Origin of the sequence: Sphingobium sp. B11D3A, assembly GCF_025961695.1 — a bacterium.
Lineage (GTDB): Bacteria > Pseudomonadota > Alphaproteobacteria > Sphingomonadales > Sphingomonadaceae > Sphingobium.
Genome location: NZ_JAOQOE010000001.1, coordinates 966,415 through 1,081,757 on the forward strand (window position 1 = coordinate 966,415; position 115,343 = coordinate 1,081,757).

Annotated in this window: 99 protein-coding genes and 1 riboswitch (2 of these 100 only partly in view); of the genes, 34 read left to right on the top strand and 65 right to left on the bottom strand. The window is 64.2% G+C overall.

Annotated features, from left to right (window positions below):
- From M2332_RS04630 to M2332_RS04700, 15 genes are all read right to left on the bottom strand, one after another.
- Positions 1 to 1,001 carry the 5' portion of an NADH-quinone oxidoreductase subunit M gene (locus tag M2332_RS04630; protein WP_264573151.1) on the bottom strand. It extends 547 nt beyond the left edge of the window, so the window shows 1,001 of its 1,548 coding nt (coding positions 1-1,001); its start codon is at positions 999 to 1,001; its stop codon lies beyond the left edge, outside the window.
- Entirely contained in the window at positions 998 to 3,124 is a 2,127-nt protein-coding gene (gene nuoL, locus M2332_RS04635; RefSeq protein WP_264573152.1) for an NADH-quinone oxidoreductase subunit L, read from the bottom strand. The genes M2332_RS04630 and nuoL overlap by 4 nt, the downstream gene beginning before the upstream one ends.
- A gap of 4 nt (positions 3,125 to 3,128) precedes the next feature.
- Positions 3,129 to 3,434: an NADH-quinone oxidoreductase subunit NuoK gene (gene nuoK, locus M2332_RS04640; RefSeq protein WP_181560075.1), complete on the bottom strand. Its 306-nt coding sequence runs from the start codon at positions 3,432 to 3,434 to the stop codon at positions 3,129 to 3,131.
- Between the two features lie 106 nt (positions 3,435 to 3,540).
- Positions 3,541 to 4,155: an NADH-quinone oxidoreductase subunit J gene (locus M2332_RS04645; RefSeq protein WP_181560076.1), complete on the bottom strand. Its 615-nt coding sequence runs from the start codon at positions 4,153 to 4,155 to the stop codon at positions 3,541 to 3,543.
- 30 nt (positions 4,156 to 4,185) lie between these two features.
- The gene (gene nuoI / locus M2332_RS04650; protein WP_264570750.1) at positions 4,186 to 4,668 is read right to left on the bottom strand and encodes an NADH-quinone oxidoreductase subunit NuoI; all 483 of its coding nucleotides are present in this window, start codon (positions 4,666 to 4,668) and stop codon (positions 4,186 to 4,188) included.
- A complete protein-coding gene (nuoH, locus tag M2332_RS04655) occupies positions 4,665 to 5,711 on the bottom strand; it encodes an NADH-quinone oxidoreductase subunit NuoH (protein WP_264573153.1) in 1,047 nt (348 codons plus the stop codon). The genes nuoI and nuoH overlap by 4 nt, the downstream gene beginning before the upstream one ends.
- On the bottom strand, positions 5,708 to 7,720 hold the full coding sequence (gene nuoG / locus M2332_RS04660; RefSeq protein ID WP_264573154.1) for an NADH-quinone oxidoreductase subunit NuoG: 2,013 nt from the start codon (positions 7,718 to 7,720) through the stop codon (positions 5,708 to 5,710). The genes nuoH and nuoG overlap by 4 nt, the downstream gene beginning before the upstream one ends.
- A 2-nt stretch (positions 7,721 to 7,722) precedes the next feature.
- The gene (gene nuoF, locus M2332_RS04665) at positions 7,723 to 9,063 is read right to left on the bottom strand and encodes an NADH-quinone oxidoreductase subunit NuoF (protein ID WP_264573155.1); all 1,341 of its coding nucleotides are present in this window, start codon (positions 9,061 to 9,063) and stop codon (positions 7,723 to 7,725) included.
- On the bottom strand, positions 9,063 to 9,728 hold the full coding sequence (locus M2332_RS04670; RefSeq protein ID WP_264573156.1) for a complex I 24 kDa subunit family protein: 666 nt from the start codon (positions 9,726 to 9,728) through the stop codon (positions 9,063 to 9,065). Before M2332_RS04670 ends, nuoF begins: the two co-directional genes overlap by 1 nt.
- Positions 9,721 to 9,912, bottom strand: coding sequence for a hypothetical protein (locus M2332_RS04675; RefSeq protein WP_181560082.1), 192 nt, complete (start codon positions 9,910 to 9,912; stop codon positions 9,721 to 9,723). Before M2332_RS04675 ends, M2332_RS04670 begins: the two co-directional genes overlap by 8 nt.
- A complete protein-coding gene (locus tag M2332_RS04680; RefSeq protein WP_264574893.1) occupies positions 9,909 to 10,271 on the bottom strand; it encodes a nuclear transport factor 2 family protein in 363 nt (120 codons plus the stop codon). Before M2332_RS04680 ends, M2332_RS04675 begins: the two co-directional genes overlap by 4 nt.
- Before the next feature lie 11 nt (positions 10,272 to 10,282).
- Entirely contained in the window at positions 10,283 to 11,518 is a 1,236-nt protein-coding gene (locus M2332_RS04685) for an NADH-quinone oxidoreductase subunit D (RefSeq protein ID WP_264573157.1), read from the bottom strand.
- Positions 11,518 to 12,405: an NADH-quinone oxidoreductase subunit C gene (locus M2332_RS04690; RefSeq protein WP_264573158.1), complete on the bottom strand. Its 888-nt coding sequence runs from the start codon at positions 12,403 to 12,405 to the stop codon at positions 11,518 to 11,520. Before M2332_RS04690 ends, M2332_RS04685 begins: the two co-directional genes overlap by 1 nt.
- A 10-nt stretch (positions 12,406 to 12,415) precedes the next feature.
- Positions 12,416 to 12,982 (bottom strand): NuoB/complex I 20 kDa subunit family protein, encoded by a 567-nt coding sequence (locus M2332_RS04695; protein ID WP_181560084.1) that lies wholly within the window; start codon positions 12,980 to 12,982, stop codon positions 12,416 to 12,418.
- Positions 12,973 to 13,347, bottom strand: coding sequence for an NADH-quinone oxidoreductase subunit A (locus M2332_RS04700; protein WP_181560085.1), 375 nt, complete (start codon positions 13,345 to 13,347; stop codon positions 12,973 to 12,975). Before M2332_RS04700 ends, M2332_RS04695 begins: the two co-directional genes overlap by 10 nt.
- A 142-nt stretch (positions 13,348 to 13,489) precedes the next feature.
- Between M2332_RS04700 and M2332_RS04705 the strand changes: the two genes are divergently transcribed.
- Both M2332_RS04705 and bfr read left to right on the top strand, forming a co-directional pair.
- Positions 13,490 to 13,792, top strand: coding sequence for a (2Fe-2S)-binding protein (locus M2332_RS04705; protein WP_319801477.1), 303 nt, complete (start codon positions 13,490 to 13,492; stop codon positions 13,790 to 13,792).
- A gap of 164 nt (positions 13,793 to 13,956) precedes the next feature.
- Positions 13,957 to 14,436 (top strand): bacterioferritin, encoded by a 480-nt coding sequence (gene bfr, locus M2332_RS04710; protein WP_264573159.1) that lies wholly within the window; start codon positions 13,957 to 13,959, stop codon positions 14,434 to 14,436.
- Positions 14,437 to 14,554: 118 nt separating this feature from the next.
- On the opposite strand, the gene M2332_RS04715 is transcribed toward bfr, so the two are convergent.
- Genes M2332_RS04715 through efp form a run of 3 tightly spaced genes read right to left on the bottom strand, consistent with a single transcriptional unit; the run spans position 14,555 to position 16,354 of the window.
- Entirely contained in the window at positions 14,555 to 15,379 is an 825-nt protein-coding gene (locus M2332_RS04715) for an inositol monophosphatase family protein (protein WP_181560087.1), read from the bottom strand.
- Between the two features lie 49 nt (positions 15,380 to 15,428).
- Positions 15,429 to 15,791 carry a hypothetical protein gene (locus M2332_RS04720; RefSeq protein WP_264573160.1) on the bottom strand — a complete coding sequence of 121 codons (363 nt, stop codon included), beginning with the start codon at positions 15,789 to 15,791 and terminating at the stop codon, positions 15,429 to 15,431.
- Positions 15,791 to 16,354 carry an elongation factor P gene (efp, locus tag M2332_RS04725; protein ID WP_181560089.1) on the bottom strand — a complete coding sequence of 188 codons (564 nt, stop codon included), beginning with the start codon at positions 16,352 to 16,354 and terminating at the stop codon, positions 15,791 to 15,793. Before efp ends, M2332_RS04720 begins: the two co-directional genes overlap by 1 nt.
- A 199-nt stretch (positions 16,355 to 16,553) precedes the next feature.
- Here efp and M2332_RS04730 point away from each other — a divergent pair, with 199 nt between their 5' ends.
- Entirely contained in the window at positions 16,554 to 16,802 is a 249-nt protein-coding gene (locus M2332_RS04730) for a YdcH family protein (RefSeq protein ID WP_264573161.1), read from the top strand.
- Positions 16,803 to 16,820: 18 nt separating this feature from the next.
- Here M2332_RS04730 and xrtV read toward each other — a convergent pair whose 3' ends face one another.
- The 3 genes from xrtV to M2332_RS04745 all read right to left on the bottom strand — a co-directional run bounded on the left by xrtV (position 16,821) and on the right by M2332_RS04745 (position 19,727).
- Positions 16,821 to 17,753: an exosortase V gene (gene xrtV, locus M2332_RS04735; RefSeq protein WP_181560091.1), complete on the bottom strand. Its 933-nt coding sequence runs from the start codon at positions 17,751 to 17,753 to the stop codon at positions 16,821 to 16,823.
- Between the two features lie 87 nt (positions 17,754 to 17,840).
- Complete coding sequence (locus M2332_RS04740; RefSeq protein WP_264573162.1) at positions 17,841 to 18,680, bottom strand: CmcJ/NvfI family oxidoreductase; 840 nt, start codon at positions 18,678 to 18,680, stop codon at positions 17,841 to 17,843.
- A 150-nt stretch (positions 18,681 to 18,830) separates the two neighbouring features.
- Positions 18,831 to 19,727, bottom strand: a complete 897-nt coding sequence (locus tag M2332_RS04745; protein WP_264573163.1) for an acyl-CoA thioesterase — start codon at positions 19,725 to 19,727, stop codon at positions 18,831 to 18,833.
- 109 nt (positions 19,728 to 19,836) lie between these two features.
- Between M2332_RS04745 and M2332_RS04750 the strand changes: the two genes are divergently transcribed.
- The 4 genes from M2332_RS04750 (at position 19,837) to M2332_RS04765 (ending at position 24,262) form a co-directional block, all read left to right on the top strand.
- Positions 19,837 to 20,193, top strand: coding sequence for a DUF952 domain-containing protein (locus M2332_RS04750; protein WP_264573164.1), 357 nt, complete (start codon positions 19,837 to 19,839; stop codon positions 20,191 to 20,193).
- Positions 20,190 to 21,548 (top strand): methylenetetrahydrofolate--tRNA-(uracil(54)-C(5))-methyltransferase (FADH(2)-oxidizing) TrmFO, encoded by a 1,359-nt coding sequence (gene trmFO, locus M2332_RS04755; protein WP_264573165.1) that lies wholly within the window; start codon positions 20,190 to 20,192, stop codon positions 21,546 to 21,548. The genes M2332_RS04750 and trmFO overlap by 4 nt, the downstream gene beginning before the upstream one ends.
- Positions 21,549 to 21,667: 119 nt before the next feature.
- Positions 21,668 to 23,644, top strand: coding sequence for an alpha/beta hydrolase family protein (locus tag M2332_RS04760; RefSeq protein WP_264573166.1), 1,977 nt, complete (start codon positions 21,668 to 21,670; stop codon positions 23,642 to 23,644).
- 27 nt (positions 23,645 to 23,671) lie between these two features.
- Positions 23,672 to 24,262, top strand: coding sequence for a MarR family winged helix-turn-helix transcriptional regulator (locus M2332_RS04765; RefSeq protein WP_264573167.1), 591 nt, complete (start codon positions 23,672 to 23,674; stop codon positions 24,260 to 24,262).
- Between the two features lie 21 nt (positions 24,263 to 24,283).
- Here the strand turns inward: M2332_RS04765 and M2332_RS04770 are convergent, their stop codons facing one another.
- On the bottom strand, positions 24,284 to 25,870 hold the full coding sequence (locus M2332_RS04770; protein ID WP_264573168.1) for an FAD-binding protein: 1,587 nt from the start codon (positions 25,868 to 25,870) through the stop codon (positions 24,284 to 24,286).
- Positions 25,871 to 26,037: 167 nt separating this feature from the next.
- Between M2332_RS04770 and M2332_RS04775 the strand changes: the two genes are divergently transcribed.
- From M2332_RS04775 to M2332_RS04800, 6 genes are all read left to right on the top strand, one after another.
- Positions 26,038 to 26,331: a 2Fe-2S iron-sulfur cluster binding domain-containing protein gene (locus M2332_RS04775; protein ID WP_264570766.1), complete on the top strand. Its 294-nt coding sequence runs from the start codon at positions 26,038 to 26,040 to the stop codon at positions 26,329 to 26,331.
- A gap of 157 nt (positions 26,332 to 26,488) precedes the next feature.
- Positions 26,489 to 27,592: an aromatic ring-hydroxylating dioxygenase subunit alpha gene (locus M2332_RS04780; RefSeq protein WP_264573169.1), complete on the top strand. Its 1,104-nt coding sequence runs from the start codon at positions 26,489 to 26,491 to the stop codon at positions 27,590 to 27,592.
- A 208-nt stretch (positions 27,593 to 27,800) separates the two neighbouring features.
- A complete protein-coding gene (locus M2332_RS04785; RefSeq protein ID WP_264573170.1) occupies positions 27,801 to 28,880 on the top strand; it encodes a TAXI family TRAP transporter solute-binding subunit in 1,080 nt (359 codons plus the stop codon).
- A gap of 95 nt (positions 28,881 to 28,975) precedes the next feature.
- A complete protein-coding gene (locus M2332_RS04790) occupies positions 28,976 to 29,605 on the top strand; it encodes a hypothetical protein (RefSeq protein ID WP_181560100.1) in 630 nt (209 codons plus the stop codon).
- A gap of 76 nt (positions 29,606 to 29,681) precedes the next feature.
- Positions 29,682 to 31,070: an MFS transporter gene (locus M2332_RS04795; RefSeq protein ID WP_264573171.1), complete on the top strand. Its 1,389-nt coding sequence runs from the start codon at positions 29,682 to 29,684 to the stop codon at positions 31,068 to 31,070.
- Between the two features lie 12 nt (positions 31,071 to 31,082).
- Positions 31,083 to 32,570, top strand: a complete 1,488-nt coding sequence (locus M2332_RS04800; protein WP_264573172.1) for a carboxylesterase/lipase family protein — start codon at positions 31,083 to 31,085, stop codon at positions 32,568 to 32,570.
- Positions 32,571 to 32,602: 32 nt separating this feature from the next.
- Here M2332_RS04800 and M2332_RS04805 read toward each other — a convergent pair whose 3' ends face one another.
- From M2332_RS04805 to M2332_RS04830, 6 genes are all read right to left on the bottom strand, one after another.
- On the bottom strand, positions 32,603 to 35,392 hold the full coding sequence (locus M2332_RS04805) for a M10 family metallopeptidase C-terminal domain-containing protein (RefSeq protein WP_264573173.1): 2,790 nt from the start codon (positions 35,390 to 35,392) through the stop codon (positions 32,603 to 32,605).
- 344 nt (positions 35,393 to 35,736) lie between these two features.
- On the bottom strand, positions 35,737 to 36,900 hold the full coding sequence (locus tag M2332_RS04810) for an alpha/beta fold hydrolase (protein WP_264573174.1): 1,164 nt from the start codon (positions 36,898 to 36,900) through the stop codon (positions 35,737 to 35,739).
- A gap of 6 nt (positions 36,901 to 36,906) precedes the next feature.
- On the bottom strand, positions 36,907 to 37,455 hold the full coding sequence (locus tag M2332_RS04815) for a hypothetical protein (protein ID WP_264573175.1): 549 nt from the start codon (positions 37,453 to 37,455) through the stop codon (positions 36,907 to 36,909).
- A 73-nt stretch (positions 37,456 to 37,528) separates the two neighbouring features.
- The gene (locus M2332_RS04820) at positions 37,529 to 40,399 is read right to left on the bottom strand and encodes a TonB-dependent receptor plug domain-containing protein (protein WP_264573176.1); all 2,871 of its coding nucleotides are present in this window, start codon (positions 40,397 to 40,399) and stop codon (positions 37,529 to 37,531) included.
- An 84-nt stretch (positions 40,400 to 40,483) separates the two neighbouring features.
- Complete coding sequence (locus M2332_RS04825) at positions 40,484 to 41,113, bottom strand: hypothetical protein (RefSeq protein WP_264573177.1); 630 nt, start codon at positions 41,111 to 41,113, stop codon at positions 40,484 to 40,486.
- Positions 41,114 to 41,244: 131 nt separating this feature from the next.
- Positions 41,245 to 42,678, bottom strand: coding sequence for a sialidase family protein (locus M2332_RS04830; protein WP_264573178.1), 1,434 nt, complete (start codon positions 42,676 to 42,678; stop codon positions 41,245 to 41,247).
- A 134-nt stretch (positions 42,679 to 42,812) separates the two neighbouring features.
- On the opposite strand from M2332_RS04830, the gene M2332_RS04835 reads away from it, so the two are divergent.
- Positions 42,813 to 43,955 (top strand): alpha/beta hydrolase, encoded by a 1,143-nt coding sequence (locus tag M2332_RS04835; RefSeq protein WP_264573179.1) that lies wholly within the window; start codon positions 42,813 to 42,815, stop codon positions 43,953 to 43,955.
- Between the two features lie 42 nt (positions 43,956 to 43,997).
- On the opposite strand, the gene M2332_RS04840 is transcribed toward M2332_RS04835, so the two are convergent.
- From M2332_RS04840 to M2332_RS04850, 3 genes are all read right to left on the bottom strand, one after another.
- Positions 43,998 to 45,569 (bottom strand): tannase/feruloyl esterase family alpha/beta hydrolase, encoded by a 1,572-nt coding sequence (locus M2332_RS04840; protein ID WP_264573180.1) that lies wholly within the window; start codon positions 45,567 to 45,569, stop codon positions 43,998 to 44,000.
- Between the two features lie 132 nt (positions 45,570 to 45,701).
- Positions 45,702 to 47,270 carry a carboxylesterase/lipase family protein gene (locus M2332_RS04845; protein WP_264573181.1) on the bottom strand — a complete coding sequence of 523 codons (1,569 nt, stop codon included), beginning with the start codon at positions 47,268 to 47,270 and terminating at the stop codon, positions 45,702 to 45,704.
- Between the two features lie 4 nt (positions 47,271 to 47,274).
- Positions 47,275 to 48,183 (bottom strand): dienelactone hydrolase family protein, encoded by a 909-nt coding sequence (locus M2332_RS04850; protein ID WP_264573182.1) that lies wholly within the window; start codon positions 48,181 to 48,183, stop codon positions 47,275 to 47,277.
- A gap of 130 nt (positions 48,184 to 48,313) precedes the next feature.
- On the opposite strand from M2332_RS04850, the gene M2332_RS04855 reads away from it, so the two are divergent.
- Positions 48,314 to 49,639 (top strand): sugar porter family MFS transporter, encoded by a 1,326-nt coding sequence (locus M2332_RS04855; protein WP_264573183.1) that lies wholly within the window; start codon positions 48,314 to 48,316, stop codon positions 49,637 to 49,639.
- Positions 49,640 to 49,647: 8 nt separating this feature from the next.
- On the opposite strand, the gene M2332_RS04860 is transcribed toward M2332_RS04855, so the two are convergent.
- Entirely contained in the window at positions 49,648 to 49,779 is a 132-nt protein-coding gene (locus M2332_RS04860) for a hypothetical protein (protein WP_264573184.1), read from the bottom strand.
- Positions 49,776 to 50,255, bottom strand: coding sequence for a hypothetical protein (locus M2332_RS04865; protein ID WP_264573185.1), 480 nt, complete (start codon positions 50,253 to 50,255; stop codon positions 49,776 to 49,778). Before M2332_RS04865 ends, M2332_RS04860 begins: the two co-directional genes overlap by 4 nt.
- Positions 50,256 to 50,361: 106 nt before the next feature.
- Between M2332_RS04865 and M2332_RS04870 the strand changes: the two genes are divergently transcribed.
- Positions 50,362 to 51,249: an MBL fold metallo-hydrolase gene (locus M2332_RS04870; protein WP_264573186.1), complete on the top strand. Its 888-nt coding sequence runs from the start codon at positions 50,362 to 50,364 to the stop codon at positions 51,247 to 51,249.
- A 15-nt stretch (positions 51,250 to 51,264) separates the two neighbouring features.
- Here M2332_RS04870 and M2332_RS04875 read toward each other — a convergent pair whose 3' ends face one another.
- Both M2332_RS04875 and M2332_RS04880 read right to left on the bottom strand, forming a co-directional pair.
- Positions 51,265 to 51,555 (bottom strand): YciI family protein, encoded by a 291-nt coding sequence (locus tag M2332_RS04875; protein WP_264573187.1) that lies wholly within the window; start codon positions 51,553 to 51,555, stop codon positions 51,265 to 51,267.
- Positions 51,555 to 52,817: an aromatic ring-hydroxylating dioxygenase subunit alpha gene (locus tag M2332_RS04880; protein WP_264573188.1), complete on the bottom strand. Its 1,263-nt coding sequence runs from the start codon at positions 52,815 to 52,817 to the stop codon at positions 51,555 to 51,557. Before M2332_RS04880 ends, M2332_RS04875 begins: the two co-directional genes overlap by 1 nt.
- Positions 52,818 to 52,952: 135 nt before the next feature.
- On the opposite strand from M2332_RS04880, the gene M2332_RS04885 reads away from it, so the two are divergent.
- Together M2332_RS04885 and M2332_RS04890 are read left to right on the top strand one after the other, a co-directional pair.
- Positions 52,953 to 53,246, top strand: coding sequence for a hypothetical protein (locus M2332_RS04885; protein WP_181560119.1), 294 nt, complete (start codon positions 52,953 to 52,955; stop codon positions 53,244 to 53,246).
- A 54-nt stretch (positions 53,247 to 53,300) separates the two neighbouring features.
- Positions 53,301 to 53,894, top strand: a complete 594-nt coding sequence (locus M2332_RS04890) for a hypothetical protein (protein ID WP_264573189.1) — start codon at positions 53,301 to 53,303, stop codon at positions 53,892 to 53,894.
- A 36-nt stretch (positions 53,895 to 53,930) separates the two neighbouring features.
- Here the strand turns inward: M2332_RS04890 and M2332_RS04895 are convergent, their stop codons facing one another.
- Complete coding sequence (locus tag M2332_RS04895) at positions 53,931 to 54,923, bottom strand: protocatechuate 3,4-dioxygenase (RefSeq protein ID WP_264573190.1); 993 nt, start codon at positions 54,921 to 54,923, stop codon at positions 53,931 to 53,933.
- Between the two features lie 198 nt (positions 54,924 to 55,121).
- Between M2332_RS04895 and M2332_RS04900 the strand changes: the two genes are divergently transcribed.
- The 9 genes from M2332_RS04900 to M2332_RS04940 all read left to right on the top strand — a co-directional run bounded on the left by M2332_RS04900 (position 55,122) and on the right by M2332_RS04940 (position 63,546).
- Positions 55,122 to 56,357: an acyl-CoA dehydrogenase family protein gene (locus M2332_RS04900; protein ID WP_264573191.1), complete on the top strand. Its 1,236-nt coding sequence runs from the start codon at positions 55,122 to 55,124 to the stop codon at positions 56,355 to 56,357.
- A gap of 37 nt (positions 56,358 to 56,394) precedes the next feature.
- Entirely contained in the window at positions 56,395 to 56,844 is a 450-nt protein-coding gene (locus M2332_RS04905) for a hypothetical protein (RefSeq protein ID WP_264573192.1), read from the top strand.
- 18 nt (positions 56,845 to 56,862) lie between these two features.
- Positions 56,863 to 57,066 carry a hypothetical protein gene (locus M2332_RS04910; RefSeq protein WP_264573193.1) on the top strand — a complete coding sequence of 68 codons (204 nt, stop codon included), beginning with the start codon at positions 56,863 to 56,865 and terminating at the stop codon, positions 57,064 to 57,066.
- 30 nt (positions 57,067 to 57,096) lie between these two features.
- Positions 57,097 to 58,503: an MFS transporter gene (locus M2332_RS04915; RefSeq protein WP_264573194.1), complete on the top strand. Its 1,407-nt coding sequence runs from the start codon at positions 57,097 to 57,099 to the stop codon at positions 58,501 to 58,503.
- Positions 58,504 to 58,583: 80 nt separating this feature from the next.
- Positions 58,584 to 59,390 carry an amidohydrolase family protein gene (locus M2332_RS04920; protein WP_264573195.1) on the top strand — a complete coding sequence of 269 codons (807 nt, stop codon included), beginning with the start codon at positions 58,584 to 58,586 and terminating at the stop codon, positions 59,388 to 59,390.
- 55 nt (positions 59,391 to 59,445) lie between these two features.
- A complete protein-coding gene (locus M2332_RS04925) occupies positions 59,446 to 60,615 on the top strand; it encodes a WD40/YVTN/BNR-like repeat-containing protein (RefSeq protein WP_264573196.1) in 1,170 nt (389 codons plus the stop codon).
- Positions 60,616 to 60,801: 186 nt separating this feature from the next.
- Positions 60,802 to 61,662, top strand: coding sequence for an amidohydrolase family protein (locus M2332_RS04930; protein WP_264573197.1), 861 nt, complete (start codon positions 60,802 to 60,804; stop codon positions 61,660 to 61,662).
- A gap of 38 nt (positions 61,663 to 61,700) precedes the next feature.
- Positions 61,701 to 62,807 carry a zinc-dependent alcohol dehydrogenase gene (locus tag M2332_RS04935; RefSeq protein WP_264573198.1) on the top strand — a complete coding sequence of 369 codons (1,107 nt, stop codon included), beginning with the start codon at positions 61,701 to 61,703 and terminating at the stop codon, positions 62,805 to 62,807.
- Positions 62,808 to 62,901: 94 nt separating this feature from the next.
- Complete coding sequence (locus M2332_RS04940) at positions 62,902 to 63,546, top strand: GntR family transcriptional regulator (RefSeq protein ID WP_220128545.1); 645 nt, start codon at positions 62,902 to 62,904, stop codon at positions 63,544 to 63,546.
- A 13-nt stretch (positions 63,547 to 63,559) separates the two neighbouring features.
- On the opposite strand, the gene M2332_RS04945 is transcribed toward M2332_RS04940, so the two are convergent.
- From M2332_RS04945 to M2332_RS04955, 3 genes are read right to left on the bottom strand one after another with little or no spacing between them, the layout of a single operon-like run.
- Positions 63,560 to 64,219 carry an RraA family protein gene (locus M2332_RS04945; RefSeq protein ID WP_264573199.1) on the bottom strand — a complete coding sequence of 220 codons (660 nt, stop codon included), beginning with the start codon at positions 64,217 to 64,219 and terminating at the stop codon, positions 63,560 to 63,562.
- Positions 64,216 to 64,890, bottom strand: coding sequence for an RraA family protein (locus M2332_RS04950; protein ID WP_264573200.1), 675 nt, complete (start codon positions 64,888 to 64,890; stop codon positions 64,216 to 64,218). Before M2332_RS04950 ends, M2332_RS04945 begins: the two co-directional genes overlap by 4 nt.
- Complete coding sequence (locus tag M2332_RS04955) at positions 64,887 to 65,897, bottom strand: amidohydrolase family protein (protein WP_264573201.1); 1,011 nt, start codon at positions 65,895 to 65,897, stop codon at positions 64,887 to 64,889. The genes M2332_RS04950 and M2332_RS04955 overlap by 4 nt, the downstream gene beginning before the upstream one ends.
- 234 nt (positions 65,898 to 66,131) lie before the next feature.
- On the opposite strand from M2332_RS04955, the gene M2332_RS04960 reads away from it, so the two are divergent.
- Complete coding sequence (locus M2332_RS04960) at positions 66,132 to 66,800, top strand: GntR family transcriptional regulator (RefSeq protein WP_181560131.1); 669 nt, start codon at positions 66,132 to 66,134, stop codon at positions 66,798 to 66,800.
- Positions 66,801 to 66,839: 39 nt separating this feature from the next.
- Here M2332_RS04960 and M2332_RS04965 read toward each other — a convergent pair whose 3' ends face one another.
- From M2332_RS04965 to M2332_RS04975, 3 genes are read right to left on the bottom strand one after another with little or no spacing between them, the layout of a single operon-like run.
- On the bottom strand, positions 66,840 to 67,739 hold the full coding sequence (locus M2332_RS04965; RefSeq protein ID WP_264574895.1) for a formylglycine-generating enzyme family protein: 900 nt from the start codon (positions 67,737 to 67,739) through the stop codon (positions 66,840 to 66,842).
- 50 nt (positions 67,740 to 67,789) lie between these two features.
- Positions 67,790 to 69,898 (bottom strand): PQQ-dependent dehydrogenase, methanol/ethanol family, encoded by a 2,109-nt coding sequence (locus tag M2332_RS04970; RefSeq protein ID WP_264574896.1) that lies wholly within the window; start codon positions 69,896 to 69,898, stop codon positions 67,790 to 67,792.
- Positions 69,899 to 69,951: 53 nt separating this feature from the next.
- A complete protein-coding gene (locus tag M2332_RS04975; RefSeq protein WP_181560132.1) occupies positions 69,952 to 70,653 on the bottom strand; it encodes a nuclear transport factor 2 family protein in 702 nt (233 codons plus the stop codon).
- Positions 70,654 to 70,795: 142 nt separating this feature from the next.
- Between M2332_RS04975 and M2332_RS04980 the strand changes: the two genes are divergently transcribed.
- Together M2332_RS04980 and M2332_RS04985 are read left to right on the top strand one after the other, a co-directional pair.
- Entirely contained in the window at positions 70,796 to 71,698 is a 903-nt protein-coding gene (locus M2332_RS04980) for a LysR family transcriptional regulator (RefSeq protein WP_264573202.1), read from the top strand.
- A gap of 105 nt (positions 71,699 to 71,803) precedes the next feature.
- On the top strand, positions 71,804 to 71,989 hold the full coding sequence (locus M2332_RS04985; protein WP_181560134.1) for a hypothetical protein: 186 nt from the start codon (positions 71,804 to 71,806) through the stop codon (positions 71,987 to 71,989).
- 108 nt (positions 71,990 to 72,097) lie between these two features.
- On the opposite strand, the gene M2332_RS04990 is transcribed toward M2332_RS04985, so the two are convergent.
- The 5 genes from M2332_RS04990 to M2332_RS05010 all read right to left on the bottom strand — a co-directional run bounded on the left by M2332_RS04990 (position 72,098) and on the right by M2332_RS05010 (position 90,004).
- Positions 72,098 to 77,506 carry an autotransporter domain-containing protein gene (locus tag M2332_RS04990; protein WP_264573203.1) on the bottom strand — a complete coding sequence of 1,803 codons (5,409 nt, stop codon included), beginning with the start codon at positions 77,504 to 77,506 and terminating at the stop codon, positions 72,098 to 72,100.
- Between the two features lie 267 nt (positions 77,507 to 77,773).
- A complete protein-coding gene (locus tag M2332_RS04995; RefSeq protein ID WP_264573204.1) occupies positions 77,774 to 83,830 on the bottom strand; it encodes an autotransporter domain-containing protein in 6,057 nt (2,018 codons plus the stop codon).
- 191 nt (positions 83,831 to 84,021) lie between these two features.
- Positions 84,022 to 84,096: riboswitch (cyclic di-GMP riboswitch) on the bottom strand.
- A gap of 299 nt (positions 84,097 to 84,395) precedes the next feature.
- Entirely contained in the window at positions 84,396 to 85,538 is a 1,143-nt protein-coding gene (locus tag M2332_RS05000; RefSeq protein WP_264574897.1) for a pyridoxal phosphate-dependent aminotransferase, read from the bottom strand.
- Between the two features lie 261 nt (positions 85,539 to 85,799).
- Positions 85,800 to 87,188, bottom strand: a complete 1,389-nt coding sequence (locus M2332_RS05005; protein ID WP_264573205.1) for an MFS transporter — start codon at positions 87,186 to 87,188, stop codon at positions 85,800 to 85,802.
- The gene (locus M2332_RS05010; RefSeq protein ID WP_264573206.1) at positions 87,185 to 90,004 is read right to left on the bottom strand and encodes a TonB-dependent receptor plug domain-containing protein; all 2,820 of its coding nucleotides are present in this window, start codon (positions 90,002 to 90,004) and stop codon (positions 87,185 to 87,187) included. The genes M2332_RS05005 and M2332_RS05010 overlap by 4 nt, the downstream gene beginning before the upstream one ends.
- A gap of 355 nt (positions 90,005 to 90,359) precedes the next feature.
- Here M2332_RS05010 and M2332_RS05015 point away from each other — a divergent pair, with 355 nt between their 5' ends.
- Positions 90,360 to 90,782: a MarR family winged helix-turn-helix transcriptional regulator gene (locus M2332_RS05015; RefSeq protein WP_264573207.1), complete on the top strand. Its 423-nt coding sequence runs from the start codon at positions 90,360 to 90,362 to the stop codon at positions 90,780 to 90,782.
- A gap of 520 nt (positions 90,783 to 91,302) precedes the next feature.
- Here the strand turns inward: M2332_RS05015 and M2332_RS05020 are convergent.
- From M2332_RS05020 to M2332_RS05070, 11 genes are read right to left on the bottom strand one after another with little or no spacing between them, the layout of a single operon-like run.
- Complete coding sequence (locus M2332_RS05020; RefSeq protein ID WP_264573208.1) at positions 91,303 to 92,466, bottom strand: CaiB/BaiF CoA transferase family protein; 1,164 nt, start codon at positions 92,464 to 92,466, stop codon at positions 91,303 to 91,305.
- Positions 92,463 to 93,386: a hypothetical protein gene (locus tag M2332_RS05025; RefSeq protein WP_264573209.1), complete on the bottom strand. Its 924-nt coding sequence runs from the start codon at positions 93,384 to 93,386 to the stop codon at positions 92,463 to 92,465. The genes M2332_RS05020 and M2332_RS05025 overlap by 4 nt, the downstream gene beginning before the upstream one ends.
- Positions 93,383 to 94,420, bottom strand: a complete 1,038-nt coding sequence (dctP, locus tag M2332_RS05030; RefSeq protein WP_264571398.1) for a TRAP transporter substrate-binding protein DctP — start codon at positions 94,418 to 94,420, stop codon at positions 93,383 to 93,385. Before dctP ends, M2332_RS05025 begins: the two co-directional genes overlap by 4 nt.
- Positions 94,417 to 95,718, bottom strand: coding sequence for a 2-hydroxyacyl-CoA dehydratase subunit D (locus M2332_RS05035; RefSeq protein WP_264571399.1), 1,302 nt, complete (start codon positions 95,716 to 95,718; stop codon positions 94,417 to 94,419). The genes dctP and M2332_RS05035 overlap by 4 nt, the downstream gene beginning before the upstream one ends.
- Positions 95,715 to 97,799, bottom strand: coding sequence for a CaiB/BaiF CoA-transferase family protein (locus tag M2332_RS05040; RefSeq protein ID WP_264573210.1), 2,085 nt, complete (start codon positions 97,797 to 97,799; stop codon positions 95,715 to 95,717). The genes M2332_RS05035 and M2332_RS05040 overlap by 4 nt, the downstream gene beginning before the upstream one ends.
- Positions 97,796 to 98,686 (bottom strand): hypothetical protein, encoded by an 891-nt coding sequence (locus M2332_RS05045; RefSeq protein ID WP_264573211.1) that lies wholly within the window; start codon positions 98,684 to 98,686, stop codon positions 97,796 to 97,798. Before M2332_RS05045 ends, M2332_RS05040 begins: the two co-directional genes overlap by 4 nt.
- Positions 98,683 to 99,993 (bottom strand): TRAP transporter large permease, encoded by a 1,311-nt coding sequence (locus tag M2332_RS05050; protein ID WP_264573212.1) that lies wholly within the window; start codon positions 99,991 to 99,993, stop codon positions 98,683 to 98,685. Before M2332_RS05050 ends, M2332_RS05045 begins: the two co-directional genes overlap by 4 nt.
- On the bottom strand, positions 99,990 to 100,442 hold the full coding sequence (locus tag M2332_RS05055; protein ID WP_181560754.1) for a TRAP transporter small permease subunit: 453 nt from the start codon (positions 100,440 to 100,442) through the stop codon (positions 99,990 to 99,992). Before M2332_RS05055 ends, M2332_RS05050 begins: the two co-directional genes overlap by 4 nt.
- The gene (locus M2332_RS05060) at positions 100,439 to 101,554 is read right to left on the bottom strand and encodes a CapA family protein (protein ID WP_264573213.1); all 1,116 of its coding nucleotides are present in this window, start codon (positions 101,552 to 101,554) and stop codon (positions 100,439 to 100,441) included. The genes M2332_RS05055 and M2332_RS05060 overlap by 4 nt, the downstream gene beginning before the upstream one ends.
- A gap of 15 nt (positions 101,555 to 101,569) precedes the next feature.
- On the bottom strand, positions 101,570 to 104,254 hold the full coding sequence (locus M2332_RS05065) for a TonB-dependent receptor plug domain-containing protein (RefSeq protein WP_264573214.1): 2,685 nt from the start codon (positions 104,252 to 104,254) through the stop codon (positions 101,570 to 101,572).
- Positions 104,255 to 104,301: 47 nt separating this feature from the next.
- Positions 104,302 to 106,026 (bottom strand): CocE/NonD family hydrolase, encoded by a 1,725-nt coding sequence (locus tag M2332_RS05070; protein ID WP_264573215.1) that lies wholly within the window; start codon positions 106,024 to 106,026, stop codon positions 104,302 to 104,304.
- Between the two features lie 111 nt (positions 106,027 to 106,137).
- On the opposite strand from M2332_RS05070, the gene M2332_RS05075 reads away from it, so the two are divergent.
- Entirely contained in the window at positions 106,138 to 106,803 is a 666-nt protein-coding gene (locus M2332_RS05075) for a GntR family transcriptional regulator (protein WP_264571406.1), read from the top strand.
- 86 nt (positions 106,804 to 106,889) lie between these two features.
- Here M2332_RS05075 and M2332_RS05080 read toward each other — a convergent pair whose 3' ends face one another.
- From M2332_RS05080 to glmU, 7 genes are all read right to left on the bottom strand, one after another.
- Positions 106,890 to 107,927 (bottom strand): tetratricopeptide repeat protein, encoded by a 1,038-nt coding sequence (locus M2332_RS05080; protein ID WP_264573216.1) that lies wholly within the window; start codon positions 107,925 to 107,927, stop codon positions 106,890 to 106,892.
- Entirely contained in the window at positions 107,924 to 108,817 is an 894-nt protein-coding gene (locus M2332_RS05085; RefSeq protein ID WP_264573217.1) for a hypothetical protein, read from the bottom strand. The genes M2332_RS05080 and M2332_RS05085 overlap by 4 nt, the downstream gene beginning before the upstream one ends.
- A 20-nt stretch (positions 108,818 to 108,837) precedes the next feature.
- Complete coding sequence (locus M2332_RS05090) at positions 108,838 to 109,179, bottom strand: hypothetical protein (protein ID WP_264573218.1); 342 nt, start codon at positions 109,177 to 109,179, stop codon at positions 108,838 to 108,840.
- Between the two features lie 470 nt (positions 109,180 to 109,649).
- Complete coding sequence (gene glmS / locus M2332_RS05095; RefSeq protein ID WP_264570816.1) at positions 109,650 to 111,473, bottom strand: glutamine--fructose-6-phosphate transaminase (isomerizing); 1,824 nt, start codon at positions 111,471 to 111,473, stop codon at positions 109,650 to 109,652.
- Positions 111,474 to 111,493: 20 nt separating this feature from the next.
- Entirely contained in the window at positions 111,494 to 111,862 is a 369-nt protein-coding gene (locus tag M2332_RS05100) for a type II toxin-antitoxin system VapC family toxin (RefSeq protein WP_264570817.1), read from the bottom strand.
- Entirely contained in the window at positions 111,859 to 112,119 is a 261-nt protein-coding gene (locus M2332_RS05105; RefSeq protein ID WP_264573219.1) for a ribbon-helix-helix protein, CopG family, read from the bottom strand. Before M2332_RS05105 ends, M2332_RS05100 begins: the two co-directional genes overlap by 4 nt.
- A 343-nt stretch (positions 112,120 to 112,462) precedes the next feature.
- Positions 112,463 to 113,779, bottom strand: coding sequence for a bifunctional UDP-N-acetylglucosamine diphosphorylase/glucosamine-1-phosphate N-acetyltransferase GlmU (glmU, locus tag M2332_RS05110; protein ID WP_264573220.1), 1,317 nt, complete (start codon positions 113,777 to 113,779; stop codon positions 112,463 to 112,465).
- Positions 113,780 to 113,946: 167 nt separating this feature from the next.
- Here glmU and M2332_RS05115 point away from each other — a divergent pair, with 167 nt between their 5' ends.
- Together M2332_RS05115 and M2332_RS05120 are read left to right on the top strand one after the other, a co-directional pair.
- Positions 113,947 to 114,621: an HAD-IA family hydrolase gene (locus M2332_RS05115; RefSeq protein WP_264573221.1), complete on the top strand. Its 675-nt coding sequence runs from the start codon at positions 113,947 to 113,949 to the stop codon at positions 114,619 to 114,621.
- Between the two features lie 69 nt (positions 114,622 to 114,690).
- Positions 114,691 to 115,343: the 5' portion of a sensor histidine kinase gene (locus tag M2332_RS05120; RefSeq protein ID WP_264573222.1), read on the top strand. It continues 619 nt past the right edge of the window; the window shows 653 of its 1,272 coding nt (coding positions 1-653); it begins with the start codon at positions 114,691 to 114,693; its stop codon lies beyond the right edge, outside the window.

A 115,343-nucleotide genomic window follows, 5' to 3' on the forward strand; every position in this document is an offset into this window, starting at 1 on the left:
CCGTGGCCGAGCATAACCATCATCGCGCCCTCGACGCCCTGCTGGTTGAAGGCGAACAGACCGACCGTCACGATCGCCATGTGCGCGACCGAGGAATAAGCGATCAGCTTCTTCATGTCGCTCTGCACCAGCGCGACGAGACTGGTGTAGACCACCGCGACCATCGAGAGGCCCCAAACCAGCCAGGCCAGTTCGGCCGAGGCGACCGGGAACATCGGCAGCGAGAAGCGGATGAAGCCATAGCCGCCCATCTTTAGCAGCACACCGGCAAGGATGACCGACCCTGCGGTCGGCGCCTGCACGTGCGCATCCGGCAGCCAGGTGTGGACCGGCCACATCGGCATTTTCACCGCGAAGCTGGCGAAGAAGGCGAGGAACAGCCAGGTCTGCGCATGCGGCGGGAAGTCATAGGCCATCAGCTCCGGAATGGCGGTGGAGCCGGCCGTGCGGACCATCCACAGCATCGCAATGAGCATCAGCACCGAGCCGAGCAGCGTATAGAGGAAGAATTTGTAGCTGGCGTAGATCCGGTCCGCGCCGCCCCAGATGCCGATGATGAGATACATCGGGATGAGGCCGGCCTCGAAGAAGATGTAGAAGAGGAAGATGTCCTGCGCCGCGAAGACGCCGATCATCAGCGTCTCCATGAACAGGAACGCCGCCATATATTCGCCGACGCGGTCCTTCACGGATTCCCAGCTCGCGCCGATGCAGATCGGCATCAGGAACACGGTAAGCGCGATCAGCATCAGGGCGATGCCGTCAATGCCCAGCGCCCAGGCGAACCGCCCGAAGATCGGCGCATATTCGGTGAACTGCCACTCCGCCGCACCGGGCGTCATGTCGAAGCTCAGCCAGAGGATAGCGCCCAGCACCAGGTCGATCAGGGTCGCGGCGAGCGCGATCCAGCGCGCCGACTGCGCCGAGACGAACAGGCAGGCGATGGCGCCGATCATCGGAACGGCGAGCATCAGCGAAAGGATGGGGAAGCTCTGGCTCATTTCGGCATGATCGCCCAGGTGACTGCCGCGGCGAGGCCAATCAGCATCACCAGCGCATAGGAATAGAGATAGCCCGACTGCATGGCCCGCGTGACCCGACTGCCGGCGACGACGACTGCCGCCGCGCCATTGGGACCGAACCGATCGATGACCCCCTGGTCGCCGCCCTTCCAGAAGACGCGGCCAAGCCACATGGCCGGGCGAACGAAAATGAGATCATACAGCTCGTCGAAATACCACTTATGCAGCAGGAAATCGTAGAGCATGTAGAACTGCGCCGTAAACTTGGCCGGCCAGTCGGTGTGGCGGATATAGGCCAGCCAGGCGATGACGAGGCCGGTGAGCATGACGACGGCCGGCGTCGCCTTCACCCAGAACGGCACTTCATGCGCGGCATGGACCAGATGCTCGTTGAAATAGAGCGTGCTGGCCGCCCAGAAGCGGGCGCCCTCTTCGACCCCGAAGAAGCTGTAGTAGAACACATAGCCACCCAGCACCGCGCCAAGGCTCAGCACGATCAGCGGGATGAGCATGACCAGCGGGCTCTCATGGGGGTGATAGCCTGCCGTGCCGGTCGCCTGCGCATCGACGCCATGGCCGTGCGGATCATGACCCGCATCTTCCTGCGCCGGCGGATTATCCGCGCCATGCTCGGCATGGCCATGTGCTTCGGCGTGGGCATGGTCGTCATGGCCGTGACCGTGGGCATCATGCCCATGCGCGTCATGCACAGCGTGCTGAATGTGCTCGCTGCCCGCCCAGCGGGGCTTGCCCCAGAAGGTCAGGAACATCAGGCGCCAGCTGTAGAAGCTGGTGAGCAGCGCCGCGAAGGCGCCGACGAAGAACGCGCCCGTGCCATGGCCGCCCGCCGCGAAGGCGCTCTCCAGGATGGCATCCTTGGAGAAGAAGCCGGCAAAGCCGAAATAGGTGCCGGGAATGCCGACGCCGGTAATAGCCAGCGTGCCGAGCAGCATCGTCCAGAAGGTGATCGGGATCGATTTCCGCAGGCCGCCATAATAGCGCATGTCCTGCTCATGGTGCATGGCATGGATCACCGAGCCGGCACCAAGGAACAACAGCGCCTTGAAGAAGGCGTGCGTCAGCAGGTGGAACATGGCGGCGCCATAAGCGCCGACACCAGCAGCGAAGAACATGTAGCCGAGCTGCGAGCAGGTCGAATAGGCGATCACGCGCTTGATATCGGTCTGCACCGTGCCGATGGTGGCGGCGAAGATGCAGGTTGCCGCGCCAACGATGGTAACCACCGCCATGGCCGTCGCGCTCGTCTCGAACAGCGGCGAAAGGCGGCAGACCATGAACACGCCTGCCGTGACCATGGTCGCGGCATGGATCAGTGCGGAGACCGGCGTCGGACCTTCCATCGCGTCCGGCAACCAGGTGTGGAGGCCGAGCTGCGCGGACTTGCCCATCGCGCCGATGAACAGCAGCAGGCAGAGGACCGTCATGGTGTCGAGGCGCATGCCAAGGAAGCCGATGGTCGAACCGGCCATGGTCGGGGCCGCCGCGAGGATCGCCGGAATGTCGATCGTGCCGAACACCAGATAGATGCCGAAGATACCGAGCATGAAGCCCAAGTCGCCGACGCGGTTGACGACGAACGCCTTGATGGCTGCCGCGCCCGCCGAGGGCTTCTTGTACCAGAAACCGATCAGCAGATAGGACGCCAGGCCCACCCCTTCCCAGCCGAAGAACATCTGCAGCAGGTTGTTGGCGGTCACCAGCATCAGCATCGCGAAGGTGAACAGCGAGAGATAGGCGAAGAAGCGCGGCTGATCCGGGTCTTCGTCCATATAGCCCCAGCTATACAGGTGAACCAGCGCGGAAACGCTGGTGATAACCACGAGCATCGTCGCCGTGAGCGAATCCACCCGCAGCGCCCAGCTGACGTCCAGCGTGCCCGAGCGCATCCAGGTGAACAGCTCGACAATCTGCGGCTGCGCATTGCCGGTAAGGTAGGAGATGAAGATCGGCCAGGACAGCGCGCAGGAGAGGAACAGCGCGCCCGTCGTGATGATCTTGGACGGCACACTGCCGATGGCGCGCTGACCCAGCCCCGCGATGATCGCGGCAAGCAGCGGACCGAAGACGATGATTGAGATCACGCGATCAGCCCTTCATCTGGTTGACATCGTCGACGGCGATGGTGCCGCGCTGACGGAAATAGATGACGAGGATCGCCAGACCGATCGCCGCTTCACCGGCGGCCACCGTCAGAACGAACATGGCGAAGACCTGCCCGACCAGATCGCCCAGATAGGCGCTGAACGCGACGAGATTGATGTTCACCGCCAGCAGGATCAGCTCGATCGCCATCAGGATGACGATGATGTTCTTGCGGTTGATGAAGATGCCGAGCACGCCGAGCACGAACAGGATCGCGCTGACGACGACATAATGACCCAGGCCGATCATGCGGAAAGACCTCCCTTTCCGTTCGCTTCGAGCGAAGTCGAGAAGCGGGGTGCGCCACGTGTCTCGACGACGCTCGACACGAACGGAGCGTTGATGCGGAAGAGGCTCACAGCTCTACCCCCTTGCCCACCGGCTGATCGATGTTGCGCACGGCATCCTCGGGCCGGCGGCGGACCTGCTTGCCAATGTCCTGCGAGCGCACGCCGCCCCGGGCGCGATGCGTCAGCACGATGGCGCCGATCATCGCAACGAGCAGGATGAGCCCGGCCGCCTCGAACAGGAAGATGTAGCGCGAGTAAAGCAGCGCGCCGATCGCCTGGATGTTCGGCATGTCCGTCGGTGTTGGCGCAGCCCGCTGCGCGAGCGTGACCTCACCGGCCTGCCAGATGGCGATGCCGAGCACCAGCTCGACCAGCAGGATCAGCGCGATGGCGCCGCCCAGCGGGAAATAACTGACGAATCCCGCTCGCAACTCCGCGAAATCGATGTCGAGCATCATCACCACGAAGAGGAAGAGCACGGCGACCGCACCCACATAGACGATGACGAGCAGCATCGCGACGAACTCGGCGCCGAGCAGCACCATGAGTCCCGCCGCGTTGAAGAACGCCAGGATGAGCCAGAGCACGCTGTGCACCGGATTGCGCGCGAGAATGACCATCGTGGCGGATGCCACGACGATGCTCGCGAACAGGTAGAAGGCGAAAACTTGAACGGTCAAAACGTCCCCCTCTGGTCCCTTCGCGGCGCCTTAACGGTAGGGGGCATCGGCGGCAAGGTTCGCCGCGATTGCCCGCTCCCATTTGTCACCATTGGCGAGCAGTTTCGCCTTGTCGTAATAGAGTTCTTCACGGGTTTCCGTGGCAAACTCGAAGTTCGGGCCTTCCACGATCGCGTCGACCGGGCAGGCTTCCTGGCAGAAGCCGCAATAGATGCACTTCACCATGTCGATATCGTAGCGCGTCGTGCGGCGCGAGCCATCGTCGCGCGGCTGCGCCTCGATGGTGATCGCCTGCGCCGGGCAGATTGCCTCGCACAGCTTGCATGCGATGCAGCGCTCTTCGCCATTGGGATAACGGCGCAGCGCATGCTCGCCGCGGAAGCGGGGCGAGATCGGGTTCTTCTCATAGGGGTAGTTGATGGTCGCCTTTGGCTTGAAGAAATATTTCAAGGTCAAAGCGTGCGCCTTCAAAAACTCCCAGAGAGTGAAGGATTTGACGAGATGCGCAATCATGCGCCGCCTCCATAGCGGGTCAACATCAGGAACCCGGACACGAGGAATACGAAGAAGAGCGAGAGCGGCAGGAAGACCTTCCAGCCCAGCCGCATGAGCTGGTCATAGCGGAAGCGGGGCACAGTCGCCTTCACCCATGAGAAGATGAAGAAGAAGATGAAAGTCTTGGCGAGCAGCCAGATGATGCCCGGCACGATATAGAGCGGTGCCCAGTCCACCGGCGGCAGATAGCCACCCCAGAAGAGCAGCGCGTTGAGCAGGCACATCAGGATGACGTTGGCATATTCACCGAGCCAGAAGAGCGCGAAGCTCATCGACGAATATTCGGTCTGATAGCCGGCGACGAGCTCGGATTCAGCCTCGGTCAGGTCGAAGGGCGCCCGCGCCGTCTCCGCCATGGACGAGATGAGGAACACCACCGCCATCGGGAAGAGCAGCGGGTTGAAGCCGTGGCCATTCAAAAAGCCATAATAGCTGCGCTGCGTCTCGACGATGGTCGAGAGATTGAAGCTGCCCGACCAGAGCACGACGCTGATCAGCACGAAGCCGATCGAGACCTCATAGGAGATCATCTGCGCACTGGCGCGCATCGCAGAGAAGAAGGGATATTTGGAATTGGACGCCCAGCCCGAGATCACCACGCCGTAAACGCCGAGCGAGCTGATGGCGAGAATGTAGAGCAGGCCGACATTGATGTCCGCCAGCACCATTCCGGCATCGAATGGGATCACCGCCCAGGCTAGCAGCGCCACCGTGAAGGTGATGATCGGCGCGAGGATGAACAGGCCCTTGTTGGCCGCACTCGGGATGATCGTTTCCTGCAGGAAGACCTTGAGGCCGTCCGCAAAGGACTGGAGCAGGCCAAAGGGACCAACAACGTTCGGGCCGCGGCGCAGCGCCATCGCCGCCCAGATCTTGCGGTCGGCATAGATAATCATCGCGACGGCCAGCATGAGGGGCAGCGCGATGAGCAGGATGAGGATCAGGTTGGCGACGAACCAGCCGAAGCCCGTCCCCAGATAGGTCTGGAAAAACTCAGTCATTCCGCGGCCTCCGCGAACTCTTCACCCATGACCAGTTCTGCCGAGCAGCGCTTCATCGTCGGGCTTGCCCGGCAGATGGCGTTGGTCAGGTAGAAGTCCTTGATCGGCAGGCTGATCGGGCCGCTCGCATTGCTCGCGAGCGACGGGGCCGACCAGCCGAATTCGACCAGGCCTTCCTGCGCCAGCGCCGGGACGGCGGCATACATGGCAGCACGGAGCGCCTCGAAGCTGTCGAACGGCAGCGTCTTGCCCAGCACATCAGAAAGCGCGCGCAGGATCGTCCAGTCCTCGCGGGCATCGCCCGGCGCGAACACGGCCTTGTCGCCCCGCTGCACGCGACCTTCCGTGTTTACATAGGTGCCGGCCTTCTCGGTGTAGGCCGCGCCGGGCAGGATCACGTCCGCCGCATGCGCACCCTTGTCGCCATGATGGCCGACATAGACCTTGAAGCTCTTGCCGAAGAGATCGAACGGCACATCGTCCGCGCCCATCAGGAACAGCAGCTTGGGCTCGCTCTGCGCGATCGCCTTCACGCCGCCCTGTGCCGCATAGCCAAGCATCAGCCCGCCCATCCGTGCGGCAGCCATGTGGACGACGTTGAAGCCGTTCCAGTCAGGCTTGATCAGACCGAGCGTGTTCACCGCCGCCAGTGCGGCGCCGTGTACGCCCGCGGCCGCCAGCGCACCGCCGCCCATGATGAGCGCCGGGCGGTCGGCCGCAGCGAAGGCATCAAGCACGTCCTTGGGCAGGTTCGCGAGCAGCGCGGCATCGTTGCCGAGCGAGATCACCTTGTAGGTCAGGTCCACGTCCGGCCCGATGGACCAGACCTTGGCGCCCTTCTTGATGGCCTTGCGGATGCGCGTGTTGATCAGCGGCGCTTCCCAACGCAGATTAGTGCCGACCAGCAGGATCGCGTCCGCCGTCTCGATGCCGGCGAGCGTCGAATTGAAGTTCACTGCCGAGAGGCTGGAGACGTCATAATCCAGGCCGCCCTGGCGGCCTTCGAGCAGCGAACCGCCAAGGCCATGGACCAGCTCCCGTGCGGCGAACATCGTCTCGCAATCGAGCTGATCGCCGGCGATCGCCGCGACCGAACCGTTGGCGCTTTTCGCCACGGCAGCGATGGCCGCAAAGGCCTCGTCCCATGTCGCGGGGACGAGCTGACCGTCCTTGCGAACATAGGGCTTGTCCAGCCGCTTGCGCATCAGCCCGTCAACGGCGTGGCGGGTCTTGTCGCTCGCCCACTCCTCGTTCACGTCATCATTGACGCGCGGCAGCACGCGCAGCACGGCGCGGCCCCGGCTGTCGATGCGGATGTTGGTGCCCACAGCATCCATCACGTCGATGGCGAGCGTCTTCTTGAGCTCCCAGGGCCGTGCCTCGAAGGCATAGGGCTTGGACGTCAGCGCACCGACCGGGCAAAGATCGACCACATTGCCGGAGAGCTCGCTCTTGGCGGCATGCTCCAGATAGGTGGTAATCTGCATGTTCTCGCCGCGATAGATCGCGCCGATCTCCGGCACGCCGGCCACTTCCTCGGCAAAGCGCACGCAGCGCGTGCACTGGATGCAGCGGGTCATCACCGTCTTGACGATGGGGCCCATATATTTCTCGGTGACCGCGCGCTTGTTCTCGTCGTAGCGCGATTGGCCACGCCCATAAGCAACGGACTGGTCCTGCAGATCGCACTCGCCGCCCTGATCGCAGATCGGGCAATCGAGCGGGTGATTGATGAGCAGGAACTCCATCACGCCCTCGCGGGCCTTCTTCACCATCTCGCTGTCGGTGCGGATTTCCTGCCCGTCAGCGGCCGGCAGCGCGCAGCTCGCCTGCGGCTTGGGCGGCCCGGGCTTCACCTCGACAAGGCACATGCGGCAATTGCCCGCGATGGAAAGGCGCTCATGATAGCAGAAGCGCGGAATTTCCTTGCCGGCCAGCTCGCACGCCTGAAGCACGGTGGCTCCGGCGGGCACTTCGATGTCGATGCCGTCTACTTTGACTGTGGGCATGATTACTCCGCTGCCTCCAGCACAGGGGCGCCGCCGCGCTTGGCCGCGATGCGGCGCTCGATCTCGGGGCGGAAATGGCGAATGAGGCCCTGGATCGGCCAGGCGGCTGCGTCGCCGAGCGCGCAGATGGTGTGGCCTTCGACCTGCTTGGTGACCTGGAAGAGCATGTCGATCTCTTCCACCTCGGCATCGCCGCGCACCAGCCGCTCCATCACCCGCCACATCCAGCCCGTACCTTCGCGGCACGGCGTGCACTGGCCGCAGCTCTCATGCTTGTAGAAGTAGCTGAGCCGCGCGATCGCCCGGACGATGTCGGTCGACTTGTCCATGACGATGACCGCTGCCGTGCCGAGGCCTGAGCCGAGCGCGCGCAGGCCGTCGAAGTCCATCGGCGCGTCCATGATTTCTGCGGCCGGCACCAGGGGCACCGAAGAGCCGCCGGGGATCACCGCGAGAAGATTGTCCCAGCCGCCGCGAATGCCCCCGCAATGGCGATCGATCAGTTCGCGGAACGGGATGCTCATGCTCTCCTCGATCACGCACGGCTTGTTCACATGGCCGCTGATCTGGAAGAGCTTGGTGCCGCGATTATTCTCACGCCCGAAGCTGGAGAACCATGCCGCGCCGCGCCGCAGGATCGTGGGCGCAACCGCGATGCTCTCGACATTGTTGACCGTGGTCGGGCAGCCATAGAGGCCCGCGCCCGCCGGGAATGGCGGCTTGAGGCGGGGCTGGCCCTTCTTGCCCTCGAGGCTCTCGATCTGCGCGGTTTCCTCGCCGCAAATATAGGCCCCTGCCCCGCGATGCACGAACACGTCGAAATCATAGCCCGAGCCGCAGGCATTCTTGCCGAGGAAGCCCTTGGCATAAGCCTCTTCCACCGCCGCGAAGAGCACCTTCGCTTCGTAGATGAACTCGCCACGGATGTAGATATAGGCCGCCCGCGCGCGCATCGCGAAGCCGGCGACGAGCGCGCCCTCGATCAGCTTGTGCGGATCGTGGCGGATGATCTCGCGGTCCTTGCACGAGCCCGGCTCGGACTCGTCCGCATTGATGACCAGGAAGCTCGGACGCCCGTCCTTGCTTTCCTTGGGCATGAAGCTCCACTTCATGCCGGTCGGGAAGCCGGCGCCACCGCGACCACGCAGGCCCGAGGCCTTCATGATGTCGATGATGCCATCCTGGCCGATTTCCAGCAGCTTCTTGGTATTGTCCCAATCGCCCCGCTTCATGGCGGCGTCGATGCGCCAGTCCTGATAGCCATGGACGTTGGTGAAGATGCGGTCCTTGTCTTCCAGCGGGCCGACAAAGGGCGGCGGCGCGGCGGGCGTTTCGTCAGCCATTACCATTCCCCCCGATAATCATGATTCTCGGTGACCATCGCCTTCGTCGCCGTCGGCCCGCCCTCGGGCGCGCTGGTCTGGCGGTCGATCTGCGGACCGATCTTGGGCTGCTTGCCCGCCGCAAGATCGTCGAGGATCGCCGTCATGCTGTCAAAGGTCAGGTCTTCGTAATTGTCGTCGTTGATCTGGACCATCGGCGCATTGGCGCAGGCGCCGAGGCACTCGACCTCGGTGAGCGTGAAAAGGCCGTCCGCGGTGGTCGTGCCCTTCTTGAGGCCACGCTTGGTGCAGGCGTCCAGCACATCGTCGCTGCCGCGCAGCATGCACGGCGTCGTGCCGCAGACCTGCACATGGAACCGGCCGACCGGCGCCAGATTGTACATGGTGTAGAAGGTCGCCACCTCATAGGCGCGCATGAACGGCATATCGAGCTGGGCAGCGACATATTCGATCACCGGGATCGGCAGCCAGCCCTGCGTGTTCGTCTCCGCACCGACCTGCCGCTGGGCGAGATCGAGCAGCGGCATCACTGCCGACTGCTGGCGGCCCTCGGGATAGCGCGCGATGACCTTCTTGGCCTGCTCGGCATTTTCCGGCGTCCAGGCAAAGCCGCCCCAACGGGCGCGGACTTCGGCTTCATCGGGGATCTGGGGTGCGTCAGCCATTCTCGCGGATCCGCTTGCTGTAGGCCGGCGCGCCGAAGGTCAGCCAGAAATAGACCGTGGCGCAGGCCAGCCCGGCGACCACGCCATCGGGAACATCGGCCATGCGGTCCAGCACGATCAGCACCATGCCGGCAAGGCTCAGCACCAGGATATGCAACCAGACGGGTGTTGCGTCGCCCCTCATCGAATGAACTCCACGCGCGACACCTTGTCGCCCTCGAATGAATAGACTGCGATCACGTCGAACGGCTCAACCAGCTCCGAGCCATCGCTGGCCGGGCCGCGCGTGACATGCTCGCGCATCAGCACGTAATTGCCGATGGCCTGCGCCTCGACGATCTCCGCATGGTTCTGCGGCCATTTGGCGAAAGCGGCGGCGAGGCCCGAGCGGGTCCCTTCCTTGCCTTCGCGCACGACGGCGCCGCGATAATTCGCCTCGCAGGCTTCGTCCGTCATCAACTCGACATAGGCGTCGGCATCCTGACGATTGTAGCGCGCGATCATCTCGCGGGTGATGGCGATGCGCTCGTCAGCGGACAGCATGGTTGCAACGCTCACCGGTCGCACTCCCCGAACACGATGTCCATCGCGCCGAGCACGGCCGTGGTGTCGGCCAGCATGTGACCCTTCATCAGAAAGTCCATCGCCTGCAAATGGCTGAATGCGGTCGGACGGATCTTGCAGCGATAGGGCTTGTTGGTCCCGTCGCTCACCAAATAGACGCCGAACTCACCCTTGGGGCTTTCGGTCGCCACATAGACTTCGCCCTCGGGCACGTGGAAGCCCTCGGTGTAGAGCTTGAAGTGGTGGATCAGTGCTTCCATCGACTGCTTCATCTCGCCGCGCTTGGGCGGCACGACCTTGCGATCGAGCGAAGCGACCGGGCCATCCGGCATCTCGTTCAAGCACTGCTTCATGATCCGCGCCGACTGGCGGACCTCCTCCACGCGCACCATGAACCGGTCGTAGCAGTCGAAGTTGGTGCCGACGGGCACGTCGAACTCCATGCGATCATAGACATCGTAGGGTTGCGCCTTGCGGATATCCCACGGAATGCCCGAGCCACGGAGCATCGGACCGGAGAAGCCCCAGCGCAGCGCGTCTTCCTTGGAGCAGACCGCGATGTCGACATTGCGCTGCTTGAAGATGCGGTTGTCCGCCACCAGGCTGATCGCATCCTCGAAGAGGCGCGGCAGGCGCGTGTCGAGCCAGTCGCCAATATCGGTGAGCAGCTTGAGCGGCACGTCCTGATGAACGCCGCCCGGCCGGAAATAGGCCGAGTGCATGCGGGCGCCGGAGGCGCGCTCGAAGAAGTTGAGGCAATCCTCGCGGATCTCGAACATCCACAGGTTCGGCGTCATCGCGCCGACATCCATGACATGAGAGCCAAGGTTCAGCATGTGATTGCTGATCCGCGTCAGTTCCGCGAAGAACACGCGCAGATATTGCGCGCGCAGCGGCACTTCGAGGTTCAGCAGCTTCTCGATGGCCAGCACATAGCTGTGCTCCATGCCGAGCGGCGAGCAATAATCCAGCCGGTCGAAATAGGGCAGCGCCTGCAGATAGGTCTTATACTCGATCAGCTTCTCGGTGCCGCGGTGCAGCAGGCCGACATGCGGATCGCAGCGCTCCACGATCTCGCCCTCGAGCTCCATGACCAGACGCAGCACGCCGTGGGCAGCGGGATGCTGCGGGCCGAAGTTGATCGTATAGTTCTGGATCGCGGTGTCGCCGAGCGCCGGATCGGCGTCGTCAACAAGATGCTCCAGCTTGTCGAGATATTCGGACATCAGGCGTCACCCTCGGGCGTCTTGGGCTTGCGCGTACGCTTCGGCTTGCTTTCCACCGGGGGCGTGTCTTCCACCGGCGCAGACGCAACCTCAGCCTTCTTGGCACGCGGCGCACGGGCCTGCTTGGTCGCAGCCTTGTCGGCCGGCGCACCGGCACCGGTATCCGCAGGCTCGTCCGTCGTCTTGGGCGTCTTGGCGTCCGGGGAAGCCGATGCTGGCGGGGGTGGCGGCGGAGGAGGTGGCGGCGTGGGCGCACCCGGCGCCTCACCCTTGGCCTTCTCGTCGCCCGGCAGCACATATTGCGCGCCTTCCCACGGGCTCATGAAGTCGAAGCTGCGGAAGTCCTGCGCCAGCTTCACCGGCTCATAAACCACCCGCTTCTGCTCTTCCGAGTAGCGCAGCTCGACATAGCCCGTGAGCGGGAAGTCCTTGCGGAACGGATAGCCCTTGAAGCCATAATCGGTGAGGATGCGGCGCAGGTCCGTGTTGCCCTCGAACAGCACGCCATACATGTCGAACACTTCGCGCTCGAGCCAGCCGGCAACCGGCCAGAGATGCGTGACGGTCGGCACCGCATGATCCTCATCGGTGCGCACCTTGACGCGCAAGCGATGGTTCTTGGTCACCGAGAGCAGATGATAGCAGACCTCGAAGCGCTCGGCTCGCTCGGGATAGTCGACCCCGGCGATCTCCATGAGCTGCTGATAGTCGAAGCGATCGCGCAGAAGCTGCAACGCATCGGCCAGCGCCTCGCGCTGCACGCCCACGCTCAGCTCGAAATGCGCATCCTTGATCGCCAGCACGGCATCGCCCAGCGCGGCGCGAATGGCATCGGCCAGACCCTCGATCGGCTCGACCCGCGGTGCGGAATGAACGGCTGTCACCATATCCGCCCCCTCAACGCTCTATCGTGCCGACCCGGCGGATTTTCCGCTGGAGCTGCATGATGCCATAAAGCAGTGCTTCGGCGGTCGGCGGGCAGCCGGGGACATAGATGTCCACGGGCACGATCCGGTCGCAGCCGCGCACGACGCTGTAGCTGTAATGATAATAGCCGCCGCCATTGGCGCACGAGCCCATCGAGATGACGTATTTCGGCTCGCTCATCTGGTCGTAGACCTTGCGCAGCGCCGGAGCCATCTTGTTGCACAGCGTGCCGGCGACGATCATCACGTCGCTCTGGCGCGGAGACGCGCGCGGGGCAGCGCCGAAGCGCTCCATGTCGTAGCGCGGCATGTTCACGTGAATCATCTCGACCGCGCAGCAGGCGAGGCCGAAGGTCATCCACCACAGCGAGCCGGTGCGCGCCCAGTTGAACAGGTCTTCCGTCGACGTGACGAGAAAGCCCTTGTCGCTCACCTCGGTGGAGAGCGCCTTGAAGAATTCGGGATCTGGCTGCGTGGCCGGCGGAACCCCGATCAGCGGAGCGCCCAACGTGCCCGGCCGTTCAAGTTCTACTCCCAATCGAGTGCTCCCTTCTTCCAGGCATAGACGAGGCCGAGCACCAGCTCGAAAATGAAGATCATCATCGCGCCCCAGCCGGCCCAGCCGATCTCAGCCAGACTCACCGACCAGGGGAAGAGAAACGCCGCTTCCAGATCAAAGATGATGAACAGGATCGCGACGAGATAGAAGCGCACGTCGAACTGACTGCGCGGATCCTCGAATGCGGGAAAGCCGCATTCATATTCGCTCAGCTTTTCCGGGTCCGGCTTGTGCGATCCCGTCAGCCGGCCGACGGCCATGGGCAGGAACACGAACGCGCACGACAAGCCCAATGCGACAACCAGAAACAGCAGGATCGGCAGATATTGCGACAGATCGACCACTTGAATCCCCTAGGCTTAATAGCCTTTGATGGGGGCGCTTTAGGACTGCTGCACCTGCGAGGCAACCCTTGGACGGGCTGAGAATGATTCGCAACAAATCAGCCGAGCGTCAGCCCCTCCCCTATGGGCTCAGACCGGCCGGATGCCCAACCATTCGTCGCATTCGATCACGTCGGAGATTGCAAATGCCTCGCAACAACACTATCAACGAATCATGCTTGTCTGTATCTGTAATGCGATCACGGAACAGGAACTGCGCAGCGTTGCTCGCCAGGGTGTGACGTGTCCCGAAAGCGCCTACCGGGCGCTCGGCAAAACGCCGCAATGTCGCATCTGCCTCGATCATGCGGAAGATGTGATGGTGGAAGAGCAATCCTCCTGCCGGTCGCGCTGCAGCCGCAGCCTCAATGCACCGAGCCAGACCGGCACCTGGGCAACGGCCTGACCCAAGCGGGCCACCCCCCGATTTCGTGACTATCATTGGCATTAGCGAAGAACTGCGCCGCTATTAAGAACCTATCGCGCCCACGGTTGCGAGACGTTCTCGCGTGAATTATTGCCGCTTTGCTGCTAGTTCCGCTCCATCGACTGACGACATGGAGACAGAACATGAAGGGTGACGAAAAGGTCATCGAATTTCTCAATGGCGCGCTCAAGAACGAGCTGACGGCCATCAACCAGTATTTCCTCCACTACCGTCTTCTCGATCACTGGGGTATCTCGAAGCTCGCCAAGTTCGAGTATGAGGAATCGATCGACGAGATGAAGCACGCCGACAAGCTGGCGGAGCGCATCTTGTTTCTCGATGGCTTGCCCAACTTCCAGCTGCTCGGGCGCCTGCGCATCGGCAGCACGGTCGAGGAAGTGCTCAAGGCCGACCTGGATACCGAACTGGAAGCGATCCCGCTGCTGCGCGACGCCATCGAGCATTGCGAGAGCGTGCGCGATTATGTCAGCCGCGACCTGTTCCAGCATATCCTCGACAGCGAGGAAGACCATGTCGACAAGCTGGAGACGCAGTTCGAGATGATCGAGCGCATGGGCCTGGCCAATTATATCCAGCTCAACAGCGAGGCCGTCGAAGGCTGACGCGCCGTCCACAAGCAAAAAGGGCGCCCCTGCTGGCCGAATGGCGAGCAGCGGGCGCCCTTTTTTGTTGGCCGGTAAACGGCGGCAGCGATAGTCGCCGGCGCCGGACCGTTCCGCATCACATGTTGCGTAGCGCTCCGGCGAGCAGCTTGTGGAGCTTGCTGTGGAGCACGTCATTGGCGGCCAGCACCTGGCGACGCTCTACGGGCTCGGCGCCACCCCGGAAATCGGTGACGAAACCGCCGGCCTCGCGCACTAGAAGAATGCCGGCCTGCACGTCCCATGCCGAGAGGCCGCTCTCCCAGAAGCCGTCATAGCGCCCGGAAGCCACCCAGGCGAGATCGAGCGCGGCCGAGCCATAGCGGCGGATGCCCGCAACCGAGGGTGCGATGGCGCCGAAGATGCGGCTCCATTCAGTGAAATCGCCGTGGCCGATAAACGGAATGCCGGTGGCGATCAGCGCCTCGGTCAGATCGCGACGAGCCGAGACGCGCAGGCGCTGGTCATGCCGCCACGCGCCACGGGATTTCTCCGCCCAATAGCTCTCGTCGGTGATCGGCTGATAAATCATGCCGGTCGTCACTTCGCCCCAGCCCTGCCCGGAGCGATGCGGCTCCTGCACGGCGATGGAAATGGCGAAATGCGGGATGCCGTGGAGGAAGTTGGTGGTGCCATCGAGCGGATCGATCACCCAGCGCGGCTTCATGGGATCGCCGGCGATCTCGCCGCCTTCCTCGAGCAGGAAGCCCCAGTCCGGCCGCGCCTTGCTCAGCTCGGCGACCAGCGTGTCCTCCGCCTTCTTGTCGGCGACGGTCACGAAGTCGGCCGGCCCCTTGCGGCTGACCTGAAGATGCTGAACCTCGCCGAAGTCGCGCCGCAGTTGCGGAGCCACCTTGCGGGCCGCGCGCTCGATGACCGTCAGCAGGCCGGAATGGGATACCATGTCAATCTGTCTCCTCCGGCGCGGAAGAGCGGCCGGTCAGGGAATGAAATCACTTCTTGGGCGGTGCGACCATCTCGGGCCGCAAACCGCAAACGGCCGCCATGGCGCTGAGCACCTGGGTCGGATTTTTGCGGTCCAGCTTCTTCTCGGTCATCAGCTTGTCGGTATTCTCGCTGATCTTGCTGAACGGATTCCCGTAGGCGCAGGTGAAGAGAATGCTCTTCACTGGCTGCGGAATCTTGTCGGACTGCAGACCGCTGACCATGATGCGGAAATTCTCCGCCGCGTGCTGAAGCTGGGCTTCGCTGGGCTGCCCCGCAGACTTGGCGGGCTTGGCCTGCGCCAGCAACGGCGCGGACCAGGCGAGAGACAGGACCAGCGCGGGCCCGGTGACGAGGCGGAGAGCGCGCATCAGTCGGCCCGCTTCACATATTCGCGCTCATACACGTCGACGATGATCCGGGTGCCGGTGGTGATGTGCGGCGGCACCATCACGCGCACGCCATTGTCGAGAATCGCCGGCTTGTAGCTGGCCGATGCGGTCTGCCCCTTCACCACGGCGTCCGCCTCGACGACGGTCGCCTCGACCGTCTCGGGCAGCTGCACGCTGATCGGGCGCTCTTCATACATTTCCAGCATGACCATCATGCCGTCCTGCAGGAAGGCGGCGGCGTCGCCGACGAGATCGTTGGGCAGGTTGATCTGCTCATAGGTCTCCGTGTCCATGAAGACGAGCATGTCGCCCTCGGCATAGAGATACTGGAAATCCTTGGTATCGAGGCGGATGCGCTCGACCGTCTCGGCAGAGCGGAAGCGCACATTGTTCTTGCGCCCGTCGATCAGGTTCTTCAGCTCAACCTGCATATAGGCGCCGCCCTTGCCGGGCTGGGTGTGCTGGATCTTCACGGCGCGCCACAGGCCGCCTTCATATTCGATATTGTTGCCGGGACGAATATCCACGCCGCTGATCTTCATGGGTCGCGCCTGTCTATTTCAAGGATGGAAAGAGCCGGTGCGCCCTCTAGCCGTGTTGACGCGCAACGGCAAGGGGCGCGGGCAATCCCGCCGCCCATGCGCTGGCGGTGGGCGACGAATTGATCTTGCGCAAGGCGCGCTATCGTTCCGTCCGGCACGATCGGATCATTGCAAGCCGGACAAGACCCAGGAGAGCAACATGACCCTTGATACCCGCGAGACGCTCGACGACCTGTTCCCGCATGACCATGAGGTGCTTCACGCCCTGAAGCTGCACAACGCGCATTTCCGCACCCTTGCCGAGCGCCACCACCTGCTCACGCGCCAGATCTACCGGATCGAAACCGACATCGAGCCGGCCTGCGACGAGCATCTGGAGGACCTTAAAAAGGAGAGGCTGGCGATCCTGGACGACATCTCGACCCTGATCGCCCAACAGCGGAGCTGAGGCACGCCGCGCCCGGCCTTAGGGCTGGGCGGGCTCGGCCGCTGGCTTTAAGACAGGATCGCTCTTGCTGCCCTTCAGGCGCGGGAACAGCAGCCCGAAGAGATGATCGATCGCGAATATGGTGATCAGCGCGGTCATGAACATGGTCAGTCCCGCAAAATCATGCAGGAAGCCCTGCGCCGCTGCCTCGCCGCCATGATAGGTCAGCAGCACAAGCAGTACGATCCGCACGAAATTGGCGAACACGGCGACCGGCACGATCGCCACGATCATCAGCAGCGCGTAGCGCACATTGGCGTGGTGGCGCAGATACACATAAAATAGCGAGATGGCCGAGAGCGAGATGAGCGAGTTGAGGCCCGCGCAGGCCTCCGCGACAAGCAGCTGATACTGGCCCACCTGAATGGTGACGCCCGACGAGGCGACCGGATAACCGACCAGATACAGGAAGCCGACGGCGGATTCGGACAGCATGATCTTGAGCGGATTGGTGACCATGGCCACCAGCGTCTCAGGCGGCGGCAGCACGAACAGCAGGTAGATGAGCGGGAACCAGAGCCGCTTGAGCGCCTCCCAGCCGATGGCGCTGAACAGCGCCGCAACGACCAGGCCATACATGAGAAAGCCCTCTGTCTCGACGATGTTGCTGACCCGCGAGACGAAATAAAGCGGCAGGAGAATCGCGAAGGCGATGGCAATCGGAAGCCCCGGCGCCGGACGCGCGACGGCCGCAGCATTCTGCCATTCCCGCCACAGCAGCCACAGGCCGGTGGCCAGCACGATGGGACCATGCGCGCCCTGCTCAGTCGACCAGCTTTCCCTTGCCACGAGCAGTAGCGTCGGAACGAGCACCGCGAGAATACCCGCCCCCAGAACAGGGTTGGCGATCAACCAGTTCAGCAGCTCGAAACGAGTTTTCTTTTCGGTAATCACAGGTGCATTCGTCGCCATTGGAACTCTCAGCTCTTTGACCTGCGCCTAACCCGAACAAGGTTAAGAGCTGATGATGATACGGTCAGCCATCGGGATAATTTTGGTTTACGGTAATTTACCTTTACCGCGATCCCCGCCCTCTCGCCAATAGGCAATGGCGCGCGCCTCGACGCTGATGCGCGGCGGTGCCTCGTCATCGCACAGCGGATCATCGAACGCGACGTGCGGCACGCAGCGGGCGCCCCCGTCCCGGCTGTCATGCGTCTTGAAGATGATCGCCTCGTCCGTCGTCATATCGGGAAACCAAAGCCAGCGATGCGCCGGATCGTGCGCGACGACATAGCCCTCGAAGCTCCAGTCGCCCGAGGGACTGTCGAAAATCGCATCGGCGAGCAGCAGCTCTTCACCGGTGACCGACCGCGCATCGCAGATCGCCAGCGGCACATCCTGCGGGGCGGGCGAAAGAACGCGCCAGACATTGTAATGCGCGGCCCGAACAATGTCCCCCTCTGCGGGCTGACGCTGCGCCGAAAAACCCCGCGCCGTCGCGTCGCTGAGATCGACATGGGCGAAGCGCGCGGGATGGCTGTTATCGCTGCTGCCGGCCTTGCCGGAACGTTCCGAAAAGCGCAGGATCGGCGGACCGGTGACGATCACCACATCCGCCCCCGTCTCGCGCAGCAGCAGCGCTTCGATCTCCTCGGCATAGGCCGGAAAATTGGCCTTGTCGGCAAAGTCGGTGACCGCCGTGGGCGCGTCAACCAGCGCCACGCCGGCCGTGTCGAGGCCGAGCACCTCATGCCGTCCGTCGCTGGCGGCCATGCCGTGCTCTTCGATCACCACCGTGTCCCGGCTGTGATCGTTCGCATAATAACGCGGCCGTTCGTCGGTGCGTGCGACATAGTTGATCGTCACAGAGGGCCGATCAGCCCGAATTCTGGTCATCCACTCCTCCGTTCCGCCCGGGGTGTGCCTTTGTCAGGCCCGGATCAATGCTGCTTTCGTGCGATGAACTTTGCCGTCAGCGCGGCTCGAACGCAACGGATGTCCTGATGGCATGGAATATTAGGGGCCGACAGTCCCAAGGGACGCGCGTCACTCGGGGTCGCGGAAGCGGATCAGCCCTTCCTGCGCGACGCTGGCCACCAGGCGACCGTCCCGCGCGTAAAAATGCCCGCGCGCGAAGCCCCGTCCATGCCCTGCCCACGGGCTATCCGTGACGTAAAGCAGCCAGTCGCCGCACTCTACATCGTCGTGGAACCAGACGCTGTGATCGATGCTGGCACTGGCCACCCCGGGGCTGCCGATGTGCAGGCCGTGCGGCCGGTAGGCCGTTGCCAGCAGCAGCATGTCGCTGATGAACCCCAGCATCGCCCGCTGCATGGGCTGCTCAAGGCCGAGCGGCCCCTCCCCCACGCGCATCCAGCACAGCTGCGGCGCGGCATCGTGCATCTTGATGATGCCGGACTGGATATCGCCCACCGGACGGAAGCGCACCGGGCTGTTGCGCCCGGCAATCCAGCGCAGCACCGGACCGGCCGGGAGTTCATGCTGCTCGATGAGATCGCCGAGATCCTTGAGATCATCGGGGTCCGGCACCGGCGGCATGTCGCTCTGGTGCGCCGGACCGCGTTCGGCCTTATGGAAGGACGCGATCATGTTGAAGATCGGCTTCTCCTGCTGCCAGGCCACGATCCGCCGGTTTGAGAAGGCGCGGCCATCCATGTCCGCGTCCACCTGATAGTCGATGGGGTAGTCCTCACTGCCCGGGCGCATGAAATAGCAGTGCAGCGAATGCACGGGCCTGTCCGTCGCCACCGTCTTGGCCGCGGCCGCCAGCGCCTGCCCGACCACCTGCCCGCCATAGACGCGCCCTGCTCCCCCGGGCTTGCGATCGCCGAGGAAATGCCCGGGCTCTCCCGCCGGCTCGACATCGAGCAGGCGAATAAGCCCTGCGGTGAGCATGGACATGGGCGTGGCGTCGCTCGACATGAAGAGCATATCCCGTTCTGTTTCAATCGATTCACCGATTGGAATGCCCGTGTTTCCCACCTCAAGGCAAGCGCTGGACGGCGCCCCGCCCATGCCGTAGCGTCGTTTCATGACAGAACTCTTCGCCTTCAAGCTGTTGCGCCCCGAGGAATGGTCGGCATGGCGCGACTCAGGTGTTTTTACCGGCGCGCCGGTCGATCTGGCCGATGGCTACATCCACCTTTCCGCCCGCGAACAGGTGCGGGAAACGGCAGCCAAATGGTTTGCCGATATCGATCCGGCCATCCTCGTCATGGTCGATCTGCCGCCGCTGGGCGACACCGTGCGCTGGGAAGTCTCGCGCGGCGGCGCTCTGTTCCCGCATGTCTATGGCCCGATCCCGATGAGCGCGGTTGCCGGTCACAGCAAGCTGCGGCTAGGGGCGGACGGGAAACACGCATTCCCGGCAGGATTTGAAGAACCATGACCCATCAGGTGCACATCATCGGCGGCGGCCTCGCCGGCAGCGAGGCGGCGTGGCAGCTCGCCCAGGCCGGCGTGCGCGTGCGCCTCTCCGAGATGCGCGGCAGCGGAGAGCAGACCCCTGCGCATGAGACCGATGCACTGGCCGAGATGGTCTGCTCCAACAGCTTCCGTTCGGACGATGCCAACAGCAATGCCGTCGGCCTGCTGCATCAGGAAATGCGCGCGCTCGGTTCGCTCATCATGGCGCAGGCGGACAAGTGCAAGCTGCCAGCGGGCTCCGCGCTGGCGGTGGACCGGGACATTTTCGCGCAGGGCGTGACCGCTGCCATCCAAGCGCATCCGCTGATCGAGCTGGTGCGCGAACGCGTTGATGGCATTCCGGCGGAGGGCCCGACGATCATTGCCACCGGCCCGCTCACCGCCGCCCCCCTGGCCGAGGCGATCGCGCGGACGACCGGCAAGGACCAGCTCGCCTTCTTCGATGCCATCGCGCCCATCGTCCATGGCGACAGCATCGACATGTCGATCGCGTGGAAAGCCAGCCGCTGGGACAAGGGTTCGCCCGACGGCGACGGCAAGGATTATATCAACTGCCCGATGGACAAGGATCAATACGACGCCTTCGTCCAGGGTCTGCTCGATGGTCCCAAGACCGAGTTCAAGCAGTGGGAGAAGGACACACCCTATTTCGATGGCTGCATGCCCATCGAGGTGATGGCAGAGCGCGGCCGCGAGACGCTGCGCCACGGGCCGATGAAGCCGGTCGGGCTCGACAATCCCCGCACGGGCCGCTGGCCCTATGCCGTCGTGCAGCTGCGGCAGGACAATGCGCTGGGCACGCTGTGGAACATGGTCGGCTTCCAGACGAAACTCAAATATGAGGCGCAAGCCGCTCTGTTCAGGACGATTCCCGCGCTTGAGAACGCGCAATTTGCGCGGCTGGGCGGACTGCATCGCAACACCTTCATCAAGAGCCCGGAACTGTTGGACGATCGCCTGCGCCTGCGCGCCATGCCGCATGTGCGCTTTGCCGGGCAGATCACGGGCTGCGAGGGCTATGTGGAGAGCGCCGCCGTCGGCCTGCTTGCCGGCCTGTTCTGCGCGACGGACCTGAGCGGACGTGACATGCCCCTCCCCCCACCGCAGACCGCGCTGGGTGCCCTGCTCGGCCACATCACCGGGGGCGCCGACGCGGAGAGCTACCAGCCGATGAACGTCAACTTCGGCCTCTTCCCGCCCATCGAGGACGAGAGCGTGCGCAAGAAGCAGCGCAAACAGGCCTACACCGACCGGGCGCGAGAAGCGCTGGCGGGTTGGAAGGCGAGCGCCAGCCCGACCGCGGCCCTATCCGCTTAACGCGAAGGCCGCTCCTCTTGCCGGAAGCCGCGGCGAACGTAAGACATTGCATAGACGGAGACTTTTACTAGGCTGCGGGCCGGGGCCAACAAGCCCCATATCGCTGGGGGGAAGAATAGATGGAGGATATTCGCGTTTCGCGCGCACGCGTTGCAGCGCGGATCGTCGTCGCGGCAGCGCTGTTGTCAGGCCTTTGGACGCCCCCGGCGGTCAGCCAGACACCTCCACCGCCGGTCGCGGCCAACTCGCAGATCACCACAGTAGCCTTCGCAGCGCTGCCCTTTTTCGAGATGCCCCAGCTCTCGCCCGATGGTGAGAACATCGCCGGCCTGCTCGCGACCAGCGGCAAGCAGGTGATCGCGATCATGCCGCTAACAGGCGACCGATCAAATATGATCCGCCTGAATGTCCCCGATCTGATGGACGTGTCCGCCATTCGCTGGGTGGGCAATGATAATATTGTCGTCAACGTTATCGCGCTCGCGCCGATTGAAGGCGAGAACTGGTATCTGAGCCGTCTGATCGCGGTAAACCGGACCTCCGGCAAGGCAACGCAATTGCTCTGGGAGATGGGTGGGCAGAACGCCGGCGATATTCTCTGGGTGCCGTCCGATGACAGCACGCGAATTCTGGTGGCCGCCCAGAACAGCCCGTATCTGGGTGATCCCGACTTCTGGAGTGCCGTGTACAGCGTCGACGTGACGACCGGAAAGAAATCGCTGGTCGAAAAGAGCCGGCGGTTCGTCTCGGAATGGGGAGCCGATGCCCAGGGCCGGGTCCGTATCGGGATCGGCTACAATGATCAGACCACCAAATCGAGCCTGCTGTTCCGAGGACAGGCCGAGAACGGGCTGAGGACCATCGACACCGCTAATCTCAGCGTCGATGAATATCTCACCGTGCCCTTCTATTTCGTGCCCGGGACCGACCATGGCTATGTGTTTGAGGCGAATGATAAGGGCGTCACCTCAATTGTGGAGCGCAACCTGATAACGGGGAAAATCGCCCGCACCGTGTTTGACGATGCGCCAGTCGATTCCGTGATCCTGGATAAGCAGACATCCGCGCTGCTCGGGGTGGTCACGAACGACCGCGCGGCGCCGGTCCGCTGGCTCGATCCCGCTTTGCAGGCGCATCAAAACGACCTTCAAAAGGCCTCGCCGGGCTCGACGGTCGACATCCTCAGCTTCAACAGTGATCATTCCCGACTGCTGGTCAAATTCAGCACGCCGGACAATCCCGGCCTGCTCTATGTTCTGGATGCACCAAGCAATACGCTGGCCAAGCTGGCCGTCGTCAACCCGCGGATCGAGAGCAAACGCCTCTCGCGCGCAACTTACGTGGAATACAAAGCGCGCGATGGGCTTCAGATCGAAGGCGTGCTCACAATGCCGCGCGGCAGACCGGACAAGAATCTGCCGTTCATCGTCATGCCGCACGGCGGCCCATGGGCGCATGACCGTTTGACCTACGATTACTGGGTGCAGTTCCTTGCCGAGCGGGGCTATGCAGTTCTGCAGCCGAACTTCCGGGGATCGACAGGATATGGCGAGGCCTTTTTGAAAGCCGGCGAAGGCCAGATGGGTCTGGCCATGCAGGATGATGTGACGGACGGCGTCATGTGGGCTGTGAAGCAGGGCATTGCCGACCCCAAGCGGGTGTGCATCGTCGGCGCTTCCTATGGCGGCTATGCAGCGATGTGGGGGATCGCCAAGGACCCGGACCTCTATCGTTGTGCCATTTCGGTCAGCGGCGTATCCAACGTTCGTCGCGATGTGAACGACTTCGGAGGCTCAACCCGCGCCCGCCTCTTCAAGGGGCAGTGGCAGCGCATGGCGGCGGACTTCGATGCAATTTCGCCTTACAATGCCGTGGGTCGCATCAAGACGCCGCTCTTGCTGATCCACGGCAAGAAGGATGTTCGCGTCGATCACAACCAGTCGACCCGGATGCATGCCGCAATGACGAAGGCCGGCAAGAGCGTCGAGATGGTCTCCGTCCCGCTTGCAGACCACTATTTCACGCGCGAAGCGGATCGGTTGACGCTCCTGCGCGCGATGGAGGATTTCCTCGCCAAGCATAATCCTGCGGACTGAGCCGCTACGAACGCTTATGAAGCGCCGATGACCTCCCGCCCGCGCTCGACAGGACCAGACACGACACGCTCCTCACAGAGCCTCGCACACCTGCGCGCAGAGAGTGAGGCGCATCGGCTGGATGCGGCAGTGGATGCGCTTGTCGGGGAGTGGCAGGCCGTCATTCCGGCGCTGGATGCCGATGTGCGGGCGATTGCGGCGCGGGTCGCGCGGATCGATGATCGGTTGCGCGCGGAGACGGCAGCGGTGCTCAAGGCGTCGGGGCTATCCGATAATGAGTTTCGTCTGCTGGCGGGCCTGATGCGCATCGGCGCGCCCTATCGCGCGGCGCCGACCGACCTCGCCGGGCGCTATGTGCCGGTGACCTCGGGCGGGCTGACCGGGCTGGCGCGGCGGCTGGAGCAGCGCGGCCTGATCCGCCGCGTCTCGCATGCCAGCGACCAGCGCTCGCTGCTCGTCGAACTCACGCCCGACGGCATCGCGCTGGCCGGGCGGACCATGGCCGCCTTTACTGCGACGGAACAGCGCCTGATGGGCAGCCTTTCGCAGGCGGACCGGCAGCGTTGCAACGCGATCCTGCGCAAGCTGCTCCACTCGATCGAGGCCGCGCTGCCCTGAACGCGGGAGTGGTGGCGCCGGTCAGGCTTCAGCGAACTCGACCACCGGGATGGTATCGACAGCCACCGCGCCATCGCCTGCGTTCGCGAGGCGGACGTGGCGCACCCAGGCGGGATCTTCCTGCGGGAAATCGGTGCGCCCGTGGCCGCTGCGCGTCTCCTCGCGGGCGAGCTTGGCCGTCGCCACCAGTTCGGCGGTGAGCGCGAGATTGCGCAGTTCCTCGGCGGCGACCAGATCGGACTGATCGACATCGGTCGCAGCGATGCGCTGGATCTCCTGAAATTTGGCGATGGCATCGGTCAACTGGGTGCGGTTGGACACCACGCCGACCTGCGCCCACATGATCTCGCGCACCCTCTCGAACAGGGCGACAGGATCCTGCGCGCCCGTGCTGCGCGCCAGCCGCGCTGCCTCGGCCTCCACCGCAGCGGGATCGAGCGCGGGCAAGTCAGTCGTCTTCGCCCGCTGGGCCGCGCTCTGCCCGGCGATTCGGCCGAAGGTCTGCGTCTCCAGGAAGCCGCAGCCCTGCATCCGGTCGCCGCCATGAATGCCCCCGGACGCCTCGCCCGCTGCATAGAGGCCCGGCACCGCCGTCGCAGCGGTCACATCGATGCGCGCGCCGCCCATCAGGCGCTGGAACATGAGGGTGATCTCCACGATCTGCCCGCCTTCATAATTGCCGACCGGCGCGCGCGAGCGGGCGACCTGCCCGTCCTCGACATGCCAGACCACCGGCCCGCGCCCCTCAAAATTCTCGGTATAGACGGCGCGCGCCATCATGTAGCGCGGGGCGCATTCCATATTCTCGGGATCATATTTCTCCATGATCCGCTCGCCGAGCGAATTCACGTAAGCGGCGCCGTAGATCGGCCCGGCGGGCGGCGAATCGCGGAACTGGACGAACTCCATGTCGATCAGCGGTGCGCCGGCATGGAACGCCAGACTGTAGGAATCGCCCGTGGTGCGGCTGCCATGCTCGACCACTTCGTCGCAAAGCTTGGTGTAGAGACGGTTCACTCCGCCCGAGGCCAGCACGACGGCCTTGGCGCGGATGATGAAATGCTCGCCATCCGGGCCGACCGCATATGCCCCCGCGACGGCGCCATCGCTGAGCAGCAGGCGCGTGATCATGGTTCCTTCCTGCAGCGTCACGCCGGCATCGATCAGGCCGGTGCGCATGGGCGCGATGACATTGGCGTGCTTGCCCTTGCCCAGGCCCTGCGCCTGCAAGGTCCGGCGCACGGAATGGCCGGCGCGGCGGGAGATGAACCAGCTTCCATCGGCATTGCGGATGAAGGGCACGCCGCGCTTTTCCATATCTTCGGCCAGAAAGCGCCCATGCTCTGCGCATTGCGCCACCAGATCACGGTCGCAAATGCCGCCGCTGGCCTTCGCCCAATCTTCCACGAACAGCGCGGAGCTATCCGCCTCATCCAGCAACGGCACGCTGAAGCCGACCAGCGCGTGCGGGCTGGAGCCGCTATCGCCAACCGTGCCCTTGTCCACCAGCATCACGGCGACGCCCGCCGCTGCGGCCTCCAGCGCCGCGCGCGTCGCCGCAGAGCCGCCGCCGATCACCAGAACATCCGTCACCATTTCGCGGGCCACTGCGCATCTCCTAAAACCATCATGAGGGGCACCGAGCGCAGCGATGGCGCGTGCGGTGCGTTGGCCCTGAGGGTATTTTCGCGCCTGCCGACTGTCAATATATCTTAGTACTAAGATAATTGTGGCGTATGACGGGCGGAGGGAAAGCATGATAGAGACTGCCGGTCGTGACTGAAAAGCAACCCCTCCCCGATGGCACCATCATCGTCGAACTGGCCCGCTCCGGCCTGGAACTCACCGTGGCGCCGGGTCAGTCGATCCTTGAGGCGGTGCGCGAGGCCGGTGTGCCGGCCAGCTCTAGCTGCGAGCAGGGCACCTGCGGCGCCTGCGCAACGGAAGTGCTCGCCGGAACGCCCGAGCATTTCGACGCGGTGCTGACACCGCAGGAGAAGCGAGAGGGGAAGATGATGATGATCTGCTGCTCAGGCGCGCTCACCGAGCGGCTGGTGCTGGACCTTTGATGAGTGACCAGCCACGCGACTTGCCGGATGACAGCGAATAACTCGTATGGTATACATAATCGTCTACCAATGATTCAGGAGAGGTTTGCTGCGCCCGCCTCCTGGTCCTGTTGCGGGAGCCCCGGTTGCCGCGATCAAAATATTGATGGAGTGGTGAGTGCTCTCGATCCTGAAAAACACCTGGTACGCCGCAGCCTATTCCCATGAACTCGGCGAAGGCACGCTGGCCCGCACGCTGATCGATCAGAAGGCCGTGCTGTTCCGCGACAGCCATGGCGAGGCGGCGATGATCCTCAATCGCTGCCCGCACCGCTTTGCGCCGCTCTCCGCCGGCCGGATCATCGATGACACGCTGGAATGCCCCTACCACGGGCTGCGCTTCAACCGGGATGGCGAATGCGTGCTCAATCCGCACAGCAAGACCAAGGCCGGACTCCCTGCGGCGAACATTCGCGCCTGGCCGCTGCTGGAGCGCTATGGCATCATCTGGTTCTGGCCCGGCGACCCCGCAAAGGCCGACCCGGCGCTGCTGCCGGTCATCGATTTCCTTGAACAGCCTGATGATTATGCCGTGGTGCGCGGCCTGTTGCACGTGAAGGGTCATTATGAGCTGGTGGTGGATAATCTGCTCGACCTCAGTCACGCCGCCTTCATCCACCCGCAGTTCAGCGGGGGCAATTACACGCCAGAGCAATTGCTCGCCGCCACCACGCAGCGGCTGGAGCGCGGCGATCGCTGGATCACCAATCATCGCATCCGCAGCGGCCTAGGCCCCTCCTCGGCGCATGTCGGCCTGTTCGGCATGGACCCCAAGGTTGTGGTGGAAACCGACACCACCATGACCTGGCATCCGCCGGCGATGCTGGACTTCAAGCTGGGCAGCTGGGAGGTCGGTCAGCCGCGCGAGAGCGGCGCGCATATCCCGCAGCTCCACATCATTACGCCGGAGACCGAGTTCACCTCCCATTATTTCTTCGTCAACGGCCGCAATCGCCGTCGCGATGAGCCGGAGGTCGATCAGGCCCTGCTCGATTTCTTCGATATGGCTTTCCGCCAGCAGGACGAGCCGATGATCGAGATGGTGCAGGAGAATATGGGTGCCGTCAGCGACATCAATGAGTTGAACCCGATCCTGCTTGCGACGGATACGGCGCCGGTTTCCGCGCGCCGCATGCTGGCCGATCTCATCGCCCGCGAGCGCGCCGAGGAGGCCACCGCTTCCCTGAATGCTCCGCGTGCACCTGCGGAGATGGCGCACTGAGGGCCGCGCGCACCCACAGGTTAAATATTAGAAAGACGCGCGACCACATGGCATTGACGACGCCAGATTAGTATACTATTTTTTATATTGTTGCTGCCTAGCCGAAGCTTTCCACAGAAGAAAGCGGGGTTGGACCAGCCGCTGCCTGTCCCGCAAGTCTCGCGACGCATCGGATCGGGCGCCTGAGGGGAGACGGTCTTCAATGCGCATGCTGCTATCTGCAATCGCCCTGGCCCTGGCCGGCCTCACGCTGGCCCTGCCGGCGCGCGCGGCAGAGCCGGAAAAGATCGTCGACTCAAGCTGGACCGATGTCGGCAAGACCGGTTACGCCACCAAGCGCCTGGTCCTCGCCTCCGCGTGCCCGGAAGCCTGCCCCTGGGGCGAACTGGGTGAATTCGTGCGCGATGCGATGGCGCCGGAAGGCTATGAGATCATCCTCTGCCGCAATTGCAACCGCACCGAAGGGCCGCGTCTGGTGGGCAAGGCCGCCCTGCCCCCGCCGCTGAAGGAAGGCGATGTGCGCCACGGCACGACCCAGCGGATCAACGCCCCCATCGACTTTGGCATCACCGAGGCATCGATGATGACCTGGGCTTATCGCGGCCAATATATCTACGCCAAGGACGGTCCCTATCCCGCCCTGCGCCTGATCGCGCGGATCGAGGACCCAACCTATCTGCTGGTCGCGGTCAAGCCGGAACTTGGCATCAAAAGCCTTGCTGAAATTCGCGAACGCAAGCTGCCGGTGCGCATTCTCACCGATGGCCAGCCGAGCGAGGCGCCCGTGCTCGCTTATTACGGCCTCGACAAGGCCAGCGTGGAGAGCTGGGGCGGCTCGATCCAGAGCCCGCACGACGTGACGGCCGAGACGCCGTTCGATGTGGTCATCTCCAGTCTTGCCAGCCCGGCGAACAATCCTGAATCCTCCTTCTGGACGACGCTGACCGTCGCGCACAAACTCCACTTCCTCGATCTGCCGGACGATCTGCTCGACAAGATGGTCAAGGAGGCCGACATGGTCCGCACCACCGCCCGCTGGGGCGTGCTGCGCGGCGTGGATCGCGCGATCAAGACGGTCGGCCGCTCCGGCGAAGTCGTGTTCGGTCGCGTCGATATGCCGGATGACATCGCCTATGCCGCCGCACGCGGCATCGACCGGGCACGCGGCGAACTCAAATGGTTCGTGCGGCCCTATTCCATCGATCCACGCACGGTTGGCGACGGCAAGGGCGTTCCGCTGCATCCCGGCGCCGCGCGCTATTATCGGGAGATGGGCTACATCGACTGATCGGGCGGCTCGCAAGCGCCGGACATGACCCGCGTATCCCCACCAACGACACAGGGCGAACGACCCCAAGGCGCTCGCCAGCAGAAAGAAGCACCATGCCCTCGTCACCCAAGCCGCTGACCACTGGCTTCATCGTTCCGGCCGCGCTGAGCGGCGCCATCGGCCTCTATCTGGCGTTCGGCAAGTTCGACACGTTCATGTTCTTCGGCTTCCCGATCCTTGCCGGCATCGTGGGCGCGCTGATCCTGCGCCGGCTGGACCCGAAGCGCACGACGGCGGACCATGTGACGGATGCGATGCGCATCTATTTCGGCCTGCATCTCATCTGGTCGTCCTCGCGCTACTGGCTCACCGACATGCAGCCGGTCGTGCCCCACCCCATCGGCGGACCGTTCATCCAGTCGCTGCTCGATATGGGCCTCTTCCCGGGCATCAAGGCCATGGAGGGCCTTGTCGGCATCGTGCTGCTGACCAACCGGTTCGTGCCGCTGATGCTGGTGCTGCAGGTGCCGACCAGCTTTACGATCTTCTACCTTAATGCCATCGTCGTCGGCCTGCCGCGCCAGCTCATCACAGGACCGCTGGAGATCGGCGTGAACTGCGCGCTGCTGCTGGCCTATTTCCGCTATTACCAGCCTTTCCTGACCGCGCGCGCCTACGCCGCGCCACCGCGCTTCATGGGCGAGAGCGCCCTCGACACGCAGGAGCCGCCCCGCCCCCTTTGACACCATCCGCCGTGAGCGCGCGACACCAGAATCGCCCCCGGCCGCAGACCAACGCCTGACACGGAGAGAGAGCAGCATGGCATCCTTCACCCCAGCAGCCGGCACGGCATTGCCAGCCGAGCCCAGCGGCGCGGCGTCAGCTGTGGTTTCGCACGATCTGGGCACGGCCATCGACAATGCAGCCTGGAGCCCGTTCCAGAAGCTGCTGCTCGGCTGTTTCGCGCTGGTCTTCGCGGTTGACGGGCTGGCCAACCAGTCTCTCGGCATCGTGCTGCCGGCCCTGATCGCGGACTGGGGCATTCCCCGCGGCGCGTTCGCGCCGGTGACGGCCGCCAATCTGGCCGGCGTCGCATTGGGCTCGATCATCGGCGGGATCATGGGCGACCGGATCGGCCGCCGCTGGGCCTTGATCGTTGCCATCCTGCTGTTCGGCCTGATGACGGTGGCCGGTGGCTTCACGCATGACGCCACGCAATTGCTGCTCGTGCGCTTCCTCGATGGCCTTGGCATCGGCGCGGCGATCCCCAATGGCGCCGCGCTCATCTCCGAATTCACGCCGGAAAAGCGCCGGGGCCGCGCCATCGCCATCGGCATGGTTTTCATTCCCATTGGCGGCATCATCGCCGGCGGGCTCGGCGCCTCGGTGCTGGAGATGTTCGGATGGCGAACCCTGTTCTTCGTCGCAGGCGCCCTGCCAATCCTGCTGGCCCTCGCCTTCATCGTCTTCCTGCCGGAATCGCCGAGCTTCCTGCTGCGCGCCGGCCGGCATGAGGATCTGGCACGACTGCTCAAGCGGTGCCGCATCTCGCATGACCCGGCCCATCGCTTCGATGCACCGCCGCCAGCCAGCACGGTCATCGCGCCGCTACGCCTGCTGCTCTCGCCGGCGCTGCGCCACCAGACCCTGCTGCTCTGGGGCGGTTTTTTCACCTGCCTGATGGCCTCCTACACCATCTTCAGCTGGGTCCCGACGATGCTGAGCACATTGGGGTTCGATCTCACCATGACCAGCCTTGGCATCACCACCTTCCATATGGGCGGGGTGGTCGGCGCGCTGTTCAGCGGCATCCTGCTCGATCGCACCGGGTTCAGCCGCGCACATATGGGCCTGGCCGGCGCCGCTGCCCTGCTCGCGGGCGTTCTCGCCGTGCTGCTCGGCAGTGATGTGGTCTCGGCGCTCATCATCCTGCCGGTAATGGTCGCGCTCGGCTTCTGCATGGCGGGGCTTCACAACACGCTCTACACGCTGGCCGCCACGGCCTACCCCACCGCAGCGCGGGCAACCGGCGTGGGCGTCGCCTCCGCCACCGGGCGGCTGGGCGCGGTGCTCAGCTCGTTTACCGGCGTCATTTCGCTCGATCTGGGCGGCTCCTTTGCCTTCTTCGCCGTCGTCGCCGTGCTGCTCGCTCTATGCGGTCTGGCCGGATTTGCCGCCCGCGCCCGCCCCTCGGCCAGTGTGGCCTGAACGGAGATTCCCATGAAGACGATCCCTCTGATGCGCCGTAGCGCGCTTGCCGCACTCCTCCTCGCCGGCACTGCCGCGCCCCTGGCAGCCGACACCGGCGCCGCGCCGCAGGTGACGATTCGTCAGGGCGCGCTGAAAGGCGCCGAGGCGGACGGCGTGCGCAAGTTCCTCAACATCCCGTTCGGCGCGTCGACCGCGGGCGAGCGACGCTGGAAAGCACCGGTCGCGGCCTCCGGTTGGAGCGGCCTGCGCGATGCAACGCAGTTCGGCCCGATCTGCCCGCAATGGCGCCCGCCGGTCGACCAACGGCCGATGAGCGAGGACTGCCTTTCGGTAAATGTCTGGACGCCAGCCGACCACCAAGGGCCGCTCCCGGTGATGGTGTGGATCTACGGCGGCGGCTTCCTGGGCGGCTCCAACCGCGAGCCAGCCTATGACGGCACTGCGCTTGCGAAAATGGGTGTGGTGCTGGTTACTCTCAATTACCGCGTCGGCCCGCTCGGCTTCATGGCGCATCCGGGTCTTACCGCAGAAGCGCCTTACAAGGCCTCGGGCAATTACGGCATTCTCGACCAGATCGAGGGGCTGAAATGGGTGCGCGATAACATCGCGGCCTTCGGCGGCAATCCGGGCAACGTCACCGTGTTCGGCGAATCCGCCGGCAGCACCGCGATCAGCATCCTGCAGGCCTCGCCGCTGGCCAAGGGATTGTTCCACCGCGCGATTGGCGAGAGCACGTCCCAGTTCGATCCCGATGGTGGCCTCGTCGGCCGCAAGGACATGCGCGAGGCGGAGGCTTATGGTGCCGACTTTGGCCGCAAGCTTGGCGGCGAAACAGTCGCGCAGCTCCGCGCGCTGCCGATGGACGCGTTCACCAAGGAACTGGCCTTCTTCTGGCCCACCGAGCGTGACGGCTATGTGCTGCCGGACATCGTCTACAACATCTTCGCAGCGGGCAAGCAGAACGACGTGCCCACGCTGGTCGGCTCCAACTCCATGGAGGGATCGAACATCCGCAAGGATTGGGTGCAGCGGTCGGACACGAATGGCGCGGCTTACGACCGGATTTACGGGGCATTCAAGGACCAATTGGGCCAATCTTCGACCGATGCCGTCCAGTGGCAGATGCGCAGCTGGGCCAAACTTCAAGCCAAGACCGGTAAGTCCGGCGCGTGGCTCTACTGGTTCGATCAGCCCTGGCCCGGCAAGCCGGAAATGGGCGCCTTCCATTCAGCGGAGATCGTCTATGTCTTCCGCAACCTGCAGGTCGAGGATCAACCGTGGACGCCTGAGGATCACAAGCTCTCTGACCTCGTCTCGCAATATTGGGTGAACTTCGCCCGCACCGGCAATCCCAACGGCCCCGGCCTGCCGGAATGGCCGCGCTATGACGACACGGCACCCAAATTGATGCGCCTCTCCCCGCAGCCGGCCGTCATCGGCACCCCGCGCGCAGAAGCGCAGGCCTTCCTCGACAGCTATTTCGATGCGCGACGCTAGCGATCCGCGTCCGGCGGCGGCGCCGGATCGGGTCAGAGGACCGCAAAAGATGTGGCTGTGATCGACTGCGGCTTGTTGAGCAGGATCGCGAAATCGATCAGCTCGTTTGCTTCGTCACGGTAACTGAGCGTTCCGCTGCCGGGATCGTAAATGACGAGCAGGTCGGGATCCGCAGACTGGGTCGAATAACCGAAGTGACCGCTCAGATCGCTGAGGTTGCTGAGCCGGTCGAAAATACTCTTGTCGAGCGCGATGACGTCACCTGCGCTGACAGAAAAGTCGCTTATGCTGTCGACATTGCTCGCTCCCAGCGCGGTATTGAATATGAACTGATCGGCCGCGCCGCCCCCGGTCAGCAGGTTGGAAACATGGTTGCCGATGATCGTGTCGCGGCCTCCCCCGCCGACCGCATTTTCGATCACGGCCCCCGCAGCGATCGTATATCCTCCGGTTATCGCAAGATTCCGCGATACATAGAGCGTGGGGTCGATGCCGGCCGTGAGCGGATAGGCATTGAGGTTGATGACGCAGTTGAGCGAACTGCCCGCATTGCTGATCGTGTCCACGCCCCCGGCATCCCAGATGCATGCCCAGCCCGTACCCGACTTGCTGGCGGTGGGCAGCGTGTAGACGTCGTTACCGGTGCGGTATGAGAGATTGGCGCCATAGATCGCCTGTATCGCAGCAACATCGAAGACCATCGGTGTCTTCGACAAGCCCCAAGCATAACTGGTTGGGGGCGCCTTCACATCCCAGCCGAAATTGTAGGACATGATAGTCCAGATGCCCTGATTCAGGTCCAGTGTCCCGAGCGCATAGGCATCATTGGCCGCTACACCCGGAAATTGGGTCTGCGTGACGCCGTTGATGGTATCCGTGAAGGGGTGGCCTAGGCCGAGGGCATGGCCAAGCTCATGCACCAGCGTGTCGAACGCGAGGCCCCCTTCGCTCAGATTCTGCCAATAGGATATCTCATAGTTGAAGCGGCCGACCTGCGTGGCATTATATCCGCCGAAGGGAATGGTGAAGTCGGCCAGAATTCCAGGCTCGGTCCAGGTCGAAGCGGGCGATTTTTCGAGAGCGATATTCGCGCCGCCCACCGCTTCGCCATAGTCATCCGTCTCCTGAAAGTCCAAATTCGCGATATTCTCGTAAAGAGCCAGTGCCGATCGCACGGCGCTCTTCTCACTTTCCGACCAGGCAGACGCGCCCGAGCCGGCGGAGAAAGAGTAAGTGATGATGCCACCGGACCAGCCGGCCTCGCCGATAATCAGAGCGTCGACATACTCACTGCCATAGCCGGAGGCCGCCACATCGTTGGTCGTGTAGGCTTGTGCATTGATCTGCAGCGGGACGGTGGTGCTTGAAAGATTACCCGCGTCATCGCTGACGGTGGCCGTAAATGCCTCCGCCCCGATGCCGAATGACACGATGTCCGCGTGCGTGAGATTCAGGGACCAGGCCCCCGCGGCATCCACCGTCACCACCCGCTGTTCAGAGGCCCCGAAGGTGACGACGACCTTGCTGCCGGCTGTGCCTGTTCCGTGCAGACTGGTCGCGCCCTGCTGAAGAACAGAAGCGCCAGCCACCGGGCTCGTCACGAGGTTGATGATCGCCCCCGTCGACGGGTTGATCGAACTCGCGATCGGATCAAAAAAGCCCGATATCACGGGCGCCACCGGCGGCGTGGAATCGATGGTCAGGACAGTCTCATTGTGCCGGGCTTCGGACAGGTTCCCTGCCGCATCGCGCTGCCGGACCTGAACCTGCTCGGCCGCATAGGTTCCCGCAGCAAGGCTGAAGGTCTCCCCCTTGCCCTTGAGCCAGGTCTGTCCGCCGTCGATACTGTATGTCCAGGATGCTCCCGCCTCCAGAAGCGTGACGAGAATATGGCCGTCATTGGTCAGGCCGTCCGTCTGAGATGTCCCGTTATCGTTGGCCAGCGATAGCCGGGGCGCAATGGGTGCGACCAGATCGACGAACACGCTCGGATCAAAGCCGGCGAGATCCGCTAGAGCGACGTTGGCATCCGCCTTCACCCCCTGGCCGGCCACCTGCGAGCGCACAGCCCCATCGGCGAACACCAGCAGATCGTTGAGCGTGCCGCCGCTTGATGCCACGACGACCGTCTCGACGTGCCCGCCTGCGGTGCGGGTGAGCGTCAGACGCGCGCCGGTGAGGGTCTTGGTGTAGTCGGCCCATTGTCCCCGGAAGTAAACCACATCCACGCCGCCGCCGAGCGAGGCAGCGTCGATCGTGGTCCCCTCGGCGACGTACACCCTATCGACACCTGCACTGCCGAGGATCTGGAACGCGACGCCCGGCTTCGAAGCGGCGACCGTCTCGCCAGCAGGGTTGAAGCATCCGATCTTCACTATGGCGTCCAGAACGGCACCGGGCGCGGCCGCGCCTTGAGGGGCTAGTGAGGTTTCGCCCGTCGGCACTGGAACGGCCGTTCCTTCTGCAACATGCGTGTAGAGGGCGTTCACGCTCACGCTGCCATCTGAAAACACCAGCACATCGGGTGCGGTCGTCGCGTTGGCGCCTGCCACATGGACGGTCTCCACTTTACCGTCCACCGTGCGCGTCAGGATCAGCGTCGCGTTATTGCGACTCAGCGTGTAATCGGAGAGCTGACCTTCGACATAAATGCGGTCCGCTCCGCCTCCCGTATTCAGAACATAGCTCGCCCCGGGGCGGACAAAAACGGCATCGATCAATGAGGAGCCGAGAAACTGGATGTCCTGACCATCCAACGCCAATCCACCATATGTCACAATGAAATCGATAAACGCGAGGCCATCACCTCCGTTCTTCATCATGATGTATTTAGAGGTCGTCATTGAAATCCAGGTCGGTTAAGATCGTTATATTAAATTAACAATCGTTAAATAAAATATTTGATTTATACTTCGACTTCAGCTCTCTCGGACGCACCGAATTCCGCAAAATTGTAGAGACAGTCATTTACATACATTGACTTTACATGTCAGGAAATAGACCATTATTTCCGTCGCGCTTGTCAATATGCGCAATCCACCGCCACGCTAAGGGTGGGTTGCGGCGCTTTCGGAAAGCGGCAGGAAGCCGATTAGCGGGGGTGTCATCGTCAGATCGGCGAACCAAGCTGCCGCGATGGGCTCCAGCACCGGCGACCCAGCTTGTTCTAAAGGTCGCGCTCCGCCAGCCAGCGGGCGATGAAATCGGCGATCAGATGATTGTTGGTCTCGGTCGGGAAGCCATGGGTGTTGCCGACGAACCCATGCGCATCGAGCGGGACGAGATCGACGGATACGCCCGCCTTCTCTAGAAACTGCGCGGTGCAGTGATCGTAACCGGCATGATAGGATGCGCCGCCGACCAGCACGATCACCCGCACCTGCGCCAGATTGACCAGCCGGGGCATTTTGCCCGCCACCGTCCAGCAGCCCACCTTATGGCCATCCTCCGGCGGCAATTGCGTGAGCGGCCCGAAGTCGCGCAGTTCCGTGACCAGCGGATCGAAGCGGAGGCCGGCATAGGTAATACCGAAAGGCCGCGCGACCGGATCGCCCGGCGTGCCCATTGGCGCGGCATTGTAGAAAGGCGGGCCGTTCGGCTCAGCGGCGACAATGGCCTTGACGAGTGCCGGCCGCGCATCGGCGATCTGCCAGCCTGTCGTCCCCGCCCGCGAATGGGTGACCAGAATGGCGGGGCCGATCCGGTCGAGCAGCGCTGCGCCCGCCTCCCGGTCCAGCCGGTCGACATGAACGCTGACTGCCAGCGCATCGCCGGGCGCGCCGAAGGGCACCTCGATGGTGGATTGGCGCGCGCTCCGCATATAGGCGGCGGCGGGATCGTCCGGCGCATTCGTGCCGGGCAGATGCGCCGGCTTGCTGGTCGGCGGAGGCGGTGCCGCCTGCCCTTCCCGCGCGGGAAGTCCGGCGGGAGGCATCAGCTTGCGCCCGTCGACCGCCTCATAATGCGGTGAGCGGCCGAGCGTCGGGCGATCGACCACATAGACGGCATAGCCCTTGCGGAGGAACAGCGTCGCCCAGCCCTCGCGGCCGTCGGGCGTACTCCAGAAGCTCGCCCCGCTGGACGCCCCACCATGAAAGAACACCAAGGGATAGGGATGCGTCTGCTGCGCCGGGATCTGATATTCGACGTACATGGCGCCGGCGATCACCGGCCCGTCCGGCGTCTGCGCCTCATGCCCGCCGACGAAGAAATTGCCTTGCCGCGCAATGACGAGCGGCTGCGTTGCAGCGGCGCTCTGCTGTGCGGGCGCAACAGAAAGCGGCAGAGCCGCCAGCAGACAGGCGAGCAGTGGCAGGCGGATAGACGTCATACCCGCTTAGCGCCGAAGATAGACAGTGAGGTAGGTAATGCCGATGGCCGCGGCTATGCCCATAAGCGCGGCGAGGCCGTGCCGCGCGGGCACCATGCGCGAGCCCTGCGCGGCGGATGAACCGCCGGGCGGCCCTGCGCTCCACGCCAGCATCGGGCGGTAGCGGTGGAGATAGCCGAGCGACATGACCGCGTTCAGCCCGATAATGACCGCCGCCACACCCATGCCGAACGGGCGGCCATGCGATGCCGTGACGAACGCAATCATCAACGTGATCGGCCAGGCGGCGACAACCGCCAGCGCCGCGAACAGATCGAGCAGCAGGGCCAAGCCAATGGTGACTTCCAGCGCCTTGACCAGCGCCATCACCCCGGACTCTGCCAGTGCGGGCACGAGACCCGGCCCCGGCTGGATCGACCGGTCCAGATAGAATTCCAGCCAGTAGTTCAGCCCGTGGAACAGGAACCAGCCGCCATAGAGAAACTGGCAGGCATAGACGACGCTGCCGAAGGTCGTGCGCCCACCGGTGGGCGAAGCGACTGTGCTGGGTGCCATGGCGGATCGCCTCCGGTACAACTGACGGACCGGACGAAGCCCTTGGGCTTCGTCCGGGCGCCCCCCTCAGCCGTTAGAACTTCTTCGAGAGCTGGAACGAGATGTACCGGCCCATCGAGCTGGAATAGCTGGAGTCGAACCGGATCGGCGTGGCGCCGCCCGCATTCACCACCAGCGGCGGATCGGCATCGAACACGTTGAGCACGTTCAGCGACGCCGCCAGACCATTGGTGATCATCGATCCGGTTTCGCCGAAATTGTAGCGCAGGCTGAGGTCCACCGTCGTGATCGGATCGATATTCTGATACTGATCGGGCACGGCTGCCGGCAGGAAGTCACGCGTGATCGTGCGCGAATTCACATAGTTGAGGAACACGGTGCCGGAGAAGCCGCCGATGTCCACGCCCGCTTCAACCTTGCCGGTGAAGCGCGCCGGATAGCCGAAGTGGTTCACCTCATCCTTGAGCGCAACGCCGGGAACCGGCGAGGTCTTGTAGTGGAGGACATAATTGGCCCGCGCGCCGAAGCGGAAATCGATGCCATTGCCGTTGAGCGTATAGTCGAGCGAGACGTCGAAGCCGTCCGTCTCCACCACGCCGCTGTTATTGCGGCGCGCATCGACAATGGCGATGACGGTGGTCGGGTCGACCAGGCCCAGCACCGGCAATTGCGGATCGGCCGTGATCTGGTTCCAGTACGCGACATACTGGGCCAGCGTCTGGTTGGTCTTGCTCGGGAAGTAGACCGGGTTGAACACGATGAAATCGTCATAGGCGCCCGAGTTCAGCACCGCGCCGATCGGCGCGTTGTAGGCGGCCGTGTCGACCTTATCCTTGTAGACGATATTGTAGTAGGTCAGGCTGAAGTTGAAGCCCTTGGCCAGTTCCGGCGTCAGGTCCATGCCCAGCGACCAGGTCGTGGCCGTCTCCGGCTTCAGGTCCGGATTGCCGCCAATCGGATAGACATATTGGAACGAGCCCGCAGCGGGCGACAGGCCCACGGCCGAGCCGCTGCCGGTGCGCGGCAGGAAGCCGGCGGTGGCATATTTGTTGACGTCGACCAGCGAGGGCGCGCGGAAGGATGTGCCGTAGCTGCCGCGGAACTGGATGCCGGATGCCGGGGCGTACGTCACACCGAAGCGCGGATTGGTCGTCGAGCCGACGTCGCTATAGCGATCGTAGCGGACGGCGGCGTTGAACTCGAGCTTCTCCAGGCCCGGCCGGGCATTGTCGGGGCCGAACAGCGGCACATAGGCTTCTGCATAGACGGAACGCACGTCGCGCTCGTTAGAGGTCGGCACACCCGCGAAGGTATCGACATTCGCAGTGCGCGTGTTGGAGAGCTGACCGTTGCCGAACAGATAGTCAAAGCGGATCTCGCCACCGACCGAGACGCGCACGTCACCGCCCGGCAGGCGGAAGAGTGAGCCGCCGATATTGGCCGAGCCGCCATAGCTGCGATTGAACACTTCAAGTTCCGTCTGCGCGCGGAAGAGCGCCAGAGTCGCCTCGGAATTACAATCGAACTGCTGCCCGTCGCAGAACGGGTTGAAGAACGGCACGCTCGCCGGCTTGGTGGTGCCGGCTACGGTAGCGCCGAGCGCCCGATTGAGACCGTTGGTATTGAGCTGGTTGGTCGCCAGGCTGTAGCCCTTGTTCTCGCTGTAATATGTGGTGACGTTGGCGTTCCAGTCGTTGCTCAGCTTCATCTCCAGCCCGCCAGAGAGCGACCAGATCTGCTCATAGCCGGTGATCGTGAGCGGACCCAGATCCTCGAGGAAGCTGTAAGGCACGGTCAGCGTGCCATTGGCCGGGCAGTTGAGCGTGGCGCTATCGTCCACCTTGCCGGGCGCGCACGGGCTGAACGGGTTCGTGTTCGGCACCGAAAGCGTCGCGGTCGAGGCAATGCCACGGTTGGTGAGTTCACGCCGCGAGAACAGGCCATCGGCCACGAACGTCACGTTATCGTCGAAATCCTGGCGGAAGGTGCCGACCACCGTATGCCGCTTTCCGGAAGGAATGGCATCGGCGCCGATCCATGCATTCTCGCGATTGGGCGTCGCCGTCAGCTTGCCCAGCGTCACGTTCGTGCCATTCTGCCCGGCGGGAATACCATAGAAGCTCGACCCGAACTGAACGTTGCCGGGATTGGTGAGCACCGGGTTGGGCGCGCCGCCATAAGGCGAGAGGTCGCTGTTATACAGGTTCGGCCGGTCGGCGGCTTCCAGCGCGGTGCGGTTCTGATACTCGTAGGCGAGGAAGAAGCCGCCGCTGGACCAGCGCCGCCCGAAGGCGACCGAGCCGATATACTCCTCGACGGAGTCGGCAAAACCGGCGCGGGCCTGCACCTCGAACACATTGTCCGGCCGGCGCATGATGAAGTTGACGACACCGCCGACCGCATCCGACCCGTAAATGGCCGAGCCGCCGTCCGCGACCACTTCGATGCGCTCCAGCGCGATGGCGGGGATGTTATCGGCGTCGAAGAGCTGGCCATTGGCGCCCTGCGGGGCGACACGGTGGCCGTTCACCAGGCTGAGCGTCGAGGCCGTGCCCAGACCACGCAGGTTGATCGACTTCGCAGCGAAGGAATTGAGCGAGGTGTTCTGGATGATCGATCCACCCTGCTGCTCGTTATTGCCGCCGAAGTTGACGATCTGGGGGAGCTTGCGGAGCGCGTCGTTGGTGGTGCTGACGCCGAGCTTCTCGATCTCCTCGCGACCGACGGGGATGACCGGCGAACCGACCGGCGCGACCCCCTTGATGCGCGTGCCGGTCACGATAATCGCGGCATCCGCGGCATCCGTAGAGCTGCCCTGCTGGGGCGATGCATCCTGCTGCGCCATGGCGGGCACTGCGCCGAGCGCCGCCAACACCAGAGCCGAAGCGGAGACCGCCAGTTTCAGACCCGTCCGTTCGCGGACAGAAAAATTCCGTGCCTTCATCTCATCTCCCTCCCCTTGCTCCCGATCATGGCCGGGATGCCTGAGCGACTGGCACCTCGCCAGACCGCCGAATTCATCGGTATATTAAATGTTATTTGATTTTGTATAACTATATTGAGCCTTGTCGTCAAGGCGATCCTCGCGCGCCCAAGGCGGCGCAGCGCGCGGCTTTGCGCGCAGCATCGGGCGGTAATGCTGGAAATAGGCGAGCATCAGCAGCACGTTTACGCCCAATTCGGTCGGCCCGGTGAGCAGGCCACTAAGCCGCGCGGTGATGAAGGTGTTGAGATAGAACACCGTCATGCTCGTCGGCACTTCCAGCACGAGGGCCAGCGGAACGAAACGGTTGCTCAGCAGCATTACGCCGACAATGCCCTCCAGCACCTTGACCGCCGGGAAAATGCCGGTCGCAAAGAGCGAGGCAAGGAACGGCCCCGCAATCGGATGCATGGGCGCCCCGGAGGGTTGCATGTCCGTGAACCAGAAGCGCAGGCACGACCAGAGCAGATGCCCGCCAAAGTAGATGCGCATCACATCGGTCGCCTGGTCAATCGTCCGCCAATCGGCATGGCGGCGCGTGTTCGCCCAGGCCACAGCAACACCGGCCACCATCGGCAGGCCGAAGAAGATGAAGGAATCAAAGCTCAGCAGATTGAACGAGAAGCCCGCGATACAGATCAGTATCGCCGCGACGATCTTTGCCTGGTGCCCCATCGATGCATCCCCTCCAGCGCAGGATCAGGCAGGGGGCACTTTGTAGCCCTCACGCCTTCACCGCTGATGGTCATGCTAGGGCCATCCCCTACATCGTGTCAACATTTTGAATTTAGTTTTGACTAACGATCTTATTTGTTCGGCGGCGGTAGGTCGCCCAGCAGCGGTGCCAGCGGAACGCGCGCATATATCACCTGCCCTGCCGCGCCTGCTGGCCAGCCTGTCCAGGCGGCGTGAAGCGCGTCCCTCCCGGCGCCCAGACTGCTGATGAAGTCGCCACCCGCGGAATAATCCTTCGCCAGCGCGTCCGGCACGCGGGATGAGGCGGGCGAGACGCGCTGCACCCGCCCGAAGCGCTCGCCATCGGCAGACGCCGCGATGTAGAGGTCATAGCTGCCATCCGCGTGATAGCCGCGCCAGAGCAGCCCCAGCACGCCGTCGGGCGTATAGGCCAGCGCCGGCCGCGACGACCGCACCACGCCTTCAGGCGCAGCCGGGCCATCCAATGCCTGCCAGTGGGCGCCGCCATCCCGCGTGATGCGCACCGAGGGCGTCCCCGCCTTGTCGGACGCCAGCGCGAGCGCATATTGCCCAGCATGGGCCGGATGCGCGGCGATCGGCGGATAATGGACCAGCCGGTCGAAATACTCGACCTGTGTGACGAGGTGCCGCTGCACCGTCGCTCCGCCATCCGCGCTGGTGGCGAAGACCACGCACAAGCACTTGACGCCATCGACCGGCACGGCTTCCGCCAGATAGCTGTAGGCAAGCGTACCGTGGGCGACGACATAATGCCCGTCCCAGCGCTGCGGCCAGCCGGGCGCACCAAAGGCGCGGATCAGCCCCCAGCTTTTGCCGCGATCCTTCGAGACGGTGTAGAAGCGCTGCGAGCGCAGCGCCTCGCCCGGCGGGGCCGGATAGCCGCCGGAGAGGATGATTTCCCCGCTCACCGCGTCGATCACGCCGCGCCCCCCGTCCCATGGCACATGCGTCGCTTCGGCCGGGACCGTGGCATTGGCCTCGAACCGCGCCTCTTCCCCCGTCGCGATGCCGCTGGAGATCGGGGACCAATTATGGCCCCAGTCGGTCGAAAGGCGCATGACTACCCGCCCTGACGCATGCTCGCCCTCCGGCGCGTTCTGCGGCAGCACGCCCGCCAGCGTCGCGCCGATCAGCAGCTCGCCCTGCGGACCAATGTCCACATAAGGCGAGTTGCACACGGGCGTGTCGGCCATCGTCCAGACCAGCGGCTGGGTATCGAAGCTGCGCCCACCGTCCTTGGACAGCGAAAGGTGGCACTGCATGCCCCGCTCGCCGGCGGGTTCGCCAGGCCTTGTCATGGCCAGATCCCGCCATATGACCGCGACGCGCTGCGGGTCAGCGGGGTCGACCGCGATCTCCGGCACCGAGGCGGAAAAGGCCGCGCCGCCGGTGCTGAGTTGCTGGACCGTCGGCATCTCCGCCGCCGGTCGTGCCCCCGCAGGATGACAGCCCGCCACCAGTGCCACTGCTCCTAAGCCAGCAAGCGCCCGCACCCCGCCCTTACCCTGCGCCAGACCGACCATATCCACTCTCCCTCGACCAGCAAAAAGACCGATTTGGACGGCCCCTTTACAATCGATTGTATTCATGTGAGTCTAACAATTCCAGATGCCAATTTGCGATGCGGCACAAAAATCAGACTAAATGAGAGGTTTATATGGGAGAATCATTCGCCAAACGCCCGGCGTACAGCCTGTGGTCGCGACTAGTGGCGCTTACGGGCGCATCGGTGGTCGCGCTGGCCTTCCCCGCCGCCGCACCGGCCCAAACGGCTGACAAGGCGGACAGCAATCCAGTGAAGATCGATTCCGACGGCACAGTGCATGTGCCCGCGATGAGCGTACCGGTTTCCAGTTTCCTGACCGATGAAGCCAAGGCCTATCTGGCCGAGCATCTGCACGACATGCAGGACCGTGAATCGAAGACGCTGCCGGAAAATGGCGTCCCCTTCTTCATGAAGCCCTATATGGCCTCGGCCAAGGCGATGTTCCCGCTGGTCCGGCAGGAAACGACCATCGCAGGCGTGCCCGCCATCACTTACACGCCTACGCAAGGGGTCAAGCCGCAGAACCAGAAGCGCATTCTGCTCAACCTGCATGGCGGCGGCTTCGGCGGCTGCTACCCGGGTTGCGCCGAGTTGGAATCGATGCCGATCGCGTCGCTCGGTGGCTATAAGGTCATCACGATCGATTATCGCCAGGCGCCGCAATATCGCTTCCCGGCCGCGAGCGAGGATGTCGCCAGCGTCTATCGCGAACTGCTCAAGACCTACAAGCCGGCCGATATCGGCATCTATGGCTGCTCGGCGGGCGGCATGCTCGTTGGCATGGCGATGGCCTGGTTCGATAAGGAGAAGCTCCCCATGCCCGGCGCCATCGGCATTTTCTGTGCCGGGATGACGCTAGAAAAAGGTCCCGGCTTCGGCGGTGATGCGCATTATACCACCGCCGCCATCGGCGAGGCGAACCCGCCGGCGGAGCCGCCGCCGCCACTCGGCAAGGGTCTTCCCCCGCTGCAGTATCTCGAGAAGGTCGACATCAAGGACCCGCTGGCCGCACCGGCCAACTCGCTCGAACTGCTGGCCAAATTCCCGCCGACGCTGTTCATCACCGGCACGCGGGCCTTTGAGCTCAGTTCCGCAGTCTACTCACATGGCCAGATGGTGAAGGCCGGCGCCGATGCCGATCTGCATGTGTGGGACGGTCTGTTCCACGGCTTCTTCTACAATCCGGTCATCCCGGAATCGCAGGATGCCTACAAGGTTATCGTCAACTTCTTCGACAAGAAGCTCGGCAAGTAGCGGGTGGAATGCGGCGCAGCGGTCTCCCCTCTGCGCCGCATGTCAGTAAGGAGCCGGCGGCGGACCAGCCTCCATGCCGGCGCCCACCCAATCGAACCGGTCGTCATGATCCTTGGCGATGGGCACCGGCGCAAAGCTGCTGGCGGCGTTGATGTCCCCCCGGCCCGTATAGCGTGCCTGCACCGGGAACGGATAGGTCGGACGGCGGCGGATCGTGCCATCCGCCAGAATGGCAGCGCCTTCCACCGCACCGGGCGCCGCGCCCCGCTCTACCCAATTGACCATCGGCCCGAGCAGGTCGTGCTGATAGCCGATATAGCCGCCAGCGCAGTGATAGACTCCGGGAAACATGTAGACCCGCATGAACAGATCGGTCCTGGCAAAGCCGCCCATCGCGTTCCGGACGCGCTGATAGTAGTCCGGCAGCAGCCATGATCCCCCGGCATTGTCCGCCTCGCCCTGCCACATGATCAGCTTGCCACCGCGCGCCTTGAATGCGGCGAGATCGGGATTGCTGGCATTATAATAGCCGCCCTTGTCGATCAGGTCGGCCAGGGCCGCCGCATCGGGCTTCCATGTGCGCCAGTCGAAATCCTGATGGGTTTCGCCATTGTAGATCATGAACTTGATCTGGTTCGCCGCCAGTTGATAGCCGTCAGCCACGAAGCTGCCCGGCCCGGTCCACAGCAGTTCGGACCCGTAAGGCTCGCCGCCAAAGAACAAGGGCCGGCCCTGTGCATCCCTCGGCCCTTCGTAAAGCCGACGCATCGTCTCGGCCTGCTGCGCCGTCACGCAATCGGCCCGCTGCCCCGGCTTGCAGACGAGCGTGCGCGGATCGAACCGGCAGCGACGGGGATTGTCGATCTGGCCATCCTTGAGGCCATCAAGGCCATCGCACGCCGCCATCACTGCCCGATGAAGCAATTGGGTGGATTGCGGCGTGAGAATGGGTTGGCCATCCGCGCTCCTGGCCACCTGAGACTCATGGATGATGCGGACGACGCCCGGCGTGATCCACAGAGCGGGCGCGCCTGCGATGATGCCGTCGAAATCATCAGGATAGCGCTGCGCTTCCATCATGGCTTCGCGCCCGCCATTGGAGCAGCCCATGAAGTAGGAGTAAGCCGGCTTGCGTCCATAGAAGCGGGCGATGATCTCCTTGGCGACACGCGCCGTCACATGCGCCGCGCGATAAGCAAAATCGGCCCGCAATTGCGGGGCATGAGCCGCCCAGAGCGTATCGCGCGCGTCCGGCCCGACATGGCCGCTATTGTTGAAGCTCACGGCAAATGCGCCGCTGAAGGCCGTCTGATTATCGCAGGACGGCGACACCGTCTGGTAGATCACGCCACAGGCCCCGCCACAGCCACCCTGCAGGTAGCGACCGGTGTAGGTTTCCGTCGGTAGATGCAGCTCAAACTGGATCTGCGGCGCGATCATGCCCGTGATCCGGCAGAATGCCACGCCATTGTCACGCGTCTCCAGCGTTGCGCTGCTGATCCGCGCCGGCGCGTCCTTAATGGCCAGCAGATCCTCGGTGGGCAAGGCGTCGCAGGCCATGACCGGCATCACGACCGGCCGCTCGGGCAGCGGTGTGAAATGGACCGGCGGCATCGGGGATTTCGCGGGCTGAGACTGAAGCGACGCGCTGCTGACACAAGCGAGCATGACGCCCACCGCGAGTCGTGCCAGCCTCTTGATCCAACTTGTCCGCATAAGCCTTCCCCCTCTCCGCTACCTTCGCGTTCAACGCGGTTTTATGGTCTGATCCGCTTCGTCGGCCTCGCCGTGATAATGTCGGTCGATGAGGTCGAGCAACACGGGTTCGCGCTCGCCGATCGGCGCCGCGCCTTCCGCACCGAAGCGCAGCGCGACATGGGCCGGCACGCCATGAGCCGGCCATTGCGGCAGACCGGCTCCGTTGGGATTGCCGGTGCGCGCGAAGTTCAGCCAGTATCCGCTCAGCAGCCGATGGATCATCTGCTCCTCGGCATCGAGCGTCCGCCCTGCGGGCCGATAATTGCCGAAGATATAGGCCAGCTCCGCGCCATGATGGGCCGTGCGCGGGCGGCCGGCCGGTTGGGGAGGCGCATAATCAAAGACATAGCGATAGACTGGCGCCCGGCCGGTCTTCGTCTGCAGGCCAGACCACATCGCGGCGGTGAAATTCCCCCACTCGACATTGGTCAGACGCCAGCGGGCATCGGTGGGATCGGCTTCCCCATCTGCACCGATGGCGGTAGCGATGGCCGGTGCCAGCGGACCATATTCGGCCTGCAGGCCCGCATTCAGCGCCTCCCGGCTGATCTCGGGCGGGCGCCCGAATTCCTGCGTGGTGCCACCAATAATCATCGGCACATCATTCTGCGCCCCGGCCAGATAAATCTCGCGCACGCTGCGGGGCAGCAGCCAGCCATCGACATTGGGCTCATATTTCTGGTCGTCGGGGATCAGCAGCTTGTCCGTGGGCAGCTTGCGCAAGGCGGCGAGGCTGGTCACGCCGCGCTCAGCCATGAACGCCTTGCCCAGGGCCTCGGCCTTCCGGAGCGGCAGGGCCGCCCGCACCCCGAAGGACGAGCCGGATTCGCCGATGGCCTTGGCGAACAGCCCCTTGGCGAGCGGCGAGGCGGTGAGGATGTTCACTGTCTCCGAGCCGGAGGACTGGCCAAACACCGTCACATTCTGCCGATCGCCCCCGAAGGCGGCGATATTCTCCTGCACCCAGCGCAGCGCGGCAACGGCATCGAGAACCCCGTAATTGCCCGAGGCCCCATGGGGCGATTCAGCGCTCAGCTCCGGCGTGGCGAGGAAGCCGAGCGCGCCCACCCGATAGCCGAAGCTCACCAGCACCACGCCCTGCTGCGCGAGCGCGCGCCCATCGAAGATCGGCAGCGCGGTCGATCCACCGCGAAAGCCGCCGCCATAGATCCACACCATCACCGGGCGCTTGGCCTGCGCGCCCATCTGCGGCGTCCAGACATTGAGATAAAGGCAATCCTCGGACGTATCCTTGCGCGCCGGCAGCCCACCGGGGCAGGCTGGCGCAAAGGTCGTCGCCTGCCGGGGTCGGGTCCAGCCCGCCGGCTCTGCAGGCGGCCGCCAACGCAGCTCGCCGGTCGGCGCGGCTGCATAGGGCACGCCCTTGAACACCAGCACGTCATCATCGCGCGTACCGACAACGGGACCATAGGCCGTCTCGGCGCGCGGTGCCTCCGCCGAGGCCCCCTGCGCCTGAGCTGAAGCGGGCGCTGCCACGAGCGTGGCGGCCATCATCAGGGCTGCCATCAAGCGGCGTCTCCCGGCGATCTTCCTCATGCGATCAACCATTGGCCCGACCCCCGCTCGCGCAATCATGGGTCGCGAAGAAGTCGAGCGTCTGCGGCAGATAGCGCACCCAGGCGTCGCCATGCGTGCCCTCGGGAATCAATTCCATGCGCGCATCGACGCCGGCAGCTTTCAGGCGCTCCGTCAGTGTCTGCGTGTCGGATGCCTTCGCGCGATCATCCTTGCCGCCATGCACCAGCAGCACGCTAGAGATGGGCTTCAGCTGCTCGACCGGATAGTCCGGCCAGGGCGGCCCGCCGCTCGCCGAGATGGCGCACCAACGCTGCGGATCGGTCTGCGCGAAATGCAGCACGCCGGTCATGCCCATGGAATTGCCCATCAGATACACACGGCGCGGATCGATATTATAGTCCGCCATCGCCTTGGCCAGCACGTTGCGCACGTCCGCCTCGGCCAGCGCGGATTGCTGCTCCGGCGTCATCGTCGCTTTCTTCCCCATGTCGGGCAGCGCCGAGGGGAGCGGAAGATTGGCGCCATAATCGGCCATGCCATTATAGCCATTGGGCGAGACCACCACGAAGCCATGCTTTTCCGCCTCCCGCTGAAGCGCGCCCCCGGCATCGTCAAAGGGGCCGTCAGCCGTGCTGCCATAGCCATGCAGGATGAGCACCATCGGCCAGTGCCGGTCTGCGCGCCAGTTTGATGGCAGAAAGACCCGGTACGCGATCTCCTCACCCTTGGCCTGCGGCATGGCATAAGTGAGCTTGAGATCGCCGGTCTGTACCATGCTCGCATTCGCTGCGGCCGAATTGTTCTGCGCATCCGGCGCAGCCCCGTTGCACCCGGCCAGCAGCAGGCCCAGAGCACCGAGCGCGAAAAGCGCCTTGCCCCCGGAAAACCGCGCAGCTAGCTTGGCGTCAGGCCTTTGAAATGGGGGCATCATGGCTCTCCTCAATCCTCATCTTGCAATCCATTGCGAATCATCTTTATTCATGATCGTATAACAAAGCGAGATCGGCACCAGCGTTCTTCTGGATAAATTGACCGACCGCTGACCGGACAGGAGACGCCCTATGCCCAATCGCTCGATTTCGCTCTGGGCTTTCACGGCGGCGCTGGCCGGCCTGCTGTTCGGTTTCGACACCGCAGTGATTTCCGGCGCAGAAATGGCCATTCAGCGGACCTGGTCGATGGGCAGCGCGATGCACGGGCTCGCCATATCCTCTGCCCTGTGGGGCACGGTGGTCGGCGCCTTGTTCGGCGCGATCCCCAGCGATCGTTATGGCCGCAAACCGACACTGATCTGGATCGGCATCCTCTATCTGGTCTCAGCCATCGGATCGGCGCTGGCGTGGGACCCGTGGTCGTTCATGGCCTTCCGCATCATCGGCGGCCTCGCCATCGGCGCGTCGTCGATCGCCGCGCCCGCCTATATCTCGGAGATTGCCCCGCCAGCCTGGCGCGGCCGGCTCGGTATCCTGTTCCAGACCATGATCGTGCTGGGCATTCTCATCGCCTATGTTTCCAACGCGCTGATCAGCGGCGCACACCCGGCGGACTGGCGGATCATGCTCGCCATCCCGGCCATTCCCGCTGCGCTCTTCCTCCTCGCCACCGTTGTGCTGCCGGAGAGCCCGCGCTGGCTGCTGCTGCACAAGGGCAATGAAGCCGAGGCGCGGCGCGTGCTGGCCATGGCCGGCGGCGATATCGAGGCGATCCGCGCCACGGCCGACCCCGCTGGCGAAAGCCGGATGACGCTGCGCCGCTTCTTCGACGGACATCTGCGCCGGCCGATCATGCTCGCCTTCCTCGTCGCCTTCTTCAACCAGCTCTCCGGCATCAACGCGATCATCTATTACGCCCCGCGCATCTTCGGCCTGACCGGGGCGGAGGCGAGCGCCACCCTGTACGCGACAGTAGGCGTCGGCGTGGTCAATCTGGTCTTCACGCTGGTCGGCATGGCGCTGATCGACAGTGCCGGGCGCCGGAAGCTGATGCTGATCGGCTCGGTCGGCTACATCGTCTCGCTGGCCATGGTCGCTTATGGCTTTGCCAGCGCGCATTATACGCTGGTGCCGGTCTTCATCTTCCTCTTCATCGCCGCCCATGCCATCGGCCAGGGCGCGATCATCTGGGTCTACATCTCGGAGATCTTCCCGAACAATGCCCGTGCGACGGGTCAGGCGCTCGGCACCGGCACGCATTGGGTGCTCGCCGCCGCCCTCACCCTGATCATGCCCGCCGTGCTCGCCAGCGTCGCGCCGGTTTGGATCTTTGGCTTCTTCGCATTCATGATGGTGCTGCAGCTGCTCTTCACGCTGTTCATGATGGTCGAGACGCGCGGCCGCTCGCTGGAGGAGCTATCGGCGGATCTGGCGAGCGAGCCTGCCCGTCCCTGACCGCCGGGCTACTTCCCGATCAGGCCGACGAACAGATAGAAATTATAGGCCTGCAGCGCGATGGCGAACCAGCCGAACGCATAGAAGGCGATCCGTAGCCAGCGGCGGCTTTTGCGGGGCGATGGGGTCTGCATGGTCATAGCCCGGCCTCCTTCGGTGTCGCCTTCCAGGCAAGCATGGGGCGATAATAGTCAAGGTAACACCAGATCAGCCACAGGTGGATCAGCAGCACGCACAGGCCGCCGATGACCATGTCCCCAATGGCAGCCAGGACCGCCGCATTGGTGACGGTGCCCTGTATCCAGCCCCAGATGTCATCGAGGATCAAAGCATCGAGCATGAAGGTGCCGAAAATCACCGGGAAGGCGACCACCAGCATCAGCGGGATGCCGCGGTTGAAGACCAGCGACAGGCCCAGCAGGATTTCGACCACCTTGGCCATCTGGAACATCCAGCCGGTGCGGATCATCTCGGTGATGACCACATGCTTCATCGGCGCATCCAGCGGCATGTAGATGCTGGGCAGCGGCATGAAGCCGAAGAACCAGTTGAGCCCGCTCAGCAAGCTGAAGATGCCGAGCAGCATCCGGGCAGAGACCACCATGGGCTTGAACATACCGTCTTCTCCGCGCTGCGATCGCCGCCCGAATTGCGTCGATTCGAGTTGACAGCGCCCTTGTAACGCGCATGAATTGCTAGGCAATCATGTATTAGGATTTCTCATGACGCCGCAGACTCTGGGCCGGATGACGATCAGTCGCGTCATGGAAATGGAGGCGGCCATGCCGCTGGCGATGATCTTCCCGCAGGTGACGGCGGACGATCTCGCCAACCTTTCCCGATGGTATCGCGATGACAGCCTGACCGGCGACCCGGCGACCTCCCTCGTCACGCTCAGCATGCACAGCTTCGTCGTCCAGCTCGATGGCCAGAACATCCTGATCGACAGCTGCAACGGCAATTGCAAGACGCGCAGCGTGCCCGACATCCACATGCTCGACACGCCCTATCTCGAGAATCTGGCGAAGCTCGGCCTGCGCCCGCAGGATATTCACATGGTGCTCTGCACCCATCTCCACATGGACCATGTCGGCTGGAACACGCGGCTGGAGAATGGCCGTTGGGTGCCGACCTTCCCCAATGCGCGCTACATCTTCGGCAAGCGCGATTATGATCATTGGTCCACCCAGCAGGATATTCCACCCCATCGCGAGGCCTACGACGATTCGGTCCTGCCGGTGGTGGAAGCCGGGCTGGCCGACATCGTCGATACCGACGATCCGCGCGCGGCGTTCAAGGAGATTGGCGATGGCGTATGGCTGGAGCCCGCCTATGGCCACTCGCCGGGCAGTTGCCTCGTCCACGCGCAGGGCGGCGGCGCTGCGGCGACATTCTGGGGCGATGTGATCCACCACCCCGTCCAGCTCCTGCGGCCCGACCTGCAGCTGATGTTCGATGACGATGGCGACGCCGCCGCGCAGGTGCGCCAGTCGCTGCTCGCACGGTTGGCGGATACCGATACATTATGCTGCCCCGCGCATTTCAGGGGCAATTCCGTCGGTCATGTTCGCAGTGATGGCGACGCCTATCGCTACGATTTCGTCGGCTGATCGGCCTGTCGCCGGCTAGGCCGTAGGCGGCTTCATCGCGGCAATCCGGAACCGCCGGACCGAGACCAGCTCCAGCACGCCTGCTGCGACATAGGGATCAGCCTGCGCCGCCGCCTGCGCCGCGTCGAGATCGGCAGCCTCGATGATGACGACGCTACCGATGGGGCGTTCATCCTCGTCCAGCAGGGGGCCGGTCAGCGGCATGGCTGACCCGAACCCCTTGCGATAGGCGATATGCTCAGGCCGCTTGGCCTCGCGAAGCTCGGCGGCGCCAAGCTCGCGATACTCGACCAGAAAATGCGCCATCAGGCTGCTGCGCCCACCGGCTGGAGATCATCGCCGAGCGGCTGGATGTCCTGCCACTTCTGCGTCGGCTCGAAGTTAAACGTCTCGGCCGTAATCTGGCCCCAGTCGAACTGCCCCTGATCAGCCTCGGGCATCTCTCCGGTCTCCGCCAGCCGCCGCGCCGCCTTCAGCATCATGCGCCGGAACGCCACGACAGCCATGTCCGAGCGCCCGAGATGCTCTTTCGAGCGGTCGGCGATCTTGCCCATCGTCTCGCTCACGGCATGATCCTGCAGCGCCACGCCGATGATGCCGGACATGTTCTGCGTCCGCATCATCTCACGGTCCTGATTGTACCAGACCGACATGCCGTTGGTCTTGAAGAACTGTTCGTCATACGGCGTGTTCGCTTCGCCCATGCGGTGCTCGCGGTCAATGGTCTGGCCGGGATCGTAGAAGAACTGGATGTGCCAGGTCGTGTAGTCGTCACGCGGCACGAAGGCATTGACCAGCCGGCGATTGCGGCGGAATTCCGGCGCCTTGGGGCCATCGGGCGGAATGAAGGTGTAGAAGGGCAGCGGCACCTGCGTCATGCGGCCCTGCTTCTGCTCGCCATCGTTGCGGACGGCGCAATAGCGCATGCCGTAGCGGGTATATTCGATCTCGAGCTTGGGCCGCAGATCCTTCTCGTGCGGCCATTTCGCCGGCTGATCCCAGGCGCTGTCGCGGTGCAGGATGCCCGCATGCGAGCTGTCGACCGCGCCTTCCAGCGCTTGCGCGTAGTTGCACTCGTAGATGACCTTGAAGGCCTCGCAGCTGCCCGGCGGCATATCGAACCAGGGGAAGTGCGGGAAGACCGGCTCCTTCTCCTTCGGCCCCATATAGGTCCACACCATGCCGCCCGCGACGCGCGTGGGATAGGCCTTGACCCGCATTGCCTTGGCCAGCTTGGAATTTTCCGGCTCGGCCGGCGTGTCCACGCACTGACCGGTCACATCGAACTTCCAGCCATGGAACAGGCAGCGCAGGCCGCACTCACCGTTCACGCCCAGCGCCAGCGAGCTGCCGCGATGCGGGCAATGCTCATCCAGCAGGCCGATCCGCCCCTCGCTATCCATGAAGGCGACCAGCTCTTCGCCGAGCAGCTTGATGCGCACCGGCTTGCCGTCTGCCTGCAACTCCTGAGTCAGCAGGGCCGGCATCCAGAAGCGGCGCATCAACTCGCCCATCGGCGTGCCGGGACCGATCCTGCAAAGCAGCTCGTTATCTTCGTGAGAGAGCATTTGACGCACCTGACATTGTTAGACAATAAGATATAAATATCGTGGCTCGCCCGAAAAGTCACTACCCAAAAGTTGCCGGCATGCGCGCCGGCCCGATAAGGCGGAGCAGCCGCCGCACTGAGCTGGAGATACTGCGTGGACCTGGACGATATTCTGCCGGTGGAGAACTTCTCGGACCTGACGATCCAGACGCTGGCCGACCGGCTACAGCGCAGCAGTGGCGCCGAACAATGCATCTATCGCGAGAGCGAGCTGGACGAACTCTGGCGGCTGATCGACATCGCCCTCAAGGCCGGCGGCGACACGCATTATGATTCCGAGCAGCTTCATCATCTGCGCGATCTGGTCCACCGCGCCCATGATCTGGTCGGCATGGAAGATCGCCCGCGCGAGGCGGCGGAAGTGCTGCGCGAGGCGTTGCTGCGGTAGGACGCCGCACCGCCAGGCCGGGAACGGCCAGCTGGCCTTGCGGGTTCTTTGGCCATGAACAGCGCTAAACTCATTCTGCTGATTCCCGCCTTCTCGCTCGCTGCCTGCGGCGGTGCGCCGACGGGCGAAAATCAGACCATCGATCCGTCCAACGCGGCCAGTCCGGCAGCGATCAACGCGGAAGGTCCAACCGAGCCTCCGGCCGCCGACGAAGCAGGTGCGGCCAGCAACCGCGCCGCCGCGCCCGACTTCACCCCGCCGATGCTGACACCGGAAGCGGAACGCACCGTGAAAGGCGCGCGCAACGTGCTGATCTCCTTCGCGCGCGCGATCGAGCAGCGCGCGTTCGATCAGGCCTGGGCGTTGCTCGCGCCGGCGGACAAGGAAAAGTGGAGTAAGAGCGCGTTCGCGGCGCTCTTTGCCGACCTCTCCGATATCATGGTCGCAATGCCGGACGGCACGATGGAGGGCGCGGCGGGCTCCAGCTACTACACGGCCCCCGTCGCGATCACCGGCAAGGATCGCGATGGGCGACCGGTGCGCATGGAAGGCGAAGCCGTGCTGCGGCGGGTCAATGATGTGGAGGGCGCGACGCCAGCGCAATTGCGCTGGCATTTCCAGAGCCTGACGCTCGACTGGACGCACTGAGGCTAGGCGGGCGGCGCCTGCCGCCCTCGCCCGGGATTACTTCCAGTAAACGAACCCCATCGCATTGCCCGTCCCGGCCTCGCTGCGATAGCAGGGCACATAATCGAGCACATGGCCCTCCAGCCCAAGCTGCGCCATCGCGCCGGCTACCGGCACCCAGTTCTTCATCTCGGACGTGCCGTCGCGGAACGTCTCTTCCCCCATGTTGAAGACCGGATCGAAATTCTTGCTTTCCAGTGCGTTGAGAAACGTCTTGTCCACCGTTTCGTCAATGACGAAATGGGTCAGACCGCCACTGGCGATGAGCGCGACGCGCTTGTCGCTGTCCCAACCGCGGATCGCTTCCAGCAGGGACTGGCCGAACTTGTAGCAGCGCCGCACGCTCGGCTGGTTGGGTGGGAAGAAGGTGTTCACCGTCACCATCACGCTCGGGCAGGGCCGGTCGCGCATGATGCGGCGATAGACAAACCCCCAGGCGTGGGGCGCCTCCGGGCGGGGCATGGCAGACATCGCGGCGACGTCGAACTCATCCGCCATTGCCTGCTCGATGATCTTGAGCGCCAAATCCGGGCAGCCCGGATAATCCGCGCCGCCAGCGGGAATATAACCCTTGAGCGATGGGGCGATGCCCGGCGGCAGTTCGCTCAGCCGCTCCGGCGTAAACTCGTAATTGGTGATCGTGTCGCCATAATGCACCGCGAAGGCAGGGTTGAGCGTCTTGCGAAAGATCTCGTCCTGATCGTTGCCGACGATCACGGCCACGTCCACCCGCGCCTCCTCGAACAGGTCGGCTAACGCCTCGATATTCTGCTGGCAGCGCGCCTGCCGCTCGTCCCACACGCGTTTTACGGTCTGCTCGCCGAGCCGCTCCCCGGCCCTTGCTTCCACCAGCTCATCGAAGGTCCAGGTGCCGCCCTTCCACGCATGCTTGTTGGCCTTGTCGGCGGGCACGCGCAGGCCCCAGCTCTCGGTTTCGGTGACCAGCATCGGGCCATGGCTCGTGCCGATACCAAGGACGATTTCTGCCATGCTCTGCTCTCCTGCCGATGTTCTTTTGCGGTCGTTGCACGGACGGGCACCGTGGGGTGTTGATGTCCGCTCCATTATCGGATACCTATTTGTATAACAATCCTGCATCGCGGGTCAATCGCGGGCAGAAGGGGCTGCGGCGCTCAATGAGCCGACGGACGCCCCGAAGATGAACGCAATGGAGGAAGGATGACGAACATGGCGAGCCAAGCAAGCGCGGACGTTGCGACGTTGGATATTGCGGGCCGTTACCCGGTCGTCGAATCCAGTGCGGATGCGATTGCGCGCATTCGGGCGCTGCTCCCGCAGATCGCGGCGGCGGATGCCGAGTCGGAGAGCGCCCGACGCCTCTCCCCGCATGTGGTCGATGCCATCCGCCAGACGGGCCTGTTCGGCATCGTCATGCCGCGCAACCTTGGCGGATCGGAGCTGGGCTTTGCCGATCTCGTGCGTGTCACGGCAGAGATCGGCACTATGTCTGGCTCGGCGGCCTGGATTTTCGGCGTACTGGCCGGGCATAGCTGGCTCATCAACCTCTTCCCCGAGCAGGCGCAGCGCGAGGTGATGGACGATCCCACCACACTCATCGGCACCGTCTTCCGCCTCGGTGGCGAGGTCGTGGAGGAAAATGGCGGCTACCGGCTGACAGGCGGCGCCGGGCGCTTCTGCTCCGGCATCGATTATGCGAGCTGGGTGATCATCGGCAATGCCGTGAAGAAGGCGGATGGCCGCATGGAGCCGCGCTTCTTCGTCCTGCCCAAGTCCGAGATCGAAATCGTCGACGACTGGTTCACCATGGGTATGCGCGCGACGGGCAGCCGCTCGATCAAGATCGACAGCGCCTTCATCCCCGCCCATCGCAGTTGCAGCCTGGCCGACATGCTGGCCGGTTCCACCCCAGGTGCGCGCGTGCATGAGGGTGCGGTCTACCGCATGCCCTTCTCCAACATCGCGCCCTTCTCCATCGTGGGCGCGCCGCTCGGCATGGCGCGGGGCATGGTGCAGCGCTTTGCGGCAGATATCGGCAAGCGCCTGGACGGTGCCGATCCGCTGGAAGTCGCCGAGCAATCCGCCACCTTCGCCCGCATCGCGGAGATTGGCGCCGAGGTCGACGCTGCCCTGGCGCTGATCCTGGAGGATGCCCGCATGGTGGATGAGGCCCGCGACCCCGCGGAAATCACGCCGCTTCTGGGCGCGCAAATCTCGCGCAACTGGGCGTGGGGCGTGCAGCGCGCGCGCCATGCCGCGAACCGGATCTTCGAGGCATCGGGCGGCAGCGCCATCTATGATGGCAGCGCCATGCAACGGCTGTTCCGCGACATGAACTCCGGCGCGCAGCACTTCGCCTTCACTTGGGACCGGGCCATGACCGGCTATGGCCGCGCCGCCGCCGGACTCAAGGCGGGGGCCTTCGCCATTCCCAAGGGGAAGTGAGACACGAGGGGCGGACGGAAGTCAGGGGAGGACGCGCATGAGGAGCGTGATCGAAAAATACGGTGTCGTCTTCTGCCGCTATTATCTCGGCGGCTTCAACCTCGTTTCCGGCCTCAACTATTTCATTCTCTTCTGGCCCCAGCCCAAGATGGGCGCGGCGGCCGGCAATGAATTCGTGCTCGCCGCCACCGATCTCAATCTGTTCACCTATGCCAAGATCATCGAGCTGACCGCCGGCGCCTGCCTGCTGCTCAATCGCTTCGTGCCGCTTGCGCTGACGCTTCTGATGCCGGTGACGCTGATGATCTTCCTGACCAATGTGCCGTGGGTGCCCCTGCCCCACATCCAACTCTCGGTGACGCGCAATCTGGTCATGCACCTCATCTTGCTCGCGGCTTACGCCAACTACTTTCTGCCGCTGCTCAAGGCGAAGACTGCGCCGCAGCCGATTTGGAAGCGGCCGTCCCGGCTGATGCGGGCACTTTAAGCAAGGATCGACAGGCCAATGGCGAACTTCAGCTTCAAACTCGACGGCCAAGTCGACATGATGAGTCTCAATCCGCTCGAAATGACGAATTTTGAGATGGTCGGCGCGCTCTTCGGCATTATGGGCATATTGATCACCCTGTTCCTCAGCCGAAAGGCCGCCGCACGGCAACGCCCCCATGAGTTCATTCCGCAAGAAACAGACGAAGACGCCGTCGGCTAGCCGGCCACTGCGCGAGCGGACAGACCTGGCTTGAAGCGGTTTCTGTCCCTGAAGAGTCGCGGCGCGATCCTCATCGCGTCGACCGCCATGTTCATGGTCCAGCTCGATGCGTCCGTGCTGGCTGTCGCGATCCCGCAGATTTCCGCAGACTTCGGCTTGCCTGCCATCGAGCTAAGCCTCGCGATCACCATCTACCTCACCATGCAGATCGCGCTGCTGCCGATCAGCGGGTGGGCGGCCGAGCGCTTCGGCCCGAAGACCGTGTTCATGATCGCAACGGCCGGCTTTGCCTTCTTCTCGATCTGCTGTGCCGCCGCCCCCTCCTTCTGGCCGTTCATTGCCGCGCGCGCCCTGCAGGGGGCGACGGCCTCGCTGATGACCCCCGTCGCCCGGCTGCTGCTGTTGCGGCAAACGAGCAAGGAAGAGCTGGTGGATGCCATGGCGATCGTGGCGATGCCCATGCTCATCGCGCCGACGCTCGGTCCCTCGATTGGCGGATTCATCGTGCAATATGCCCGCTGGGAGTTCATTTTCCTGCTGAACATCCCCGTCACCGTTGCTCTGCTGCTCGCGGCATGGCGCACCATCCCGGCCAGCGCGCCCGATGCCTCTAGACGACTGGACATGGTCGGCGCCGCGCTGCTCGGCGGATCGCTCGTCTGCCTGCTCACCGGGTTCGACCGGCTGGCCAGCGGCGTCGGCCGTCCCTTGCCCTGGATATTGCTCGCGGTCGGCACGGTCCTGTGCCTTGCCGGACTGAAGCATATTCGCACCCATCCGGACCCGGTGCTGAAGCTTGATGCCCTCAAGGACTCGAGCTTCCGGACGACGGTGATCGGCGCGGGCGCCATCGTCCGCATCCCGGCGCGCGCGATGCTCTTCGGCCTGCCGCTCATGTTCCAGATGGCCTATGGCTTCACGCCCATTCTGGCCGGCGTCATGCTCATGGCGCTCAATGGCGGCGACCTGCTGGCCAAGCTGTTCATTCGCCCCCTGTTCGACCGCTTCGGCTTCTCGGGGCCGGTAATGCTCTCAAGCTTTGCAGGGCTGGCCGCGATCGCCGTGGTTGCCCTGGCCGATCAAGGCCCCTGGCTGGCTGCCCTGATCTTCGTGGCGCTGCTCGTCGCCGGGCTGGCCCGCTCCGTGCTGTTCACCGGCATGACCTCGCTGACCTATGTCAGCCTCGATGCCGATACGATGACGCAGGGCAATGTTCTGGCCAGCATTTCCATGCAATTGTTCGCGGCGCTGGCGGTCTCGCTCACGGCGCTGCTGCTCGGCCTCCTGACGCAATTTGCCGGCCATCCAGAGCCGGGGCTGATGGAGTATCGGGGCGCCATGCTGGCCGTGGCGCTGATCGGGCTCGTCGCGACCCTGCTCATGCGCCGGCGCATCCCGCGCCATTTGAGCCAGCTCGCCGTGCGGGATGAGGACTAAGCCGACGGCTAGAATCGCCTAACATTTTACGCTAACGATATCGGCCAACCCCCGGCGATGACAGCCTGTGAGGATATGCCGTGCTCCTGATTGACGCCCATTGCCACGTCTCGCCCCTGTGGTTCGAGCCGGTCGAAACCCTGCTCTTCCAGATGGACCGCCACAATGTCGCGCAGGCGGTGCTGACGCAGATCCTGGGACAATTCGACAATCGCTATCAGCGCGATTGCATTGCGCGCTATCCGGATCGCTTCGTCAGCGTCGGCGCCATCGATCCGGCTGCGCCTGACGCGGTGCACCAACTTGGGATGCTGGCGGATGACGGTGCGGCCGGCCTACGCCTGCGGCCCGATGCCCGCAGCGCCGGTGACGACCCGCTCGCCATCTGGCGGGCTGCGGAGCGGCACGGCCTTGTCATCAGTTGCGGCGGGCCGAGCGCCCAGTTTGCATCCGCCGCGTTCGCCGATCTCGTCGGCAGCGTCCCGACCTTGCCCATCGTGCTGGAGCATCTGGCGGGATGGGTCAGACCCGACTGCGACCGTAAGCCCGAGACCTGGACGGCACTGCTCGCGCTCGCGCGCTTCCCCAATATCACGGTCAAGATCCCCGCGCTGGGGCAGTTGATTGCCCGACCCGTCGGTCAGCCTCTGCCTGCATCCGGGCCTGTGCTCGACCCGGCGGGCGGCGCACCGCTGATCGAGCTGCTCGATGCCTTCGGGCCAGACCGGCTGATGTGGGGCAGCGACTTCCCCGTCGTCTCCTCGCGCGAGGGCTATGCCAATGCGCTCGGCTGGACGCGCGATGTGTTCGAGCAGCACCGCCCCGCCAGCGTCGCGGCAATCTTCGGCGGCAATGCCGGCAGAATATTCTTCCAGCGCAAGGCTTGAAGACTGGAATAGATTGTTATACAAAACGATATATTCTATTGCTGGAGCACATCCCATGGCAGAGGCTGCCAAATCCACGATCATCTGCATTTCCGCGAACGGAAAGACGAGCTCCGCCAGTCAAAGCGCCGCAAACCGGATGCTGATCGCCACCGCGGACGGCGTGGTGGATTTTCGCCGAGACAATCTCAATGCGCCATGGACCCGGCAGCCCGATATGCTGCTCCCCGGCCATCATGTCAGCGCGCTCGTCCATGACGAGGTGACGGACATGCTGTTCGCCGGCCTGCATTATGAGGGCGGCCTGATGGTCAGTTCTGACCACGGCAAGAGCTGGGAAGCGCGCAACAACGGCCTGCAATCCGGCCATGTCTACAGCCTGCTCGTGCAGCATGATGGCGACCGGACGATCCTCAATGTCGGTACCGAGCCGGTGATGTTCTACCGCAGCTTCGATCTGGGGCAGAGCTGGACCGCTTATCCCGGCTGCACGCAGGTCGAGGGCACCGAGCACTGGTTTTTCCCTCGCTCCCAGCCCCATGTGAAGCATATCGCCGCGCATCCGTCCGAACCGGACACGATCTATATCTGCGTGGAACAGGGCGACCTGCTGCGCACTGAAGATGGCGGGGAAAGCTGGACGTCGCTCAACTCCATGGAGCGCCCGGACGACAAGTTCCGCCGTGACCAGCACCGCGTGACCTTCTACCGCGACAACGCCGCCGAAATCTTCCTCACCACCGGCATCGGCCTGTATCATACGGCCGACCGCGGCGAGACCTGGGAGCGCCTCACCGACACCAGCCACCCCTGCGCCTATCCGGACCCGCTCTTCGTGCATCCGCGCAAGGAATTGATGTTCATGGTCGGCGCCGGCATGAACCCCAATCCCAATTGGGGCGCGGAAGGCACGGCCTATCCCAAGTTCATGGTCAGCACGGACCATGGCAAGACGTGGCAGACCAGCATGGTCGGCATGGCCGATCCGATCGCCGGCAATCTGGAAGTCGCGGCGATGCACGATTCTGCCGAGGGCGGGGTGGAGCTCTTCGCCGGCTCTGCCTGCGGGGAGCTCTACGCAAGCCGCGACGAGGCCCAGAGCTGGCAGCGCATGGCCGACGGGCTTCCGGCGATGTCCAAGGGGCCGCACTTCCGCCACTTCCTGCCGCCTGACGAACGCGCGGCTTATGAAGAAAAGCTGCGCGCGCTCAACGCGTTCGCCTGAGCAAGAACGGTCGATCGTCAGCGGGCGACAGACCCGCTGGCGGCTTTCAAGGGGGGGAATGGTCTTGGACAGGCTTCAATCGTCGGCTTTGCGCATTGTCGAACGCGCTCGGATGCGGCGGCCTGATCAGGATGCGGCGGCGCACGGCGCCGGTCCCTCGTCTCACTGACGGGTGCAATTTCGCTCATGATCGACTGCCACGCCCATCTTGTCTCCGATGACAAGACCACCTACCCGCCGGCACCGCCGGGCGGTCTGCTGCCCCCAATGGCGTTCGACAACCTCATGACGGCCGAGACGCTGCTGGAGGAGATGGACAAGTCCGGCGTCGAGCGGGCCGTGCTCGTGCAGCGTGGGTCCATCTACGGGTTCGACAGTCGCTATGTCTGCGACAGCGCCGCGCGCTATCCGCAACGCTTCGCCGCCGTCTGCTCTATCGACGCCACGCAGGCCGATTGTGGGGAGGCCGTGCGATATTGGGTCGGCGAGCATGGCGCCGTCGGCATTCGGCTGATGGAACTCATCAAGGGCTCGGACATCGGCTGGCTGGATAGCCCGGTGGCGCGCGACGCCTGGCAAGCCGCCGCCACGCTCGACGTGCCGGTCTGCGTCCATTTCTTCCCGTGGAACCGAGAAATAGGGCTGGCGCATCTGGAGCGGATATTGCGCGAGGTGCCCGGCCTGACGGTCGTCATCGACCATCTCAGTTCCATTCAGAGCGATGCCGGCGGCCCGGACCATGGCATTGATGATCGGCTGCGGTCGATCGCGCAGTTCGACAATGTCGTCGTCAAGTTCACGACCATTCCGCTGGGACGGCTGGACAAGGCGGGGATCGACCCCTGCCCCGTCATCGAGCGCGTATGCGATCTGTTCGGCGCGGAGCGGATGATCTGGGGATCGGACATCACCCAATCGCCCGGCAGCTATGATTATATGGCCGCACTTGGTCGCGCAGCGGTACGCAATCTCACGGCCGCGCAGCAGGAGATGATCCTGGGCGGAACGGCGATGCGCGTTTACGGCAAGAGCTGGGGCAAGGCCTGAGCGCAACGGGCCTTCGCGACGAGAATTGGAGGGGAATGATGGAGTCCGTGTCTCGTGCTGCCGTGAAGGTCGATATCGAACGATCTGAAATCAGAGAATTTCCGTTCCCGCCCCTCGGCGACAATGACGGGCTGCTGAAAGTCGAGGCCTCGGGCGTCGGCGGCAGTGACCCCGAAATGTACCGGCGTGAGAACACGGCGCCCTGCATCATGGGCCATGAGAATGTCGGCACCGTGGCCCGCATCGGCGACGCTGCGGCGCAGCGCTGGGGCCTGCGCGCCGGCGACCGCATCGCCCTGCACGAGTATCTCCCCTGCTGGCATTGCCACTGGTGTCGCCAGGGCGATTTCCGCCTGTGCATGGAGGCCGACTTCTTCAACGTGAAGGATCGGTTCAACACCCTGCGCTACGGCACCTGCAATGCGGACATTCCGCCGCATCTGTGGGGTGGTTTCTCGGAATATATGTACCTCGCGCCCAATGCTGTCATCCACAAGATCCCGGCGGACATGGATGCCCGGCTGGCGACACTGGCCGTGCCGCTCGGCAATGGCGTGCAATGGGCGGTGCTGGATGGCGGTGCGGGACTGGGCAAGACCGTGCTGGTCTTCGGCCCCGGGCAACAGGGCCTGAGTTGCGCGCTCGCCGCCAAGCAGGGGGGTGCGCTCACCGTCATCATCGCCGGCATGACGCGCGACCGGGCCCGGCTGGACCTCTCGCTCAGCCTCGGCGCCGACATCGCCGTGGACGTGCAGCAGGAGGATCTTGCAGCGGTGGTCATGCGGGCGACCGGCGGCATGGGCGTGGATGTGGTGGTGGATACCACCGGCGATCCCGATGGCAAGATCGCCGAGCAGGCGGTGGCTCTGTCCGCCAAGGGCGCCTGGCTCAGCCTCAATGGCCTTAGCGCTTCGGTGCCGCTGGGCGAGATCAAGAAGCGCTACCTCACCGTGCGCGCACCGCGAGGCCACAGCTATCGCGCGGTGCAGATGGCGCTCGACATTCTCGCCAGCGGCAAGTGGCCGGCCGAAAAGCTGTGCAGCCACGATTTCCCGCTGGAGCAGGTGCATGAGGCGATCCTCGCCACCGCCGGGCGCGGGATCGAGGGCGCAATTCACGTCACCGTCTCCCCGCACAAGAGTTGATCGCAGCCCCCGCTGCCTCCCGCCCCTGCCTATTGCCTCGCTCGCCAAAATCCTCTTCCATGGCGCACTGCCACCAGCCGCAAGGAGCACATATTTGGCCACGCAGATCGACATGGGGGACTCCCTGCCCAATGTGGTGGCGGATGAACTGCGGGCGCTGATCGTGCGGGGCACGTTGCTGCCGGGCGAACATCTCGGGCAGACCCAGCTTGCCGACCGGTTCGGGCGCAGCAAGGTGCCCATTCGCGAGGCGCTCAAGCTGCTGGCGGCAGAAGGCTTCCTGCGCCACGACCATAACAGGGGCTATTTCGTGGCCCCGCTGGAGCTGGAGGAAGCCCGCCAGCTCTACAAGCTGCGCCGCTGGCTTGAAGCCGAGTTGCTCGCCACGGCGGTCTGGCCCACGGACGCACAGATCGCCGAATTCCGCCGCCAGTTCGATGCGCTGGATGCCATGGATCAGGTGAGCGATTTCACCAATTGGGCGCTGGCGCTGGAAAATCTGCGTCTCGCCCTCTTCGCTTTATCACCCGAGCGCATCCTGCTGCGCGAAGCGACCCGGCTCTGGCGGCTGACCGACCGCTATCGCTCGCTCATGCCGCGCACGATGGGCGAGAGCCCCGAGCGCAAGCTGATCGACGCCCTTGCCGCGCGGGACCGTGACGCGCTGCTCGCCGATTATATGCAGGCCCGCGCCAAGATCGAAGGTGCGCTGGAGCAGGTCTTCCAGCACGGCCGCTAGGGCCAATCGACACTCAGCCCTGCACGCGTGTCTGAAGGCTGTGATATTTGAACTGCGCGCGGGCCTCATCGAGGCGCATGCCGGTGCGGCAGGCGGCGCGGATGCTCTCCTCGGCGGCGTGGATCTCCTCGGCGGCGGCGAGGACGGCCTCCTCATGCGCTTGCGGGATGACGATCACGCCATCGGGATCGCCGCGCAGGATATCGCCCGGCGCCACGCGGGCGCCGCCGATGTTGACGGGGCAGTTGGTGACTTCCACCTGCACCCGATCCTTGCCGGTGCGCATCCAGTGGCCCTTGCTGAAGACCGGATAGCCGAGCGCGCGGCAGAGCGAGACGTCGCGGCTGATCCCGTCGATCACGGTGCCGGCGAGGCCGCGGCGATGCGCGATCTCGGTGAGGATATCGCCCCAGATGGTGGCATCCTCGCGGCCGCCATTGTCGATGACGACGACATGGCCGGGGGGGACATCATCGATATAATCGCCCACCGTGCCGGGCGGGGTCGAGGCGGGACCGCAGAGCATGGTGTAGGCGCGGCCGGCCATGCGGAAATCAGGATCGCGCCCGGCGATCTGGTAGCACTGGCCGACGATGCCGAGCCGGTCGAGCGCGTCGCTCAGCGTGGCGGTATCGAGCGCGGCGGCGCGGGTGACGTTGCGGTCGTCGGTCATTGTTGGTCGCCCTTGAGCATATATTCGTAATTGGCGCCGAGCACAAAGCTGGCACTCTCGCCGGTGGCGAGGCGGCGGGTCATCTCGCCCTCGCGGCGGACGATATCCTCGGCGGCATCGAGCACGCGGGCGATGTCGGCTGGCGCGATGAACACCGCCGCACTGGAATCGCAGATGACATAGAAACCGGGTTCGACGGTGAAATCGCCTACGGTGACGGGCACGTCGGTGGCATCCTCATAGACGCGGTTGCGCGCGGTGCGGGCGGTATAACCGCGACAGAAGACCGGAAAGCCGATCTCGCGGGCTTCATCGACATCGCGGGCCAGCCCCTCGCAGATCACGCCCGCCACGCCCTTGTGCTGCGCGCCGCGCGACAGGATGCCGCCCCAGCAGCCGGCATCGATGCCGGTGCGCTGCTCGACCACGATCACATCGTCCGGGCCGCTGGCGTCGATGGCGGCAGCGCCCAGATGCACCGGCGGGCGGTCGGCGGGCGCGTTGCCGGCCTTGAGCTTCACGGTGTGGACGCGCCCGGCGATCCGCTTGCCCGGCGAGGCCGAGCGCAGCCCGGTCACACAGCCGGCCAGGCCCAGCTTGTCCAGCGTGTCCGACACGGCGCAGGCATCCAGCTGGCGCAGCCGCGCGACATAAGGATCGCCCGAGCTCATGCCTGCGGCAGGTCCAGCTTGAAGAGGCGCGCGGCGTTGCCGAACATGATCTGGTTCTTCTCCGCCTGGCTCAGCCAGTCGAAGCCGGTGATGAACGGGGCAATGTCGTCCAGCGTCTTGCCGGTCGCGGGGTCGACGGCAGAGCCCACGCCGGGGCATTCCGCGCCGAACAGGCAATTGTCGACGCCGACGGTCTTGATCAGCAGCCGCAGCGCTTCCTCGGAATAGAGCACGGTATCATAATAGATGTGCCGCATCTTATCGAGAAACTCCTCGCCCTTGCGCAGGCCGGAGGCGCGGAAGCGGCCGACATGATAGGGGATCGCGCCGCCGCCATGGCTGCAGACGATTTTAAGGCTGGGGAAGTCCTTGAACACATCGCTTTCCAGCAGGCCATAGACGGCCATCGTCTCTTCCAGCAGGAAGTTGAGCGTGTACGGCGCGCGGCGGCTGCGCGATCCGGCGGAGTGGATGTGCGCCGGCACGTCCAGCTCGCACAGCTTCTCGTATAGCGGGTACCAATAACGGTCACCCATCGCCGGCGGCTCGGTGCCGCTGTTCTCATAGGGATCGGGGTTGAGCAGGCAGCCCTTGAAGCCCAGCGTTTTCACACAGCGCTCAAGCTCGGGCAGAACATTCTCGATCGGCTCGCCGGCGACTTGCGGCAGACCGCAGATGGGCGCGAAGCGGTCCGGCAGAAGCTGGCACTGGCGGGCGATGATGTTGTTGGTGGCTTCGGTAAACCAGTGGACCAGAAAACCCGGCTTTTCCGAATGCATCATCTGGAACGGGCGGGGGCTGAGCAGCTGAAAATTGGTGCCGACCCGGTCGAGCATGTCGAGATGGCCGCAGGGCGCCATCTCCTTTTTATTGGTGTAGGCGAGAATTTCCTCATCCGTGAGGTCCGGGAACTTCTTGCCGTGCTCGCCGCGATGCGAGAGCAGCATCGACTTATAGATCCACAGTTCCGCTGGCGCACTCACATGGCCATGACAATCGACAATCATCGCAAAATCCCCACCCGCAGCTGGTTATCAGATCATAGGTATACATTTTTGTATACCTATCCTGAATTTCCGGTCAAGCCGGTGGAGGGTGTTTGTCGGCCAAAAGCCTCGCGCGACCGGGTCGGGATTCCTAGCGCGTGAAAATGTCTACATTTTTGTGAGACACCACGCTAGGGATGCCCGGAACGACCATAATTTCAAGGCCGCTGGCTCTTCGGCCAACCAGGAATGCCCATGATGCAGGAAACAGTGAAATCCGAACGCGGAGTTCCCGCCAAGATCGCCAATGAGCTGCGTCTGCTCATCGCCCGTGGCACGCTGGCACCCGGGATGCGGCTGGGGCAGACCGAACTGGCCGAGCAATTCAACGCCAGCCGCGTACCGGTGCGCGAGGCGCTCAAGCTGCTGAGCTCGGAAGGCATCATCGAGCACGACCCCAACCGGGGCTTCTTCGTCACCCGGCTTTCCCGCGATGAGGCCGAGCAACTGTTTGCCCTGCGCCATCTGGTCGAGGACGAATTGCTCAAATCCGTCGACTGGCCGGACGCCGAAGAGCTTGCCGAACTCGAACGTCGCGAACAGCGCCTCGAAGAGCTGCTCGACGAAGGCGACCGCACGAGCTGGTGGAACGAGCATCGTGAATTCCACACGATGATCTTCAACCTCTCCCCCAAGAAGACCATCGTGCGCGAGGCCATCCGTCTTTGGGCATTGACTGATCGCTACCGCGCCCTCCTGCCGCTGCCGCGCCGGAACAGCGAAGAGCGCAAGGTGGTGGACAAGCGCGAGCTGCTGAACGCCATCCGTCAGCAGGACAGCAAGAAGCTGCTGGCCGCCCGCCGCACCCGCCGCGAATCCTTCGAGCGAATGCTGCTGGAAACGCTGGAAGCACGCGGCCTCTAAAGCCGGCCACCTGCCACGCTCAGCTCTAGCGGGCGATCCTCACGCGTCGCGGGCGCAGCGAAACCCGATATGCGATGTGGAGGTATCCACCGTCTGCGGATAGCGCGCGGCGGGGCGATAGCGCTGGCAATAATTGGGCGCGCACAGATGCGATCCGCCCTTGAGCACGCGGCGGGGAAAGCCGCTATAGGGATCACGGCTGGCATCTTCGCTGGCGCCCCGCGGATTATGCGGCGCGCAACAGGGCTTGGTGGGCGCGTCGTGCCGATCGACATACCAGTCGCTCGTCCACTCCCACACATTGCCAATCATATCCCACAAGCCAAAACCATTTGCCGCATAGGCCCGCACCGGCGAGGTACGCAGATAGCCGTCCGAGAGATCATTCTGGTGCGGGAAATCGCCCTGCCAGGTGTTGGCCAGCATGGCCCCGCCGGGGTGCAGTTCATCGCCCCAGGCGAAGGCCTTGCGATCCAGCCCGCCCCGCGCGGCGAATTCCCATTCCGCTTCCGTCGGCAGCCGCTTGCCCGCCCAGGCCGCATAGGCCTCCGCATCGGCACAGGCGATGTGGACAACGGGATGATCCGCGAGCCCGTCGATGGAACTCTCCGGCCCCCAAGGGTGGCGCCAGTCTGTCCCGAACGAGAATGTCCACCACCCCATTGGATCGTGCAGCGGCACGGGGGTCGGCGGCGGCGTAAACAGGGATGAGCCGGCCTTCAGCATCGCGGGATCGGCACCGGGATAATCGGCCGCATCGGGCACCGTTTCGGCCACCGTCACATGGCCGGTCGCTTCCACGAACTGCGCGAACTGCGCATTGGTGACTGGCGTTTCATCGATCCAGAAAGCATCGACCGAGGCCGGATGCGCGGGGCCCTCATCGGGATAATGGTCGTCCGACCCCATCCAGAACTGCCCGCCCGCCACACGGATCATGCCGTCCTTCATCTCTGGCGCACTCATCATGCCACCCTGCGCCTGATCGGTCATCGCGTCTGCTTGCGTCCTTCCTGAGTCTCGATCCGCCGGTCCTCGAGACTGCGGCGGACGAGATAAGCGTCAATGGCGTCGACCTGCGCCGGCGTCAGCTGGCCTGCGAAGCTGGGCATGCCCATCTCCGCCAGCGCGCCGCCCAGAACGACCTGCGAAAAACCCTTCGTGCCGAGCAATCCCGTCCGGCGCAAGTCCGGATAGGCACCGGCGCTCACCGCCCCGCTGCCATGACAGCGCAGGCAGAAGCGGCCGAACAGTCCGTCGCCCTGCGCGATTTGGGCCGGTGTGCCCTTGTCCACTACATCGGGGAACGGCAGTGGCTCGGCCGGCGTGAAGGCAGGCAGCTTCGCCGCCCCATCCAATTTGAACACCAGCAGCCGGTTGGGGCCGATGGTCTTGCCGGCCTTGAGCGCCATCACCCCGCCCGTCAGTGGCCATCCGCCGCCCCAGCCAGCCATGACTGCGATATATTGCACCCCGTCCAGCCGATAGCTGATCGGCGGCGCGACGATGCCGGTCTGCGCATCGAACGACCAGAGCTGCTTGCCGCTCTCGTCATCATAGGCGACCAGCCGCCCCTGCGCATTGCCGGCAAAAACAAGGCCGCCCGCCGTCGCCAGCAGGCCACCGTTGAAGGGCGCCGCTTCCTCGCTCGTCCAGCGCGGTTTGCGGGCGATCGGGTCCCAGGCGATCAGCCGCGCCTTCATGCTGTCGTACAGCGCCTTGCGGTCCGCCGCGCTCATCGCGCCACCGCCGCTCATCGCAACGCCGGACGTATAGGCGCCGATCACCTGCGCCTCCTGAGGGTTGGGGCCGAAAGGCATGCCGACGTCCTGCGCCGGAATGTAGACCAGCCCCGTGCGGGGACTGAAGGCCATGGGCGGCCAATTATGCCCGCCGCCCGAGCTGGGGAACTGGAAATGCGGCTTGCCGGTGCGGTAATAGCGTGCTTCCGGCACAATGTCCGGACGGCCGGTCTTGGGATCGATGCTCTTCGCCCAATTCTGCGGCACATAAGCGGTGGCATTCAGGAACTCGCCGGTCGCGCGGTCAAGAATGTAGAAGAAGCCGTTTTTGGGCGCCTGCATCAGCACCTTGCGCGGCTTGCCGTCGATCTCCATGTCCGCCAGCACGATATTCTGGGTCGCGGTATAATCCCAGGCATCGCCCGGAACTTGCTGGAAATGCCAGACATATTCGCCGGTCGAGGCCCGCAGCGCGACGATAGAAGACAAGAAGAGATTATCCCCCTTCCCGTCCGAGCGCATCTGATGATTCCATGGCGAGCCGTTACCGGTGCCGATGTAGATGAGGTCCAGCGCGGGATCATATTCGATGGCATCCCACACCGTGCCGCCACCGCCATAGCGCCACCACTGGCCTGCCCAGCTTCCCTGCGCCTTGGCCAGCACCGTGTCGGACGCGGCATTGTCCTTCGTGCCCGGCTTCCCGGGGACAGTGTAGAAGCGCCAGGTCAGCTTGCCAGTCGCGGCATCATAGGCACTCACATAGCCGCGCACGCCGAACTCGGCGCCGCCATTGCCGATGACGACATTGCCCTTGATGACGCGCGGCGCCCCGGTGATCGTGTAATTCACCGCAAAGGGGCCGGACTGGTCGATCGTCTGCTTTTCCCAGACCGGCTTGCCGCTTTTGGCATCCAGGGCGATCAGGCGCCCGTCAAGCGCGCCGACATACACCCGGCCCTCCGCCACCGCGACACCGCGCGAGACCGGCCCGCAACAGGAGCGCGCAGACGCCGCGCGGACTTGTGGATCGTAGGTCCACAAGCCCTTGCCGGTGCGCGCATCAATGGCGGAGACGACATCATAAGCGCTGACCACATAGAGCACGCCATCGACCATGATCGGCGTCGCTTCCTGCCCGCGATCCGTCTCCAGATCGAAGGACCAAGCCAGGCCCAGCCGTGACACGGTCTCGCGATCGATCTGATCCAGTTCGGCAAAGCGCTGCGCCGTCTCGGTGCGACCATGCAGCGGCCACTCGACATCGCCGCCGGCCTGACCACCGTCTGCGGCATCGCGGCAGGCGGAAGGGAGGACAAGCAGCAGCGCGGTCAGCGCCATCATGCGCCTGAACATCAAACCCACGATTAATATTCCCTCTCCCTCGACCCACTGCCACCCGTCGGCCGCTATGCGGTCCGTTCCGCATCCGCCAGCGCCCGGCCGAGCACGGGATGCGCGAAGTGCATCGCCAGTTCCTGCCGATAAGGCCATGTCTGCCGCTGATTGTCGACCAGTTCATCCGGGCCGAGCGGGTCTTCCGGGAAGGTCTTCGTCAGCGGCTGGAGATGCGCGATGGTCTTGTACCAGCCGGCATCATAATCCGCCTGCCATTGCACGACATAATCGAGCCGCTTGATCTTCCAGACGCCGTCCTCGCGCACATAATCATTCTCGTACATGCCGGCTTCGTAGAACTGGTCGGGCAGGCCCTCCGGGCGATAGTCGCGGCTCTCATGATTGCCGCCGAGCAGCAGCGCGCGAAACCGGCCCTTGGCGGTGCGGCGATCCGGCGCGACGGTGATGATGTCCTGCATCTGGAAATGATCGAGCAGGAAGCCATAGACTGGGCCGGGGCGCCCTTGCGTGAAGAACTGGCGAAACCAGTCGCCATAGAGCCGCCGCGCACCCACCTTGCCGCGATAGATGCCGGAGAGAAAGATGATCTCGGCATCGTCGGAGAACAGCTCGGCCAGTTCGTCCGAACGGTTATAATCGGTATAATAGCCATAGGCATTGTGGAGCCGGCGGATTGCATTGAGATCCTCCAGCATCCCGATCCGCTCGGTCAGGGCCTTCACATCGCTGCGCAGCGCTTCGATCTCGCTCATAATCCTGCTCCTGATTGCTCTTTTGCTCTGTGCGGGCCGCCCGGATCATCGCCGAGACGCCTCATTCCCAAGGCATCGGTTGCTCCCGATTGCAAAGCAACGGCCCGGTCCGCTATCAGTTATAAGGGAGGGGCTATCGCTTATGGCATTCACGATCCGGCAATTGGAGATTTTCGTCGAAGCGGCGAAGGACGAGAATTTCCGTATCACGGCGGATCGTCTCGGGATCAGCCAGCCCTCGATCAGCAATCATATCAAGGCGCTGGAGCAGAAAGCCGGCGCTCGCCTGTTCGATCGTCAGCGGGGATCGACAGCGCGCCTCTCCCCTCTGGGCCGCGATTTGCTGGATCAGGCGCGGTTGCTGCTGCGCGAGGCGAACAAGGTTCAGTTGGGCGCCACGGCCGGCAGTGCGCAGAGCTATGTGCTGCGGGTCGCCGCCGGCCCTTATCTTATCGATCAATGGATCAGGCCGTGCCTGCCGGATTATTATGCGCGCGGCCAGGTGCCGAATGTGGAGCTGATCCTCTCCGCGCCGGGCGAAGAAATGCTCTCCATGCTCCGCAGCGGCAAGGTGGACGTCGCCTTCTTCACCGGGCGCCCACCGGTCGCCCCGGATCTTACCATCGAGACGCTCCGGCGCGTGACCAGCAGTCTCTTCGGCACGTCCGCGCTGGTCGAGGCGGTGGGGAGCGATCCTGCCAGGATCAGCGCCGCCCCGATGATCATGATGCCGGACAACACACCGCATAATGACTGGCTGATCAATGCGCTGGCCGATGCGTGCATCTACCCGTCCAATGTCGTCGCGCGACCGCAGTTCACCGATGTCGCGATGGGGCTGGCGCTCAATGGCACGGGCCTTGCCATGCTCTTCGACGAGGAAGCCGCACCTGCCACCACGCGCGGACAACTCCAACGCGTCCCGGTCGATTTCGAGCCGGGCTATCGCCTGATGCTCTCGCGCAAGGGGTTCGACGATGCCCGCGGGCGTCTGGCCATCGATCATCTCCGCCGCACGCTGCAGGCCGGACGCGCCGCCAACTGACAGTACCGGCCGACGCCTGCCCTCTTCACTCCGGCGCATCTCAGTGGCGCGGGACGGAACGCTCCGCGCTCTTGGTCATTGTGCTAGCGATCAAGGAGACCGCACATGATGAAAACTTTGCTCGCCGGCGCGGCGATTGGTTATTTCGGCAAGAAGCTCTACGATGAAGGCAAGCTCGATCCCTATATCGCGCGCGCCAAAAGCACCCTCGCCGAGCTTTCCCCTGAACAGGCAGACACACGCGCCCCGCGCGGCGTCGGTCAGGACGAACAGCCCAATATGGCATTCTGAACGGGGTTGCAGCCGAGAGTCGGCCAGCACCCGTCCAGTTGAGAGGCACATGAAAAAGGGGCGCGGTCATTCCGCGCCCCTTTCCGTTTTCGCTCGCAGCGCCTGAGATCAGAAGCTGTAGCTAAAGCCGATCTTGACGCCGTGGTCCTTCCACTGGTCGCCGATGTTGCCCACGTAGGTGGCGCCGATGGAGCCGCCCGGCATGATGTTGGCCTGAACGCCGCCCTCGAGACGCAGGGTATCGCGCGTCGTGGGCAGGCCCGCGACCGAGAAGGCCTCACCGGTCGAGAGGATGTTGCGGCTGGTCGCATCGACATCGCCAAAGCTGCGCAGCCACGCCGCCGAGACGCGCGGGCTGAGCACCGTGGTGGCGCTGACCGGCACTGCCCCGCCCAGACGCAGACCCAGGGTGGTGTAGGTCACATCGCGGGTGCTGTCCGTGACGCCCAGCGCGGTCAGGGCGCTGCCCGTCTCGGTGAAGGCATCGCTCTTGAGATGGACATGGGTCACGCCGGCAAAGGGCTCGGCGGTCACCGCGCCCAGCGGGAGAGCATAGCTCACCTCACCGAAGGCAGAGGCGCTCCTGGCATCATAATCGCCCGCCAGCGCATCGTTGACGCCCAGGAACGCCACCTTGCGTGTCCCGTTGACATCCAGCCAGCTATAAGAGGCGCCGATCCGGGCGCGCAGGGCGCCCCAGCCACCGCCGGCATAGACCAGCGCGCTGTTGCCGTTGACCGTCGCCTCACTGCTGCGCCCATCGACCCGCACCTTGTTCTGCTCATGCGCGAAGGCCACGCCCAGACGCCAGCCACCCAGGCCCGTATCGACACCGGTGATGAAGCCGAACGTGCTCTGCGTCGCCTTGATCGCATTGCCATTGCTCTTGAGCGTGCTCCACGCACCAATGCCCTGGCCCCAGACCGCCGTGCTGCCATCGCGCAGCGTGCGGGCCGAGGAACTGGCACCGGCCAGTGTGCGGCTGACCACATCGGCCTGCTCCATGCGGCCGATCACCATGTCGCCAAGCCGGCGGGTGCCATCCACCATCAGCGTGCCCGTGGTCGCCCACAGCTCGCCCGAGAGCGCATCGAACGCCCGGACGGCGCCGGCTTCCTCAAGCTGCCCGGCTACCGCACGGGACAGGCTGGCATTGTCATCGCTGGCATCCAGCGCCAGCGCCACGGCCACCTGGTTGGGCGTCACCGCCACGCTCTCGAAGCTGCGATTGTTGCGCGTCAGCACCAGCCTGACATTATTGGCGTCATAGCTCAGCTCCGGCGTCAGGAACGGCAGATCGACATCGGTGGCCGCAAACTGCCCGGTCACCCCGCCTGCGGCCGTGATGATCGTGTACTCATTGCTGAAGCGATAATTGCCTGCAGCTGCCAGCACCGAGACCGTGCCGCCCTGGATGGTCGCCGTCCCGCCGACGATCAGCTTGTCGCTCTCGCCATCGGCATTGACCTCCACCTCATAGGTTGAGCCTGCCTGGAACACGACATTGCCCGCTGCGGTGAGCGTGCCGATCGAGTTGCCCGGCAGCAGCGTGCCGCCATTGCCGACCACGATATTGTTCACCTGCCCGCGACCGCCCAGGGCCGCATCGCTGCCGACCGTGATCGTGCCGCCCATCGAGCCGTTCACCCGCGTCACGATGCCCTCGAGGTTGAGCACACCGGTGAACGAGCCAAAGCTCTCGCCGGTCAGGTTGATGCTGACGGGCGCGCTGAACGGACCGTTCAGCGCAATCGTACCGCTGCCGCTGAAGCTGCCGCCGAACAGCGTGTTGCTGCTCTGGTTGACGGTCAGCGTGCTCGTGCCCAGGCTCACCGTCCCGCCCGCGCCACTCAAGCCCGCAACGGTCTGGTCGGTGCCGCTTAGGTCAAACTCGCCATCATCGACGACCAGATCGGTCGCGCTGTCGAGCTGCGCCAGCAGCCGCACCCGGCCCGCCTGCACCACGGTCGACCCGGTATAACCATAATCGCCCGAGAGCAGCAGCGTGCCCTCGCCCTGCTTGATTAGGCCACCATTGCCGGACAGCGCGCCGGTATAGTCATAGTCGCCAATCTGGTTGAAGATCAGCGTGCCATTGTTGGTGGCATCGGCCAGCAGATCGCCATTCTTCAAGCCATTGCCCACCTGCAGCGTACCTGCAGTGTCGATCAGCAAAGTGCCGCCCAGCTTGCCCGTCAGCAGCACCGTGCCGCCATCGATGGTCGCATCGCCTGCAAAACCACTGCTGTCGCCCGAGAAGGTGATGGTGCCCGTGCCCGTTTTCAGCACGGTGCCCGTGCCGCTCAGCCTGCCCTTGTAGCTCGTGGTCGCGGGGTTGGCGAACACCAGCTCGCCCTGTTCGGCAACATTGACATTGTTGCTGATCGTCCCAACAAACAGGGCCGTACCCTGCTGCACGTCAAGCTGGACGCCGCTCATCGAGCCGCCGAAGGTCACTATATTATCGCCGGTCTTGATCACCGTGCCCTGACCGGAAATCTGGCCGAGATAGCTCACATCGTCCGCACGATCGAACAGCAGCGTGCCGTAATTGGTGACATTGGCAGTGATCGAGCCGGTCGTGCCGCCATTGCCGAGGTTGACCGTGGCGCCGTTGCTGATCCCCAGACCGCCTTCGAAATCGCTGGCGTTGGTCAGGGTGAGCGTGCCGGCAGACACGTTCAGACCGCCCGTTCCGGTGATCCGTCCGGAAAAGACCTGCGAGGCATTGACCAGCATCAACCCCGCATCACCGACGATCACCGTTCCGCTGCCGCCAAGATCCTTGATCTGTGCGCTGGCTGCACTGGTCAGGTCGAAGGTACCATTGACCGTGACGGAACTCGATTGGTTCACCCGGCCCTGATTGGAGAGGGCCAATGTGGCGTCGGCATTAATCGTCGTGGCGCCCGTAAAGGTATTCATCCCGCTCAAGGTGATCGCCCCGCCCGCCACGGTCAGATCGCCCGTGCCGGAAATGACCCGGTTATGATGAAGCGCATCGGAGCGATCGAACACCAGCAGACCGTTGTTCACAAGGTCGCCGTCGAAGGAGCCACTGGTGCCGCCATTGCCGATCTGCAGCGTGCCGTCCTGCCCGATGATCGTGCTTGCGGCACTCGTCGTGTTGGCCAGCACCAGCGTGCCGGCGCTCACGTTCAGCGCGCCGCTATAGTTTCTGCTGTCCCCGGTCAGGATTGTGGTCCCGGCCAGCACGTCGACCACGCCGGTGCCGGACAGGCCGGCGGCCAGCGTGTAATTGGTCTCGCTGTGGTTCAGGACCAGCTTGCCGGCCCCGGCACCGAACTGAATGCCGTTCACGGCATCGATCACGCCGGCCGCCTGGGCCGCACTGCCTGCCGCCGCGCCGATGTTCAGCGTGCCCGTCGAGCCGGCCTCATAAGCCAGCGTGATGCCGCGATTGCCATCAGACTTGAGGGTCGCGCCATCGGAGACGGTGACGACGCCGCTGCTCCCGGCATATGTGCCCACCATGACATAAGACGTGCCTCGGGCGAGCGTGCCTTCACCGCTGATGTTCAAAGTACCCTGGCTGCCATCCACGAAGCCGACAATCAGCTTGTCACCGCCCAGCAGCGCCTCGTCCGTCACGGTGGCCGTGCCTGATCCATAGCTGCCGATGGTCATGTTCCGGTCGGTCGTTACGCTGGACCCGCTGCCTGAGACTGTCATCTGACCGTTGCCGTTGGCGCTTGCGCCAAGTCTCACATCTGCATCGCTGCCGGAGGCGGCAATCGTCGCGCCATCCGTCACGGTGAGGATGCCTTCGCCGCTGGTGCCGATCCCCAAGCCGCTTGCACCGATGTCCCAGCGCGTTCCCACGCCGCTGAGGGTGCCGGTGCCGAGCGATCCGGCATTTACGCCGAAACTCCCGCTGGTGGATTGCATCGTCGCGCCGCCGGACAGGATGAGCGTGCCCTGGCCGCTCCCGCCGAACTGCAGGGAGCCGCTCTGCAGATGGCTATTTTCACCCGAAACGGTGATGGAGCCGACACTGCCCTCGACCGCACCGACGGACGTGGAGGTGTTGACCACGACGGTACCGCCATTCTCGATCGCCACGCTGCCGTCGCCATAATAGCCGACCGTCAGGAATTCGGTCGTGACCGTCGATCCCGTACCCGTGACGAGCAGCGAGCCGCTCTCATCTTCCATGCCCGGCATCGCCGAATTGGTGCTGTTGCTGACGATGATGTTGGGGGCGTTGAAGGTGCCGCCATTCACCACGGTCAGCGACGCCCCATCGAGCCCGCCCAGGAAGACGATGTTCCCGCTCGTCGTACTGCCATCAATGATTGTCTCGCCGCCGGTGAGCATCATGTTGCCAGCAAAAGCGCTGTTGTCGCCGGTGAGGGTCAACGCTCCGCTGCCGGTCTTGATAACAGAGCCCGAGCCTGAAATCGCACTGGAGAGCGTATAATCCTCCGCCTGGGCGAATTCGAGTTTCGTGGTATTGGTCGCAACGACGATACCGCCGTTCAGCGTGGCGCCGCTGGCGAGTGTCAGCCTGTTGGTACCGCCCGTGAAATTCAGGGCCGCGGCCCGCTCGCCATTGCCACCAAGGCCGCCGGATACGGAACCGCCAGTCCCGATGGAAAGAGCAAGGTTCTCGCCTTGAATGCCTGCGCCGCCCGCACCGTTGGTGAACATCCCGGCCCCGCCGGCGCCGCCTGTCACCGCTGTGTCGATCGTGAGGGTGGTGAGGCCGCTCATGTTCTCGATCAGGATGCCAAAGCCCCCGGCCCCGCCGAAGTTGCCGCCTTGGGCATCACCGCCCATGATGCTACCGCCGGAGATCGAAACAGTGCTGCTGCCGGTGCCGCCGGTGAGCACAAGGGCAGACCCGCCATTGCCGCCAAAGGACTGGCCTTCGCGGCTCCCGCCGCCCGCGCCGCCGGTCAGTATGCTGTCCGTAATGCTGATGGCCGTATTGCCGGCCGGCTGGTCGATGACCAGACCGCTGCCACCATTGCCGCCGACGCCAGCCCAGCCATAGGCGCCGCCCGCGCCGCCGGTGGCACTGACGGTGATTGCGTCGTAGGAGTCGTTAAGACCGGTGACGACCGCGCCGAAGCCGCCGCCGCCACCGCCGCCGCCATATCCGGCAATTCCAGCAAGGCCACCATTACCGCCATTGCCGCCGGTGAGCGTTCCCGATGTCGGCAAATCTGTGATGAGTCCGACAAAGCCATGCGCGCCGCCGCCACCGCCGCCGCCTGAACTGTTGGCCCCGCCATCGGAGCCATCCGATCCCGCCTCACCGGGCGCAGCCCCTCCCGTCCCGGCGAAGCCGGGGTTGGGACCAGCACCGGCACCGCCATTGCCCCCTGTGATGCCACTGCCGCCGCCAGCGCCGCCGGAGAGATAGCTGGGATCTGTGCCAACGCCATCCGTCCCGTCACCGCCCGTGAAGGTGGTGCTGGCGCTCCCGCCAACGCTCGTGAAGCTGTTATCGCCCCCCGCACCACCGGTGCCATCCGCGGCGTAGGCGGGCATAGCTCCCACCGCGGCAAGGAACGTCGCGGCCACCGAACAGCGCAAAACAGATTTGAAGGACATAAGACGAATGTCAGCAAGCGGCTGAGCTTCAACGCGGTCAAACTTGTTATAAAAACCCTGCATTCTCAATATCCTTACGGCCATTTATTGGCCTCTGTTCGTGTCGTTTGAGGGGGGCTGCCTCGGTCATCGCGAGACTGCTGTGTGGAATTCGGTCAAGAGAGGCGCGGCCGCAGCCGCGCCTCCCGGAGCATCCGCCTGAGATCAGAAGCTGTAGCTAAAGCCGATCTTGACGCCGTGGTCCTTCCACTGGTCGCCGATGTTGCCCACGTAGGTGGCGCCGATGGAGCCGCCGGGCATGATATTGGCCTGCACGCCGCCCTCAAGGCGCAGGGTATCGCGCGTCGTGGGCAGTCCCGCGACCGAGAAGGCCTCGCCGGTCGAGAGGATGTTGCGGCTGGTCGCATCGACATCGCCAAAGCTGCGCAGCCAGGCCGCCGAGACGCGCGGGCTGAGCACCGTGGTGGCGCTGACCGGCACTGCCCCGCCCAGACGCAGACCCAAAGTGGTGTAGGTCACATCGCGGGTGCTGTCCGTGACGCCCAGCGCGGTCAGAGCGCTGCCCGTCTCGGTGAAGGCATCGCTCTTGAGATGGACATGGGTCACGCCGGCAAAGGGCTCGGCGGTTACCGCGCCCAGCGGGAGAGCATAGCTCACCTCACCGAACGCCGAGGCGCTCTTGGCATCATAATCGCCCGCCAGCGCATCATTGACGCCCAGGAACGCCACCTTGCGTGTCCCACTGACGTCCAGCCAGCTATAGGAAGCGCCGATCCGGGCGCGCAGGGCGCCCCAGCCACCGCCGGCATAGACCAGCGCGCTGTTGCCGTTGACGGTCGCCTCGCTGCTGCGCCCATCGACCCGCACCTTGTTCTGCTCATGCGCGAAGGCCACGCCCAGACGCCAGCCACCAAGGCCCGTATCGACACCGGTGATGAAGCCGAAGGTGCTCTGCGTCGCCTTGATCGCATTGCCATTGCTCTTGAGCGTGCTCCACGCACCGATGCCCTGGCCCCAGACCGCCGTGCTGCCATCACGCAGCGTGCGGGCCGAGGAGCCGGCACCGGCCAATGTGCGGCTGACGACATCGGCCTGCTCCATGCGGCCGATCACCATGTCGCCAAGCCGGCGGGTGCCGTCCACCATCAGCGTGCCCGTGGTCGCCCACAGCTCGCCCGAGAGCGCATCGAACGCCCGGACGGCGCCGGCTTCCTCAAGCTGCCCGGCTACCGCGCGCGACAGGCTGGCATTGTCATCGCTCGCATCCAGCGCAAGCGCCACGGCCAACTGGTTGGGCGTCACCGCCACGCTCTCGAAGCTGCGATTGTTGCGCGTCAGCACCAGCCTGACATTATTGGCGTCATAGCTCAGCTCCGGCGTCAGGAACGGCAGATCGACATCGGTGGCCGCAAACTGCCCGGTCACCCCGCCCGCGGCCGTGATGATCGTGTACTCATTGCTGAAGCGATAATTGCCTGCAGCCGCCAGCACCGAAACCGTGCCACCCTGAATGGTCGCCGTCCCGCCGACGATCAGCTTGTCGCTCTCGCCATCGGCATTGACCTCCACCTCATAGGTTGAGCCTGCCTGGAACACGACATTGCCCGCTGCGGTGAGCGTGCCGATCGAGTTGCCCGGCAGTAGCGTGCCGCCATTGCCGACCACGATATTGTTCACCTGCCCGCGACCGCCCAGGGCCGCATCGCTGCCGACCGTGATCGTGCCGCCCATCGAGCCGTTCACCCGCGTCACGATGCCCTCGAGGTTGAGCGCACCGGTGAACGAGCCAAAGCTCTCGCCGGTCAGGTTGATGCTGACGGGCGCGCTGGACGGACCGTTCAGCGCAATCGTACCGCTGCCGCTGAAGCTGCCGCCGAACAGCGTGTTGCTGCTCTGGTTGACGGTCAGCGTGCTCGTGCCCAGGCTCACCGTCCCGCCCGCGCCGCTGAGGCCCGCAACGGTCTGGTCGGTGCCGCTCAGGTCGAACTCGCCATCATCCACGACCAGATCGGTCGCGCTGTCGAGCTGCGCCAACAGCCGCACCCGGCCCGCCTGCACCACGGTCGACCCGGTATAACCATAGTCGCCCGAGAGCAGCAGCGTGCCCTCGCCCTGCTTGATCAGGCTGCCGTTGCCAGAGAGAGCGCCCGTGTAATCATAGTCTGCGACCTGATTGAAGATCAGCGTGCCGTCGTTGGTCGTGCTGGCGGTCAGCTCGCCATTGCGGACGCCATCGCCAACCTGCAACGTGCCATTGGCGTTGACGGTCACGGCACCATTGAGCTTGCCCGTGAGCAGCAGCGTCCCGGCATCAACCTTGGTCTGGCCAGCGAACGTGCTGCTATCGCCGGCCAGCACCAACCGGCCCGACCCGGCGTTCACGATCGTGCCGTGCCCAGTGATGCTGCCGCCATAGCTGGAAACATCGCTGCGGTTGAACATCAGCGTGCCGTTGGCGTGGACGTCGCCAGCCAGCGTGCCGGCCGTTCCGCCGTTACCGATCTGCAGGGTGCCATCCACCGCGATCGCGGTCGAACTGGCATTCATCGCGTTGGCCAGCACCAGCTTGCCGCCGTTCACATTAAACGCGCCGGTATAGGCGCTGCCATCGCCGGTCAGCACCGTCGTGCCCGCAAGAACATCGACCACGCCATTACCCGACAGACTGGCGGCAAGTGCATAATCTGTCCCGCTGTGGTTCAGGACCAGCTTGCCGGCCCCGGCACCGAACTGAATGCCCTGCACGGCGTTGATCACACCAGCCGCCTGGGCCGCACTGCCTGCCGCCGCGCCGATGTTCAGCGTGCCCGTGGAGCCGGCGCGATTGCCGATCTTGATCACCTGGGCACCGAGTTCTGCGCCATCGGCCAGCGTCAGGACGCCGGCTCCCTCGGCACCGATATAGAGGCCTTCCTCCGTCCGGATCGCCGAAGATGCGCCAGTCACCGTCACGCTGCCGCTCGAGGCGACATCATTGCCGATGTAGACGCGCACCGCCTCTACCTTGCCGCCGTCCGAAACCTCCAGCGTGCCGCTGCCGAACAGGCCGACATTGATGTAACCCGCCCAGTTCGTCAGGCCGTCGTTATAGGCACTCCAAGTCGAGCCGGCGCCGGTCACGATCATGCTGGCCTGCGATCCCGTGAGATTGCCGAGCGTGCCCTGCACCGCGCGCAATGTGCCGCCATTGGAGATCGAAATCGTCGACTGTGCGCCCGCCTCGTTGCCGGCAATGAATAGCCCGCTCATGTCCCAGACCGAGTTGGCACCGCTGATGTTCACAGCGCCTCTCGAGCCGCCGACCGTGCCCACATAGCCATCCGTGCTGGTGACCCGGCCGCCCTGTGCGATGTTGAGCGTTCCTTCGCCGACGTTGCCGACGTAAAGAATGCCGTCATTGGTCCAGGTGCTGCCCGCGCCGCTCACGGTAGCCGTGCCCTGACCGGTCGACTCCCAGCCAAGGATGGCGCCCTGCGAACTCGCCGAGCCGCCATTGCTGACCGTCAGCATGCCCTGGCCAGAGATGCCGACACCGATGCGACCGCTGCCGATCTCGAGCGTGGAGCCTGCCCCATCGAGGCTGACGCTGCCGACAGCGGACTGAGCCCCACCGATTCGCAGGGATTCGCCGGTGACCCGGCCGTCCGCCTCGATGGTCAGCGTACCGCCGCTGCCCTCCTGGCTCGCCACATCGATCAGGGCGGCTGCCGACAGCAGGGCGCCGTTGGAAACCGTGGCGGTGCCCGTGCCGCTGTAGCCGACCCGCATGTTGCCGGCGTAGCCGTTACGGGCGAGAACACTGTAGGTCGTGCCTTCGCCGGTCAGCGTCAGCGTTCCGCTCGAGCCGGTGTCGACACCAAGCGCGCTGGTGTAGGACGTGACTTCAGCGCCGCCGGACACCGTCACATTGCCCTGGCCAACGGTGTCGTTGCCCGTTCCGCCGATGTACAGGCTGAGGCCGTTGCGCCACACCGTGCCGGCACCGTCGACGATCATCGTCGCCGTGCCGGACCCGTTTCCGCCGATATAGCTGCCGTCAGCCTCCAGCAAACCACCGTCGGTCACCGAGATGCTGCCCTCATCCGCACTGAACCAGCCATCGGCCGAAACCCAGTCGGCCGGCAGTTCGGAATGCAGCGTACCGACACGGAGCGCCGAACCCTGACCACTGATGCTGACCGAGCCGCCCGCGCCCATGTAAATGCTGCCATTCACAGTTTCGACCGAGCCGCCATTTGTGATGGTCAGCGACCCGGAGGAATTGGGATTGCGACTGATCTCGATGAGGCTTGAGTTGATCCAACTCGCGCCGCCGTCAACGGTAACGCTCCCCGCGGTGCCATTCATGCCAATGGCCGCCGAGACAGAGTTGAGCTGCCCCGCCGCCTTGATATTGAGCGAAGCCAGCTCCGCGCCGCCCACGGTCACCGTGCTGGCGCTGAAGTCGCCCGTGAGGTCAAAGGCACCGCCGGTGACATCCAGCGCACCGTTGAAGAGAGCGCCATTGCCGGTGAAGGCGAGCGCACCTTCGCCCGCCTTGACGAACCTGCCCTGGCCGACCAACGTGCCGGCGAAGACGGTGTCGCTGCTCTGGTCGAGCACGAGCACGCCGCCATCGGTGGAGACAAGGCCAGCTTCTCCGACAGTGAGCGAGCCCAGGGTCGCCTGATAGGTGGAGCCCCCCACGCCCAGCACGCCCCCTTCAACGACATAGGCCTGACCCACACCGAATGCGTCGCTGCTGGCAGCGTTCAGCGTCCCTTCGCGGACCGTCCAGCCGGTCGTCCCTGTCCCCGTGAGCGTCCAGGTGCCGGTCCCTACCTTCACGAACTCATCGAAATCATAATATTGCGTGCCGACCAATCCGGCGTCGAATGACGCATTGATGGCGCCGCCCAGCGCCAGGGTATTGGTGCCGCTCGCGATATCCGCATCCGCGACGAGGCCGATGATGTTGGAGCCGGCATGCAACTCCAGCGTCACGTCCCCGGCGCCCATCAGAATGGCGTGGCCGAAGGAAGGCGAGGCTTCGATGGTACCGGCGTTGATGATCGTGGTCGCCGCGCTGTTGGTGACGATACCGGTTTCACCCAGGATCGACCCGGAATTGGTGATCTGGACCATGCCGCTAAGTGTGTCTGCATCGACAGCCGCGATCCCGCTCAGCGATTGCAGCGTGCCGGTGTTGCTGATGACCACATCGCCAAGCGGCGTGCGCGCCTGAACTGCGCTTCCGGTTCTGCCAGTGACAATGCCGCTGTTGGTGATGGTGATTTTACCAGAGCCGGGCGCATCCTCGTCGAAGCCGGCGACGGCGAGAATGCCGGTGGTGCCCTCCGCAATGCCTGCATTGGTGATGGTGATATTGCCGATCTGCGAGGCGCCCTGAATCGCCGGGCCGTTGGCCGAGATAGCCTCACCCTGCTCCTGATTGTCGACCACCACTTCGCCGTTCGGCGTCCAGCCGACCAGCGCCTGATTGTTCACCGAAGAAACGTAGGCGTTGTTCGTGATTTTCGCCAAACCGTTGTAATTGACGACGCGGATACCCGCCGCCTGAGCCTCCACCTGGCCAGTGTTCGTCACGGTCACCTCGACCGGGTCGGCATCGTTGAAACCGCCGTCGGCGTAAATTCCCCGCTGGGTGAAGTCTGCGGCCCCGATGGTTTGCTGGACCGTGATGGCCCCGCTATTGGTGATGTTCACCGATCCTGCGTTGGTGGTGGCAGAGATGCCATTGGTTTCCACGCCTGAGACCGTCAGCGCGGCGCCATTCTCGATCACGATGTCGCCCGCGATCTGGTTGCGAACCCAGATGCCACCGTTGCCACCCACGCTGTCAACCGTTACGTCCGGGCCCAAGGTCACCGAAATGTCGTTCCGACCCTGGATATTGGAACTGACGTTTACGCCGCCATTATCGGTGGTGCTGATCGTGGAATTGGTGATGAGCAGCGTCGACGTAATGTCGCCAGAGGCTGTATTGTCCCACGTATAATAGCTGACGCCATCGCCCGTGATACTCCACTCATCCTGTGCGCCGTTCACAATGAGGCTGGTATCGCCTCCTTCAATACGAGCCTTAACCGACGAGGGTTCGCAGAAAAACAGGGTCACATTACCCTCAGTCTGGCAAATGCCAGGCTCGGCGTGGGCGGCCGATGCGCCTGCCAACATCCCCGCAATGCCGACGCTGCTGAACAGACCGGCCTTGAGAGCCTGCCCAACGGTGCTGCGCGTTTTGATTGCCTTGCCCTGCATTACGAAATCCCCTCGTGTGGGCCCACCGCCCAGATGATGTGAAGGGCAAACCGCCATGCAGGTGCGGTTCAACGGGATTTGAGACAGGGATCGAAGCGCGACGACAGGGAGCGCAGCCTGAGGTTCAAACGAACCCCATGACCTTCTCACAGCAGGTTACACACGATATCCGAAAATGCTCTGTTTCATCCCCCGGTAGCCCCGCTACCCCATTGGGGCCGGAGGCTTTGCGTCCCGCCGTTACCGACAGTTTGCCCTTGTCGAAGGCGACGAACACCCTTGGGAACGCCCATGGGCGGAGCCGTCATCTTCAGGAGGAATGTTAACGTTAGCTGAGCGGCAGCGCAACAAAAAAGCCCGGCCTCGTCGAGATGATGCGCATGCAGAGCGGGGCCATGCAGCTGATTTGTCGTGTGAAAATCGCCGTCGTCGGTCTGGAGCGAGGCCACAACCGGCCCTGTTAAGCCGATAACCATGATTAACAGATGCGCAAGCAAGACATCGATTGCACTGCAAACCGCTCCTCTAAAATATGGTTGGGGACCACCCGCCCGCGACGTGATCGTTACAGCCGTCGCTGGTCGGGCAACCACGCCGAAAGGCGCCGAACTGCCTCTCGCACTTCGGCTTCCGTGATCGCAAAGCTCAGCCGGATGAACCGATGGCCATTGACCGGATCATGGTCGACCCCCGGCCCCGTGGCGAGCCCAGTCTCAACGAGCAGCTTCTTGCAGAACGCCGGGCTATCATCGGTAAAGTCGCTGACATCCGCATAGATGTAGAAGGCGCCATCCGGCGGCGCGATCCGTCGCAGACCAAGCGCTGGCAGGGCCTCCAGCAGAATGTCCCGGTTACGGGCGTAAGTGGCGCGATGCGCTTCCAGTTCTGACGTGCAGTCCAGCGCCGCCAAAGCGGCATGCTGACTGATCGACGGCGCGGTCAGGAACAGGCTGCCCATATAGGCGCGGGCACGCTCGACCATGGCGCGCGGCACATAGAGCCAGCCGAGCCGCCAGCCGGGCATGCAGTAATATTTCGAAAAACTGCTGACGATCATCGCGTCGGCTGCGAATTCTCCCATCGAGCGGCAAGGCGCGCCATAGCTCAGGCCATGGTAGATTTCGTCCGAGATGATCGCGATGCCGCGCTCTGCGCAGAGCCTGGCAATCGCCTCCAGTTCAGCCGGCGCGATGATCGTTCCGGTGGGGTTGGCCGGGCTGGCGACGATCACACCCTGCGGTGCCGGATCCAGCGCCGCGAGCGCGCGCGCCGTCAGCTGAAAGCGCGCCTGCTCGCCGTATTCGATCTCGACCGGCGTCATGTTGAGCGCGCGCACCGTGTTGCGATAGGCGACATAGCCCGGCCGGGCCATGGCGATCCGATCACCCGCCTTAAACCGGGTGCTCAGCGCAAGGACCAATGCCGGCGAGGCGCCGCAGGTGAGCAGGAACTGATCCGGCTCGGCTGCCATGCCGTACCGCTCCCGATAGAGCTGGACGAGCCGCGCCTGCAGCGCAGGACTCTCCCAATAGCCCATCGGATCGATGCCGAGCGCGTCGCGCGCGGCGTCCAGCGCAGCCTGCGGCGCCCCCGTCGAGGGCTGGCCAAACTCCATATGGAGAACCGAGCGCCCCTCCGCACCCAGGTGATAGGCCAACTTGCTCAATTCTATGGCCTGAAACGGCTCGACTTCCATCAGATCATCCATCGCTCGATACAGCGCCGATAGCGGGCGGGCGCGCAGATGCCAACGATGCAACCCCACCCCGGCCGTCGTTCATCCTCGCGGCGCATCTGCCGTGAAATCAAAAAATTGCGCCAGCGTCGTCGGGCGCTTCGAAGAATGCTTTCGGCAGAAAGAAAACGGCAGGTCGTATTGTCGGCCTGCGCGTGACGCGCATTTTCAGGCAGTCTGTCAAATGGCAGCTCGCAGAAACCTGCATCACGGAAGCAGGGCCTCCGACCCCCTTCAGCGGGACGGCTCCCCGAAGCCAGAACTCCTTACAGCCTGAGCATAAGGTTTGATCGCCAGATACATGAGCGCTGCGCCGCCGGGGGCCATTACGGCGGCGAAGAACGCCATCGAATAGCGCAGCATGCTCTCGTCCTTCAGCAGGAAATCGGTCACCAGCGCAATGAGCAGGGGCCCGAGACCATTGCCGATGACACTGATGGTGAAGAGATACACAGCGCTGATCTGGGCGCGCATCTCGCTGGGCGTCACCATCTGGATCGCCGCATTCTGCGCAGGCGCGCTGGCGAGGCCGATGATCGAGGAGATCATGCCGCAGAAGAAGGCGAGCCAGGGGCTGGGCATGAGCGAGGTGGCGATCGCGAAGGGAGCGGACAGTGCTTGCGAATAGAAGCAGACCCGCGCCATCGCATCGGGATTGCCGCGCTTGCCCATATATTCCGCAAACCAGGTGCCCAGCGTCAACGCAATCGGCGTAGAGATGAGGAGCGACAGCGCCAGCAGCGGCCCGATCTGCGCCGGACCCCAGCCATAGGTGCGCTCATAAAAGGCCGCGCGCCACGTCATGAGGCCCGTCGTCTCGATCGCGCCGATGCCGATGCTGAGGAACAGTGGAAGGAACAATATGCGGTTTGACAGGAGATACGCCCCCACCTCGCGCAGTGGTACGCTGCCCTTGCCGCGGCGATTGCGGCGCACCGGCTCCCGCACGGTGAAGAGAAAGAGCAAGGCGGTTGCCAGCCCCGGCAGGGCGCAGACGAGGAAGACGAGCTGCCACTCGCGCATCTCGCCCAGAACCGGGATGTGGACCGGTCCCATCGCGGCAAAGAACGCCACCAGCAGGCCACCGGCCAACAACGCCGTGGCCTGACCGGCGCTGATGCCGAGCTGATAGACCGCGAAGGCACGCGGCAGCTTTGACCTTGGCACCATGTCCGAGATCATCGACATGGACGAGGGGCCGGCGACGGACTCCGCGCCCCCGACGACGCCGCGCGCGAAAAACAGCCCGCCGAAGCTTCTCGCCATGCCGCAGAGCGCAGTGGCCAGGCTCCACACCGTCAGGCCGGCCGTCAGGATCATCTTGCGGCTGCGCTGATCCGCGACGCGAGCCATCGGCAAGCCCACGACCATATAGGCCGACGAAAAGGCGAAGCCGATGATGAGGCTGATCTGGGTGTCGCTGAGCGCCAGGTCGCGCTTGATCGGCTGGACCAGCAGGTTGATGATGTTCCGGTCGACATTGGAGAGCATGGTCACGAACGCGATCAGCCAGATCGTGTACCAGGCGCGGGCCGGCGACGGCCAATCGTCGCCGGCTCCAGACGCGCCGGCCATTGCCGGCTGCGTCTCACCCGTGGCTTGCGTGCCGACCGGCTCGCTCATCGCTTGAGACGCACCCCGACGCGGAACGCGCGCCCGACCTGATCGAATAGCACCTGATTGGTGATACCCACCGCGCTGGGCGCAATCGGCGGGTCCTTGTCGAACAGGTTTCGAATCGCGATGAAATATTCGAAATCGCTGCGGCCGGCCTTCACGTTCCAGCCCAGCGTGAGGTCCGCATAGAAGCGGGCGGCGACGCGATTGGTGCTGATGCTGTTCGCGAGGCCGACACTGTAGCCCGCATCCTCGGGGCCGACGAACTCGACGAGGAACTTGCCCTCGGGAATGTAGCGGCCATGCGCACTCACGCTGAAAGGCCCGGCCTTGAGGGTCGCCATGCCGTCCAGCACATAGTCCGGCACGCCGGGGGTGTTGCTGGCGCGGAAGCCGGTCTGGCCGGCGCGGTCGACCGAACCGGCGCTGTCGATGATCATGAGGTCGAATGTCTTGGTCGCCAGCAGCCGCAGGTCGAGCGATGCGGCGGCCCCGATGCGGGTGCGATAGCTCGCCTCGATGTCCAGGCCCCGGGTCTTGAAGCCATTCACATTCTGCAGACGGTCGTTTATCAGCGTGACTTCGCCTGCCCCGTTCCGCGTGATCAGCGGGCAGAACTCGGTCGCGTTGTTCACCAGACAGCGCGTCGCGATGGTCGATGAGCCGATCTGCGCGATCGCGTCGTTTACGCGGATATTGTAATAATCGACCGAGAGGTTGAAGCCGCGCAGAAACGACAGGTTGCTCAGCACCACCCCGGCCGTGAAGGTATCGGCCTTCTCCGGGCGCAGCGTGTTGTTGGAACCCGAGACGATTTCGATCAGGCCCTGCTTGCTCGTCACCGGATCGGTGAAGGACGAGAAGCTGCGCGTGACCGAGCCGAACAGCTCGTTCACATTGGGCGCCCGGATATCGCGAGAGAGCGTGCCACGCAGGCGCAGGAAATCGACCGGCTCATAGACGCCGCCGAGCTTCCAGGTGGTGACCGCGCCGCTCGTGCTGTAGTCGGTGCGGCGCGCGGCGCCGTTCAGTTCCAGGCTCTTGCCCAGCGCACTATCCTTGAGGAGCGGCAGGACCGCCTCGACGAACGCTTCCTTCACCTCGACCTTGCCGTTGGAAGCAGCGAAGTTGGAGACGTAGAAGGCGCCGGTCGGCGAGAGCGGGTCCGTCGAGCCCTTCACCTCGTCGCGGCGATATTCGGCGCCAGCCGCCAGCGACAGCGGGCCGGCCCACAAGTCGACGAGATCGCCCTGCACGTCCAGCGCGGCAACCTGTTGGGTGATCTTCAGGTCGAGCATCGATGTGCCGGTGACATAGGCCAGCGCCTCCTGACTGAAGCGGCCGGCGCCGATCAGGTTGAGCGGCTGGCAGCCATTGCTCGGGTTGGTGAGCGTCGAGCGGCAGATGGGCGTGCCGCCGGGACCGGTGGTGACATCGGCCGCGAGCAGCAGGCGCGAGCGGATGAGGTTGTTGGTCGCTTCCTGATGATAGGTGCTGCGGCCATATTGATAGTAGGCGTTCCACGTCCAGCCATCGGTGATGGCGCCGGAAAGGCCGCCGACGATACGGAAGGCAGTGCTCTTGGTCGCGCCGCGGGCATTGCCGAGGTCTAGCCCGGCGCGGCCCATGTTGAACTGGGTGATGCCGTTGGCATCCATGACGTCCGTGACCGACCGCGGGAGATACGGATTGTCGCGGCGGACCGGACCGATCAGCGAGCCTGTGCTGTCGCGCAGCTGCGCGCTCACCGAGAACGCGCGGACTTCGCCATAGGATGCTTCCAGCGTGGCCTTGAGCGCGTCGCTGAATTCATACTCGGCATGGCCATAGGTGCTGAAGCGCTCAACCGGCACCTTGAGAAGCAGGCCGGCGAGGAAGGCGTTCTGGCCCTTCCCACTGCCGCCCTGCTGAAAGAGTGAACCCGCGAGCCTGCCGACCTCATAGGGCGCCGTCGTCCCATCCGGCAGAAACTGCAGGCCCTTGAGCGGGCCATTGCTGAGGATGAGGCCGCCGGGGGCTATGGTGGCGGTGTGGACATTGTTGAGAATGCTCAGCGCCGGGGCGCCCGCACCGGCCGCGCCAGCCGGGCGGCCGACGAGCGTCCACTCCTGCGCGCACAGCGAGCGGGCCTGATAGCAGTCCGCCAGGCCATCATTATCTTCATACTCCCCGCCGAACACGACGTGGCCCCGGCCACCGGCGAAGGATGTGCCGCCGGCCGCTGAGAGGAAGATCGTGCGGTCATCGCCGCGCTGCGAAATGCCCGACTGGGCCTCGGCGCGAAGGCCATCGAGCTTGTTGTTGAGGATGAAGTTCACGACGCCCGCAACCGCGTCCGAACCATAGGCCGCCGATGCACCGCCGGTCACGACGTCAACGCGATCGATGAGGATGCCGGGAATATAGTTGGTGTCGACCGTCCCGCGCGCTGTCGTCGGCACGAACCGACGGCCATTGACCAGCACCAGGGTGCGCTCGCTGCCAAGGCTGCGCAGTTCCAGCACGCGCGAGCCGACGGCATTGCCGGGAGTCGTCTGCGTCGCGGAAGGACTGGAGGTGGCCCGAAAGCTCGGCAACTGGCTCAGCACGTCGCCAATATTCGTCGCGGCAGTTGTCTCGAGTCGGTCGCGGCCAATCGCGGTGACGGGGGTCGGCGCGGTGAAGCCGCCGCGCGTGATGCGCGAGCCCGTCACGACGATCTCCTGCGAACCGGATGCGGCCTGATCCTCGGCCTGCGGTGCTGGACCGCCCTGATCCTGCGCGTGCGCAGCAGAGGCCACGCCGATCGCAGCCATCGCCAGAATGGCCGCAGAATTTCTCAAAACCCGAACTCGTTGACGAAGCGCCAGCATTGCAATCCTCTCCCCAATCTCTGCCCATATCGTTCGCTCGACCGCGCCTGTGTGGCACGGCGTAGAGCACGCATGGACATGAATTTACCGCCCTAATGTTTAGGGCGACTAGTAATTCATATCCTATCTTTTAAAGTGAAGGCAATGGGTGTTGAAGCATCAAGACCAACAAGGCAGGAGGGCGATGATGGGAAGGTCGAAAGACGCAAAGGATTTGCCGAAAATCGCGCCGTTTTCCGCAAAGGATGCGAAGGCGCGGTTCGTGCCAGGACCGCCGCCGGCCCGTGGTCAGGAACCCGGTTCGGATGCTGATTTGCGGGTGCAGATGTCTTGGTGGCTGGTCGGCACGGGCCGTGCGTGGCGCAATCTGCTGGATGAACATCTGCGCTTCGCGGGCCAGACACAGCCCCGCTGGCGGGTACTCGCCTGGGCGCGACTGCAGCCGGGGATTACCCAGACCGAACTGGCGGAACATATGTCCGTCACCAGCGCCACTTTGGTGGCCATCGTGGACGAGCTCGTCCGTCAGGGGCTGCTTGAGCGGCGTGAGAGCAGCACGGATCGCCGCGTCAAGAACCTGCACCTTACGCCAGCGGCGCATCCGATCATCGAGACGATCTCGCAGGAGGTGAGCGACATAAGGGACGCACTGCTCAGCGACGTCTCCCGCTCTGAGCTGGAGACCTGTCTCTCCGTCCTCCAGCGGGTTAGCCAGGCGATCGAGAATTATGGGCGAGGCGAGGGATAGAGCTCAGGTTGCTCCGTCGAAGACGGTCCCGGCATAGCGCCTCTGGCGAACGTCCCAACCTCTCCCCTGCACCGCAACCGCGATGCGATCAACCGCTGCCTGCTACCCATCCGCGAGGTGCGACACGACTTTGCCGTCCGATATCCATCTCGTGCGCCGATCCCCGCAGCGCCAGAACGAGATATGCACGGCTGGAAACCAGCGCAGCGAGCCCGATCAGAAATGATGTGTCTAAAGCAATTTAAGCGACACTTTTCTTGCCTTTGGCCCGGCGCATTGCGAACTTCATCCTCACGTGCCGCACGGTCGCGCATCTGCACACGCAACCGGACATCTTCTCTGTCAATCGCTTCGTCTTCGGTCTGCAATGGCGCTCTTCTTGCGATCGGACAGTCGAGCGCGTTGAGACACGGAGCGATATTATTCTGCAGTTGCTCCGTCCGCCAAGCGATCTTTGCGGCCGCGTAGTTCTTGTCGCGGTTGCTGACAGCCTTCGTGACAAGCGTGTGTCCATGGCAGCCTAGTGGCCTGGCTCCGCCCGGTGGAGCCAAGCAAGAATCTCGGCCCGATTTTCATCGAGGCGAGGCGGGACTTCGCCGACTTGAAGACCGGGTGTAAGGCGGAAGCCGGCACCGGGGTAGCGCACTGGTCCCGTAAGAGGTCCCTCGGGGATATCGAAGGATACAAGCGCATCCGGACGCGCCAGTTCGGCCGCTTCATCGACCCGGCGCACCATCCCGCAAGGGATGCCAGCTTCGCTCAATCCTGCTTCCCAGGCGGCCGCATCCCTTGTGGCGAACACCCTCTCCAGTTCCGCCTTCATGGCGTCGAAGTTGGCCCGCCGTGCTTCTGGCGTGGCGAACAGCGGATCAGTCAGCCAGTCCTCTCGTCCGGTGAACCGGGCAAGCGCGGCAAACTGGTTGGGCTGCACGACGCCGAGCGAAATCTGCCGCCCGTCCCTGGCTGTGAACAACGAAGCGGTGGGCAGGCCGCTATAGCCGGTATTGCCCATGCGGGACATCGCTTGCCCGGTCAGCAGATAGGGCGTCACGGCCGACGTCATGAAGGCCAGGCTGGCATCGAACATCGACACATCGATATAACTGCCGCCGCCGCCCTGCAGTCGCCGTACCAGTGCGGACAGGATGGCAAGTGCCGCGGTCTGGCCGGTCAGCGTATCGACAATGGGAAAACCGACGCGCACCGGCGGGTCACCCTCTTCGCCGCTCAGCATCATCATCCCGCTGGTCGCCTGCACGATATTGTCGATGGCCGGCCAGTCGCGTTGAGGACTGTCCTGCCCATAGCCGGACACCGAGCAAAAGATGATATCCGGCCGCAGTTCTCGAACTGCCTCGTAGCCAAGGCCGAGACGTGTGATGACGCCGGGCCGGAAGTTCTCCAGCATCACATCACACCGCGCCACGATCGCGTGGGCGATGTCGAGGTCGGCGGGATCCTTGAGATCCAGCATGATCGACTTCTTCCCTGCATTGGCCGCAATGAATGCAGGTGAGAGACCTTCAAAGCGCGGATCCGATCCGTAACTGCGGAAATTGTCGCCCTTGGGCGACTCGATCTTAATGACGTCGGCCCCCATCAGCCGCAACAGGTGCGACGCATAAGGCCCGGCCATCACATGGCTGAAATCGGCGATGCGGATGCCCGCAAGCGGTTGGGTCATGGTTTTTCCGGAAATTGTTTGCGAACGATCGTCCATGCGGGGTCTTTGCAAAGGCCGCAGGACGCCCCCGTGAAGAGTTGACCCGCCTTCGCGTCACGCTTGAGTTGCCAGTCGAGCCACGCCACCGCGATCCGGCCGTAGTCCCCGCCGTTCACCGCGCCGAACGTTCCGCCATGGCCCGTGTTCTTGTTGGCGTAGAAGACGGGCACATGATCAATGCGGCCCACATCGTCATTGCCGTTGGGATAGGCGATGTCGGTCGGTCCGCCCAAGATGTAGGCGACCGGTGTATGCAGCTTGCGCAGATCGTCCTTGGCGATCGAGACGCGGCTAAGGCCATTGCCTGGCCGGTTGTACACACCGCTGTTGAAGATAACGGCCGTGCGAATGCGCGGATCGGCAGCGGCGGCAAGCGCCTGCAGGCCACCGCAACTATGTCCCATCACCGCGATCTGCATGGTATCGATGTCGCGTCCGTAGGGGCTACCCTTCACCCAGTCGATTGCAGCGAGGAGCTGGTCCACTGAGGTTTCGTCCGCGGTTGCGGGTGGCGGCATGGGCGGCTCGGGTCCCCGCTCGGTCCCAGCGGTCGGTTGCGTCGATGGCTTCTCCCCTTTGGGCGCGCCATTGGCGATGACGATATAGCCATGGCTGGCGATCTCGCGCAGGAAGCCACTGGCCGACAGCCCGTCATTGCGGCAGCCACCATTACCCCACAGCACCAACGGCAGGCGTCTTTGTGGCAGCTTCGCCGGGCGATAGATGGTGTAGCCGGGCGCATCCGCTCGCCCTTCCGCAATCGCGGGCAGATCGCCTGTTCCGCCGGGAGCTCCGATGATGCCAGAAGGTATCTGGGCCGATGCGGAAGGGGCCTGCAGGATGGCAGCCAAAGCACAGAGCAGCGGCGCGACGTGCTTCATTGATTTCCTCCACACTGAATTTTGTCGCGACCCTGCACGGAAGCGCGTGCGGTGCGGAACGCCCTGAGACCATCAATGCCGAAGCGGGACAGCTCGCGGGCATTGCCCTCCGAATCGCGCAGATAGAGCGCATCAAACCGCGCCTGCTCCTGACGCGACACGCCATTGATCGTCACATGCTGGGCGCGCGCTTCTTCCAGTCCCTTTTCAAGCGCAGCATAGATCTCGCGCGCGAGCGCTGCTTCCCAGACCGCTTGCGACTCCTCGAGGATAGCCCGATCCTGCGCACTCAGCCGATTCCAGCGCTCCATCCCCATCGCCCGAGCAGGATAGGCGCCGCGTGGAATAGCGAGGTTGTTATAGTGGCGGGCGACCTCGGCGAAATGTAGCGACTTGAACGTGTCGCCAGGTGCGATGACGCCATCGATCACACCCTTCGCCATGGCCGAATAGACGTCAGCCATCGGCATGTTCACCGGATCGGCGCCGAGGGATTCGAGCACGCTCAGCAGCTCCGTCGGCGCGCGCAGACGCAGGCCGCGCAGATCGGCCAAGGAGTTCACCTGCCTGCTGGTGGTGACGACGCCGGCGAGCGATCCGCCCTGCACCGCCAGCACCTTGAGCCCTTCCAGCTCGTGGCCGATCTCGGGGTTCGCCGCCGCGATGCAACGATAGAGCGCAAGTTGGGATTCAATGCTGTCCGCACCGCCGTAGAAACCCGTCTGGATGCGGATGAGATGGGCGCCGCCGCGCGCGTAGATGGGCGTGATGAGCCCCACATCCGCGACACCGTGGCGCAGTTCCTCCATCGACATGTCGGACGAAAGCAGCGCCCCGGACCAGCTCGGCCGGATGCGGATGCGGCCGTGCGAGCGCTGCTCGACAAACGCCATCCACGCCTGATCCGCTTTGCTGAACGGATGATTGGGGCTGTAGGGCGTTGCATAAGTGAGTTCCGTTACGTCCTGCGGCACAGGCCGGGCGCAGGACGCCAGCAGCAGTAGTAGCGAAGGCAGGAACGCCCGCAGCCTCATGCAAGCCCCCGCTCGGCGAGGAAGCTGGCCACCGTCGCCACCATCCTGTCATGGTCCCAGTTCTTGGCATCCACCATGTCGGCATCAATGGTCAGCACCGGCACGCCTGCTGCCTCCAGCGACAGCGCGGTCAGCTTTGTGCCCGATTGCGAGAGGCGGTTGTCCGGCGGGAGCAACACAACGCAGGCGTCGATGCCGCAGCGCTCCGCCTCGCTGGTCATCCAGCCGTTCATCCACGGCGGCAGGTGCAGCACTTCGTTCATGGAGCAGATACGGCTGGCCAGCGCATCCATCGGCTCGCCCTGCAGCTCACGGATATATTGCGGCCCGGCGAACGGCATATACATCGACCAGACGAAGACCGCGCCGAGCCGTTCCTCCAGGGCCTGATAGAAGCCGGGGTCGTGCCACACACCCGCGCCGATCCACATGAGGCGGACCTTCTCGTTGCTGGCAGAGCCGGTGCCATTTGCGATGCGCTCCATCACCTCATCGCGGAAACGTTTGGCATGGGCGACCGCCCAATCCGATCCGCGATGCCATTGCGGGATCATCGTGTTGGGCATCTGCTCGGCGATCGACACGGGGCAAGGCCGCGCCCGGCCGATGGCCTGCGCCGCCTCCCAGATATAGCCCTCCTGCTCGTTGATCCGCTCCATCAGATAGTGGAGCTTCGCCTCGTCGAACTTTCGCCCGGTGCGGTTCTCCAGCAGGGCGATCAGATCACGCATCTCCGCGACCATCAGCGCGATACGATCGGCATCGTAGACCTGGCGCCAGTCGCCCCGGCTATGCTCGAACCAGCGCGGGTCCTTGTGCTCCCATGCCGGCGCCTCCATCGCAAAAAATTCGCTGCCTAGCGCCTGCGCCCATTGGCCGAAGACATGCTGAATGCAGTCGCAGGTCAGCCGCGCCACCAGCACAGTCGGCGTGGGCAGGCCTCCCCAAGGGGCGGTCTTAGGATCGTTCGCGAGCGTGCAGGCAAGGCCCAGCGAGCAATATTTGCAGCTATTCTCCGGATAGCCATGCCGGGCCATTACCTCAAAATACTGGTTCGAGAGCTGCTTTGCCGAAATATAGGCCGACCACCACTGGTTGGTGATGATCGGAATATCCATCACGTGGAAGATTTCGTGCGGCGTGTCGGCCTGCACGATGGCGAAAGGCTCGCCCTCATCCACGACCCGGCGCCGCAGATCCGCACCGAACTGCTTCTGATAGGCGCTGGCTGCTGCCGTGCAGGCCAGATCCTTGCGGCTGCGCTGCCCTGTTGCCCGCGTCGAGACATCCTGGCTCATTCAAAAACTCCTGCAGCGTCGAGCTGTGCGATGCGGGCCTCTGAGAGGCCGCAAATGTCGCGGGCGATGGCGTGAGCATGCTCGCCCATGCGCGGCGCGCGGAACGGCTCCAAGCGATCATGCGAAAATTTGATGGGGGTTGCGATGTGGCCGAATGCCCCAAGCAGCGGGTGGTCAAGCGTCACCAACGCGCCGCGCCCGGCAAGTTGCGGATCGTGATCGATCATGTCTTCACAATCCTGCACCACACCGCAGGCGATGCCGGCGGCCTGAAGCTCGGCCATAATGGCATGGTCGGCGCGTTGCGCGACCCACGCCGCGACGTCGCCGCCGGCAATGGCGTGGAGTCTGGCAAGCTCTGCTTCGTCCCTCAGGCTGATCGCCACCCATCGATCCTCGCCCTGCGCCTGGAAGACATCCTGAAAGAAAACAGCGGGATCCGCATTGCCCGAGCGCTGCGGGCACTCGCCGCGCCGCGCCGCCGCCAGATAGTCCCGCATCTGTTGCACGCAGATCTCGTACATCGAGGCATCGATATGACAACCAAGCCCGGTTTCGCGGCGATGCTGCAGCGCCGCCGCCACTGATCCTGCCATGACGAACGGCACGATGACGTCGCCATAGGGCACCGCGCCGGGGATGACGGGATCGCGGTCCGGATAGCCGGTGAGGAAGGTCCGTCCCGAGAGTGCGCCACCGGTCCCGTCGACACCCCATTCCTGCGCCAGCGGACCGGTCTGGCCGAACACGCTGCCCGACACCATGACGATGCCCGGGTTGCGCGCCGCCAGTGCATCATAATCGAGGCCAAGCTTCTTCATCGTGCCGGGGGAGAAATTCTCGACCACCACATCGGCCCAGTCGATCAGCGGATCGATGAGTTCACGCGCCTCCGGTTTCTTCATGTTCAGCGAGAGGCTGCGTTTGGAGCTGTTGAGATGCGCGAACCAGGGCTTGTCGTCCCAATTGCCTGGGCTGGACGCGGAAACCTGCACGTCGAGACGGGCAAGATCAGGCCGCGTGCGGCTCTCGATCTTCACGATCTCCGCGCCAAGATCACCGAGCGTCTTGGTCGTGATCGATCCGACCAGAGCCCAGGCGAAATCCAGCACCCGAACGCCCGCCAGCGGCCCCGGCCGCTCGCCGGTGTGGATGGCGGGCGCGGCAATGGCAGCGCCCTTGCGGATCGTCGCGAAGCGCTCCGGCAGGCCCGAAGGCGTATCGAAGAAGTGGCGCGCCGCCAGATGCGGATCGGCCAGCACATCGCCCGGCTCGTTCGCCACGCAGGCATTGATGCCGCGCCTCAGCCCTTCGGTCGCGATCTCATGCTTGGTGCGCGAGAGGAAGAAGGCGGCGATCGCTGCCTCCCACAGCGCCCGCGTGTCGGCCGGCAGCGTAGAGCGATTGTAGCTCAGCCAGTCCGTGCCGTGCAGCGGATTGGGGACACCGACTTCATCCATCCAGTCCGAGAGGGCCTGATTGGCGGGCGCGCCGAGCCGCCCGGTCATCAGCGAGTGGAAGCACCAGCCGTCCGCCAGCCGCCAGATGGCCCGCACGGTCGCTTTGCCATAAGCGAGCGCACCGCCCACACGCGTGAGCTTGCGCCGGTCGAACTGCCAGCACAGCACGCCGTTGAAATTGCGACTGAAGGCCACCTGCTGGATCGAGACATCGACATGTTGCCCCTTTCCGTGCGTGCCGCGCGAATAATGGGCGGCCATTGCCCCGGCCGCAGCCACCATATCCGCGTGGAAGGTGCAGGCATCCCCCGCTTCCTTCACCGGTGCCAGATCCGGCTCGCCGGTCACGCGGAGGGCACCTCCCATGGCAGAGGCCACCAGCTCGCCGCCTTTCCATTGCGACCGTGGACCACCCGAGCCGAAGCTGGTGACTGACACGTGCACGGCAGTCTCCGGGATGGCAATGCCCCCCAACCCCTCCAGCCCGATATCGTCGATGACGAACGATGCGCCCTCCACCGGACCGCCCAGCTCCGCCCCGATCGAAGCCAGGAAACGGGCCAGTGGCCGATCCGCCATGCCGCCCAGAATGGCGACGCGATGACCGGATAACGGCATCATGCAGACAGCTCCTTCAGAAATTGCGTAATCTCGCCGGCCGCGCCGTCAGTTCCGCGCCAGTCGCGCCGCGTCATGATGAGGTTGGAAATACCGGCCTGTGACAAGGCCTCACGCTGCGCGGGCAGATGCCAGATGCGCGCCTCATCCTCCTCCGCAAACCAGAGCACGACCGCCGAGGCGCCGAATGTCCGCGCCCTGTCGACCAGATCCGATGCGCGATCGAAAAAGGCGCGGCCGCTCTGCGAGCCGGCATGGAGCTGGCGCGCGATGGCGGTTATCGGATCGCCGCTCGCCTCCTCAACGGCCGCGCCCGGATCTTGCCAGGCATCCACCAGCGTCGGTCCGCATGCGGACCAGCGCGCCGCCTCGATGACGGCATGGAGACGGCGATCAGGCGGCGGCGTGCCAGCCAGCAGGCAACAACGCGCAGCCATGCCCGCCATCCCGCTGGCCGATGCGCGACGCCGGTTCGTTTCGGCGATGCCACGCTCCAGTGCGGGGGCATTCAGCCCCAGCCGATCGGCAAGCTGGCGGACAGCGGCCACCATATGCGCCGCGCTGCTCGAGCGGGCGATCCGCGCGACGTCGAAGATCAGCGGCTCGGGGCCCTTGACCTCTCCCTGTCTGCGTAGCTCGCAGATATAGTAATAGAGCCGTTGCGCAGCGTCGTCCGCTCGGGAGAAGATGACGGCATCGAAACTGTCCAGGGCCCCATCCGCCCAGTCCTGCACGATAGATCGCGCCCAGAACGGGAATTTGCTTTCCAGCCAGCGGTCGGCAGTGGGCATGGCGCGATCGACGTTCCAGGCCACCGGGCCGGAACAGGCGCCCGTCGCGGCGAGCAAGTCTTGCGGCAGATCGGGGCCGACATAAGCGATCATGGTCATTGTCCAAATACGGTGGGCAGCCACAGCACCATGGCCGGCAAGAGAATGATGAGCAGCAGGTGGATGAGATCGCTGGCAAGGAAGGGCATCACGCCCCGGAAGATGCGGCCGAGCGGCACATCCTTCGCCACGCCTTGAATCACGTAGAGGTTCATGCCGAGCGGTGGGTGGACGAAGCCGATCTCCATCGCGCGGGTGATGAAGATGCCGAACCAGATGGGCGACATGCCCACGCTCTCGACGATCGGGAGCAGGATCGGCGTGGTGAGCAGCATCAGCGCAAGGCCATCCAGCACCGATCCGAGCAGCAGCAGCAGAACCGCCACGACGAGGAGCGTGGGGATGGTGCCGAGGCCCATTTGCGTCACGCTGCTGCCTACCGCCTCGGTCAGACCGGTGACGCTGATGAAGACCGAGAAGGTGATCGCACCGATGATGACGAGGAAGATAAGCCCCGCCGTGCGCAACGTTTCCGAGAAGGCGCGGAACAGCACGTCACGGTTCAGGCGGCCACGCCAGGCGGTGATGACCAGCGCGCCAGCCGTGCCGATGGATGAGGCCTCCGAGGGACTGAACCAGCCCAGCACGATGCCGCCCAGTACCACGGCGACCAGCAGCAGCATGTCTGCGATCTTAAGCATCGCCCGGCCACGCTCGGGCCAGCTCGCACGCGCGCTGGCCGGGGCGATCGAGGGCTTCCAGCGGCAGAGCAGCCAGATGACCAGGCAGTAGAAGAGCATTTGCGAGATGCCCGGGATCAGCGTCGCGGTGAACAGCTTGCCGATCGATTGCTCGGCAATGATGCCATAAACGATCAACGCGCCGGATGGCGGCAGCATCTGGCCGAGCGTGCCGCCCGCCGCGACCGTGCCGGTCGCCAGGGCGTCGGAATAGCCGCGCTGGCGCATTTCCGGCAGGGCGACGAGGCCGATGGTCGCCGCCGTCGCCAGGCTCGATCCGTTGATCGATCCGAAGCCGGCGCACCCGCCCACCGACGCATAAGCGAGGCCGCCGCGCCGGTGACCGATCATCTTGGCCGCGGCATCGAACAGGTCGCCGCTGGCATTGGCGGAAAAGAAGAGATGCGCCATCAGCATGAAGAGCGGCAGCGTACCCAGCTCGTAGCGGGTCAGCGTCTCGACCACGACGACGCCCGCCTTGATGAGCGCCGCTTCCGGCCCCAGCACGATCATCAAGCCGCCTAAGCCGACAAGGCCGAGCGACACGCCGATCGGCAAGCCGGCCATGAGAATGGTCAACAGGATCAGCAGGCCGATAAAGCCTGTCTCGGGTGTGGCGAACATCATGAGCGGGGCCGCTCGGCGAGCTGGCGGACCAGCAGGACAATGACGACAACAAGCGAGGCATTGAGGAAGGCGCGCATCCACCGCCATGGCACGCCGACCAGTTCGCTCACTTCCTGGCTATTCCAGAGATCGGACGCGAGCCAGCAGGAGCCGGCGAGCAACCCTGCATAGAAGACGATCGAGAGCGCCGTGCAGGTGCGCTCGGCAATGTCGCGCCGAACGCCCGTCAGCCGATCGAGGATCAGATGCACGCGGGCATGGTTCCGGGCGATCGTCGCCGCCACGAGCGCCAGCGCTCCGGCGACCAGAACCGCGACCTGAACCAGCTCGATCGCGCCCTTGAGCGGCAGGCCGGTGTGCCGCCCGATCACGGCGAGCAGGTTCAACAGCGCGGCCGCGATCAGGGCGCCCCCCCCGATCCAGACCATGGCAACCCTGGCAGAATTCATGCGCCAACCTCTTCGACGCGACCGTCGGCCGCTATTGTGATGGCAGGCAGTCCCGCCTTTCGCGTGATACGCTCGACATAGGACCGGATGTCCGCCGCGCGGGCTGGCGAGGCGAGCACGGGCCGCCCCGGTGCTTCGACATCGACGGGGATGATGCCCACGTCCATCGCGCCGCCACCATGGAGACGGATGGTGCCGAGAAAGGCGTTCACCGCTTCAGGATGAAAGGGCGCGAGCGTGTAAGCCGGGTCCGGCTCGAAACCGAAGAGCTTGCGCCGCCGCTCCGCCCATTCCGCGCGGGCCGGATGATCCTGCGCCGGACTGAGCGCACTGGTGACGACGCAGCCATTGCCAAGTCCATGGAAAATCGGCTTCCCACGATAAAATTCGATACCGCGCACGATATGCGCATGGTGACCGATTACGACGTCCGCCCCCGCATCGATCGCAGCATGAGAAACCGCGCGTTCGTAAGGCGCGAGTTGCGCCGGTGTGTGAACGATACCCTTGTGGAGGGCCACGAGCACGATGTCCGCTTGCTGGCGCGCGGCCACGATATCCTCCCGCAAGGTCGCGACGGCCTCTGCGGTCAGCGTGGTGAGCGCAGCCGCCGGCGCAATCGGCGCGCCGTCTGCCGTATCGACCCGCAGAAAGGCGCAGCCGGCAGTATCCTTACCGGCCCAACTGTTTTCCGGGCCAACGCAATTATAGCTCAGCAGCGCGATCCGATGGCCACCGCGCGTCACGATCGCCGGCGCGCGAGCAGCTGCAAGCGTCAGCGCCGCGCCGGTGTGATGCACGCCTTGCGCATCGAGACTGGCCAGCGTGTCGGCAATGCCCTGGGGACCGCAATCGGCGATGTGATTGCCGGCAAGACTGAGCATCCCGAACCCTGCCTGCGCGATGGCGGCAAGATTTTCGGGCGGCGCACCGGGGGCCGGCACATCTCCCTTGAGTTCGGCGACACTCGCCGTGTGGGGCACTTCCAGATGCCCCACCGCGAGGTCGGCAGCGCGCAGGGCGGGGGCGATCCCGGCCAGCCAGTAGGCGCCATCTGGCTCATCCAGAACCAGATCGCCTGCCAGCACAATCGAGATCGCCTCCTTCCCCACGTTCGCTCCGCTCCCTTAGAAGGACTTGCGCACGCTGACGGCGAAGAGTCTCCCAATGGGATCGCTCGCCGTCGCGTCATAGCCACCGCCGCCATTGCCGTTGGGCGCCAGATTGACATAGGGGGGCGCAATATCGAGGACGTTGCGCACTTCCATCGCGAGCGTCAGCCCCTTCTCGAAGAAGCCGGTCGCCTGCGGGTCCCCGATGCGCCACGTCAGCGTCAAGTCGACAGGGGTGTAGCTCTTCACGGACTGCACCGGGTTGGAAAGGTTGTTGGTGTATCCACCAACATGCGTGGCCAGAACACACGCGCTCAGTGGCCCGTGATCCCAGGTAATGCTGGCTCGCGCCTTGAACTTGAGCGGATTGAAGATGACGTTGCGCCGGTCGACCAGCGGCGCGGCGGGCGTCACGGCGATGTTATACTTTGTGAGGTAGGTACCCGACACGTTAAAGAGCAGATGGTCGGCCGCACCGATGTCGGCTTTCCAGGTTCCGCTGAAGTCGATCCCGCGCGTGATCGACACGCCCAGATTCTGGCTGCGTCCGTCCACGAACAGCGTCACATTGGCCGGATCACCACCGGGGAAAGAACCTCCGGCGAGCGCGACGCCCTGGCTCAGCAACTGCTGCACCCGCGCCGCCGCCGCCGATCCGCGCAGGATGATGCCCGTGCCGGCATACTGCGCCTCGTTACCCAGGATGGTGAGGTTGGAGAGGTTGGCTAGCACCTGGTTTTCATATTTGACGTCCCAATAGGTGACGCCCAAACTCAGATTGGATGTCGGCTCGAAGTCCAAGCCGACCGACCAGGTGGTCGCCGTCTCCGGCTTCAGGTCCAGATTGGGACCGGAAAGCGCATAGCCCTGCAGCGGCGCACCGCCCGCCGGGTTCTGGTAGCTCTGGCCGAATATGTTGTTCGAGTTGCCGTAAATCTCCGGGATAGTCGGCGCACGGAACGACGTGCCGTAGCTGCCGCGCAGCTTGACGCCGCGCACCGGCTGCCAGTTCAGGCCGAACTTGGGGTTGGTGGTGCTGCCCACGTCACTATACTTGTCGTGGCGCACGGCGGCGTTGAGTTCCAGCCGCTCGAAACCGGGAACCGCGTTGTTCGCTCCAAAGATAGGGATGTAGAGTTCGCCATAGAAGGAGTCCACCTCGCGGCCGAAATGGCGGTAGGTAATCGGCGTCGTCGGCCCGCCGCGAGCGGAGCCAAGCGCGACGTTGAAATCCTGCCGCTCATAACCCGCCGCCAGCTTCACGTCGCCGCCGGGCAGCGCGAAGAGCGAGCCGTTGAGGCGACCTTCATAGGTCTTCAGGTGGCCATTGGTTGGAGCCAGGAAGATCTGGTCGGAAATCCCGGCCAGCACTGCGGCGCTTGTGCGACCACGGCTGTACGGGTCAAACGCCGTCGCGGGGTTGCTACTGGCGAGCGCAGCGTTCAGCGCGGCGTTATTGATGCCGTGATAAGAGCCTGAGAAATCATTGGTCTTGCCATAGCCGAACAGCACTTCGGCTTCCCAGTCATGGGGCAGCTTGGCACGAAGGCCGGGCGTGATTTGCCAGCTTTCCGCAGAACCGAACGAGTCATTGATCGGCACGCTGCTGCCGAAGTTATAGTCGAGTGTATAGCTGGTCCCGCTAAAGCCAGCGGGCCGCACGAAGAAGGCGTTCGTCTGCGGCACCGTCAGGCGCGCGTTGGAATAGGCGGAATTCCGGTAAAAATTACGCTTTGAATAGAAGCCGTCATAGAAGACGCTCAGCCAGTCGGTCAGGTCGAAGCGACCCGTGCTATTGAATGAGTCGTAGCGCTGCTCCGGAATGAGATCCTGATTGTCCAGCTCGTCGCACCTGTTGAGCGTGCCTGCCGCCAGCGATCCTGCCGTCGCTTGGGTCACGCCCCCCGCCGGGATGGCGTAGGTCGTACCGTTCGCATTGATGTTACCCGGCGCGCACCGCACGATCCGGTAATCCCCGCCGCCGAAGCCAGTCTGGTTACTGGTAAAGAAGCCGCGATCATCGCCACTCAGGTTCGAGCGCTCGACATGCTCGTAGGCGACCATGATCTGCCCGCGTTCAAACACCTTGCCAAGCGCGGCGCCCAGCGTCGTCTCATGGAAGTCGCCCCGCGACGATATGCCCGAGCGCGCGAACACCTCGCCGCCGTCGAGTGACCGACGGGGAATAAGATTCACCACGCCCGCGACCGCATCCGAACCGTAGATGGCGGATGCGCCGTCGGCGACCACCTCGACCCGCTCGACACCCAGCGACGGCAGGACCGACGGATCGATCGAACGGCTGTTGTTGGTCACGCGGTGCCCGTCGATCATCACCAGCGTCGCATAAGGCCCGATGCCGCGCAGGTTCACCGAGTTGCCATAGGTGATGTTGCCGCTTCCGCCCGACTGGCCACGCGAATTTTCCGAGACGCCGAGGTCGAAGACCTGCGGGATTTCCTTAATCATGCGATCGACGGTGACCGCGCTCGAGGCCTCCATCTCAGCCCGGCCAAGTGTGGTGACCGTCGACCCGACCGGCGCTTCGCCGCGCACGCGGCTGCCGGTGATGACGATGTCCGGCGCTGCCCCCTCCTCGTTCTGCGCCACCGCCATCGCGGGCAGAGCCAGTGCCATCAGGCTGCTGCCCAGCTTCAGTGCCGTTCCTAGAGTGATCCCGCCTTTATAATCCTTGCTCATCCCAACCTCCCTCGCCGCCCCTGCGGCTTTTATGTTTAATCGACGTCTCAGTTCGCGACCGGCAATTTGACCCAGGAGCCGCCCGCGCTGCCCCGCTCGACCGTGAAAACCGGGGCGGGAGTCTGTTGTATTTCCTTGAGATTGCGCTGGCGGGGGTCCGCACCGGCGATGGTGACGCGCAAACGCGCGCCAGCCGGCACGATCCGCGACACCGGCGTCAGATCGATCACCAGATTGGCCTGCTGGCCGACCGGGAGAGGTGCTACATCTGCCTTGCGCCCTGAGTGCCAGGGCAGACCCTTGACGTCATAGGGTGCCTTGCCATTCTTGCGATGCGCTAGTGCCAGCCGGCCGAAGGCCACGACCTCCGCCTGTCCGTCGGCCGCCACCTGATCCAGATAGACGAAAACATCGGCATCGGGCTTGTCCGCCGAGACGCGCAGGTTCACGACCGGATAGCCGATCAGCTTGAGCGGCTTGTCCAGCGGGGCGCTGGTATAGCTCAGCCCCTTGTCGTCCATGGGCTTGGCCCAGAAGGCAAAATAGTCTGCGCCCGGCAAATCGTAGCGCACCGTGAACTTGTCCGCGCCCGCGCGATCCGGCTTTGCACCGAGCGTTCCGTCATTCACCGATCGCGCGGTGCCACTGCGACCGCCGTTCAGGAACCACTGCATTGGCGTGACGTTGGCACCCGGCAACGCGTCGGAGCGGGCATAGCCACCTTTCCCGTCCAATCCCTCGACCCAATAAGTCGCACGCGGCTCCTTCTCGATGCCGTTGTCCGCGCCTTTGAGATAATGATCGAAATAGCGCACGACTTCGCCAGTGAAGTCGAATCCAGGCGGCGGCACGCAGTGGCTGCCAGGCCCCGCGAGAAATTTCGATCCCTTGAGGTTCGCCGCGCTTAAGAGGGACTGGGCCGTTGGCTCGTCATGCCAGTTGCTCCAGAAATAAGTGGCGATGCCCGCCCGCTGGATCGCGTCGAGATAATTATAGACGCCCACTTCCTCCCAGAAGCGATTTCCAGTGAAAGAGGAAACGCTGTCGCGATAGGGCATACCATACCAGAGCGCGGCCATCGGCGTGTTCTGGGCATGCTGGGCAACGGCTGATTTAAGCTGCTGCCCGTCCGCATCGCCATCGACCGGGACGCTCGCCAGATCGTCGCGCAACGGCTCGTCCGGCCGGGTGTTGAACTGTGCGGTGATACCGCCGCGCCGCACGAAAGCATATTTGTCGAGGTCCGACGCGCCGATGAAAACCGCCTTGAGCGCCGGGGGCGCAGTGGTTGCGGTGTGAAATGTTGTGCCCCCCAGATAGGAGCATCCGATCATGCCGACTTTGCCGCTGGCAAAGGGCTGGCGCGCCAGCCACTCGACCAGTTCATGGCCATCTTTCGCCTCGGTGCGGTCCTGAAAACCCCGCCGCGCGCCGAAGGACGCGCCCTTGCCGCGAATATCGGCGACGGCGACCACATAACCGGCGGAAATCAGAGAGCGCAGCGCCAGGCCATCCTCCAGCGCGACTTCCTTGACCGCGCCGTCCTTGTCCTTGAAACGGGCGCGATAGGGCGTGAAGACGAAGATAACAGGAAGGCGCTTCTCTTCCACCTTGCCGTCACTGGCCGGTCGATAGATATTGACGGCCAGCTTCGTCCCGTCCCGCACAGGCACGTAGAGCGAGCTGCGTTGCACATCTGCATAGTCTTTAGCCGGACCCGGCACGGCTGCCGTAATAGCAGCCAGCACCCCGATCCATCTAACCGCCCGCATCCCCGCTCTCCTATTGTTGACAATTTCATCAGCGATCAACCCACCGGATGCAATCAAAAAACAGATGACAATATTGTTGACAATATTGTCAGGAGATTAGACGCTCCTAACATGAACGAGCAGTTGGACAAGCGGGCACCCTCGGCCGTCGAGGTCGCCGACTGGGTGCGTGACCGCATTCGCACAGGCCGTTTTGTGCCCGGCCAGCGGTTGGTCGAAGTGGACATAATCCGGCAAACCGGCGCTAGTCGGTCGAAGGTGCGCGAAGCGTTGCAGCGGCTGGAAGGCGAAGGCCTGGTGCTGATCGAAGAATTCCGCGGGGCATCCGTCCGAAGCACCAGCCTTGAGGAAGCTGCGCAAATTTATCGGGCGCGTCTTGCATTAGAAGGTATCTGCGCCGCCGACTTCACACGAAATGCTTCGGATGAGCAGAAGCACCAGTTGTGCATCGTCCAGGAGCAACTCGACAAATGCGTGAACGATCGGGCGCCGGATAAGTTTGGGCGGCTGAATATCGAGTGGCATCGACTCATTGTGGAAGGCTCTGGCAACACGGTTATTGCCGAGTTGCTCAAACGCCTGAATGTTCCCATTCACCGAATGTTGTTCGAGAGTTTCTACGATGAGGAGCGCCTGCGTACCGCAAACGCGGACCACCAGAACATGCTGCGCCTCATTTTGGCCGGAGAGGCCGATGCGGCCGAAACGGCCATGCGCAGCCACATCGGTGACGGGTTCAAAACACTGTCAAAAATCGAGAGTGAATTTTATCGGTGAGGGTCGTGAGTGCGGTGCTCATCGATTGTCAGCAACGGGCCACTGACAGAATCGGCCTAACCCGCGATAAATCCAGGGCGCGAACCTCAGCGCTGTTCCTCTGCGCCATCCTCGATCGCGCTTGAGGCGCTTGCGGCAGCGCGTGCATCGGCGAGCGCCTTCCTCGCCTTGCCGGCAAAGGAGGCCTTCGGGTCCAGCGTCAGGGATCGTTCCAGCAAGGCAATCGCTCGCGCATGATTGCGATCCCGACCGTGCTTGCTCTCCAGATTGGCTTTCCCAAGCATGAAGCAGCTTTCCGCCTCCCCGAGCCCGCACGCCTTGTCGAACATGTCGAGCGCGCCGCTATGGTCTTTACGGACTCCCTGGCCCCGGTGGATCATCATCGCGAGATTGCCGCAAGCGCTCGCGTCGCCAGCTTGACACGTCTTCTCGAACAATTCTGTCGCCCGAGCATAGTCACGCGGCCCGCCGAGGCCGTCCCGATAGAGAACGCCGAGATTATAGCATGATTTGTCATCGCCCGCGTCGCAGCCTTGCCGGAACAGGCGCGCGGCTTCTGCATGATTCCGGCGCAATCCCTTGCCCAGCGAATAAGCAGCGCCGAGGTTCATGCATCCGTCGGACGATCCCTTGTCGCAGGCTTGCCTGAAGAGAGCAGCGGCGCGGACGTCATCCTTCGTAACGCCATCCCCGCGAATATAAGCGAGGCCGAGGTTCGAGCATCCGGTGGCATCGCCGCTCCGGCAGGCATAGGCATAATAAGCGGTGGCTCGGTCCACCGACAGGGCAACGCCCTGCCCCTGCCCATAAGCGAAGCCGGCCATGGTGCAGCTTGCCATATCACCAAGATTGCACGCCTTGCCGGCAAAATAGGTCGCCCGCACCAGATCGCGGGCGACACCCCGGCCTTCACGGTAGCGCTCGCCCAGTTCGGCGCAACTGTCCGCATCCTCTCCGTCACAGCGCGTGACAAGGTCCGGCACGGAGGTCAGCGCGTCCTCTTGTGACGCCTCCATTTCTGGTGGCGCTTGCGTTGCTGTCGCGACTTCCTGCGCCTGCGCAGGAGGCACCACGGAGGCGATTGCCAGCGCGAGGACGACCATGGGCCGCAAGGCCGAGGTCATCCGCCTTGTCCCTCGGCGCCGTCCCGGACGAGCTGTGCGCGAAAGCGGAGCGATTGCGGCGTAGCCTCAAGCACGTCGATCATGAAATCGCCGATATGAACCGTCTTTTGCGCTCGCGGAAAGCGCATGGGTTGGCCGGAACCGGCATGCGCGAGGTCGTCAATGCTGTAGCCGCGCTTCTCGAACACCAAATCGCCATTCTGCACGCCCAGATAGGCAATGTCGTAAATCTGCCCGACCACATCCGTGTCATAATCACTGGCGATGGGGATCTGCACACCCTTGGCATAATCCCGTGGTGGAACGACGGCATGTCCCGCCCGCGTGGTCTGCGGCGTGCCGAAGGTTTCAACGCCGGGCGCCTTCGAGCGAATGACCGGCACCTTGGGATCAAGGCGCATGCGTTCGTGGATTGCCGCCGGGCTTTCCGACGCCTGGGTGTCAGCGATCAGGGCTTCGGCAAAAGCGACTTCGTCGATCTGCAGGGGGAAGCCGTCACTCTGCGCGCGATCCGCGGCGCAGACGAACTGCAATTGCGCATCGCCGATCGTGTCGGGCAGGACGGCTTCGGTCGGAAAGCGCACCGCGGTCTCGTCGAGCCGTTGATCCTCCGCGTCATAGCGCATCGCCATATCCCAGCTTTCGGTGCGCTTCTTGCAGTCGGTCACCATATAGGCGCGGATGAGGGCCGCTGGATCATTGGGATCGCGGATCACCTGGCTGGCCTGATACCGGACGATATCGCCCTCACGCTCGATGGAGCCCACATCCACGAACAGAACCCGGTCCGCACCCTGTGCCACGAACCACCATTGCGAGGAGCGCGCCTGGGCGGCCATCGGCGCCAGCGCGAGCAGGCCGCATAGCAACGTACCGATTTTGCCGTTCAACAGCTGTCCTTTCCTCATGGTCATTTGCCGGGCGATTCCGCCTCTGGCGCGCCTAGCGGCTCAATGGATTTGCCGTCCTTGGTACAGGTAAACCGCGACGCGCGCAGGGGCGGTTGCACGCTCACCGCATCTGCCCGCCAGATTTGCCCTTGCTCCGGGCTGGACGTCATCGCACTGCGGTCGATACGCATGCCCGCCTCCGGCGCCAGCTCTTCTTCGAAAAACCGAACGCACTTCTGAACGGCGCTATCCGTGATCCCGGCAATCACGACCTCATCTTCGCCGATACCGGCGGGCAGCATACCGGCGACAGGATCTGCCCTCACCACATCTTGCGGTGGGGCCGCGGCAGCGACCAGCATTGTTATCATGAGCATAGGATGAGACCTCTACAAGCGGAAACAGGCTCTTGTGGCCACCGATGCGCAGGATATGAAACTGTTTTTCCCAATCGATCGTCCAGCCGTGCGACGCTGCCGTTGGCACGACGGTCGACGGAAACACGCACACCCTACTTCGGCCGCCAGTAAGGTGCCGTGGTTGCGTGGGCACGCATGAGCAGCAGCCACCCTGCGCAACTAGCGGATCGGCGTTAAGACCGGAGGTCCGGTGCATGGCCGATCTGTACTATCATTCTTGCTCAGATGCTAACCACCCGGCCACTGGCATGCCCTTTCGACAAGATGCACTTTTGAAGATACCAATGCCTAAATACTTATATTATTTCGGAATAATCTGACAATTTTAATTGTCGCAAATTCGAAATCGGCGAATTTTAATCGCCATTTAAAAAACTATACGCGCCGCAAGGGGCCACACTCAGAGGTCGAACCTACTCCACCGTCACGCTCTTCGCCAAATTCCGGGGCTGGTCGACATCCGTGCCCTTGAGCACCGCGACGTGGTAGGCGAGCAGTTGCACGGGTACGGCATAGACCATCGGCGCGATGAGGGGGTGGACCTTGGGGAGTGCGAGCGTCGCGAGGCAGCCTTCGCCGGCGGCGGCGATGCCCTCCTCGTCCGAGATCAGCACGACCTTGCCGCCGCGGGCCTGCACTTCCTGCATGTTGGAGACGGTCTTCTCGAACAGCGGGCCTGAGGGCGCGATGACGATGACCGGCACCGCCTCGTCGATCAGCGCGATGGGGCCATGCTTCATTTCACCCGCCGCATAACCTTCGGCATGGATGTAGCTGATTTCCTTGAGCTTCAGCGCACCTTCGAGGGCCAGCGGATAATCGGTGCCGCGCCCCAGATAGAGCACGTCCCGCGCGGGCGCGATGTGCGGCGCGAGGGCCTGGATCGCCTCGTCCTGCATCAGCGCCTGATTGATCGCGGCAGGGGCCTCGGCCAGATGGCCGACGATCCGCTGCTCTTCCGCGCGCGTTAGCCGTCCCTTGGCGCGGGCGAGATTGGCCGCGAGCGCGGCGAGCACGGCAAGCTGGCAGGTGAAGGCCTTGGTCGAGGCGACCCCGATCTCCGGCCCGGCATGGGTCGGCAGCAGCAGGTCCGCCTCACGGGCCATCGAGCTGGTCGGCACGTTGACGACGACGGCGATCTTCTGCCCTTCCGCCTTGGCATGGCGCAACGCCGCGAGCGTATCGGCCGTCTCGCCAGACTGGGAGATGAACAGCGCAAGGCCGCCCGCCTCCATCACCGGCTCGCGATAGCGAAATTCCGATGCGAAATCGAGATCGACGGGCACGCGCGCGAACTGCTCGAACCAGTATTTGGCGACCATACCGGCATAGAAACTGGTGCCGCACGCGACAATCGTGACACGGCCGATGGCCGAAAGGTCGAAGTCCGGGATCGGCAGGGAGAGCGTGTCGTCGATCCGCCGGAGGTAGCTGCGCAGCGTCTGCGCCACCACCACGGGCTGCTCGTAAATCTCCTTGAGCATGAAGTGGCGATGATTGCCCTTGTCGATCATCGCACCGGACACGCCGGAGATGGTGACCGCGCGCTCGACGGGATTGTTGGCCCGGTCGAACACCTGCGCGCCCTCGCGCGTCACCACCACCCAGTCGCCCTCGTCCAGATAGGCGATGCGCTGGGTGAGCGGGGCCAGCGCCAGCGCGTCCGACCCGAGATAGGTCTCGCCATCGCCATGGCCGACCACCAGCGGCGAGCCAAGGCGCGCACCGATCAACAGATCGGGATGGCGACGGAACAGGATGGCGAGCGCGAAGGCACCGTGCAGACGGGGCAGCACCTGCTTCACGGCGTCCTGTGGTGAAGCGCCCTGCTCGACCAGCTCGCTCACCAGATGCGCGACCACCTCGGTATCGGTCTCGCTGGCGAACACCCGCCCGCGCCCGATCAGCTCATCGCGCAACGCCTTGAAATTCTCGATAATGCCATTGTGGACCACCGCGACTTCGTCCGTCGCATGGGGGTGCGCGTTGCTCGTGGTCGGCGCGCCATGGGTGGCCCAGCGGGTATGGGCAATGCCGGTCGCGCCCGCCAGCGGCTCGGCGGCCAGCACACGGGCAAGATTGACGAGCTTGCCCTCGGCCCGCCGCCGCTCGATCCGGCCATCCACGATCGTGGCGACGCCGGCGGAATCATAGCCGCGATATTCGAGCCGCCGCAGCCCGTCGAGCAGGCGCTCCGCAACATCCTGCGTGCCGACGATGCCGATGATTCCGCACATGGGGTGAGCCTTCCTTGAATTCAGATCGTGTAGGGGATGCGGATGCCCGGCATATTGGCCGGGAAATCCCTGCTGTTGCGCGTCACCAATATGCGCCCGCTCAACTGGGCCGAAGCGAGAATGATGGCATCGGGCAATTTAAGCGAGCGGCGCTGCTGCCGAAGCGAAGCGGCCCGCCGCCCCACTTCCTCGCTCACTTCCGCGATCGCGAAAAGATCCAAAAAGCGCTCCGTCTCGGCATGGAGCCCATCCGGGGCGCCGGCCATGATCTCGATCCAGCTGATCCGGCTGATCCACGGCCGACGGGCGCGCTGCAGCTCCGCCCACGCCTGCGGGCGTTCATGAAGCGCGTCGATGAGAATATTGGTGTCGAAGTAGAACTCGCTCACGGTTGAGGTGCGCCCTCGGCGCTCTCCCAATCCCGATCCCACTCGCCACGGGCGCGACGTTCATAGGCCAGCCCATCCACCGATGAGCCATGCTGTGCCCAGAGGCCGAAAAAACGCTCCACTCCCTGCATGGACTGGGCGGCACGATAGCTGCTGACGGCCTCGCGGAGGATTGCCGCGCGGGATGTCCCCTGCTGCGCGGCCTGCTCCTCAAGCCACTTCACATCGTCGTCGGAAAGGTCAGCCAGGAAGCGCATGATATATTGATATCATATCGTGATATCATGTCAATGTGCGCCTCGGCCACGCAAGAAAAGAGGGCGAACCACATAGCTGGCCGCCCTCTTTCCTATCCCAACTGCCCAAATGCACCCGGAGGCGCATTCCCCACGGACAGGTTCGGCTCGCACCGATAAGGATCGATGATCAGCGCTGCACTCCCCACAACCGGGCAAAGCCGATTGCGTCCCACGAAGGATCGCTGCTCATCTGCTGGGCTCGACCGTCTCAAAAATGCTGCCCGGGCGATTGGACATTTTCGACAATCGCACAGAAATTTTCCTCGGTTCGTCGATAAAATGCCACCGGATGGCAGGGACCTCAGCTGTCTTTCTTGTGCGCCGCACTTTTCTTTTTGCGCATCGCGTCATGGAAGCGATCGGCCCAGCCCGGCTTCACAAACTGTTCCGCGCGGACCAAGCGTAGCTCTCCGTCCCCGACATCGCGCGAGACGGCGCTGCCTGCCGCGACGATGGCATCGCGGCCGATCCGCACCGGCGCGATCAGCGCGCTGTTCGAGCCGATAAAGGCGCGGTCGCCGATCACCGTTTCATGCTTGAAATAGCCGTCGTAGTTGCAGGTGATCGTGCCGGCGCCGATGTTCACGGCCTCGCCCACCTGCGCGTCGCCGACATAGGAGAGATGGTTGACCTTGCTCCCCGCGCCCAGCACGGCCTTCTTGATTTCGACGAAATTGCCGACCTTGGTCTTTTCGCCCAGCCGCGCGCCGGGCCGCAGCCGCGCGAATGGCCCGACCGAGGCATCGCGCCCGACATGCGCTCCCTCAAGATGACTGAAGGCATGGATCGTCGCGCCCTCCTCCACCACCACGCCGGGGGCGAAGATCACATTCGGCTCGACGGTCACGTCGCGGCCAAGAACGGTGTCGTAGGCGAAAAACACGGTCTCCGGCGCAACCAGCGTCACACCGTCGCGCATCGCTTCCGCGCGCCGTGTCTGCTGCCAGCTCGCCTCGACCGCCGCCAGTTCTGCCCGGCTGTTCACCCCGGCAACCTCGTCCGCGCTCGTTTCGATGACCGCGCTCGCCCGCCCGTCTACGGCAGCGAGCATCACGATATCCGGCAGATAATATTCACCCGCTGCATTATCATTGCTGACCCGGTCGAGCAGCGCGAACAGATCCTCGGTGCGCACGGCCATCAGGCCGGAATTGCACAGATCCTCGGCGCGCTCGGCCTCGGTCGCGTCCTTATATTCGACCATTTTGCCAATGCGTCCATCGGCAGTGGCGATGATGCGGCCATAAGCGGCGGGGTCGCGCGGGCGGAAGCCGAGCACCACGCAGGCCGGCGCATCCTCCTCATGCAGGCGCGCGATCATCGCGCGCATGGTCTCGGCGCGCACCAAGGGCACATCGCCATAGAGAATGAGCACATCGCCCACAAAGCCCTGCAACGCCGCCGCGCTCTGCGCCACGGCATGGCCCGTACCGAGCTGTTCGGCCTGCACCGCAATGTCGATCCCGCGACCGGCCACGGCAGCCTCCACCTGCTCGCGCCCGGCGCCGACCACGACGATCTGCCGTGCCGGATCGAGCGCGCCGGCGCTTGCCAGCAGATGCAGCAGCATCGGGCGGCCAGCGAGCGGATGCAGCACCTTGTGCCTGGCCGACTTCATGCGCGTCCCCTGGCCGGCAGCAAGAATGACAACGGCAAGCGGGCGGTTGATCGGATCGGGCACGGGCACTCTCTTGTTGGCGAGATCGAGGGGCGATCAGGACAGGGCAGGCAAGCCTTGCCATGTTTGACTTGATCGCGCCACTGCCCAGAAGGCATGGGGCAGCGATGACCACCTTTGCTTTCGACCTCGTCGGCTTCGATCTTGACGGCACGCTGCTCGATACCGGCGCGGACCTGACCGCCGCCGTCAATCACGCGCTCGCCACGCGCGGTTACGGCCCCTTTCCGGTCGAGACCATCCGCCCGTTCATCGGCAAGGGCGCGCGGCGCATGCTGGCGCGGGCACTGCAGGAATCGGGCGAGCAGGACGAAGCGCTGGTCGATGCGCTGCTGCCGATCCTGCTGGACCATTATGCCGCCAACATCGCGGTACATACCCAGCCATATCCGGGCCTGATCGACGCGATGGATGCGCTTTCCGCGCGCGGCGTGCGACTGGCCGTCTGCACCAACAAGCGCGAGGCGCTGGCGCGCAGCCTGCTCGATCAGCTCGGCCTTACGCCCCGTTTTGCGGCTATCGTCGGCGGCGACACGCTCGGCCCCGACCGGATGAAGCCGCTGCCCGATCTGCTGCTCGACATGGTTGAGAAGGCGGGCGGCGGGCGCACCATCTTCCTGGGCGATACCGACAATGACACGCTGGCCGCCCGTGCTGCTGCCATTCCCTCGATTGCGGTCAGCTTCGGCTTCGTGCCCTGCACGGCGGAAGAGATCGGCGCGGATGCCGGCATCGACCATTATGACGAGCTGGTGCCGCTGCTGGAGCGCTGGGCGATCTAAGCCGCTCCCCGCCCCAGCGCCGCGATCTTTGGAATCGCGCTGGCAGTGCGAATCATCTACGGGGTGGCCATGGCCCGCGTCGATCGCTCGATCTGGATTTTGCTGCTGACGGGGGCGCTCGCGACCGTCATCGTCTATGCCTTGACCGGCAGCGCGGAAGCCACGTTGACGTCGGCGGTGGCCTGCCTGTTCGGCGTCGCACTGCTCTTCGATGCGCTGGAGCGCCGCGCAACGCCGTCCCTGATCTCGGCACCTGCCCCTGACGCAAATGGCGCGAGTCTCAGCCAGATCGACACGCTGCTCCAGGCCTTGCCGCATCCGAGCCTGATCGTGGAGCGCGGGCGGATCGAGCGCTGCAATGACGCCGCGCTGGCACTGCTCGGCCGCCACATCATTGGGCAGGACGTCCGGCTGGCGCTGCGCCACCCGGCCGCAATCGATCTGCTCACCGGCCCCAATCAGGCGCAGGCCCCCGCCCGCGTTGACATCATCGGCCTGGGCGCCGCCGGCCAAAGCTGGGCGCTCGACATTCAACCGATTGCCAATGGCCGCCTGCTCGCCTTGCTTTTCGACCAGAGCGACAAGCAGGCCGCCGAGCGGATGCGCGTGGATTTCGTCGCCAATGCCAGCCACGAGCTGCGCACGCCGCTGGCCGGCATCCTCGGCTTCATCGAAACCCTGCGCGACCCCGTCGCGGGCGCCGATGCGGCCACCCGCGAGCG

Bases quoted from the DNA above. Each gene is read 5' to 3' on its own strand.
- M2332_RS05000 (WP_264574897.1), bottom strand. From the start codon at position 85,538: ATGGATGATCTGATGGAAGTCGAGCCGTTTCAGGCCATAGAATTGAGC.
- M2332_RS04980 (WP_264573202.1), top strand. From the start codon at position 70,796: ATGGCATTCACGATCCGGCAATTGGAGATTTTCGTCGAAGCGGCGAAG.
- M2332_RS04845 (WP_264573181.1), bottom strand. From the start codon at position 47,270: ATGAGGAAGATCGCCGGGAGACGCCGCTTGATGGCAGCCCTGATGATG.
- M2332_RS04750 (WP_264573164.1), top strand. From the start codon at position 19,837: ATGACAGAACTCTTCGCCTTCAAGCTGTTGCGCCCCGAGGAATGGTCG.
- M2332_RS05105 (WP_264573219.1), bottom strand. From the start codon at position 112,119: ATGCGCTTCCTGGCTGACCTTTCCGACGACGATGTGAAGTGGCTTGAG.
- nuoG (WP_264573154.1), bottom strand. From the start codon at position 7,720: ATGCCCACAGTCAAAGTAGACGGCATCGACATCGAAGTGCCCGCCGGA.
- M2332_RS05055 (WP_181560754.1), bottom strand. From the start codon at position 100,442: ATGAATTCTGCCAGGGTTGCCATGGTCTGGATCGGGGGGGGCGCCCTG.
- M2332_RS04910 (WP_264573193.1), top strand. From the start codon at position 56,863: ATGGCGAACTTCAGCTTCAAACTCGACGGCCAAGTCGACATGATGAGT.
- M2332_RS04810 (WP_264573174.1), bottom strand. From the start codon at position 36,900: ATGACGTCTATCCGCCTGCCACTGCTCGCCTGTCTGCTGGCGGCTCTG.
- glmU (WP_264573220.1), bottom strand. From the start codon at position 113,779: ATGAAGTCGGCCAGGCACAAGGTGCTGCATCCGCTCGCTGGCCGCCCG.
- nuoI (WP_264570750.1), bottom strand. From the start codon at position 4,668: ATGATTGCGCATCTCGTCAAATCCTTCACTCTCTGGGAGTTTTTGAAG.
- M2332_RS04760 (WP_264573166.1), top strand. From the start codon at position 21,668: ATGGAGGATATTCGCGTTTCGCGCGCACGCGTTGCAGCGCGGATCGTC.
- M2332_RS04880 (WP_264573188.1), bottom strand. From the start codon at position 52,817: ATGCTCTCTCACGAAGATAACGAGCTGCTTTGCAGGATCGGTCCCGGC.
- M2332_RS05015 (WP_264573207.1), top strand. From the start codon at position 90,360: ATGTCTTGGTGGCTGGTCGGCACGGGCCGTGCGTGGCGCAATCTGCTG.
- nuoK (WP_181560075.1), bottom strand. From the start codon at position 3,434: ATGATCGGCCTGGGTCATTATGTCGTCGTCAGCGCGATCCTGTTCGTG.
- M2332_RS04925 (WP_264573196.1), top strand. From the start codon at position 59,446: ATGGCAGAGGCTGCCAAATCCACGATCATCTGCATTTCCGCGAACGGA.
- M2332_RS04970 (WP_264574896.1), bottom strand. From the start codon at position 69,898: ATGTTCAGGCGCATGATGGCGCTGACCGCGCTGCTGCTTGTCCTCCCT.
- M2332_RS04900 (WP_264573191.1), top strand. From the start codon at position 55,122: ATGGCGAGCCAAGCAAGCGCGGACGTTGCGACGTTGGATATTGCGGGC.
- M2332_RS04715 (WP_181560087.1), bottom strand. From the start codon at position 15,379: ATGGTATCCCATTCCGGCCTGCTGACGGTCATCGAGCGCGCGGCCCGC.
- M2332_RS05070 (WP_264573215.1), bottom strand. From the start codon at position 106,026: ATGCGGGCGGTTAGATGGATCGGGGTGCTGGCTGCTATTACGGCAGCC.
- M2332_RS04855 (WP_264573183.1), top strand. From the start codon at position 48,314: ATGCCCAATCGCTCGATTTCGCTCTGGGCTTTCACGGCGGCGCTGGCC.
- M2332_RS05075 (WP_264571406.1), top strand. From the start codon at position 106,138: ATGAACGAGCAGTTGGACAAGCGGGCACCCTCGGCCGTCGAGGTCGCC.
- M2332_RS04720 (WP_264573160.1), bottom strand. From the start codon at position 15,791: ATGCGCGCTCTCCGCCTCGTCACCGGGCCCGCGCTGGTCCTGTCTCTC.
- M2332_RS04950 (WP_264573200.1), bottom strand. From the start codon at position 64,890: ATGAGCTCGGGCGATCCTTATGTCGCGCGGCTGCGCCAGCTGGATGCC.
- M2332_RS05035 (WP_264571399.1), bottom strand. From the start codon at position 95,718: ATGAGCCAGGATGTCTCGACGCGGGCAACAGGGCAGCGCAGCCGCAAG.
- M2332_RS04955 (WP_264573201.1), bottom strand. From the start codon at position 65,897: ATGATTGTCGATTGTCATGGCCATGTGAGTGCGCCAGCGGAACTGTGG.
- M2332_RS04705 (WP_319801477.1), top strand. From the start codon at position 13,490: ATGCCCAACCATTCGTCGCATTCGATCACGTCGGAGATTGCAAATGCC.
- M2332_RS04945 (WP_264573199.1), bottom strand. From the start codon at position 64,219: ATGACCGACGACCGCAACGTCACCCGCGCCGCCGCGCTCGATACCGCC.
- M2332_RS05025 (WP_264573209.1), bottom strand. From the start codon at position 93,386: ATGAAGCACGTCGCGCCGCTGCTCTGTGCTTTGGCTGCCATCCTGCAG.
- M2332_RS04860 (WP_264573184.1), bottom strand. From the start codon at position 49,779: ATGACCATGCAGACCCCATCGCCCCGCAAAAGCCGCCGCTGGCTACGG.
- M2332_RS04805 (WP_264573173.1), bottom strand. From the start codon at position 35,392: ATGATGAAGAACGGAGGTGATGGCCTCGCGTTTATCGATTTCATTGTG.
- M2332_RS04745 (WP_264573163.1), bottom strand. From the start codon at position 19,727: ATGTCGAGCGACGCCACGCCCATGTCCATGCTCACCGCAGGGCTTATT.
- M2332_RS04975 (WP_181560132.1), bottom strand. From the start codon at position 70,653: ATGAGCGAGATCGAAGCGCTGCGCAGCGATGTGAAGGCCCTGACCGAG.
- M2332_RS04990 (WP_264573203.1), bottom strand. From the start codon at position 77,506: ATGCCCGCCTACGCCGCGGATGGCACCGGTGGTGCGGGGGGCGATAAC.
- trmFO (WP_264573165.1), top strand. From the start codon at position 20,190: ATGACCCATCAGGTGCACATCATCGGCGGCGGCCTCGCCGGCAGCGAG.
- M2332_RS04795 (WP_264573171.1), top strand. From the start codon at position 29,682: ATGGCATCCTTCACCCCAGCAGCCGGCACGGCATTGCCAGCCGAGCCC.
- M2332_RS05050 (WP_264573212.1), bottom strand. From the start codon at position 99,993: ATGATGTTCGCCACACCCGAGACAGGCTTTATCGGCCTGCTGATCCTG.
- dctP (WP_264571398.1), bottom strand. From the start codon at position 94,420: ATGAGGCTGCGGGCGTTCCTGCCTTCGCTACTACTGCTGCTGGCGTCC.
- M2332_RS04995 (WP_264573204.1), bottom strand. From the start codon at position 83,830: ATGCAGGGCAAGGCAATCAAAACGCGCAGCACCGTTGGGCAGGCTCTC.
- M2332_RS04685 (WP_264573157.1), bottom strand. From the start codon at position 11,518: ATGTCCGAATATCTCGACAAGCTGGAGCATCTTGTTGACGACGCCGAT.
- M2332_RS04850 (WP_264573182.1), bottom strand. From the start codon at position 48,183: ATGATGCCCCCATTTCAAAGGCCTGACGCCAAGCTAGCTGCGCGGTTT.
- M2332_RS04840 (WP_264573180.1), bottom strand. From the start codon at position 45,569: ATGCCGCCGGTCCATTTCACACCGCTGCCCGAGCGGCCGGTCGTGATG.
- M2332_RS04825 (WP_264573177.1), bottom strand. From the start codon at position 41,113: ATGGGGCACCAGGCAAAGATCGTCGCGGCGATACTGATCTGTATCGCG.
- M2332_RS05005 (WP_264573205.1), bottom strand. From the start codon at position 87,188: ATGAGCGAGCCGGTCGGCACGCAAGCCACGGGTGAGACGCAGCCGGCA.
- M2332_RS05045 (WP_264573211.1), bottom strand. From the start codon at position 98,686: ATGACCATGATCGCTTATGTCGGCCCCGATCTGCCGCAAGACTTGCTC.
- M2332_RS04670 (WP_264573156.1), bottom strand. From the start codon at position 9,728: ATGGCTGACGCACCCCAGATCCCCGATGAAGCCGAAGTCCGCGCCCGT.
- M2332_RS05040 (WP_264573210.1), bottom strand. From the start codon at position 97,799: ATGATGCCGTTATCCGGTCATCGCGTCGCCATTCTGGGCGGCATGGCG.
- xrtV (WP_181560091.1), bottom strand. From the start codon at position 17,753: ATGGCGACGAATGCACCTGTGATTACCGAAAAGAAAACTCGTTTCGAG.
- M2332_RS04835 (WP_264573179.1), top strand. From the start codon at position 42,813: ATGGGAGAATCATTCGCCAAACGCCCGGCGTACAGCCTGTGGTCGCGA.
- M2332_RS04765 (WP_264573167.1), top strand. From the start codon at position 23,672: ATGACCTCCCGCCCGCGCTCGACAGGACCAGACACGACACGCTCCTCA.
- M2332_RS04965 (WP_264574895.1), bottom strand. From the start codon at position 67,739: ATGATCCGTGTGGCGGGCGGGCAGTTCTGGATGGGGTCGGACGACCAT.
- M2332_RS04730 (WP_264573161.1), top strand. From the start codon at position 16,554: ATGACCCTTGATACCCGCGAGACGCTCGACGACCTGTTCCCGCATGAC.
- M2332_RS05020 (WP_264573208.1), bottom strand. From the start codon at position 92,466: ATGACCCAACCGCTTGCGGGCATCCGCATCGCCGATTTCAGCCATGTG.
- M2332_RS05115 (WP_264573221.1), top strand. From the start codon at position 113,947: ATGACCACCTTTGCTTTCGACCTCGTCGGCTTCGATCTTGACGGCACG.
- efp (WP_181560089.1), bottom strand. From the start codon at position 16,354: ATGAAGATCAGCGGCGTGGATATTCGTCCCGGCAACAATATCGAATAT.
- M2332_RS04930 (WP_264573197.1), top strand. From the start codon at position 60,802: ATGATCGACTGCCACGCCCATCTTGTCTCCGATGACAAGACCACCTAC.
- M2332_RS04935 (WP_264573198.1), top strand. From the start codon at position 61,701: ATGGAGTCCGTGTCTCGTGCTGCCGTGAAGGTCGATATCGAACGATCT.
- bfr (WP_264573159.1), top strand. From the start codon at position 13,957: ATGAAGGGTGACGAAAAGGTCATCGAATTTCTCAATGGCGCGCTCAAG.
- M2332_RS04870 (WP_264573186.1), top strand. From the start codon at position 50,362: ATGACGCCGCAGACTCTGGGCCGGATGACGATCAGTCGCGTCATGGAA.
- nuoH (WP_264573153.1), bottom strand. From the start codon at position 5,711: ATGACTGAGTTTTTCCAGACCTATCTGGGGACGGGCTTCGGCTGGTTC.
- M2332_RS04985 (WP_181560134.1), top strand. From the start codon at position 71,804: ATGATGAAAACTTTGCTCGCCGGCGCGGCGATTGGTTATTTCGGCAAG.
- M2332_RS04890 (WP_264573189.1), top strand. From the start codon at position 53,301: ATGAACAGCGCTAAACTCATTCTGCTGATTCCCGCCTTCTCGCTCGCT.
- M2332_RS05065 (WP_264573214.1), bottom strand. From the start codon at position 104,254: ATGAGCAAGGATTATAAAGGCGGGATCACTCTAGGAACGGCACTGAAG.
- M2332_RS04830 (WP_264573178.1), bottom strand. From the start codon at position 42,678: ATGGTCGGTCTGGCGCAGGGTAAGGGCGGGGTGCGGGCGCTTGCTGGC.
- M2332_RS04815 (WP_264573175.1), bottom strand. From the start codon at position 37,455: ATGGCACCCAGCACAGTCGCTTCGCCCACCGGTGGGCGCACGACCTTC.
- M2332_RS05090 (WP_264573218.1), bottom strand. From the start codon at position 109,179: ATGCTGGTCGCTGCCGCGGCCCCACCGCAAGATGTGGTGAGGGCAGAT.
- M2332_RS04875 (WP_264573187.1), bottom strand. From the start codon at position 51,555: ATGGCGCATTTTCTGGTCGAGTATCGCGAGCTTGGCGCCGCCGAGCTT.
- M2332_RS04905 (WP_264573192.1), top strand. From the start codon at position 56,395: ATGAGGAGCGTGATCGAAAAATACGGTGTCGTCTTCTGCCGCTATTAT.
- M2332_RS04680 (WP_264574893.1), bottom strand. From the start codon at position 10,271: ATGCTGTCCGCTGACGAGCGCATCGCCATCACCCGCGAGATGATCGCG.
- M2332_RS04820 (WP_264573176.1), bottom strand. From the start codon at position 40,399: ATGAAGGCACGGAATTTTTCTGTCCGCGAACGGACGGGTCTGAAACTG.
- glmS (WP_264570816.1), bottom strand. From the start codon at position 111,473: ATGTGCGGAATCATCGGCATCGTCGGCACGCAGGATGTTGCGGAGCGC.
- M2332_RS04690 (WP_264573158.1), bottom strand. From the start codon at position 12,405: ATGGTGACAGCCGTTCATTCCGCACCGCGGGTCGAGCCGATCGAGGGT.
- M2332_RS04740 (WP_264573162.1), bottom strand. From the start codon at position 18,680: ATGACCAGAATTCGGGCTGATCGGCCCTCTGTGACGATCAACTATGTC.
- M2332_RS05080 (WP_264573216.1), bottom strand. From the start codon at position 107,927: ATGACCTCGGCCTTGCGGCCCATGGTCGTCCTCGCGCTGGCAATCGCC.
- M2332_RS04785 (WP_264573170.1), top strand. From the start codon at position 27,801: ATGCTGCTATCTGCAATCGCCCTGGCCCTGGCCGGCCTCACGCTGGCC.
- nuoF (WP_264573155.1), bottom strand. From the start codon at position 9,063: ATGGCTGACGAAACGCCCGCCGCGCCGCCGCCCTTTGTCGGCCCGCTG.
- M2332_RS04675 (WP_181560082.1), bottom strand. From the start codon at position 9,912: ATGAGGGGCGACGCAACACCCGTCTGGTTGCATATCCTGGTGCTGAGC.
- M2332_RS04865 (WP_264573185.1), bottom strand. From the start codon at position 50,255: ATGTTCAAGCCCATGGTGGTCTCTGCCCGGATGCTGCTCGGCATCTTC.
- M2332_RS04800 (WP_264573172.1), top strand. From the start codon at position 31,083: ATGAAGACGATCCCTCTGATGCGCCGTAGCGCGCTTGCCGCACTCCTC.
- M2332_RS04960 (WP_181560131.1), top strand. From the start codon at position 66,132: ATGATGCAGGAAACAGTGAAATCCGAACGCGGAGTTCCCGCCAAGATC.
- M2332_RS04895 (WP_264573190.1), bottom strand. From the start codon at position 54,923: ATGGCAGAAATCGTCCTTGGTATCGGCACGAGCCATGGCCCGATGCTG.
- M2332_RS04790 (WP_181560100.1), top strand. From the start codon at position 28,976: ATGCCCTCGTCACCCAAGCCGCTGACCACTGGCTTCATCGTTCCGGCC.